The organism is Pannonibacter sp. XCT-53 (assembly GCF_009915765.1).
GTDB lineage: Bacteria > Pseudomonadota > Alphaproteobacteria > Rhizobiales > Stappiaceae > Pannonibacter > Pannonibacter tanglangensis.
Genome location: NZ_JAABLQ010000001.1, coordinates 1,645,160 through 1,757,340, shown reverse-complemented (window position 1 = coordinate 1,757,340; position 112,181 = coordinate 1,645,160). Strand labels below are relative to the sequence as shown.

98 protein-coding genes, 4 tRNA genes and 1 pseudogene (1 of these 103 cut by a window edge) are annotated in these 112,181 nt (G+C 67.3%); 61 read left to right on the top strand and 42 right to left on the bottom strand.

The features are described 5' to 3' along the window. The first annotated feature begins 180 nt into the window (after positions 1-180). The 11 genes from GWI72_RS07880 (at position 181) to GWI72_RS07830 (ending at position 11,955) form a co-directional block, all read left to right on the top strand. A complete protein-coding gene (locus GWI72_RS07880; protein ID WP_390806078.1) occupies positions 181-1,470 on the top strand; it encodes a L,D-transpeptidase family protein in 1,290 nt (429 codons plus the stop codon). Positions 1,471-1,727: 257 nt separating this feature from the next. Beyond that, positions 1,728-1,922, top strand: a complete 195-nt coding sequence (locus GWI72_RS07875) for a DUF6898 family protein (RefSeq protein WP_161673549.1) — start codon at positions 1,728-1,730, stop codon at positions 1,920-1,922. A 393-nt stretch (positions 1,923-2,315) separates the two neighbouring features. Then, positions 2,316-3,629, top strand: a complete 1,314-nt coding sequence (glyA, locus tag GWI72_RS07870) for a serine hydroxymethyltransferase (RefSeq protein WP_390806076.1) — start codon at positions 2,316-2,318, stop codon at positions 3,627-3,629. Between the two features lie 187 nt (positions 3,630-3,816). Continuing rightward, positions 3,817-4,293: a transcriptional regulator NrdR gene (nrdR, locus tag GWI72_RS07865; protein WP_161673547.1), complete on the top strand. Its 477-nt coding sequence runs from the start codon at positions 3,817-3,819 to the stop codon at positions 4,291-4,293. After that, positions 4,290-5,435 (top strand): bifunctional diaminohydroxyphosphoribosylaminopyrimidine deaminase/5-amino-6-(5-phosphoribosylamino)uracil reductase RibD, encoded by a 1,146-nt coding sequence (gene ribD / locus GWI72_RS07860; RefSeq protein ID WP_348272651.1) that lies wholly within the window; start codon positions 4,290-4,292, stop codon positions 5,433-5,435. The genes nrdR and ribD overlap by 4 nt, the downstream gene beginning before the upstream one ends. Before the next feature lies 1 nt (position 5,436). Then, positions 5,437-6,042 (top strand): riboflavin synthase, encoded by a 606-nt coding sequence (locus GWI72_RS07855; protein WP_161673545.1) that lies wholly within the window; start codon positions 5,437-5,439, stop codon positions 6,040-6,042. A gap of 84 nt (positions 6,043-6,126) precedes the next feature. Next, a complete protein-coding gene (gene ribH, locus GWI72_RS07850; protein ID WP_161673543.1) occupies positions 6,127-6,576 on the top strand; it encodes a 6,7-dimethyl-8-ribityllumazine synthase in 450 nt (149 codons plus the stop codon). 5 nt (positions 6,577-6,581) lie between these two features. After that, positions 6,582-7,169, top strand: coding sequence for a transcription antitermination factor NusB (gene nusB / locus GWI72_RS07845; protein ID WP_161708292.1), 588 nt, complete (start codon positions 6,582-6,584; stop codon positions 7,167-7,169). A gap of 8 nt (positions 7,170-7,177) precedes the next feature. Beyond that, entirely contained in the window at positions 7,178-8,185 is a 1,008-nt protein-coding gene (gene thiL, locus GWI72_RS07840) for a thiamine-phosphate kinase (RefSeq protein WP_161708291.1), read from the top strand. Positions 8,186-8,312: 127 nt separating this feature from the next. Further along, positions 8,313-9,548 carry an MFS transporter gene (locus GWI72_RS07835; RefSeq protein ID WP_161708290.1) on the top strand — a complete coding sequence of 412 codons (1,236 nt, stop codon included), beginning with the start codon at positions 8,313-8,315 and terminating at the stop codon, positions 9,546-9,548. Between the two features lie 277 nt (positions 9,549-9,825). Then, complete coding sequence (locus GWI72_RS07830; protein ID WP_161708289.1) at positions 9,826-11,955, top strand: sodium-translocating pyrophosphatase; 2,130 nt, start codon at positions 9,826-9,828, stop codon at positions 11,953-11,955. Positions 11,956-12,258: 303 nt separating this feature from the next. Here GWI72_RS07830 and GWI72_RS07825 read toward each other — a convergent pair whose 3' ends face one another. Then, positions 12,259-12,696 (bottom strand): outer membrane protein assembly factor BamE, encoded by a 438-nt coding sequence (locus GWI72_RS07825; RefSeq protein ID WP_161673533.1) that lies wholly within the window; start codon positions 12,694-12,696, stop codon positions 12,259-12,261. A gap of 132 nt (positions 12,697-12,828) precedes the next feature. Between GWI72_RS07825 and GWI72_RS07820 the strand changes: the two genes are divergently transcribed. The 7 genes from GWI72_RS07820 (at position 12,829) to GWI72_RS07790 (ending at position 18,597) form a co-directional block, all read left to right on the top strand. Further along, positions 12,829-13,425, top strand: a complete 597-nt coding sequence (locus GWI72_RS07820) for a ubiquinol-cytochrome C chaperone family protein (RefSeq protein WP_161673531.1) — start codon at positions 12,829-12,831, stop codon at positions 13,423-13,425. Beyond that, a complete protein-coding gene (locus GWI72_RS07815; protein WP_161673529.1) occupies positions 13,418-13,984 on the top strand; it encodes a YceD family protein in 567 nt (188 codons plus the stop codon). Before GWI72_RS07820 ends, GWI72_RS07815 begins: the two co-directional genes overlap by 8 nt. A 173-nt stretch (positions 13,985-14,157) precedes the next feature. After that, a complete protein-coding gene (gene plsX, locus GWI72_RS07810; RefSeq protein ID WP_161673528.1) occupies positions 14,158-15,222 on the top strand; it encodes a phosphate acyltransferase PlsX in 1,065 nt (354 codons plus the stop codon). Then, the gene (locus GWI72_RS07805) at positions 15,219-16,196 is read left to right on the top strand and encodes a beta-ketoacyl-ACP synthase 3 (protein WP_161673526.1); all 978 of its coding nucleotides are present in this window, start codon (positions 15,219-15,221) and stop codon (positions 16,194-16,196) included. The genes plsX and GWI72_RS07805 overlap by 4 nt, the downstream gene beginning before the upstream one ends. Before the next feature lie 279 nt (positions 16,197-16,475). Continuing rightward, the gene (locus GWI72_RS07800) at positions 16,476-16,793 is read left to right on the top strand and encodes an integration host factor subunit alpha (RefSeq protein WP_161673524.1); all 318 of its coding nucleotides are present in this window, start codon (positions 16,476-16,478) and stop codon (positions 16,791-16,793) included. 916 nt (positions 16,794-17,709) lie between these two features. Next, positions 17,710-18,351 (top strand): MerR family transcriptional regulator, encoded by a 642-nt coding sequence (locus tag GWI72_RS07795; RefSeq protein WP_161673522.1) that lies wholly within the window; start codon positions 17,710-17,712, stop codon positions 18,349-18,351. A 169-nt stretch (positions 18,352-18,520) separates the two neighbouring features. Beyond that, positions 18,521-18,597, top strand: a tRNA-Pro gene (locus tag GWI72_RS07790). Positions 18,598-18,877: 280 nt separating this feature from the next. Here the strand turns inward: GWI72_RS07790 and GWI72_RS07785 are convergent. The 4 genes from GWI72_RS07785 to GWI72_RS07770 all read right to left on the bottom strand — a co-directional run bounded on the left by GWI72_RS07785 (position 18,878) and on the right by GWI72_RS07770 (position 23,759). Beyond that, a complete protein-coding gene (locus GWI72_RS07785; RefSeq protein WP_209000071.1) occupies positions 18,878-20,191 on the bottom strand; it encodes an O-antigen ligase family protein in 1,314 nt (437 codons plus the stop codon). Continuing rightward, the gene (locus tag GWI72_RS07780) at positions 20,188-21,858 is read right to left on the bottom strand and encodes an undecaprenyl-phosphate glucose phosphotransferase (protein WP_179956036.1); all 1,671 of its coding nucleotides are present in this window, start codon (positions 21,856-21,858) and stop codon (positions 20,188-20,190) included. Before GWI72_RS07780 ends, GWI72_RS07785 begins: the two co-directional genes overlap by 4 nt. Beyond that, entirely contained in the window at positions 21,855-23,096 is a 1,242-nt protein-coding gene (locus tag GWI72_RS07775) for a glycosyltransferase family 4 protein (RefSeq protein ID WP_161673520.1), read from the bottom strand. The genes GWI72_RS07780 and GWI72_RS07775 overlap by 4 nt, the downstream gene beginning before the upstream one ends. A 105-nt stretch (positions 23,097-23,201) precedes the next feature. After that, complete coding sequence (locus GWI72_RS07770; RefSeq protein WP_161673519.1) at positions 23,202-23,759, bottom strand: polysaccharide biosynthesis/export family protein; 558 nt, start codon at positions 23,757-23,759, stop codon at positions 23,202-23,204. A gap of 196 nt (positions 23,760-23,955) precedes the next feature. Between GWI72_RS07770 and GWI72_RS19910 the strand changes: the two genes are divergently transcribed. Next, a complete protein-coding gene (locus tag GWI72_RS19910; protein ID WP_179956035.1) occupies positions 23,956-26,475 on the top strand; it encodes an exopolysaccharide transport family protein in 2,520 nt (839 codons plus the stop codon). A gap of 61 nt (positions 26,476-26,536) precedes the next feature. Here GWI72_RS19910 and GWI72_RS07760 read toward each other — a convergent pair whose 3' ends face one another. Then, on the bottom strand, positions 26,537-27,742 hold the full coding sequence (locus tag GWI72_RS07760) for a GNAT family N-acetyltransferase (protein WP_161708288.1): 1,206 nt from the start codon (positions 27,740-27,742) through the stop codon (positions 26,537-26,539). 100 nt (positions 27,743-27,842) lie between these two features. Between GWI72_RS07760 and GWI72_RS07755 the strand changes: the two genes are divergently transcribed. Continuing rightward, entirely contained in the window at positions 27,843-28,925 is a 1,083-nt protein-coding gene (locus GWI72_RS07755) for a polysaccharide deacetylase family protein (RefSeq protein WP_161673514.1), read from the top strand. Here GWI72_RS07755 and GWI72_RS07750 read toward each other — a convergent pair. Then, positions 28,885-29,097 (bottom strand): DUF2842 domain-containing protein, encoded by a 213-nt coding sequence (locus GWI72_RS07750; protein ID WP_179956034.1) that lies wholly within the window; start codon positions 29,095-29,097, stop codon positions 28,885-28,887. The genes GWI72_RS07755 and GWI72_RS07750 overlap by 41 nt on opposite strands. Before the next feature lie 316 nt (positions 29,098-29,413). On the opposite strand from GWI72_RS07750, the gene GWI72_RS07745 reads away from it, so the two are divergent. Continuing rightward, positions 29,414-30,496: a COX15/CtaA family protein gene (locus GWI72_RS07745; RefSeq protein WP_161673512.1), complete on the top strand. Its 1,083-nt coding sequence runs from the start codon at positions 29,414-29,416 to the stop codon at positions 30,494-30,496. Positions 30,497-30,634: 138 nt separating this feature from the next. Here GWI72_RS07745 and GWI72_RS07740 read toward each other — a convergent pair whose 3' ends face one another. The 3 genes from GWI72_RS07740 to GWI72_RS07730 form a co-directional block, all read right to left on the bottom strand. Further along, positions 30,635-31,924 (bottom strand): O-acetylhomoserine aminocarboxypropyltransferase, encoded by a 1,290-nt coding sequence (locus GWI72_RS07740; protein ID WP_161673510.1) that lies wholly within the window; start codon positions 31,922-31,924, stop codon positions 30,635-30,637. A 161-nt stretch (positions 31,925-32,085) separates the two neighbouring features. Beyond that, entirely contained in the window at positions 32,086-32,616 is a 531-nt protein-coding gene (locus tag GWI72_RS07735) for a CoA-binding protein (RefSeq protein WP_161708287.1), read from the bottom strand. Between the two features lie 4 nt (positions 32,617-32,620). Beyond that, positions 32,621-33,451 (bottom strand): enoyl-CoA hydratase, encoded by an 831-nt coding sequence (locus GWI72_RS07730; RefSeq protein WP_161708286.1) that lies wholly within the window; start codon positions 33,449-33,451, stop codon positions 32,621-32,623. A 161-nt stretch (positions 33,452-33,612) separates the two neighbouring features. Between GWI72_RS07730 and GWI72_RS07725 the strand changes: the two genes are divergently transcribed. The 6 genes and pseudogenes from GWI72_RS07725 (at position 33,613) to GWI72_RS07700 (ending at position 39,864) form a co-directional block, all read left to right on the top strand. After that, the gene (locus tag GWI72_RS07725; protein WP_161673504.1) at positions 33,613-34,041 is read left to right on the top strand and encodes a PaaI family thioesterase; all 429 of its coding nucleotides are present in this window, start codon (positions 33,613-33,615) and stop codon (positions 34,039-34,041) included. A 198-nt stretch (positions 34,042-34,239) separates the two neighbouring features. Continuing rightward, positions 34,240-34,704 carry a 50S ribosomal protein L13 gene (gene rplM / locus GWI72_RS07720; protein WP_161673502.1) on the top strand — a complete coding sequence of 155 codons (465 nt, stop codon included), beginning with the start codon at positions 34,240-34,242 and terminating at the stop codon, positions 34,702-34,704. A 2-nt stretch (positions 34,705-34,706) separates the two neighbouring features. Next, positions 34,707-35,183, top strand: coding sequence for a 30S ribosomal protein S9 (gene rpsI, locus GWI72_RS07715; protein WP_161673500.1), 477 nt, complete (start codon positions 34,707-34,709; stop codon positions 35,181-35,183). 222 nt (positions 35,184-35,405) lie between these two features. Further along, positions 35,406-36,314, top strand: a complete 909-nt coding sequence (locus GWI72_RS07710) for a hypothetical protein (protein ID WP_161708285.1) — start codon at positions 35,406-35,408, stop codon at positions 36,312-36,314. Between the two features lie 527 nt (positions 36,315-36,841). Next, positions 36,842-36,991: pseudogene (gene rpsI, locus GWI72_RS07705) on the top strand (30S ribosomal protein S9); the annotation flags it as partial. Positions 36,992-37,362: 371 nt separating this feature from the next. After that, positions 37,363-39,864, top strand: a complete 2,502-nt coding sequence (locus GWI72_RS07700; protein ID WP_161708284.1) for a P-loop NTPase — start codon at positions 37,363-37,365, stop codon at positions 39,862-39,864. A gap of 16 nt (positions 39,865-39,880) precedes the next feature. Here the strand turns inward: GWI72_RS07700 and guaD are convergent, their stop codons facing one another. From guaD to GWI72_RS07680, 4 genes are all read right to left on the bottom strand, one after another. After that, positions 39,881-41,209 carry a guanine deaminase gene (guaD, locus tag GWI72_RS07695; protein WP_244314218.1) on the bottom strand — a complete coding sequence of 443 codons (1,329 nt, stop codon included), beginning with the start codon at positions 41,207-41,209 and terminating at the stop codon, positions 39,881-39,883. Between the two features lie 146 nt (positions 41,210-41,355). Further along, entirely contained in the window at positions 41,356-44,130 is a 2,775-nt protein-coding gene (locus GWI72_RS07690; protein WP_209000070.1) for a DUF4214 domain-containing protein, read from the bottom strand. A 280-nt stretch (positions 44,131-44,410) separates the two neighbouring features. Further along, positions 44,411-47,173 (bottom strand): DUF4214 domain-containing protein, encoded by a 2,763-nt coding sequence (locus GWI72_RS07685; RefSeq protein ID WP_161708281.1) that lies wholly within the window; start codon positions 47,171-47,173, stop codon positions 44,411-44,413. Between the two features lie 212 nt (positions 47,174-47,385). Further along, the gene (locus GWI72_RS07680; RefSeq protein WP_161708280.1) at positions 47,386-49,134 is read right to left on the bottom strand and encodes a glucan ABC transporter ATP-binding protein/ permease; all 1,749 of its coding nucleotides are present in this window, start codon (positions 49,132-49,134) and stop codon (positions 47,386-47,388) included. Between the two features lie 289 nt (positions 49,135-49,423). Between GWI72_RS07680 and GWI72_RS07675 the strand changes: the two genes are divergently transcribed. Genes GWI72_RS07675 through GWI72_RS07665 form a run of 3 tightly spaced genes read left to right on the top strand, consistent with a single transcriptional unit; the run spans position 49,424 to position 52,013 of the window. Beyond that, positions 49,424-50,248, top strand: a complete 825-nt coding sequence (locus GWI72_RS07675) for an FRG domain-containing protein (RefSeq protein ID WP_209000069.1) — start codon at positions 49,424-49,426, stop codon at positions 50,246-50,248. Between the two features lie 19 nt (positions 50,249-50,267). Next, positions 50,268-51,227: an agmatinase gene (gene speB / locus GWI72_RS07670; protein WP_161708278.1), complete on the top strand. Its 960-nt coding sequence runs from the start codon at positions 50,268-50,270 to the stop codon at positions 51,225-51,227. A gap of 36 nt (positions 51,228-51,263) precedes the next feature. Then, positions 51,264-52,013: a BPL-N domain-containing protein gene (locus tag GWI72_RS07665; RefSeq protein ID WP_161708277.1), complete on the top strand. Its 750-nt coding sequence runs from the start codon at positions 51,264-51,266 to the stop codon at positions 52,011-52,013. 118 nt (positions 52,014-52,131) lie between these two features. On the opposite strand, the gene GWI72_RS07660 is transcribed toward GWI72_RS07665, so the two are convergent. Together GWI72_RS07660 and GWI72_RS07655 are read right to left on the bottom strand one after the other, a co-directional pair. Further along, a complete protein-coding gene (locus GWI72_RS07660; protein ID WP_161673471.1) occupies positions 52,132-52,764 on the bottom strand; it encodes a DUF6653 family protein in 633 nt (210 codons plus the stop codon). Between the two features lie 358 nt (positions 52,765-53,122). Further along, entirely contained in the window at positions 53,123-54,928 is a 1,806-nt protein-coding gene (locus GWI72_RS07655) for a PHA/PHB synthase family protein (protein ID WP_161673470.1), read from the bottom strand. 240 nt (positions 54,929-55,168) lie between these two features. Between GWI72_RS07655 and GWI72_RS07650 the strand changes: the two genes are divergently transcribed. From GWI72_RS07650 to GWI72_RS07610, 9 genes are all read left to right on the top strand, one after another. After that, a complete protein-coding gene (locus GWI72_RS07650; RefSeq protein WP_161708276.1) occupies positions 55,169-55,657 on the top strand; it encodes a hypothetical protein in 489 nt (162 codons plus the stop codon). A gap of 156 nt (positions 55,658-55,813) precedes the next feature. Continuing rightward, entirely contained in the window at positions 55,814-57,031 is a 1,218-nt protein-coding gene (locus GWI72_RS07645) for an LL-diaminopimelate aminotransferase (protein ID WP_161708275.1), read from the top strand. 123 nt (positions 57,032-57,154) lie between these two features. Further along, the gene (locus GWI72_RS07640) at positions 57,155-58,483 is read left to right on the top strand and encodes a homoserine dehydrogenase (RefSeq protein ID WP_161673464.1); all 1,329 of its coding nucleotides are present in this window, start codon (positions 57,155-57,157) and stop codon (positions 58,481-58,483) included. Positions 58,484-58,527: 44 nt separating this feature from the next. Continuing rightward, positions 58,528-59,526 carry a class II fructose-bisphosphatase gene (gene glpX, locus GWI72_RS07635; protein WP_161673462.1) on the top strand — a complete coding sequence of 333 codons (999 nt, stop codon included), beginning with the start codon at positions 58,528-58,530 and terminating at the stop codon, positions 59,524-59,526. A gap of 63 nt (positions 59,527-59,589) precedes the next feature. After that, on the top strand, positions 59,590-61,398 hold the full coding sequence (gene recJ / locus GWI72_RS07630; RefSeq protein WP_161673460.1) for a single-stranded-DNA-specific exonuclease RecJ: 1,809 nt from the start codon (positions 59,590-59,592) through the stop codon (positions 61,396-61,398). A 79-nt stretch (positions 61,399-61,477) separates the two neighbouring features. Beyond that, positions 61,478-61,687, top strand: coding sequence for a hypothetical protein (locus GWI72_RS07625; protein WP_161708274.1), 210 nt, complete (start codon positions 61,478-61,480; stop codon positions 61,685-61,687). A 77-nt stretch (positions 61,688-61,764) separates the two neighbouring features. Continuing rightward, a complete protein-coding gene (locus GWI72_RS07620; RefSeq protein ID WP_161708273.1) occupies positions 61,765-62,664 on the top strand; it encodes a nitrilase-related carbon-nitrogen hydrolase in 900 nt (299 codons plus the stop codon). A 323-nt stretch (positions 62,665-62,987) separates the two neighbouring features. Then, on the top strand, positions 62,988-63,506 hold the full coding sequence (locus tag GWI72_RS07615; protein WP_161673454.1) for an NUDIX hydrolase: 519 nt from the start codon (positions 62,988-62,990) through the stop codon (positions 63,504-63,506). Between the two features lie 100 nt (positions 63,507-63,606). Further along, on the top strand, positions 63,607-65,091 hold the full coding sequence (locus GWI72_RS07610) for an inorganic phosphate transporter (RefSeq protein ID WP_161708272.1): 1,485 nt from the start codon (positions 63,607-63,609) through the stop codon (positions 65,089-65,091). Positions 65,092-65,184: 93 nt separating this feature from the next. Here the strand turns inward: GWI72_RS07610 and GWI72_RS07605 are convergent, their stop codons facing one another. The 4 genes from GWI72_RS07605 to GWI72_RS07590 all read right to left on the bottom strand — a co-directional run bounded on the left by GWI72_RS07605 (position 65,185) and on the right by GWI72_RS07590 (position 70,454). Beyond that, positions 65,185-65,745 (bottom strand): sarcosine oxidase subunit gamma, encoded by a 561-nt coding sequence (locus tag GWI72_RS07605; protein ID WP_161708271.1) that lies wholly within the window; start codon positions 65,743-65,745, stop codon positions 65,185-65,187. Continuing rightward, the gene (locus tag GWI72_RS07600; RefSeq protein ID WP_161708270.1) at positions 65,738-68,761 is read right to left on the bottom strand and encodes a sarcosine oxidase subunit alpha family protein; all 3,024 of its coding nucleotides are present in this window, start codon (positions 68,759-68,761) and stop codon (positions 65,738-65,740) included. Before GWI72_RS07600 ends, GWI72_RS07605 begins: the two co-directional genes overlap by 8 nt. Further along, on the bottom strand, positions 68,761-69,078 hold the full coding sequence (locus GWI72_RS07595; RefSeq protein WP_106752287.1) for a sarcosine oxidase subunit delta: 318 nt from the start codon (positions 69,076-69,078) through the stop codon (positions 68,761-68,763). Before GWI72_RS07595 ends, GWI72_RS07600 begins: the two co-directional genes overlap by 1 nt. 122 nt (positions 69,079-69,200) lie before the next feature. After that, positions 69,201-70,454 (bottom strand): sarcosine oxidase subunit beta family protein, encoded by a 1,254-nt coding sequence (locus GWI72_RS07590; protein ID WP_161708269.1) that lies wholly within the window; start codon positions 70,452-70,454, stop codon positions 69,201-69,203. A 269-nt stretch (positions 70,455-70,723) separates the two neighbouring features. On the opposite strand from GWI72_RS07590, the gene GWI72_RS07585 reads away from it, so the two are divergent. The 6 genes from GWI72_RS07585 to GWI72_RS07560 all read left to right on the top strand — a co-directional run bounded on the left by GWI72_RS07585 (position 70,724) and on the right by GWI72_RS07560 (position 77,564). Further along, a complete protein-coding gene (locus tag GWI72_RS07585; RefSeq protein WP_161673445.1) occupies positions 70,724-71,152 on the top strand; it encodes a MarR family winged helix-turn-helix transcriptional regulator in 429 nt (142 codons plus the stop codon). 107 nt (positions 71,153-71,259) lie between these two features. Further along, a complete protein-coding gene (locus GWI72_RS07580; protein WP_161708268.1) occupies positions 71,260-72,612 on the top strand; it encodes an MATE family efflux transporter in 1,353 nt (450 codons plus the stop codon). 49 nt (positions 72,613-72,661) lie between these two features. Then, entirely contained in the window at positions 72,662-74,011 is a 1,350-nt protein-coding gene (locus tag GWI72_RS07575) for an MATE family efflux transporter (protein ID WP_161708267.1), read from the top strand. Between the two features lie 404 nt (positions 74,012-74,415). After that, positions 74,416-75,543, top strand: coding sequence for an S-(hydroxymethyl)glutathione dehydrogenase/class III alcohol dehydrogenase (locus GWI72_RS07570; protein WP_161708266.1), 1,128 nt, complete (start codon positions 74,416-74,418; stop codon positions 75,541-75,543). A gap of 11 nt (positions 75,544-75,554) precedes the next feature. Further along, complete coding sequence (fghA, locus tag GWI72_RS07565; protein ID WP_161708265.1) at positions 75,555-76,382, top strand: S-formylglutathione hydrolase; 828 nt, start codon at positions 75,555-75,557, stop codon at positions 76,380-76,382. Positions 76,383-76,808: 426 nt separating this feature from the next. Next, the gene (locus tag GWI72_RS07560) at positions 76,809-77,564 is read left to right on the top strand and encodes an SDR family oxidoreductase (protein ID WP_161708264.1); all 756 of its coding nucleotides are present in this window, start codon (positions 76,809-76,811) and stop codon (positions 77,562-77,564) included. A gap of 109 nt (positions 77,565-77,673) precedes the next feature. Here GWI72_RS07560 and GWI72_RS07555 read toward each other — a convergent pair whose 3' ends face one another. The 3 genes from GWI72_RS07555 to GWI72_RS07545 all read right to left on the bottom strand — a co-directional run bounded on the left by GWI72_RS07555 (position 77,674) and on the right by GWI72_RS07545 (position 80,766). Then, positions 77,674-78,708 carry a lysophospholipid acyltransferase family protein gene (locus GWI72_RS07555; protein WP_161708263.1) on the bottom strand — a complete coding sequence of 345 codons (1,035 nt, stop codon included), beginning with the start codon at positions 78,706-78,708 and terminating at the stop codon, positions 77,674-77,676. Between the two features lie 6 nt (positions 78,709-78,714). After that, entirely contained in the window at positions 78,715-80,121 is a 1,407-nt protein-coding gene (locus tag GWI72_RS07550; RefSeq protein ID WP_161673431.1) for a cytochrome P450, read from the bottom strand. A gap of 231 nt (positions 80,122-80,352) precedes the next feature. Next, the gene (locus tag GWI72_RS07545) at positions 80,353-80,766 is read right to left on the bottom strand and encodes a DUF423 domain-containing protein (protein WP_161708262.1); all 414 of its coding nucleotides are present in this window, start codon (positions 80,764-80,766) and stop codon (positions 80,353-80,355) included. Positions 80,767-81,111: 345 nt separating this feature from the next. Here GWI72_RS07545 and GWI72_RS07540 point away from each other — a divergent pair, with 345 nt between their 5' ends. After that, positions 81,112-81,966 (top strand): sulfite exporter TauE/SafE family protein, encoded by an 855-nt coding sequence (locus GWI72_RS07540; RefSeq protein ID WP_161708261.1) that lies wholly within the window; start codon positions 81,112-81,114, stop codon positions 81,964-81,966. A gap of 6 nt (positions 81,967-81,972) precedes the next feature. Here the strand turns inward: GWI72_RS07540 and GWI72_RS07535 are convergent, their stop codons facing one another. The 3 genes from GWI72_RS07535 to GWI72_RS07525 all read right to left on the bottom strand — a co-directional run bounded on the left by GWI72_RS07535 (position 81,973) and on the right by GWI72_RS07525 (position 83,908). Continuing rightward, the gene (locus tag GWI72_RS07535) at positions 81,973-82,677 is read right to left on the bottom strand and encodes a retropepsin-like aspartic protease family protein (protein ID WP_161708260.1); all 705 of its coding nucleotides are present in this window, start codon (positions 82,675-82,677) and stop codon (positions 81,973-81,975) included. 5 nt (positions 82,678-82,682) lie between these two features. After that, entirely contained in the window at positions 82,683-82,874 is a 192-nt protein-coding gene (locus tag GWI72_RS07530; protein ID WP_161673423.1) for a DUF1289 domain-containing protein, read from the bottom strand. A 206-nt stretch (positions 82,875-83,080) separates the two neighbouring features. Beyond that, the gene (locus tag GWI72_RS07525; RefSeq protein WP_161673421.1) at positions 83,081-83,908 is read right to left on the bottom strand and encodes an adenosylcobinamide-GDP ribazoletransferase; all 828 of its coding nucleotides are present in this window, start codon (positions 83,906-83,908) and stop codon (positions 83,081-83,083) included. 115 nt (positions 83,909-84,023) lie between these two features. On the opposite strand from GWI72_RS07525, the gene cobT reads away from it, so the two are divergent. Continuing rightward, positions 84,024-85,055 carry a nicotinate-nucleotide--dimethylbenzimidazole phosphoribosyltransferase gene (cobT, locus tag GWI72_RS07520; RefSeq protein ID WP_106752300.1) on the top strand — a complete coding sequence of 344 codons (1,032 nt, stop codon included), beginning with the start codon at positions 84,024-84,026 and terminating at the stop codon, positions 85,053-85,055. A gap of 132 nt (positions 85,056-85,187) precedes the next feature. Here cobT and GWI72_RS07515 read toward each other — a convergent pair whose 3' ends face one another. From GWI72_RS07515 to GWI72_RS07505, 3 genes are all read right to left on the bottom strand, one after another. Then, a complete protein-coding gene (locus tag GWI72_RS07515) occupies positions 85,188-87,233 on the bottom strand; it encodes a M3 family metallopeptidase (protein WP_161708259.1) in 2,046 nt (681 codons plus the stop codon). 95 nt (positions 87,234-87,328) lie between these two features. Beyond that, entirely contained in the window at positions 87,329-87,730 is a 402-nt protein-coding gene (locus tag GWI72_RS07510) for a DUF2306 domain-containing protein (RefSeq protein ID WP_161708258.1), read from the bottom strand. Between the two features lie 9 nt (positions 87,731-87,739). Further along, on the bottom strand, positions 87,740-88,351 hold the full coding sequence (locus GWI72_RS07505) for a pyridoxamine 5'-phosphate oxidase family protein (protein WP_161708257.1): 612 nt from the start codon (positions 88,349-88,351) through the stop codon (positions 87,740-87,742). Positions 88,352-88,527: 176 nt separating this feature from the next. Between GWI72_RS07505 and lhpI the strand changes: the two genes are divergently transcribed. The 4 genes from lhpI (at position 88,528) to GWI72_RS07485 (ending at position 93,110) form a co-directional block, all read left to right on the top strand. Then, positions 88,528-89,490: a bifunctional Delta(1)-pyrroline-2-carboxylate/Delta(1)-piperideine-2-carboxylate reductase gene (gene lhpI, locus GWI72_RS07500; RefSeq protein WP_161673414.1), complete on the top strand. Its 963-nt coding sequence runs from the start codon at positions 88,528-88,530 to the stop codon at positions 89,488-89,490. Between the two features lie 139 nt (positions 89,491-89,629). Continuing rightward, positions 89,630-90,184 (top strand): SH3 domain-containing protein, encoded by a 555-nt coding sequence (locus tag GWI72_RS07495; RefSeq protein ID WP_161673412.1) that lies wholly within the window; start codon positions 89,630-89,632, stop codon positions 90,182-90,184. Between the two features lie 227 nt (positions 90,185-90,411). After that, positions 90,412-91,128, top strand: a complete 717-nt coding sequence (locus GWI72_RS07490) for a hypothetical protein (RefSeq protein ID WP_208995670.1) — start codon at positions 90,412-90,414, stop codon at positions 91,126-91,128. Continuing rightward, positions 91,125-93,110, top strand: a complete 1,986-nt coding sequence (locus GWI72_RS07485; RefSeq protein ID WP_161708256.1) for an adenylate/guanylate cyclase domain-containing protein — start codon at positions 91,125-91,127, stop codon at positions 93,108-93,110. The genes GWI72_RS07490 and GWI72_RS07485 overlap by 4 nt, the downstream gene beginning before the upstream one ends. A 256-nt stretch (positions 93,111-93,366) precedes the next feature. On the opposite strand, the gene GWI72_RS07480 is transcribed toward GWI72_RS07485, so the two are convergent. The 6 genes from GWI72_RS07480 to GWI72_RS07455 form a co-directional block, all read right to left on the bottom strand. Continuing rightward, positions 93,367-94,971 carry a caspase family protein gene (locus GWI72_RS07480; protein WP_161708255.1) on the bottom strand — a complete coding sequence of 535 codons (1,605 nt, stop codon included), beginning with the start codon at positions 94,969-94,971 and terminating at the stop codon, positions 93,367-93,369. A gap of 424 nt (positions 94,972-95,395) precedes the next feature. Then, complete coding sequence (gene hpaH, locus GWI72_RS07475; RefSeq protein ID WP_161673406.1) at positions 95,396-96,199, bottom strand: 2-oxo-hept-4-ene-1,7-dioate hydratase; 804 nt, start codon at positions 96,197-96,199, stop codon at positions 95,396-95,398. Continuing rightward, positions 96,199-97,083, bottom strand: coding sequence for a fumarylacetoacetate hydrolase family protein (locus tag GWI72_RS07470; RefSeq protein WP_161708254.1), 885 nt, complete (start codon positions 97,081-97,083; stop codon positions 96,199-96,201). Before GWI72_RS07470 ends, hpaH begins: the two co-directional genes overlap by 1 nt. 12 nt (positions 97,084-97,095) lie before the next feature. Beyond that, positions 97,096-98,076 (bottom strand): 3,4-dihydroxyphenylacetate 2,3-dioxygenase, encoded by a 981-nt coding sequence (gene hpaD / locus GWI72_RS07465; RefSeq protein ID WP_161708253.1) that lies wholly within the window; start codon positions 98,074-98,076, stop codon positions 97,096-97,098. 51 nt (positions 98,077-98,127) lie between these two features. Further along, on the bottom strand, positions 98,128-99,648 hold the full coding sequence (gene hpaE / locus GWI72_RS07460; protein ID WP_161708252.1) for a 5-carboxymethyl-2-hydroxymuconate semialdehyde dehydrogenase: 1,521 nt from the start codon (positions 99,646-99,648) through the stop codon (positions 98,128-98,130). Further along, positions 99,645-100,046 carry a 5-carboxymethyl-2-hydroxymuconate isomerase gene (locus tag GWI72_RS07455; protein ID WP_161673399.1) on the bottom strand — a complete coding sequence of 134 codons (402 nt, stop codon included), beginning with the start codon at positions 100,044-100,046 and terminating at the stop codon, positions 99,645-99,647. Before GWI72_RS07455 ends, hpaE begins: the two co-directional genes overlap by 4 nt. A 137-nt stretch (positions 100,047-100,183) precedes the next feature. Between GWI72_RS07455 and hpaR the strand changes: the two genes are divergently transcribed. Further along, complete coding sequence (gene hpaR / locus GWI72_RS07450; RefSeq protein WP_161673397.1) at positions 100,184-100,687, top strand: homoprotocatechuate degradation operon regulator HpaR; 504 nt, start codon at positions 100,184-100,186, stop codon at positions 100,685-100,687. 339 nt (positions 100,688-101,026) lie between these two features. Here hpaR and GWI72_RS07445 read toward each other — a convergent pair. Continuing rightward, positions 101,027-101,101 (bottom strand) — tRNA-Glu (locus GWI72_RS07445). 199 nt (positions 101,102-101,300) lie between these two features. Further along, the gene (locus GWI72_RS07440; RefSeq protein ID WP_161708251.1) at positions 101,301-101,741 is read right to left on the bottom strand and encodes a VOC family protein; all 441 of its coding nucleotides are present in this window, start codon (positions 101,739-101,741) and stop codon (positions 101,301-101,303) included. A 90-nt stretch (positions 101,742-101,831) separates the two neighbouring features. Between GWI72_RS07440 and GWI72_RS07435 the strand changes: the two genes are divergently transcribed. From GWI72_RS07435 to GWI72_RS07415, 5 genes are all read left to right on the top strand, one after another. Continuing rightward, positions 101,832-102,614, top strand: a complete 783-nt coding sequence (locus GWI72_RS07435; protein ID WP_161708250.1) for an SIR2 family NAD-dependent protein deacylase — start codon at positions 101,832-101,834, stop codon at positions 102,612-102,614. 154 nt (positions 102,615-102,768) lie between these two features. Next, positions 102,769-103,350 carry a cold-shock protein gene (locus GWI72_RS07430; protein ID WP_161708249.1) on the top strand — a complete coding sequence of 194 codons (582 nt, stop codon included), beginning with the start codon at positions 102,769-102,771 and terminating at the stop codon, positions 103,348-103,350. A gap of 343 nt (positions 103,351-103,693) precedes the next feature. Then, complete coding sequence (locus tag GWI72_RS07425) at positions 103,694-104,245, top strand: DUF192 domain-containing protein (RefSeq protein WP_161673389.1); 552 nt, start codon at positions 103,694-103,696, stop codon at positions 104,243-104,245. A 67-nt stretch (positions 104,246-104,312) separates the two neighbouring features. Beyond that, a tRNA-Pro gene (locus GWI72_RS07420) sits at positions 104,313-104,389 on the top strand. A 260-nt stretch (positions 104,390-104,649) separates the two neighbouring features. Then, a complete protein-coding gene (locus GWI72_RS07415) occupies positions 104,650-105,354 on the top strand; it encodes a hypothetical protein (RefSeq protein ID WP_161708248.1) in 705 nt (234 codons plus the stop codon). Here GWI72_RS07415 and GWI72_RS07410 read toward each other — a convergent pair. Together GWI72_RS07410 and GWI72_RS07405 are read right to left on the bottom strand one after the other, a co-directional pair. Next, complete coding sequence (locus GWI72_RS07410; protein WP_161673385.1) at positions 105,314-105,823, bottom strand: hypothetical protein; 510 nt, start codon at positions 105,821-105,823, stop codon at positions 105,314-105,316. The genes GWI72_RS07415 and GWI72_RS07410 overlap by 41 nt on opposite strands. A gap of 128 nt (positions 105,824-105,951) precedes the next feature. Beyond that, positions 105,952-106,167 carry a hypothetical protein gene (locus tag GWI72_RS07405; protein ID WP_161673383.1) on the bottom strand — a complete coding sequence of 72 codons (216 nt, stop codon included), beginning with the start codon at positions 106,165-106,167 and terminating at the stop codon, positions 105,952-105,954. A gap of 445 nt (positions 106,168-106,612) precedes the next feature. Here GWI72_RS07405 and GWI72_RS07400 point away from each other — a divergent pair, with 445 nt between their 5' ends. Both GWI72_RS07400 and GWI72_RS07395 read left to right on the top strand, forming a co-directional pair. Next, positions 106,613-106,918: an ETC complex I subunit gene (locus GWI72_RS07400; protein ID WP_161673381.1), complete on the top strand. Its 306-nt coding sequence runs from the start codon at positions 106,613-106,615 to the stop codon at positions 106,916-106,918. A gap of 56 nt (positions 106,919-106,974) precedes the next feature. Then, positions 106,975-107,051, top strand: a tRNA-Arg gene (locus tag GWI72_RS07395). Positions 107,052-108,207: 1,156 nt separating this feature from the next. Here the strand turns inward: GWI72_RS07395 and GWI72_RS07390 are convergent. Beyond that, complete coding sequence (locus GWI72_RS07390; RefSeq protein ID WP_208995669.1) at positions 108,208-108,477, bottom strand: hypothetical protein; 270 nt, start codon at positions 108,475-108,477, stop codon at positions 108,208-108,210. A 222-nt stretch (positions 108,478-108,699) separates the two neighbouring features. Between GWI72_RS07390 and GWI72_RS07385 the strand changes: the two genes are divergently transcribed. After that, complete coding sequence (locus GWI72_RS07385; protein WP_161708247.1) at positions 108,700-110,793, top strand: BTAD domain-containing putative transcriptional regulator; 2,094 nt, start codon at positions 108,700-108,702, stop codon at positions 110,791-110,793. Positions 110,794-110,860: 67 nt separating this feature from the next. On the opposite strand, the gene GWI72_RS07380 is transcribed toward GWI72_RS07385, so the two are convergent. Together GWI72_RS07380 and GWI72_RS07375 are read right to left on the bottom strand one after the other, a co-directional pair. Further along, positions 110,861-111,160 carry a hypothetical protein gene (locus tag GWI72_RS07380; RefSeq protein ID WP_161673377.1) on the bottom strand — a complete coding sequence of 100 codons (300 nt, stop codon included), beginning with the start codon at positions 111,158-111,160 and terminating at the stop codon, positions 110,861-110,863. A 315-nt stretch (positions 111,161-111,475) separates the two neighbouring features. After that, positions 111,476-111,745 carry a hypothetical protein gene (locus tag GWI72_RS07375; RefSeq protein WP_161673375.1) on the bottom strand — a complete coding sequence of 90 codons (270 nt, stop codon included), beginning with the start codon at positions 111,743-111,745 and terminating at the stop codon, positions 111,476-111,478. A gap of 435 nt (positions 111,746-112,180) precedes the next feature. Between GWI72_RS07375 and GWI72_RS07370 the strand changes: the two genes are divergently transcribed. Beyond that, position 112,181: a 1-nt sliver of a YcaO-like family protein gene (locus GWI72_RS07370; protein WP_161708246.1), read on the top strand. It continues 1,445 nt past the right edge of the window; just 1 of its 1,446 coding nucleotides falls inside the window; only part of the start codon is in view: it crosses the right edge, with 1 base visible at position 112,181; its stop codon lies beyond the right edge, outside the window.

The window sequence follows — 112,181 nt, the reverse complement described above, 5'->3', positions numbered from 1 at the left end:
AGACGCGCGGCCTGGCCCGGGGCGGACGCGGCGGGACCGGTCTGGCCGATGTCTGCCCGGAAAGGGTCGGGCAAGGGTCGGGCAGGGGTCTGGCAGGGCCGGGTGAAGGCCGGATGCGGGTCGGGACAAGGGCCGGTTGGCACAGGACATCGCGGCAGCGATGGGTCGGGCAAAGGAGCGGTGCGGGTGTTTGTGCGTCAGGAAAAGAGGCAATCTCGTCTGTCGGTGAAGGCTGCCGTGCTTGCAGCCGTGGCAGGGTTCGGACTTGGGGCGGGGACAGCTCAGGCCCAGTCGCCGCTGGAGGCCCTGCAGCAGTACAACCAGCGCGCCGAGTGGGAAGACAAGTTCGACGCCACGCTCGAAAGCCTGGATGCGATCAAGACCTCGACGCCGATCCTGTCGACCAGCACGGCCGATTATGTGGCTGCGGCCATCAACACCTATTCGATGATCGTCCAGCGCGGCGGCTGGGGCCAGGTGCCGCCGTCGAGCCGTCCGCTGCGCATCGGGGCGCAGGACAGCGCCGTCACCGAGCTGCGCCGCCGCCTGATGGCCTCCGGTGACCTCGAGCAGACCGCCGGCCTGTCCGACACGTTCGATTCCTACGTCGATGCGGCCGTGCGCCGCTTCCAGGTCCGTCACGGCCTGATCCCCGACGGCTCCGTCGGCCAGACCACGCTGGTGGCCCTGAACGTGCCGGCAGAGGTGCGCCTGCGTCAGCTGGAGACCAACCTGGTGCGCCTGCGCTCCATGTCGGGCTTCCTCGGTGACCGCTACGTGATGGTCAACATCCCGGCTGCCGAGATCGAGGCGGTCCAGAACGGCCAGGTGCGCTCGCGCCACACCGCCGTCGTCGGCAAGATCGACCGCCAGACGCCGATCCTCAATTCCAAGATCTACGAGATCAACTTCAACCCGTACTGGACCGTGCCGGTGTCGATCATCCGCAAGGATCTGATCCCCAAGATGAAGCAGGATCCCCAGTATCTGGCCAAGAACAAGATCCGCATCTTCGACTGGCAGAACAACGAGCTGTCGTGGCAGCAGATCGACTGGAACTCCGACGAGGCGACCCAGTACCAGTTCCGTCAGGACCCGGGCGAGATCAACTCGCTCGGCACCATGAAGCTGAACTTCCACAACACCCATCAGGTCTATCTGCACGACACGCCGTCGAAGACGCTGTTCGGCACCGACAATCGCTTCCATTCCTCGGGCTGCGTGCGCGTCCAGAACGTGCGCGACCTGGTCAGCTGGATGCTGGAATCGACCACGCCCGACTGGAACCGTGCCCGCGTCGACGAGACGATCCGCTCCGGCGCCCGCGAGGACGTGAAGCTGAAGACCCAGGTGCCCTTGTACCTGACCTACATCACCGCCTGGGCCAACGAGGACGGCATCGTCCACTTCCGCGAGGACATCTACAACCGCGACGGCCTCTATGGTGGCGACGTCGCCGGGTTGCAGTAAGCCGGGAGACTGCGGGGGCCGGATGTTCCGGCCCTTGTGCTGACCGGAGCCCGGATGGGCCTGATCCGTGTTGCTGGCCCGTCTTGTTGGCAAGGCTTGCTGGCCAGGCTTGCTGGCCAGGCTGGGCGCCAGAGAGGCGCTGCGCGGGCTGTCGAGCCGCTCCGTCACCGCCGCCGGATGCCGGATGCCGGATGGCCTCGCGGGTGTCGGTGTCCCTTGCTAGGATGGGGCACGTGCGGAATCAGGAGCACCAGGCCATGGCGGGGCACCCGGTGGAAGTCTATTTCGAGTTCGTGCCGCTCGGCCGGCAGGTGAAGGTCGTGGCCATCGACGCGGCGAGCGGCGTCGAGGTGTCGATCGTCGCCCCGGCCGGCGCCTCGCAACGCGACATGGAGACGATCGCGCTGCGCAAGCTGACCAAGCGCCTCACCGATCTGGCCGAAGGGGCCTGAGCCCGCATCCCGCACCGCCGCGTCCCTTTCATCGCGCAGGAGCGCGCCGGGCGACGACGCGCCGCACCGTCGCTGCGGCAGGAAATGTCGGTTGATGGCAGTCCTGTGACGGTTGGTCACTTGGTTCGGGGGGAGGGCTGTGCTAGATGCAGGGCTCCCTGACGCGGATTGCCGTCTGCCCCGTGGCCAGCGCCGACTGGTCCGGCCGCCGGAGCGCCGTCACCGCGGCGGGTTCGCTGATGTGAGCTGGTCCCGGCTGCAGGCTGACTGCCCGGGCGGGGTCGGTTCTGGTGGGCTGAGCGGAAGGCGAGCGAGCCGCCCCGCTGCAGCAGGCCGGCCGGCCTGCCGGTCCCCGCTTCCCGATGCCCTGCGCTCGCTGAAAAGGACGTTGCCATGTCGATGACGGATACCTCGGCCAGCCAGTCGATCTATCCCGGGTTCTTCACCCGCACCCTCGCTGACAGCGATGCGGATGTGTTCGCTGCCATCCAGAAGGAAGCCGGTCGTCAACAGCACGAGATCGAGCTGATCGCGTCGGAGAACATCGTCTCGCGGGCGGTGCTCGAGGCGCAGGGCTCCGTGCTGACCAACAAGTACGCCGAAGGCTATCCGGGCAAGCGCTACTACGGCGGCTGCCAGTATGTGGACATCGTCGAGAACCTGGCCATCGAGCGCGCCAAGCAGCTGTTCGGCGCCAAGTTCGCCAACGTGCAGCCCAATTCCGGCAGCCAGATGAACCAGGCCGTGTTCCTGGCCCTGCTGCAGCCGGGCGACACCTTCATGGGCCTCGACCTGAATTCGGGCGGCCACCTGACCCACGGCTCGCCGGTGAACATGTCCGGCAAGTGGTTCAACGTCGTCTCCTATGGCGTGCGCAAGGAGGACCACCTCCTCGACATGGCCGAGATCGAGCGGCTGGCCCACCAGCACAAGCCGAAGCTGATCGTCGCCGGCGGCACCGCCTACTCGCGCGTCTGGGACTGGAAGAAGTTCCGCGAGATCGCCGACGCCGTCGGGGCCTACCTGATGGTCGACATGGCCCATATCGCCGGCCTCGTCGCCGGTGGCGTGCATCCCTCGCCGGTGCCCCATGCCCATGTCTGCACCTCGACCACGCACAAGTCCCTGCGCGGCCCGCGCGGCGGCCTGATCCTCACCAATGACGAGGACATCGCCAAGAAGGTGAACTCGGCCGTGTTCCCGGGCCTGCAGGGCGGTCCGCTGATGCATGTCATCGCGGCGAAGGCGGTGGCCTTCCGCGAGGCGCTGCAGCCGGAGTTCAAGTCCTATGCCGCCTCGGTCGTTGCCAACGCCAAGATGCTCGCCCAGACCCTGCAGGAGCAGGGCCTCGACATCGTCTCCGGCGGCACCGACAACCACCTGATGCTCGTGGACCTGCGTCCGAAGAACGCCACCGGCAAGAAGGCCGAAGGCGCGCTCGGCCGGGCCAACATCACCTGCAACAAGAACGGCATCCCGTTCGACCCGGAAAAGCCGTTCGTCACCTCGGGCATCCGCCTCGGCACGCCGGCCGGCACGACCCGCGGCTTCGGCCTGGCGGAGTTCCGCGAGATCGGTCTCCTGATCACCGAAGTGCTGGACGGCCTGAAGGCGGCCAACAGCGAAGAGGGCAACGCCGCCGTGGAAGCTGCCGTGAAGCAGAAGGTGATCGCGCTGACCGATCGCTTCCCGATCTATCCGGCCTGACGGTCCGTGTGGCGCGAGGCCAGGCTCTGGCCTCGCCGCTCCGGATCTGGTCCTTTCGGCCTCAAGACAAGGTCCGCGCCTGAGGCGCGGGCTTTTTGCGTTTGAAACGCAGCCGACCTGTCCTATCAAGGGCCGGGGCCCGAGGCGGGCTTCGGCCTTCGTGAACACGACAAACGGGAGTTCCTGCATGCGCTGCCCCTTCTGTGGCGGAGACGAGACCCAGGTCAAGGACTCGCGTCCGACCGAGGACAACACGGCGATCCGGCGGCGGCGCGTCTGTTCGACCTGCGGCGGTCGCTTCACCACCTTCGAGCGGGTGCAGCTGCGCGAGCTGATGGTGGTCAAGCGCTCCGGCCGCCGCGTGCCCTTCGACCGGGAGAAGCTGATGCGCTCCGTCGAGACGGCCGTGCGCAAGCGTCCCGTCGATCCGGAGCGGATCGAACGGATGGTCAGCGGCATCGTGCGCCAGCTCGAAAGCACGGGCGAGGGCGAGGTCGCCAGCGAGACCATCGGCACCCATGTCATGGAAGGGCTGAAGAACATCGACAGCGTCGCCTATGTCCGCTTTGCCTCGGTCTACAAGAACTTCCGCGAGGCCAAGGACTTCGAGGCGCTGATCGGCGAGCTGAACAACCCTGGCGGACGGGCGCTGGAGGACGAGTGAGCAGCGTCACGGCCCCGACGGAGACCGACCGCCGGCTGATGCAGGCCGCGATCGCGCTGGCCACGCGCGGCCTTGGCCGGGTCTGGCCCAATCCCTCGGTCGGCGCGCTGATTGTCGCGGGCGAGGGCGAGGGCGAGGACGCCGGGCGGCGGATCGTCGGGCGCGGCGTGACCGCGCGCCCCGGCGGGCCGCACGCGGAAGTGAGTGCCCTGCGCAGCGCCGGCGAGGCCGCGCGCGGGGCCACCGCCTATGTCACGCTGGAGCCCTGTTCCCACTACGGCCGCACGCCGCCCTGTTCGCTGGCGCTGGTCGAGGCCGGCATCCGCCGGGTCGTCATCGGCTGTCTCGACCCTAACCCGCGCGTCGCCGGCCGCGGCCTGTCGATGCTGCGCGAGGCGGGCGTCGAGGTGCTGGCGGGCGTTGAGGAAGAGGCCGCCCGCTGGCTGCATGCGGGGCATAACATGCGCGTCACCGCCATGCGTCCGCTGGTCATGCTGAAGCTGGCCGTCTCCGCCGACGGCGGCATCGGCCGTCCGGGAGACGGCCAGGTCGCCATCACCGGCCCGGAGGCCCGGGCCCTCGTGCACGGTCTGCGGGCCCGCTACGACGCGATCCTGGTAGGCATCGGCACCGTGCTGGCCGATGACCCGGAGCTGACCTGCCGTCTGCCGGGCATGGGCAGCCGCTCGCCCGTCCGGGTCGTGCTGGACCGTCAGGCCCGCCTGCCACTGACGAGCCGGCTGGTGCGCGGCGCCGCCGATGTGCCCGTGTGGGTGATCGCCGGCCATGACGCGGATCCGGAAAGGGTGGAGGCGCTGACGGGCGCCGGCGTGCTGGTGATCCGCGTCCCCCCCTGCGAGCGGGGCATCGACCCGCTGGTCGCCGTGACGGCGCTGGCCAATCGCGGCATCACCCGGCTGATGGTCGAGGGCGGCGCACAGGTGGCGGCAAGCTTCCTCGATGCCGGGCTGATCGACGAGGCCTTCCTCTTCACCGGACAGCCAAGCCTTGGGCCAGGCGCAATCCTGCCCTTCGCCGGACGCCCCCTTGCGGCCCTGACCGAAAGCCCCATCTACCGCCTCGCCGGCACAAGCCGCCATGGGGCCGACCGGCTCATGCGCCTCGCGCGCAAGGAGATCTGACATGTTCACTGGTATCGTCACCGATGTCGGCGTGATCCGTTCCGTCACCGACATTCCCGCCGGCAAGCGCACGCGCATTGCAACCGCCTATGACCCGGAGGGCATCGACCTCGGCGCGTCCATCGCCTGCGGTGGCCCGTGTCACACCGTCACCGCCAAGGGGCGCGACGGCGAGGGCAACTGGTTCGAGGTGGAAAGTGGCGCGGAGACGCTGCGGCTGACCACGGTCAAGGACTGGCGTGCCGGCATGCGCCTCAACCTGGAACGGTCCCTGTCGCTGGGCACGGAGCTGGGGGGGCATCTGGTTCTGGGGCACGTCGACGGGCTGGCCCGCATCGTGGCGCGCCGCGACCATCCCGACAGCGTCTACTTCCGCTTCGACGCGGCGCCGGACTTCGCCCGCTTCATCGCCCGCAAGGGCTCGGTCGCGCTGGACGGCACCTCGCTCACCGTCAACGAGGTCGAGGGCACCGAATTCTCGGTGTTCCTGATCCCGCATACCCTCAAGGTGACGACCTGGGGGGAACGGCAGGAGGGCGATCACGTTAATCTTGAAGTGGACATGATGGCACGCTATGCCGCGCGCCTTGCCGAATTCGACCGATAGGCAGCCCTCAACGCCGAGGGCTGGACAAACGGGGTCAGGCATGGTTCCTGACCCTGACGATCTCAAGTGAAAGCGACCGACCCGATGAGCTCCGCCCCGCACGTCCTGATTATCGAAGCCCGATTCTACGAAGACATTGCCGATGCCCTCTATGAAGGCGCGGCCAAGACGCTGGAAACGGCCGGGGCAACCCATGACCGCATTTCGGTGCCGGGCGTGCTGGAAATCCCGGCGGCCCTGTCGATGGTGCTCACCTCGATGGAAAACGACGGCACCTTCTATGACGGCTTCGTGCTGCTGGGCTGCGTCATCCGGGGTGAAACCACCCATTATGACATCGTCGCCAACGAATCCGCCCGCGTGATCATGGACCTCATCGTCGATGCGGACCTGGCGGTCGGCAACGGCATCCTGACCGTCGAGAACGACGACCAGGCCTGGGCCCGCGCCCGGGTGACCGACAAGGACAAGGGCGGGGCTGCCGCCCGCGCTGCCCTCGACATGATCGCCCTGCGCGAGAAGCTCGGGATCTGACTGCCATGACTGACGGTGCATCCAACGCAGGCGACCGCGAGGTCAAGCCGGCCAACAAGCGCGGCACCGCCCGCCTCGGCGCGGTGCAGGCGTTGTACCAGATGGACATCGGGGGCTCCTCGCTCACCGATGTCATCAACGAGTTCACCGCGTTCCGGCTCGGCAAGGAAGTGGACGGCGCCCAGTACCTGGACGCCGACGAGCACTACTTCAAGTCGGTGGTGAAGGGCGTGGTCGAGGAGCAGCGGCTCATCGACCCGTTCATCCACACCGCGCTGGTCGAGGACTGGCCGCTGAAGCGCATCGACAGCCTGCTGCGCGCCATCCTGCGGGCCGGCGGCTTCGAGCTGCTGCGTCGCCGCGACGTTCCGGCCAAGGTGATCATTTCGGAGTACATCGACATCGCCAAGGCCTTCTACGCCGAGGACGAGCCCCGGCTGGTCAACGGGGTGCTCGACCGGCTGGCCCACGACCTGCGCAGCCAGGAGCTGCCCCCGCGTCCGGCAGCCGGGGATGACGGCGAGAGCGCCGGCGATGGGGCGGACGATGCGGCGGCCGAAGCGGACGGGGCTGACGCCCGCAAGGCCGACTGAGCGCCCCGATGGCTGGCGAGAGGCCGCATGAATTCGCGCTGATCAAGCGCTTCTTTGCGCCGCTTGCCAGCGATCCCGGAGCCCTGGGCCTCACCGACGATGCCGCGACCCTGGCGCCGTCGGCAGGTTGCGAGCTGGTCCTGACCAAGGACCTGCTGGCGGCCGACATTCATTTCTTTTCCCATGATCCGGCCGAGGCGATTGCCGCCAAGGCGCTGCGCGTCAACCTGTCGGACCTGGCCGCCAAGGGCGCGCGGCCGCGCGGCTACCTGCTCGGGCTGGCGCTGCCGGCGGCCTGGGATGCCGAGTGGCTGGAGCGCTTCTGCGCCGGCCTTGCGCACGACCAGGATACCTACGGCATCACGCTGCTCGGCGGCGACACGATTGCCTCCGGCGGCAAGCTGCTCCTGTCGGTGACGGCCATCGGCGAGGTCCCGGCCGGGCGCGCGGTCCGCCGCACCGGTGCTGCGCCCGGTGACAGCCTCTATGTGACCGGCACGCTGGGCGATGCGGCGCTGGGGGTGCGGCTGCGCTACGAGCCGGACCTGGCCCGGAGCCTCGCGCTGTCCCCGGACGATCAGGCGCATCTCCTCGACCGTTATCTTCTGCCGCAACCGCGCACCGCGCTCGCCGCCGCCGTGCTCGCCCACGCCAGCGCCGCCATGGACCTGTCGGACGGGCTGACGGGCGACGCGGCCCACATGGCCGCAGCCTCCGGCGTCGACCTCGCGGTCGAGGTCACGGCGGTGCCGTTGTCGCAGGCCGCCCGGCAGGTGCTGGCCCGCTCCCCCGAGTGGCTTGCCACCTGCCTTGGCGGCGGCGACGACTACGAACTCCTGCTGGCGGTTCCCGAGGACCGGCGCGACGCCTTCGAGCGCGATGCCGCCGCAGCCGGCGTGCCCGTGACGCGCATCGGCGCCGCCCGCCCGCCGGTCGGAGCCACGGGGGTGCTCGGCTATTTCAGGGATGGTGCAAGTTTCACCCTTGCGGGCAAGGGCGGCTTCCGACACTTTTGAGGCTGTCCCGCCCCGGATCAGCCGGACCTCCGCCTGGTGCCGCGCGTCCCGCCCGCCCTGATCCGGATCCCGTTCCGTGCCAGCCCCGATGGTCGCAGCCCTGCGCCCCGGGGCCGGAGTGACCCGCATGAGCCATCCCGCCGCCACACCCGCCTCTGCCCTCGCGGCCGGCATCGACGACCGCATCGCCCGGCGCAACGTGGCGATCCTGGCCTGCGCCCAGGCGCTCGGCGGCGCCTCCGCCTCCATTGTCATCTCGACCGGTCCGCTGATCGGTGCAGCCCTGCTCGGGCCCGACAAGTCGCTGGCGACGCTGCCCGTCTCGTTCATGGTGCTGGGCACCGCGATCGGCATGCTGCCGGCGGGCATGCTCATGCGCCGCTTCGGGCGCCGGACCAGCTTTCTCGGCTCCTCGATCGGCGGCACCGTCACGGCGCTGCTGGCGGCCCTGGCGGTGCTGGCCGGACACTTCTGGCTGTTCACGCTGGCCTGCGGCGCGATGGGCTTCGTGACGGCCTTCGTGCAGCAGTTCCGCTTCGCGGCCGCCGACACGGCAAGCGACGCGTTCCGGCCACGGGCCATTTCCTGGGTCATGGCCGGCGGGATCCTGGCCGGCGTGATCGGGCCCCAGACCGTGATCCTCACGCGCGACCTGCTTGCGCCGATCCTGTTTGCCGGCACCTACGTGGCGCTCGCCGGCCTGTCCTTCCTCGCCTTTCTGGTGCTCTGGTTCCTGCAGGCACCGCCCCCGGTCGCGCGCGCGGCGCAGGGCGTTGCCCGCCCCCTGTCCGAGATCATGCGCCAGCCGGCCTTTCTGGTGGCCGCGACCTGCGGCATCGTCTCCTACGCGCTGATGAGCCTCGTCATGACGGCGACCCCGCTGGCCATGATCGGCTGTGGCCTGTCGACGACGGACGCGGCGCTGGCGATCCAGTGGCACGTGCTGGCGATGTTCGGCCCGAGCTTCTTCACCGGCGCGCTGATTGCCCGCTTCGGCGTGCGCACCATCGTGGTGACCGGGCTGGCGCTCCTGTGCGGCTGCGGCATCATCTCGCTGAGCGGGCAGGACGTGGCGCATTTCTGGGTGGCGCTGATCCTGCTCGGCCTTGGCTGGAACTTCGGCTTCATCGGCGCGACCACGATGCTGACGGCCTGCTACCGGCCGGCCGAGCGCACGATGGTCCAGTCGGCAAACGACTTCCTGGTCTTCGGCTTCGTGGCCTTCGCCTCGTTCTCCTCCGGCTCGCTGCTGCACAATTTCGGCTGGGGCACCGTCAACGTGCTGATCTTCCCCGTCACGGCCCTGTGCCTGGCGGCGATGCTGGCCCTTGGCAGGACGCAGCGATCCGACCGTACCGTCTAAGTAAAACGACGATTGTCGGCAGCTGAATATTGCACTGCGTAAATTGTTGCGTTGCGGCTGCCGCAGCGCGGGAAATGAAGCGCGGGGCATCCTGCAAGAAACTGCAGGTTCAGCTTGACCAACCCCACTTGTTACCTGTTACCGTGGCGCTGTCGTCCCGTGCCGGGGAATGGATCAGGAACTTGTCACATGCACGGGGCCGGTCTGCAGCCTGTTGCCGCATAACATAAATTCGCAAACAGCGGGGCGAAGGCTGCGTGTCATTCGGGGAGGACTCATGACCGAGCTTGTCGTCGTCATTGCCTGTGGCCTCCTGGCCATTGCCTACGGGATCTGGGCCATCCAGTCCGTCATGGCAGCCGATGCCGGGAACGCGCGCATGCAGGAAATCGCAGGGGCCATCCAGGAAGGCGCCCAGGCCTATCTCACGCGCCAGTACACCACCATCGGCATCGTCGGGGTGCTGATCTTCATCCTCGGTGCCTGGCTTCTGGGCATGCCGGTGGCGATCGGCTTCGCCGCCGGCGCCATCCTCTCCGCGCTCGCCGGCTTCATCGGCATGCATGTCTCGGTCCGGGCCAACGTGCGCACGGCGCAGGCCTCGGCCAGGAGCCTGTCGGCCGGGCTTGAGATCGCCTTCAAGTCGGGCGCGGTCACCGGCATGCTGGTGGCCGGCCTCGCGCTGCTGGGCGTGGCCGTCTACTATGCCGTGCTCACGGGCCTGCTCGGCCATGCCCCCACCGACCGCATCGTCATCGACGCGCTGGTGGCGCTCGGCTTCGGTGCCTCCCTCATCTCGATCTTCGCCCGCCTGGGCGGCGGCATCTTCACCAAGGGCGCCGACGTGGGCGGCGATCTGGTCGGCAAGGTGGAAGCCGGCATCCCGGAGGATGACCCGCGCAACCCGGCCACCATCGCCGACAACGTGGGCGACAACGTCGGCGACTGCGCCGGCATGGCGGCCGACCTGTTCGAGACCTATGCGGTGACACTCGTCGCCACGATGGTGCTGGCCGCGATCTATTTCGCCGGCACGCCCACGACCGCAGCGGCCATGCTCTACCCGCTGACCATCGGCGGCATCTGCATCGTCACCTCGATCATCGGCACGTTCTTCGTCAAGCTCGGCGCCAACAACTCGATCATGGGGGCGCTCTACAAGGGCTTCATCGCCACCTCGGTCTTGTCGCTGGTGGTGCTCTATCCGCTCACCGCCTGGGTCTTCGGCGGCATGGACGTGGCGCTGACCACCACCCGCGGCCTGAGCTTCACGCCGATGGACCTGTACCTGTGCGGCGTCGCCGGCCTTGCCGTCACCGGGCTGATCATCTGGGTGACGGAATACTACACCGGCACCGGCTTCCGCCCGGTCCGCTCCATCGCCCAGGCCTCGGTCACCGGCCATGGCACCAACGTCATCCAGGGCCTGGCCATCTCGATGGAGGCCACCGCCATTCCGGCGCTGATCATCATCGCGGGCATCATCGTCACCTACACGCTCGCCGGCCTGTTCGGCATCGCCATCGCGGTGACGACCATGCTGGCGCTGGCGGGCATGGTCGTGGCGCTCGATGCCTTCGGTCCGGTCACGGACAATGCCGGCGGCATTGCCGAGATGGCGGACCTGCCGGCGTCGGTGCGCGTCACCACGGACGCCCTCGATGCGGTCGGCAACACCACCAAGGCCGTGACCAAGGGCTATGCCATCGGCTCGGCCGGGCTCGGCGCGCTGGTCCTGTTTGCCGCCTACACCGAGGACCTGCGCTTCTTCATCGCCAACTCCGACAGGTATCCGTACTTCCAGGGCCTGACCAACGAGACGCTCGATTTCTCGCTGTCCAATCCGTATGTCGTGGTCGGCCTCTTCTTCGGCGGCCTGCTGCCCTATCTCTTCGGCGGCATCGCCATGACCGCCGTGGGCCGTGCCGCCTCGGCGGTGGTGGAGGAAGTGCGGCGGCAGTTCCGCGAGAAGCCGGGCATCATGGCCGGCAAGGAGCGGCCCGACTACGGCCGCGCGGTGGACATGCTGACCCGGGCAGCCATCCGCGAGATGATCGTGCCCTCGCTGCTGCCGGTGCTGTCGCCGATCGTCTGCTTCTTCGTCATCAACCTGATCGCCGGCAAGGCCAACGCCTTTGCCGCGCTCGGCGCCATGCTGCTCGGCATCATCATCACCGGGCTCTTCGTGGCCCTGTCGATGACGGCCGGCGGCGGCGCCTGGGACAATGCGAAGAAATACATCGAGGATGGCCACCACGGCGGCAAGGGCTCGGACGCCCACAAGGCCGCGGTGACCGGCGACACGGTCGGTGACCCCTACAAGGACACCGCCGGCCCGGCCGTCAACCCGATGATCAAGATCGCCAACATCGTCGCCCTGCTGCTCCTCGCCGTGCTGGCGCATTGAGGGCAGGGCGGACGTTGCGTGACCTGCGGACGGCCCCGGAGCGATCCGGGGCCTTCCCCCCTTCAACCCAGGCGCCCGCGTCCTCCGGGACGAGAGCGCAGCGAAGATCCGGGACCGGAGAGCCAAGTGCTCTCCCATGGTAACTCATGAAAGATATAGGCCTCGACTCTCCGGTCCCGGCTCGGCGCTTCGCTCACGCTCAGCTGGGCCGGGATGACTGCGGTGAGGTCGAGGTTTATCAGCAGTCAGAGCCCCGGCGTGATCCGGGGCCTCCTGTCGTGAGGACGTGCAGTCGCGGCTGCCTTACAGGCCCAGCGACGGGGTGGTGGCTCCGCGCAGGATCTGGGTGATGAAGCCGTAGTCGGCACCGCCGGTGCGCGTCGTGCGCGAGATGAAGTCGAAGACCTTGCCATCCTGCATGCCGTAGTTGGCAATGTCCTTCACGAAGCCTTCCTCGTCGAAGTAGACGGCGACGACGCGCTGCTCGACGATCTTGTTGCCCATGAAGGCGGTGGTCTGCGAGACCTGCGAGATGTAGTAGTAGACGAGGCCGCTGATGTCGGAGGTCGTCGAGGGCGAGCCAAGCACCAGCTCGACATTTTCCTTGCTCGACCCGACCTGGACCTGCTGCAGCATGTCCGGCGAGATCGTGTGGCCATGATTGAAGGTCTGGGTGAAGCAGCCTCCAAGGGTCAGGCCGAGGAGAATGGGAAGCATCACCACATGCGACTTGGTCTTCATTCCTGCGTTCCTGTCCCCGTTGAACCGGCGCGCTGGCGCGGTGCGTATGTCAATTCGTTCCTTGGCAAAGCGAGTAACCTGCGTTAGGGCACAAGGCAACACCCGCTTTCATCGCATCGCGAAAGGATAGGCATGGTTTTTGGCCTGTTTCGGCGCCGGACACAACCATCCGAATACGCGCTTTATGGCGCCATCGTGGCCCAGGCCCGTCAGCCCGAGCTTTATTCCCGGCTCGGGGTGCCGGACACCATCGATGGCAGGTTCGACATGATGATCCTGCATGCGGTTCTCCTGTTCCGCCGCCTGCAGGGCGAAGGCAAGGAGGTGGCCGCCGTGTCGCAGTCCGTCTTCGACATCTTCTTTGCCGACATGGACGGCTCGCTGCGCGAAATGGGCATCAGCGACAATGCCGTACCGAAAAAGGTGAAGCGGATGGCGGAGGCCTTCTACGGCCGTGCGGCGGCCTATGGCGCAGCCCTCGATGCCGGCGACGTGCATGCGCTGGCGGCCGCCATCGACCGCAATGTCTTTGCCGATGCCTCCAGCCCGGCCTCGGCTCTGGCGCTGGCTCACTATGCCGTGAAGTCGGCCGCGCAGCTTTCGGCAGCGCCCGTCAAGGAGATCCTGGCTGCCCGTCTGCCCTGGCCAGCCCCGGGCGAGGCGGCATCTGCAGGCGGCAAGGGCCCGGCAGAAGGCGGCGCGGACGCGCATGGAGCGAATCATGTCTGATACCGATTTTCCCTATTCGCACCGCTTCGACGTCTCGCGCCTCGGCAACCGGATCCAGACCGTGACCCTCGCCCCGGACGCGGCCGCGCTCGCGCGGATGGCCGAGACCTACGGGCTGCAGGTGCTGGACAGCCTGACGGCGGAGCTGGAGATCCGGCCCTGGCGCAAGGCAGGCGTCTATGTCACCGGCAGCCTGACGGCGCAGGGGCAGCAGCGCTGCGTCGTCACGCTGGAACCCGTGCCGATGTCGGTGACCGACCGGTTCGAGCGGGCCTATGATCCGGCCCCGGTCGAAGGCCGGCGCGCGCCCGACCTTGCCGACGACGGCGAGATCGAGATCGACCTGGATGCGCCCGAGCCGCCCGATGACATCATCGACGGCACCATCGATCTCGGCGCGCTGGTCTGCGAGCAGTTCGTGCTGGCTCTCGACCCGTTCCCGCGGGCACCCGGTGCCGAACTTGACTATGTGGCACCGCCGGAGGCCGAGCCCTCTGAAGACGAACGCCCAAATCCCTTTGCCGTGCTGCAAAAGCTCAAGGACAAGGATCCCCAATAGGGTCAGGATGCCCGGAAAACGGTTGTCACACGGCCCGAAAGCGGTATGTTCGCACCGCTGCGGCCCGCGCGGGCACCGGGCATCCGGCTGCGCGAGGGCATGAGGGTCCGGCGCTGCAACCAGGCACGGGGGGCGGTTCACCCGCCATCCAGAAGGACAACAAGAACCTGCACATGGCGAAACCCATTCATATTGCACTCGATGTCATGGGCGGTGATGCCGGCGCCGAGATGGTGCTGCCGGGCGCGGAACTCGCGCTGCTGCGTCATCCCGACATCCGCTTCCTGCTTTATGGCAACGAGCGCGTGGTTCTGCCGCTTCTGGACAAATACCCGCGCCTGCGTGACGCCTCGACCTTCTTCCATTGCGACGTGGCCGTGGCGATGGACGCCAAGCCCAGCCAGGCACTGCGTCAGGGCCGCTGGCGCTCGTCCATGTGGCGGGCCATCGAAGCGGTGAAGACGGGCGATGCCGATGTCGCCGTCTCGGCCGGCAACACCGGCGCGCTGATGGCCATGTCCAAGTTCTGCCTGCGCACCATGGCCAACATCGAACGCCCGGCGATTGCCGCGATCTGGCCGACCGTGCGCGGGGAATCCGTCGTGCTGGATGTCGGCGCGACGATCGGTGCCGACGCGCAGCAGCTGATCGACTTCGCCATCCTTGGCGGTGCCATGGCACGCGCCCTGTTCGGCGTGCAGAAGCCGACCGTGGGCCTCCTCAACATCGGCGTCGAGGAAGTGAAGGGCCTGGAAGAGGTCCGCACCGCCGGTCGCATCATGAAGGAAGTGCCCTTCCGCTCCTTCTCCTACGCCGGCTTCGTCGAAGGCGACGATCTCGGCAAGGGCACGGTGGACGTGGTGGTGACGGAAGGATTTGCCGGCAACATCGCGCTGAAGACCGCCGAAGGCACCGCCAAGCAGATCGGCGGCTACCTGAAGTCCGCCATGCAGCGCACCTGGATGGCCAAGCTCGGCTATCTGCTGGCCAAGGGCGCCTTCGACCGGCTGCGCGAGAAGATGGATCCGCGCAAGGTCAACGGCGGCGTGTTCCTCGGCCTCAACGGCGTGGTGATCAAGAGCCACGGCGGCACCGATGCGGAGGGATTTGCCAGCGCAATTGCCCTTGCACATGGCATGGTGCGTAACGAACTCATACACAAGATCGCACAGGACCTGGTTCACTATCATCGTGGCCGGTATGTCGTGCCCTCTGACAACTCCGAAGGTGACGAGTGAGCCTGCTCCGTTCGACCGTTCTCGGCTGTGGCAGCTATCTGCCCGAGAACTTCCTGACCAATGACCAGCTGGCGACCATGGTCGACACCAGCGATGACTGGATCGTCCAGCGCACCGGCATCCGCAAGCGTCACATCGCCTCCGAGGGCGAGTTCACGTCGCATCTGGCGGTCAAGGCGGCCCGCCGCGCGCTCGACAGCGCCGGCCTCGAGCCGAAGGACATCGACATGATCGTCCTGGCGACCGCGACCCCGGACAACACCTTCCCGGCGACCGCCGTGACGGTGCAGAACGAGCTGGGCATGCACCACGGCTTTGCCTTCGACGTGCACGCGGTGTGTTCCGGTTTCGTCTTTGCCACGGCAACGGCCGACAATTTCCTCAAGGCCGGTCAGGCCCGTCGCGCGCTGGTGATCGGCGCGGAGACCTTCTCGCGCATCCTCGACTGGGAGGACCGGACCACCTGCGTGCTGTTCGGCGACGGCGCCGGCGCCATCGTGCTGGAGGCCCGCGAGGCGGCCGGCACCGTGGCGGACCGGGGCGTGCTGACGACGCATCTGCGCTCCGACGGCAGCCACAAGTCCAAGCTCTTCGTCGACGGCGGTCCGTCCTCGACCAAGACGGTCGGTCATCTGCGGATGGAAGGCAAGGAAGTCTTCAAGCACGCCGTCGGCATGATCACCGACGTGATCGAGGATGCCTACACGGCCACCGGCCTCGGGTCGGACGACCTCGACTGGTTCGTGCCGCACCAGGCCAACAAGCGCATCATCGATGCCAGCGCCAAGAAGCTCGGCATCGCGCCGGACAAGGTCGTGACCACGGTCGACCAGCATGGCAACACCTCGGCGGCGAGCATCCCGCTGGCGCTCGACACGGCGGTGCGTGACGGCCGCATCAAGCAGGGCGATCTCGTCATGCTGGAAGCCATGGGCGGCGGCTTCACCTGGGGCTCGGTGCTCTTGCGCTGGTAGGCTTGCGCCTCGCGCGGCCGGCATTCCCGGCCGCTTGCGGCAGCCCCGATCCCGTCTCCCGAGACCTGACGTCATGCGATCGCCCGGGCGCGCAGCCGCCTTGTGCGCTGCAGCAGCCGGTCAGGATTGCAGGTCACTTCTGCCGCAAGCGTGAAAGCCGGGCTGAACGGACCGGGTTGACCGCCGGGACCGGACACAATACCGTAGACCGCAACAGAAGTTTTGCAGCAAAATCAGCTGGATCGATGTGCCGCGGCTGATTTGGGGCTAGGAGGGGGCATGGGCAGCAGGACCGTGACGCGCGCCGACCTTTGCGAAGCCGTCTACCAAAAGGTCGGTCTGTCGAGAACCGAATCCGCCGAGCTGGTGGAACGGGTTCTCGACGAGATATCCGATTGCCTTGTCACCGGCGAATCCGTGAAACTGTCATCGTTCGGATCCTTCGTCGTCCGCTCGAAGGGGGAGCGCATCGGGCGCAACCCCAAGACGGGCGAAGAGGTGCCGATCTCGCCGCGCCGCGTGATGGTCTTCAAGCCGAGCAACATCCTCAAGCAGAAGATCAACGAGACGCTGACCGGGGACGGCAAGGACGACTGAGGCGCTGCTTCGGGCAGAGGCTGCGGGCCACCGGCGGGCGTCGCCTCCGGTGGCTTGACGTCGTTGGAGCAGGACTGGTCCCGCTCCGGTCTGTGGCAGATGCACGGCAGGGCGTAAAGGGATGCTGGCCGTCCGCCTGTGGTCCAGGCCTTTCGCCTCCGGCGGTGGGAGGGAGCGTCACGCCGGCCGGCCAGGTCTGGTGGCGGCCTCTGGCCGTGGGGTCTTGCGGTGCGGTCTGGTGCTGAGGTCTGGCGCTGAGGTCTGGCGCTGAGGTCTGGCGGTTTTGTCTGGCGGTGCCGTGTGGCGCTGTGGTCTGGCAGGCCAGTCTGGCGGGTCGGGCTGCTCGCTGTCCGTGACCGGGAGTGGCGATTGCCAGTTCTGGCAGGCAGCTCTGGCACGCAGGTCTGGCAGGAAGCTCTGGCACGCAGTTCTGGCAGGAAGGTCGGACGGGGAGCGCTGGCAGGATCGCCTGAGCGCGGCCGCGGGTGACCGGTCCGGTTGGCAGGAATGCCCTTGCAGGACCAGTGTGCGGGGCCAGTGTCTGGTGCTGGGGAGCGGTCTGGCCTGACGGTTCGCCCTCGCATCGCCGGAGGGCTCGCCTCTCGGGTCCCTGCATGGGCCGGCGGCGGGGCTGGCGTCCGGGCGGGGCTGGCCGCACGGGCGGCCTGGAGGCTGTGGCTCTGCGGGGTGTCTGAGCGGGATGCCCAAGCCGTGTGCCCGAGCGGCGTGCCTGAGCGGCGTGCCTGAGCAGTGTGCCTGAGCAGTGTGCCGAGCAGGGCGTCTGAACAGTGTGCCGAAGCAGGGTGCCCGATCAGGGTCTCTGTGGTGGCGATCGGGCGGCGGCAGGTCCCGGGACGGGGCCGGCGCTGCCAACCTGACATGAAGAAACCGGCCTGGCCGGGGAGAGATGACGTCGATGTCGCTTGAGAAAAGCCCTGATGCGTTCCGCACCATCAGCGAAGTGGCCGAGGATCTCGACCTGCCGCAGCACGTGCTGCGCTTCTGGGAAACCCGGTTCACCCAGATCAAGCCGCTGAAGCGCGGCGGGGGCCGGCGCTATTACCGCCCCGACGATGTGGAGCTTTTGCGCGGCATCCGCCATCTGCTCTACGGGGAAGGCTACACCATCAAGGGCGTGCAGCGCATCCTGAAGGAGCAGGGGCCGCGCTTCGTCATGCAGATCTGGCGCGAGGATGCCATTCCGCTGGCCGCGGCCGTGCGCATGGATCTGGAGGACGAGGACGACGACACGCCGCCGCAGCTGACCCCGCCGCCGCGCCGCACCGTGGTGAGCGAGCCGGTCTCGACCCGCAGCGACGCCGGTCACGGACTGCCGAGCGAGGTGCTGCCCAAGGGCCTGCTCTCTGACGACGACCCGCGCGCACCCGGAAACAGCCAGCACCGCGGCGGTTTCCGCTTCATGGACCGGTTCCGTGGCGACAAGGCGGAGGGACAGGCGGGCGGCTCGGGCGCGCTGTCGAAGGATGACGTGCGCAAGCTGCAGGCGACGCTGTTCGAGCTGCTGGAGTGCAAGCGCCTGCTCGATCAGGCCCGCTAGGCGCGGTCCGGCGCCCCGGGCCCTGTCGCCGGCCAGGGCAGCCCACGACCGCTCCTGCCGGAAAATCTGATCCGGTCCAACGGCTTGGCCGCTGAGCTGTGCGTTGTTTCGCAAGCCCCGTGCGGGAGGCCTTGCGCCGGGCAAGCGAAGCGGCTAGAGAGGGCGCAGTCGGGCAGTAGCGCAGCCTGGTAGCGCACTTGACTGGGGGTCAAGGGGTCGTCGGTTCGAATCCGGCCTGCCCGACCATTTCTCGGCCATCTTCCCCCAACCGCTCGCGGTGGTGGACCGAGGCTCTTCCTTCCGAAAATTCTGTTTTCCGAAAATTCTGGCTTCTGGAAATCGGTGCGTCCGAAAGATGGCGCTCCCCAAAACCGGTGCGTCCGAAACGGCCTGTCCTGCACGCCTCTGCGGCAGGGAGCGGAGACAGGGTGCCGCCTTGCGCCTGCTGCCTTCCGGCGATGCTGGCCCTTGAGGCGGGCCTGTGGCCCCGGTTGCGGGCGGACGGGGCAGGGGGCGGCCCCGGGGCTCAGGGGCGAGCCGGAGCCCGTGCCGCAGGCGCCGCAGGCGCTCGGGCAGGGACCGCAGCGGAGGCAGGCTTCAGGCCGATGCCGAGCCGCCGGTCGCTGAGCCGGGAGGCCGCGATCAGTCCCCAGGACAGGCCGAGCAGCAGGTAGAGGTGGCGCCAGCGGTCGATGTCGATGACGATGCCGACCAGGATATGCGCGATCAGCACGGCAAACAGGCACTGGGCGAAATAGGACCAGGGGTGGTTGCGGAACATCTGCCGGCCGAGCGCCACCAGCGTCCAGATCATCAGCACGGGCCAGGCAATGCCGCCGAGCCAGCCGTAGGCGGTGAACGCCTTCATGTAGACGTTGTGCTCGTCCTCGGGAAAGTACTTGTTGAACTCAAGCGGCCCGAGGCCGAGCGGCCGTTCCATGGCCATCTCGAAGCCGAGACTGTAGCGGGCGAAGCGGCCGAGCCGGGCGCCGTCATAGGGCTGCACCAGCTTGGCGCGCTGCTCGAACATGTCGGCGACCTGGTCGATCGACAGGGCAACGAGCAGAAGCGCCATCACGGCCACGACGCCGCCGACGGCCAGCAGCACGAGCCTGAGCCGCCTGTCGGCGCGCTGCTCGTTGATCAGCACCAGCAGGTAGACGATGAGACCGGCGACCGCGAGCATGCCCCAGGCGCCGCGCGAGAAGGACAGGAACACGCCGAGGATCAGCACCGGCAGCACGATCAGGGTCGCCCCCCATGTGCGCATTGGCCCCGTCATCACCCGCCGCATCAGCAGCAGCGCCGGCAGCAGCAGGAACGGACCGAACACGTTCGGATCCTGGAACGTGCCCTTGGCACGGTCGTTCAGGGTGAAGACCTCGGCACCGGGAAACAGGTTGAAGAAGCCGACAATGCCGAGGATGGCGCAGAAGAAGGCGCTGGCGATGTAGGCCCGTTCGATGATGTGGATGCGATCCGGCCGCTCGGTGATCAGCGCGGCATAGAACATGGCGGTGGCCGCCAGGAAGGCGGACACGGCCATGTGCATGGTGCCGGAGGGCAGGTCACGGGCGAAGGGAACCGCCATGATGCCGCCAGCCATGAACATCAGCAGCAGCACGATCAGCGGCCCGATCTCGCGGCGGAACTTCAGCCCGGCGAACAGCCAGACCGCCAGCAGCACCGCCATCAGCAGCTCGTAGGGCGCCGGTTCGGCGATCACGAAGCCGCCAAGGAACACCGCCAGCCACAGCGCCGCGTCCCCAAGGCGGCTGACGGGCACGAGCCGCCCGCGCAGGAGCCCGTCGGACGCGGGGACTGTGAGCGACTGGCTCAATACGCGTTCTCCGTGTTGAGGAGGCGCACCGGCGTGAGCGCGAGGATCTTGATGTCGAACAGGATGGACCAGTTCTCGATGTAGTAAAGGTCGAACTCGACGCGCTTCTGGATCTTTTCCTGGGTGTCGACCTCGCCGCGCCAGCCGTTGATCTGGGCCCAGCCGGTGACGCCGGGCTTGACCTTGTGGCGGGCGAAGTAGCCGTAGACCACCTCGTCCCAGGTCTGGTCATTGGTGTGGGCGTTGACCGCATGCGGCCGCGGGCCCACCAGCGACAGGGTGCCGGCCAGCACGTTGAAGAGCTGCGGCAGCTCGTCGATGGAGGTGCGGCGGATGAAGCGGCCGACCTTGGTGACGCGCGGGTCGCCCTTGGTGACGACCTTCTTTGCCGCCGGGTCTGCCATGTCGTGATACATCGAGCGGAACTTCAGGACGTCGATGATCTCGTTGTTGAAGCCATAGCGCTTCTGGCGGAACAGCACCGGTCCCTTGCTGTCGAGCCGGATGGCGATGGCGGTCGCCAGCATCACCGGGGCAAGCGCGACGATGGCAAGGCTGGCCACGACCACGTCGAAGACCCGCTTGGCGACCATGTCCCAGTCGGTGATCGGCTTCTCGACCACATCGACGAAGGGCACCGTGCCGATGAAGGAGGAGCCACGGCTGCGGAAGCGCATCTTGTCGGTGTGGGCGGACAGGCGGATGTCGATCGGCAGCACCCAGAGCTTGCGCAGGAGCTCCAGCACGCGCTTCTCGGCCCTGAGCGGAATGCAGACGATCAGCATGTCGATGCGGGCGCGGCGGGCGAACTCCACCAGCGCGTCGATGTTGCCGAGCTTGGGATAGCCCGCAACCACGGCCGGCGAGCGGTCGTTTGCCCGGTCGTCAAAGATGCCGCAGATGCGGATGTCGTTGTCCTTCTGCGATTCCAGCTCGTGGATGAGATCGGCCGCCGCCGTGCCGCCGCCGACGATCACCGCCCGGCGCTCGAGCCGGCCGCTGGCCATCCAGCTCCGCACCAGCCGCGACAGCAGGAAGCGCATGCCGACGAGCCCGGCCAGTCCCGCCACGTACCAGGCCCCGAACACGCTGGCCGGCACATGGGCGGTCAGCGGCGTCGTGGCGATGGCGATGGCGGCAATGGCGAAGACCAGCGTCCAGCCACCGGCGATCCGTCCGGCCTGGGCAAGCCCCGCCCGCATCACTGGCACCTGGTAGCAATCAAAGGCATGGAAGAAGGCAAGCGCCGAGACGAGGCCAACCGCAAGCAGGGCGAGCGGCAGCGCGCCGGTGGCTGCCCCGGACCCGGCCAGGGCGAAGACCGCCAGCCCGGTCGCCAGCACCATCACCGCATCGGCGAGGCGGACGACCCCTTCCAGCACCGGACGGGAGATCCCGTCGGAGCGCAGGCTGTCGGCAATGCGCAGCGCATCGGCCGACATCAGCGGCTGGGATGCCGCCGGGCGGACGGCGTCGGCCGTTGTGGTGCTGCGCAGCTCCTCGGCAAGCCGGCGGCGCAGGGCCTCGGCATCCTCGGTCGCAGCAGGGTCCGGCGCGGCACCAGACGCGGTGACCGGTGCGGCCAGAGGTGCGGCCAGGGGCGAGGTCAGGGGCGCTGCAAGAGGCGCATCTGTCGGAAAGGGGCGGTCAGCGGAGGTTGCGATCATGGTTTGCTCGGCCGGGCGTAACTGGGTTTTGCAGAAGGCTGTGTGGCAAGGGATGGCGCGACCTCCGGAGCAGAGGGAACCGCTTCGGCATGATGCGGCTCCGTGCCCCTGAGATCGTGGTAGAAACCGGTAATCGAGCCCGACATGGCACCGGCAGAGAACCGGTCCGCCATCGCCTGCCGCAGATCCCGGGCAATCGCCCGCGACAGGTCAGGGCTGTCGAGCATGTCGGCCATGGCGAGCGACAGGCGCTGGCTGTCGCCGGGCTCGACCAGCCGGCCGGCATGCCGGCCGAAGATTTCGGGAATGCCGCCAACGCGGGTCGCCACCATCGGCATCTCGGCCGCCATGGCTTCCAGGACGATGTAGGGCATCGCCTCGGCCCGCGACGGCACGACGACGACACGGCCGCGCGTGAAGGCCTCGCGGGCAGGCAGGGCTCCAAGGAAACGGATCTGCCCGTCAAGCCCGCGATCGGAAACCATCTGGCGATACCGGGCCTCGTCGGGCCCCTCGCCGACGATGCTGGCGGTCACGGCTGCATTGCGTCGCAGGCCGAGATTGTAGATCGCCTCGATGAACAGGTCCGGACCCTTCAGGTCGCGCAGCATGCCGATGTAGATGAAGTCGGTCGCATCCTCCGCCGGACGCACCGGATCGAACTCGCTCGCATGCAGGCCGTTGTAGATGACGCGGGCGGGAATGCGCGGCAGGCCGACCTTGCTCTCGTAGGCGGCGCGCTCGTAGTCGGAGACGAAGACGAGGCCGTCACAGAGGCGCGACTGCAGCCGTTCCAGCGTGTGGTAGACGCGCCCCTCCAGCCGGTGGGGATCATAATGCAGGCTGCCGCCATGCGGGCAGTAGACACGCATCACATTGCGCCGTTGCAGGCGCAGCAGCGTGCCGATCAGCCGCACATAGGCGCCGCCCTTGGCGCCATGCCCGTGCAGCACGTCCGGCTGCAGCGACTTGACGCTGGAATAGAGCCGGAATGCGCCGAAGATGTCGTCGATGGTCAGATGGCGATGAATGGCGAAGCGGGTGATCCCGAGCTTCAGGTGCGGAAGCATGCGTTCGAGGATGGCGACATCGAACGCGGACCCGGTCGTGGAATCACAGACCACACCGACCGCATGGCCGGCCTCAGCCTGGGCGATCGCCAGATCGTGGATGTGCCGGATCGTTCCCCCTACGGGCGAGCGCACGCAGTGGATGATCCGCAAAGGGTGCGGACTCATGACAAAACTCCCTGCCGGACGCCCGGGTTTCTTTGTCGAACCCGTGGCACCAACAGGGAGCACACTAGCAGGGGAGGATGAGTCCCCGGTTAATCGGGAAACCTGTCAGAACAGCCGCTCGCGGATGTAGATGGTGTCTCCCGGCCGGACAGGGTCCGTAATGGGGACACGGCCGTTCAGGATCTCGCCATTGATCTGCCGGGTGATCTCGGCACCGGCCTGGTCGGCCCGCGGCGAGAAGCCGCCGGCGGTGGCAATGGCGTTCTGGACGGTCATGCCCGCCACGTAGGGATACTGTCCGGCAGCCTGGACCTCGCCCATGACGAAGACCGGGCGGTACTGGTCCACCTCGACGGAGACATCCGGATCGCGCAGGAAGCCCTTGCGCAGGGAGGCGGCGATGGCTGCGGCCAGCTCCTGCTGGGTGCGGCCGCGGGCTGGCACGCTGCCGATCAGGGGCATCGAGATATAGCCAGCCTGATCAACGACATAGGTGTTTGTCAGGTCGGACTGACCGAAGACGATGATGCGCAGCCGGTCGCTGGAATCGAGCCTGTAGGGCTGCGTCAGCACCTCGTGAAAGGCGGAGGGTGGGCGCTTGTAACCGCTGCATCCGGCAAGCGCGACTGCGAGAGCAAGAAAGACGAGCGGGCGGGCAAGCATCTGCGACTCCTGAACTGGCTGGCCTCACCGTCGCAAATCATGGTTAATAGCAGGTGAATGGTATTTTGCGGTTTCTGCGCGGGTTAATTTGATCTTAATAAAGGTTAATTCCGTAAATGCCGGCGCGGTGAGGGGCTTAAGGTTTCCCTTACCATGTTTTTGCATAGTTGCTCCGAAGCCGTTCGGAGTTTCTGTGATGAGTTCGAGGCACGACATCTATCAGCCGCAGGACATGGCCCTGGACCTGACCGCCCTGATCCGGGCGCTGGGGCGGGCGCAGCGCTGGCTGTTGCCGTTGGTGATCGCTGTTGCCCTGTCCGTCGTGATCGGGCTGCAGTTTGTGCCGCAGAAGTTCACCGGCGAAGCCAAGATCCTGATCGAAAGCAGCAATCCGCTCTATCCCGGGGCCGGGCGCGGTGCCGAGGACGAGCGTGCGCTGCTCGACAACGAGGGCGTGACCAGCCAGGTCCAGCTGATGTCCTCGGTCGATCTGGCCCGCCGGGTTGCCCAGCGGCTCGATCTGGCGTCGATCCCGGAATTCAAGGCGAACGGCACCGGGGGAACCCTGCAGAACGCGCTTGTTCTCCTCGGCATCCTGACCGACCCGGCGCGAATCTCCCCCGAGGAGCGGGTGCTCAAGCATTATTTCAAGAACCTCGACGTCTACCGGCTGGATGGCTCCCGCGTGATCGCGGTCGAGTATCAGGCGACCAGTCCGGAGCTGGCGGCCCAGGTCGCCAACACCATTGTCGACGAGTACCTGCAGATGCAGTCGATGGCCAAGCGCGAGAGCCGTGAGGTCGCGGCAAGCGCGCTGGAGCCGCAGATCGACCGGCTGCGCCAGGACGTGCAGGTCGCCCGCAAGGCTGTCGAGGACTTCCGCGCCCGCGCCGACCTGCTGGTGGGCAACGACAACCTGACGCTGAACCAGCAGCAGATGTCGGAGATCAGCACCGAGCAGTCGGGCGCCGAGGCGGCTGCGGCCGAAGCCGAGGCCAAGGCCCGGCAGCTGCGCCAGCTGCTGTCTTCCGGCGGCTCGCTGGAAAGCGCCAGCGAGGTGCTGAATTCCGGCCTGATCCAGCGCCTGCGCGAGCGGCAGGTGGAGCTGCAGTCCCGCATTGCCGAACTCTCGACCACGCTGCTGCCGGGGCATCCGCAGCTGAGGGCGCTGTCGTCGCAGCTCGCCGATTATGACCAGCAGATCCGGGGCGAGGCGCGCAAGGTGCTTGCCGGTCTGGAGACCGACGCGGCCGTGGCACGCCAGCAGGCCGAAGCGCTGCGCAACCGGCTGGACGAACTGAAGGCCGCGGCGGCCCAGTCCAACTCCGACCAGGTCCGCCTGCGCGAGCTGGAGCGGGAAGCCGATGCCAAGGCCGCCCAGCTCGACGCGCTGCTGGCGAGCTATCGCACCGCCGACACGGGCCGCAATGCCGAGGCGCTGCCGGCCGACGCCCGCGTGATCTCGCGGGCAGGGGTGCCGATCGAGCCGTCCTCGCCGAAGGTCATGTTCTTCACCATCGCCGCCTCGCTGGCGACCTTCGTGCTTGGCTGCGCCTTCGTGATCATGCGCGAGTTCCTGCGCGGCGACGTGCTGCGCCCGCTCGAGCCGATGGACACCTACGAGGCTCCCGTTGAGATTGCCCGCCCCCAGCCGGTCACCGGGGACAGGAGCGCGGCCGCGCCGCCCGCGCGGGCGGATGACGAACCGGGTCTTGCCATCGCCGGGAGCGACGACGGGATCGACGACGACGGGATCGGCCTTGACCGGGATGAAGACGGCGGGCTTGACGGGGAAGGGGATCTGCCCGAGCCCGAGGATCTGCCGCGCCGCCGGGAAACCGCCGCAGGCGAGGCAGCCGCACTGGCTGCCGCGCGCCTTGCCGACCGGGATGACAGCGTCGATGCGGTGCCAGCCGAGCCCCTGGGCCGCCGTGCCGCGCCTGACCGGACCGGAGAGCGGACCGCTGAGCGCTTTGCCGAGCCGGTGACGGCCCGGTCCGAAGCGGAGGCTCGGCCGGAGCGCGCCCGCCCTGCCGCCGCCGATCCGGTGACCCGCCGCGAGGCCGGGAGCGCCGCCCGGCGCGTCGAGCGCCTGACCGAGAGCGTGGCCATGCCGGACGCGCTGCGCGCCGCTGCAGCCACGGCCACTGCTGCCGCTGCCGCCAAGGCTGCGTCCGGACCTGCCGCGAGGGCTGTGTCGGGGCTGCGGCGCACGGTGGTCGTCAGCGCCGCCGAGCCGCAGCTGTCGCATCAGCTCGCCTTCCAGATGGCGCGTCAGGCTGCGGATGACGGTGACATGTCGCTGCTGATGGAAGTGTTCCCCGACAGCGACGACCCGGCCGCGGCCGCAGGCTTCTCCGACCTGATCGCCAGCAACGCCTCCTTCTCCTCGGTCATCTACCGGGATGCCGGCTCGCGCGCGCACATCATCGAGGCCGGCCGCCTGCCCCTGCCGGACCGCCAGGTGGATCCGCGTCGCTTCGCCCTCGTGCTGGACGCCATCGACGCCACCTACGACCGCATCGTGATCGATCTCGGCCGGTGCAAGGACAGTGCCGCCGCGGCCGAGATCCTTGCCTTCGCCGATCAGGTGATTGTCGCAAGCCGGACCGGCATCCATGCCGCGCGGCTGGCAGAGGTTCTGGATCTGGTTGCCGCGCTGACGGAAGCCGACGTCACCGTGCGGCGTGTCGCTGCCAGCTCCAAGGCCGCCTGAGCCGGCAGCGCCGGCCCCTTAGAGCCGCATCCGCCCCGCAGGGTCGCCTGCGGGGCTTTTTTCATGCCCCGCGCCGGGCGCCGAGCCGGCGCAGCGACCGGATCAGGGACCACAGGCGCGGCGAGGCGCGCAGGCGGCGCTTGCCGGCGCTGAGGCCCGCCGCCACCGCCCCCGCGAGCCGGCCGGCCGTGCTGGTGGCAAGACTGATGTCGCGCAAGGGCAGGGGATCGGTCCAGGCCTGCTTGTAGCGTTCGTCGCCGAGGCCGAGGTCGAGGGTGTCCAGCGACGGGTCGCCGGACGCCGCCTCGATCAGCCCGGCGAGCAGCAGCACGCCCGGGCTGTGGGGCAGGCTGTCGTCCTGGGCAATGCTGTTGGCATAGGCATGCAGCGTGGTCCCGCTCTGGCCGGTCAGATAGGTGGCGCGGATGACGCCGCCGACCCGCAGGAGCGCGGCCGTGAGCACCGGCGGCCGCCCGTCGGCGGGAGCAAGGAGGGCAGCGACGAACCCGGCCAGCGCCGGATCGCCGAAGACATTGGGAATGCCGGCGGACGCCGCGCGGGCGGCGCGCTGCGCGAGGAAGGCTGCAAGCGCCTCCGCACGGGCCTCGGGACTTGTCGCCGTCTCGACGACCACCGGACCGAGGCGGGCCAGCGCCTTGCGCTTCTTGTCGAGCTTGCGCCGGGCATCGCGGTCGTGGCGCCGGCGCAGCAGCGCGTCATAGGGAGCTCCGAGCGGCCCGGCATGGACGCTATTGACGCTCGCCTGTCCCGGCAGGTCCGCCATGGGATGGGGCCGGCCGGCCCAGGTTTCGGGAATGTGCTCGAGCCGGACGAGATCGGCGCCGGCGCCCCGCGCGATCTCCCGCAGGCAGCGCCCGGCCTCCCCGGACGTGAAACAGGCATAGGTCTCAGGCGCCCAGACGCCGGTGTTCTGGTTGCCGTGGCGAGCGCCCAGCCACGAAAGACGGCGCAGGGGAATGCCAAGGCTGCGATCCTCGACCAGGGCGAGCGGCCAGAGGAAGGCGGTCTCGCCGTCGCGCCGCCCGAGGGCGAGGAGCGGCCGGTGCGCCAGAGGGGAGCCCACATGCGCCTGCCAGGCCGCGAGCCAGTCATGCCGGTGATACAGACAGGACAGCCCGCCGGATTCGAGCGCCAGCCAGCGGGGCGCCACGGAGCCGAGGTCGTCATGCAGCTCGATGTCGTAGCCGGCCACGGACAGGACGGGGGCAAAACGGGGCGTTTGGCCGGTCTTGTCTGCCTGGGCCATGAGTTCCTGTCGTCCCGACGCGCAATTGGTGCAGCGGAGCATTGCAACAATCTCTAAAAAAAGCGTACTTAGGCGCGCAAGTGCAGTGTCCGGAGCGACGATGGATTTCAGGCGGCGGTTCTTTTCGGCGAGCTTCTGGGTGTTGCGCAACACCTGGCTGCCGCGCCTCATGGCCCCGCTGACCCGTGGTTGCGGCATCATCTTCACGTTGCACAGCGTCCGGCCGAAGTCGGATGACCCGTTTCAGCCCAACGCCCATCTGGAGATCACGCCCGAGTTTCTGGGTCAGGTGGTCGATGTTCTGGGCCGCCACGGCTACCGCATCGTCTCGCTGACGGAGGCGATCGATCGCCTCGCGCTCGGCTACGGCAACGAGCGCTTCGCGGTGCTGACCTTCGACGACGGCTACCGGGACAACCTGGAACAGGCCTATCCGGTGCTGAAGGCCCTCGGCGTTCCGATGACCCTGTTCATCACCTCCGGCCTGATCGACCGGACCTCCGAGCTGTGGTGGGTGGCGCTGGAACGGCTGATCCGCGAACGCGACCGGCTGACCGCCTCGGTGCAGGGCGGCCTGACCGAACTGCCCTGCGGCACGCCGGAGGAGAAGGCCACCTGCTTTTCCGTGCTGCGCGACGTCCTCATCCGCGAGACGGACGAGCGCGAGCAGCGGGCGCTGGTGCGCAAGCTGGCAGCCGGCAACGGTCTCGATCTGGCAGCGCTCGCCGGCGAGTTGATGATGTCCTGGGACGACCTGCGGGCGCTGTCGCGCGACCGGCATGTCACCATCGGCGCGCATACCCATGACCATTTCGCGCTTGCCCGCCTGTCCGAGGCGGAGGCGCGCGCGGATGTCGAGCGCGGCATGACCCGCATCGAGGCGGAACTGGGCCTGCGGCCGCAGGTCTTCGCCTATCCCTATGGCGATCTCGACGCCGCGGGCGCCCGCGAAGCGCGGCTGATTGCCGAGCTGGGCTTCCAGGCGGCCGTGACGACCCGACCCGGCGTGCTCACGTCCGCCCATGCGCGCGACCTGATGCACCTGCCCCGTGTGTCGCTGAACGGGCATTTCCAGGATCCGGTCTACGTCGAGGAATACCTGACGGGGGCTCCCTTCGTCCTGTTCCGCGCCGCCTCCGGGCTCAGCCGCGCTGTTTCCCGCCGCGCTGCATCCACCAGATGATGGCGCCGGCCGGAATCACCCACACCAGTCCCGCCACGGCGAAGAAGCCGAAGCGCACCAGATGCGACGACTGTTGCAGCGTCATGTCGCCGATGACCATGGCGACGAGGGCATAGACGACGACGAACACGACCAGCGCGACCATGCCGATGAACTTGCGCAGCGAAGGCATCGAGAAACTCCCTGTGTGTCGGCCTGCTCATAAACCGCATGACCCGCATCCCGCCAGCCCTCCCTTCCGCGGTCCGGTCCAGGTCGGCGCCCGATCAGGACCGGCTCCGGCCCGGTTTAGGCCCGGTTCCGGCCCGGTTCCGGCGTGATTCCGGCGTGGCTCCGGCCTGGCTCCAGCCTGGGCCCGACCCGCAGCGTCGCAATGTCGCAAGGTCGAGACAGCCGTGCGGGGGCCTGTCGGGAGGGGCGGGTCTTGCCCCGTCCTGCGGGGACCTATATCCCAACGCCTCATACGTCAAATCCCGGACGCAAATAAAATGGTCTTGTCTGCTGCTGCCGCGCCCGTCGCGGCCCTGACGCCCGCGCAGGTGCGCAACCGCACCCAGATCCGCTTCTGGCTCTATGGCATCTGCCTGCTGATCCTGGCCATGGTGGTCGTGGGGGGCGCCACGCGTCTCACCGAGTCCGGCCTCTCCATCACCGAGTGGAAGCCGATCCATGGCACCATTCCGCCGCTCAGCGAAGCGGAGTGGCTCGAGGAATTCGACAAGTACCGCCAGATCCCGCAGTACCAGCTCATCAACAAGGGCATGAGCCTGGACGAGTTCAAGTTCATCTTCTGGTGGGAATGGGCGCACCGGCAGCTCGGCCGCTTCATCGGCCTCGCCTATGCGCTGCCGCTGGCCTTCTTCTGGGCCACCGGCCGGATCGAGCGCGGGCTGAAGCTGCCGCTGCTGTTCGGTCTCTTCCTCGGCGGCCTGCAGGGGGCGGTCGGCTGGTGGATGGTCGCCTCCGGCCTCGTCGAGCGCACGGACGTGAGCCAGTACCGGCTCGCCACCCACCTGACCCTGGCCTGCATCATCTTCGCCTATGTCTTCTGGATCGCGCGGCGCCTTGCCCCGCATACGGAGGCGACACCGCGCGATGCGGATCTGTTGCGCCGGGCCGGCTGGGCCGTGATGGGTCTCGTTGTGCTGCAGATCTTCCTGGGCGGCCTCGTCGCCGGCCTCAATGCCGGTCTCACCTTCAACACCTGGCCGCTGATGGACGGACAGTGGGTGCCCGCCGGTCTCCTGGCGATGGAGCCGGCCTGGAAGAATTTCTTCGAGAACGTGATGACGGTGCAGTTCCAGCACCGGATCGGCGCCTATGTGCTGATGGCGGCGGTCGTCGCGCTGCTGGTGATGACGCTGAAGCGCAACGCCCACAAGGGGCTCCGGGCCACGGTGATGCTGCTGACGGGGGTGATCTTCGCCCAGGCGGCCATCGGCATCACCACGCTGCTGCTGCATGTGCCGCTCGACGTGGCGCTGCTGCATCAGGCCATGGCGGTGATCGTGCTCGGCATGGCGGTGGAATATCTCGTCCGGCTGAAGGGCGAGGCGCCGCTGCGCAGCTGATTCAGTTTCTCAGAATCAGGATGTGAGGCACCCGACTCGATTTCTTCGCTGTTGCGCCGAAGGGATTCATTTCCAACGAAAAAGCCCCGCCGGATCGCTCCGGCGGGGCTTTCATGTTTCAGATGAGCCTGGCGACGATCAGCCCGGCAGCTTGGCCAGCGCCTGGTCGAGGTCGGCGATGATGTCGGCGACATCCTCGAGGCCGATCGACAGGCGCACCACGTCCGGACCGGCGCCGGCGCGCGTCTTCTGCTCGTCGGAGAGCTGGCGATGCGTGGTCGAGGCCGGGTGGATGATCAGCGAGCGGGTGTCGCCGATGTTGGCCAGATGCGAGAACAGGCTGACGCCCGAGACGAGGGCAACGCCCGCGTCATAGCCGCCCTTGACGCCGAAGGTGAACACCGCGCCGGCGCCCTTCGGGCAGTACTTCCTGAAGAGGTCGTGGCCCTTGTCGCCCGGCAGGGCAGCGTAGGACACCCATGCGACCTTGGGATGGGTCGACAGGTACTCGGCCACCTTGAGCGCGTTGTCGCAGTGACGCTGCATGCGCAGCGGCAGGGTCTCGATGCCGGTCAGGATCATGAAGGCGTTGAACGGCGAGATGGCGGGGCCAAGGTCGCGCAGGCCAAGCACGCGGCAGGCAATGGCGAAGGAGAAGTTGCCGAAGGTCTCGTGCAGCACCATGCCCTGGTACTCCGGACGCGGCGAGGACAGGAGCGGATAGCGGCCGCTGGCCGACCAGTTGAACGTGCCGGCATCGACAATGACGCCGCCCATGGAGTTGCCGTGGCCGCCCATGAACTTGGTCAGCGAATGCAGGACGATGTCGGCGCCATGCTCGATCGGGCGGATCAGGTACGGCGTGGCCAGCGTGTTGTCGACGACGAGCGGCACGCCCTTCTTCTTGGCGATGGCCGCGATGCCGGCGATGTCGGTGACGATGCCGCCCGGGTTGGCCAGGCTCTCGATGAAGATCGCCTTGGTGGTCTCGTCAACGGCGGCCTCGAAGGCGGCAAGGTCCGACGGATCGGCCCAGATGACGTTCCAGCCGAAGCTCTTGAACGAGTGATTGAGCTGGTTGATCGAGCCGCCATAGAGCTTGGTCGAGGCAACGATGCTGTCGCCCGGGGTCATCAGCGTGTGGAAGGCAAGGAGCTGGGCGGCGTGGCCGGAGGCGACGGCCAGGGCGGCGGTGCCGCCTTCCAGTGCCGCAACCCGCTCTTCCAGAACGGCGGTTGTCGGGTTGGTGATGCGGGTGTAGATGTTGCCGAAGGCCTGCAGGCCGAACAGCGAGGCGGCGTGGTCGACGTCATCGAAGACGAAGGACGCGGTCTGGTAGATCGGCGTCACGCGCGCGCCGGTGGACGGGTCCGGCTGGGCGCCTGCATGGATCGCCAGCGTGGAAAAGCCCGGAGTTGCGTCAGTCATTCCATCCTCCCGAAGAACTGCAAGGGGTCTTGCCGGATCGGGAGTTTGGACGAGGGGCAGGCGAAGGTCAAAGACAGCTTTTGCGGGAAACGCTGCCTCGCGGGCATGTTTTGCTCCACCTTTCCAGCGCACGCAACGTCAGCCTTGCGCGCCGCGCTGCCTCACTCCGAGGGCGTCGCGCCATCGGGCAGTCCGCGATGCTGGAACCCGTCGGCGAGCACCGGGCGCCTGGAGGAGAGGCTGCGGGAGTTGACGCCCATCCAGCCGATCTCGCCGGAGAGCCGGCCATATTCGATCTTCGGGCAGCGGTTCATGATCACCGTGAGCCCGGCAGCCTCGGCCTTGGCTGCAGCGTCCGCATGCTCGACGCCGAGCTGCATCCAGATGACCTTGGGACGCGAGGGCAGGCCAAGAGCCTCCCCGACGATGCCGGGCACCGCATCCGACGCGCGGAAGATGTCGACCATGTCGATGGCGGCAGGGATGTCAGACAGGCGCCCATGCACCGGCCGGCCGAGCAGCTCCTTGCCGGCAAGGCCCGGATTGACCGGCCAGACCTCGAAGCCCTTGGCAATGAGGTACTTGGTGACGAAGAACGACGGCCGCACCTCGTTGGCGCTCGCCCCGATGATGGCAATGGAGCGGGTCCCGGACAGGACGCGCCGGATCAGGTCATCGGAATAGTCGGGCATGGGCTCACTCTCCCCGCCACTCGGGCGCGCGCTTCTGCAGGAAGGCGGTGATGCCTTCCTCGGCGTCGCGGGTGAGCATGTTCTCCACCATCACCGAGGCGGCGTAGTCGTAAGCTTGCGCCAGCGGCATCTCGAGCTGGCGATAGAAGGCCTCCTTGCCGATCTTCAGCGTCAGCGGCGACTTCGACGCGATCACCTCGGCGTATTTCTGCACCACCTGGTCGAGATAGTCGGCCGGAATGATGCGGTTGATCAGGCCGAAGGACTTGGCGGTCGAGGCATCGATCGATTCGCCCGTCAGCAGCATTTCCATCGCCTGCTTCGGGCTGGCATTGCGGCTGAGGGCGACCATCGGCGTCGAGCAGAACAGGCCGATGTTGACGCCCGGCGTGCAGAAGGTGGCGGTGTCGGTGGCCAGCGCCAGGTCGCAGGAGGCAACCAGCTGGCAGCCGGCGGCGGTGGCAACCCCCGTGACCACGGCAATCACCGGCTTCGGCAGGCGGACGATCTGCTGCATCAGATCCGAGCACTGGCGCAGGATCGCCTCGTAGGTCGCCCGGCCCCCGTCGCTCTCCGCCCGTGCGGCGGTCAGCTCCTTGAGGTCGTGGCCGGCACAGAACACCTTGCCCTCGGCGCCAAGGAGGACGACACGCACCTCCGGATCCTGCCCGGCCAGGGTCAGCTCGGCGGCAAGCGCGTCCATCATCTCGCGCGACAGGGCGTTCATCTTCTCCGGCCGCTGCAGCACAAGGCGCAGCACGCCCTTGTGCAGCAGCTTGCCGACGGGCGGGCGCGGCGCGGAAGAGGCAGAAGAGGCGGAAGCAGAAGCGGTCATGCGGGGATCTCGGTCGGAAGTCGGTCCGGAACGGGCCTATCAGCAAGCTGGAAACGGCACAAAGGATAGCTGGCCGAAGGGGGGAGGAACAGGGGCTTGCGGGGGGGCGCCCGGCTCCCCTAGCGTTTGCCTCAGGGCAAACCGGGGAAGGGGAGACAGCAATGCAGCCCGTGATGAGCGTGGCCGAGGTGGAGGCCTTTCTGGTCCGCGAGTTTCCGCAGATCTATCTTGACGGTCCGCTCTACCGGGTGGAAAGCCTCGCGCCGGGGGTGGCGGCGATGCGGTTCACCGCGAGCGAGCGGCACCTGCGGCCCGGCGGCACGGTGTCGGGCCCCGCGATGATGGCGCTCGCAGACCTTGCGGCCTATGTGGTGATCCTCGGCCATATCGGCCCGGTGGCGCTGGCGGTGACGACGAACCTCAATATCAACTTTCTCAGGAAGCCCGCGCCGGGCGATCTCATCGCCACCTGCCGCCTGCTCAAGCTGGGCAAGCGGCTGGCCGTGGTCGACTGCGCCATCGCCGGCGAGGGAGAGGCGGCACTGGTCGCCCATGCGACGGCGACCTATTCGGTGCCGCCGGAGCGCTGAAATTTGCGGTATTCTGTTACCGTTTTTGTAAAGCATTGAATTTGCTTTATTTTTACGGGCAGGTCGCAAATGTTTCGCCTTGACGTTTCTCCGGCGAACGCGTATCACCCTGCCCGAACACACGGTACGGCAAGACGCGGGTTCCGCCTCCCTGTCCGCACCGGTCTGGTTTCACCGATCAATCATGGATCAACACAGATGAAGACCTTCTCTGCCAAGCCGGCTGAGGTCGAAAAGAAGTGGATCTTGATCGACGCGGAAGGCATGGTTGTGGGCCGTCTGGCTGCCTACATCGCCAGCCACCTGCGCGGCAAGCATCTGCCGACCTTCACGCCCCACGTCGATTGCGGCGACAACATCATTGTTGTCAACGCCGACAAGGTTGTCCTGACCGGCCGCAAGTACGAGAACAAGAAGTACTACTGGCACACCGGTCATCCGGGCGGCATCAAGGAGCGCACCGCGCGCGCCATCATCGAGGGCCGTTTCCCGGAGCGCGTGCTCCAGAAGGCCGTCGAGCGCATGATGCCGGGTGGCCCGCTGTCCCGCCGCCAGCTGAAGAACCTCAAGGTCTATGCTGGCCCGTCCCATCCGCATGATGCCCAGACGCCGACCCTCGTCGACGTCAAGAGCCTCAACGACAAGAACGCGAAGAGGGCTTGAGCATGGTCGAGCTGAACTCCCTGGACCAGCTGAAGGGCGCCGTTGCAACGGCCGCCGCTGACGCCCCGGTTCACGTCCAGAAGCTGGACGCGCACGGTCGCGCCTATGCCACCGGCAAGCGCAAGAACGCCATTGCCCGCGTCTGGGTCAAGCCGGGCACCGGCAAGATCACCATCAACGGCACCGAATACCAGGCGTATTTCGCCCGTCCGGTGCTGCAGATGATCCTGCGTCAGCCGGTCATGCTGACCAACCGCGATGGCCAGTACGACATCGTTGCCACCGTCACCGGTGGTGGCCTGTCCGGTCAGGCCGGCGCCCTGCGTCACGGCATCTCCAAGGCCCTGACCCACTACGAGCCGGAACTGCGCGCCATCCTGAAGAAGGAAGGCTTCCTCACCCGCGACAGCCGCGTGGTCGAGCGCAAGAAGTACGGCCGTGCCAAGGCACGTCGCTCGTTCCAGTTCTCCAAGCGCTGATCCCTCAGCGGCTTGCCAGAGCGCAGACAAGACCCGCCGGTGCACGCCGGCGGGTTTTTTCGTCTGATAAGCCCCCGGGCCGGCGTCGCGGCGGTTGCCGCGCGGTCCCCGCGCGCCCTAGCATGATTACATGTCGTGACCGAAACGGCCCGGCCCCGCCCCGCCTGACATGACCTGACCGGTGCCTCGGGCCGCCTGGCCGAACCTGAAGGAGCAAGACGCGTGCACGCCTGGGAGAAGCCCGTGCTGAGGCTGGATCCGGCCAATGCCCCGACGGCCATCGCGCCGGCCTTCCAGCCGGTCGAGGCCCTCGTCGGGGGATTTGCCCTCACCGACTTCAACGATCCCGCCCGCGCCCGCGCCTACGCCGACGCGCTCGACCTGTGGCCGCATCTGGCCGGGGCAGGGGAGCCGACCGCGACCGACCCTCTGGCGGAGCTGCGCGACGGGGTGGAGAAGGCCGACCCGCTCGGGCCGGTGCTCGGCGACCTCTGCCGCCTGCACTGGCTGGCGCTGCGGCGGCGCAGCGTCTCGGTCCTGGAGTTCGGCAGCGGCTTCAGCACGGTGATCCTCGCGCATGCGATGCGGCTTCTCGCCGGCCATTTCGACGGCTGGGCCCGCCGGCACCTGCGCACCGAACAGCCGTTCCACGTGCATGCGGTGGAGGAGGATCCACGCTATCAGGCGCTGACCCGGGAGCGGCTTGGCCCCGCGCTGCAGCCCCATGCCACGGTGACACGCAGCAGTGTCGAGCTGATCACCCACGACAACCGCTTTGCCACCGTCTATTCCGAGCTGCCCAACATCGCCCCGGACCTGATCTATCTCGACGGCCCGTCGCAGTTTGCCACCACGGCACGCCTCAACGGCTTTTCCATCGCAAGCCCCGAGCGCATGCCCATGTCGGCCGACATCCTGCGGCTGGAGTTCTTCCTCGAACCGGGCTGCGTGCTGATTGTCGACGGCCGCACCCAGAACGCCCGCTTCCTGCGCAGCTATTTCCGCCGCGCCTGGGCCTATCACCACGACCGCGCCGGCGACATCCACCTGTTCGAGCTGCAGGAAGAGCCGCTCGGCCCCATCAACCAGCGCCGCCTCGACTTCTCCCTCAGCCAGGGCTGGCTGCTCTAGCCCCCACCCGCCGCCGCCATTGTCATGCCGGCTTGCCGGGTTCAAGCCCTCGCTGTCGCCCGGACAGATTGGCTGGCTCCCGGATCGGCGTCTCGCTGGCGCTCACCTTGTCCGGAATGACGGGGGGATGGCGATGGTCGGAACCAGCCTTTGCAATAACGACTGATCTTTTGGGACAGGGTGACAGCCCACCCTCCGCCGTCATCCTGGACCAGCTGAGCGCAGCGAAGCGCAGATCCAGGGCTTGTCCCGGGCCTGACCCGGGAGCCAGACATCAGCCGCGCGGAGCGCGACAAGACCGGTTCACGGGGCTCGGCGAGGCAGTACCGATGGTGCGTTCGCTGACGCTCACACAGGTGCGCTGGATTCCGGATCAGCGGTTTGCTGGCGCTCACGTTGTCCGGAATGACGGGGAATGCGATGGCTGGAACCAGCCTTTGCAACCACGACTGATCTTTTGGGACAGGGTGACAGCCCACCCTCCGCCGTCATCCTGGACCAGCTGAGCGCAGCGAAGCGCAGATCCAGGGCTTGTCCCGGCCCTGACCCACTACGAGCCGGAACTGCGCGCCATCCTGAAGAAGGAAGGCTTCCTCACCCGCGACAGCCGCGTGGTCGAGCGCAAGAAGTACGGCCGTGCCAAGGCACGCCGCGCGTTCCAGTTCTCCAAGCGCTGATCCCTCAGCTGCTTGTCAGACAACCGAAAAACCCGCCGGTGCAAGCCGGCGGGTTTTTTGGTTTTTGGGGGAGGGGGGCCTTCTTCTCGTTAGTCATGGTCGGGCTTGTCCCGACCATCTGCCAGCCATTGACTTGTATAGATCCTCGGCAGAGGGCCGAGGATGACGACGGAGAGGTTGCAGGTTTGTCAGCAGTCTGGAGAAACCCGCCGGTGCAAGCCGGCGGGTTTTTTGGTTTTTGGGGGGTAACTTTGCAAACGCAGGAACCGCGATGGTTGTTGTTTCCAGAAACAATCCTTAAAGTAGATTGACGATCGCGTTTTACGATTGTTCATGGATGGGGATAAGCGAAGGGCAGGCTGGGAGTGGCAATGTTTGAACTTTCGGAACAAGACTTAAGGTTACTGCGTAAGGCGGTTAAAGAAGGTAAGGTAGTATTGCTGCTCGGGGCTGGAGCTTCTGCAACGTCACTCAACGGACAACGTGAGAATGTTAAGCAGTCGAGAGCGCTAGCTAATCAACTCGCCGAAATGGGTGGATTTTCCCCGGGAGAGGATAGCCTGGCCGACGTTGTTCAGGCGGTTATGTCGCGAGTTGGTGAGGCTAAAATTCATGCTTTGTTTAAGTCTGAATATACACGCACTACTCCGTCTAATGAGTTAAAAGAATTACTTAATTATAGTTGGTATCGAATTTATACTTGGAATATCGACGATACGCTTGAGAACATTGCGCATTCTGTGCAGCGTCGTAGGTATTTTAATGGGCTAAGAGATCAAGTCGCGGACTATGAGGGAATTGAATATCTTCATATCATACATTTACACGGAGAAGCGCTAAAGCCAGAACACGGCTTCATTTTTAGTTCTTTTGATTACAATCAAAGGCTGAATAGAAATCAACATGATTGGTATCGGCAAGCCGTCGTAGATTACACAGCCCATGTGCCTGTCTTTATCGGGAGTACACTAAATGAGCCTATTCTTTCTGCTGAGCTCGATCGAGCTCGTCCAAGCGAGCAGGCGTCATTAGGTACGGCCTTTCTTATTACTCCTGATAAACTTAGCGAAATCAAAAAGGCCCAGTATGCTGCGCGGCGCATTGTCGTGATCGAGGGGGCCCTTAAGGATTTTGTCAATTGGCTCAAGCAAACACTTCCAGACGCGAATACACCGCTTGAAATTAACAGGGCGGAAAATTTATTTATTGATACAATTGCGAAGACAAAGAGAATTAATAATTTTGACTTACATGCAGCAAGTTTTGTTATCCTTCATACTTGGCGAGCTGCAAAGGCTAAAGCTGACGAGCTTCGAGGTGTGGAGCAGCAACAAATCGCTCGAGGTTTCCTTGAGGGGGGGCCAGTTACATTCACGATTGCAGCGAGCGATATCCCTGTATGGTTATCTGCAACTACTGACTTATATTGTGCACTTGAGGCGTCGATCGAATCAGCGGATCGAATGTTCTTAGTATATGGTCAATCTGGCAGTGGTAAAACAACTGCTCTACTTCAGTCTTTACTTAAGTATTCTCGAGAGAATGAATCAAAGGTATTTTATGAAATAAGAGGTGGGGTCAGGTCATTGCGGCAAGCGCTTGAATTAATATTGAAGATACATGAGGACGAACATGTTATCGTTTATCTCGGTGATGCATTTGTATTTGGCGATGGATTAAGCGAAGATGTGTTGAGCTTCCCTAAGGGGAGGATCACGCTTGTTACGAGCGCGCGAACGAGCGAGTGGAGGCAGCACATCGAACGGAGAGTTGGAGGATCTACGACAGCATTTGAGTTTCAGCGTTTTGTTGCAAGTGACTTTGCGGCGTTAATAGAGCGACTGCTCAAATATGTCCCCGCGCCAAAATTTAAACGTATGACGCCAAAAGAAAGACTTAGAAAGTTAGCTCAGTCGCAGGAGCAGCTCTTGATTGCTCTGAAAGAGACGACCGCGTCAACAAAATTTACTAATGTGATTACGGATGAATATGAAAAAATTCGTGATGATAGTGCGAAGCTCGTTTTTTTGATTGTTGGAATTGCAACTCTCGCACGTGTTGGAATATCTAGAGCTGTAGTTAGGGAGGTCTTTAATTCTCTAGATGCATTAATTTCGTTCGACGAAGCCATATTAAAGCTTGAGGGTATTGTTAGCGAAAATAACGATGGTCGACTTGTTGCTCGGCATGAACTATATGTCCGACATATTATAGAGAATGTTGCCAGATTTAATCTTATTGTAGACGCGATTGTTGAGATACTTAGGTCATTTACGAAATTCGAACCCCCTGTTGTTCGGAGTGTTAATCGTCTGGATGCTTTGTTATTTAAGTTTCTGTTGAATCATAACTTTATTGGGGACATGGCTCGTCGCCGCAACGAAGTTGACGAAGGCCTGCGGGTGTACAGAAGTTTCGAAATTGAATTCCAACTTGATGGACATTTTTGGCTGCAATACGGCCAGTATCAGTCGATGTTTGGTGATCTTGAGCAAGCAATGGATTCTCTGAAGAAGTCGATAGCTGCTTACCCGGAGAATATTTTTGCAGTTCACGCCTTGGCAGATCTTCAGCTTAGGGTCGCTCTTGAAAGGCCAAGCTATGATGCGATGACTGTGGCGCTTCTTGGAGAGGCAGTTGAAACACTTGAGGGACTTCACGCAGAGCAGCGCTCTGGCGCTGATTTTTATCCAATTGTTACTTTAGCTGAGCGTCACATACCGGTACTCATCAAGCATGGCCAAAAAAAATCCGCCCGAGCGGCCGCGCAAAGGTACTTCAATCTAATTCAGGCCATGTCGCGTACAGATTCCCAAATCAATCGGGTAAAAGAACGTATCTTTCGATACTATACTCTTGGAACTTGGGACTAAGGTACAACTTCCTGATTCAGAAAATAATGGGGATGTTCCCCCCCCCTTTCATCCCCACCCCCGCCACATAGGTCTCCACCACCGCACGGTCGTCGCCCAGGGTCTGCAGGATGAAGAGTTCGTCGGCCAGGGAGCGGGCGGTCTCGTGGCGGAGGGCCATTTCCGGGGTGGCGGCGGGGTTGAGGACGATGATGTCGGCCTCGGTGCCCGCGTCGAGCGTGCCGATCCTGTCTTCCAGCGACAGGCTCTCGGCGTTGCCGCGCGTGGCCCAGTAGAAGGTCTCGTAAGGGTGCAGGCGCTGGCGCTGCAGCTGCAGCACCTTGTAGCCCTCGTCCAGCGTGCGCAGCAGCGAATAGGACGTGCCGCCGCCGATGTCGGTGGCAATGGCGGTGCGCACGCCATGCCCCTCCAGCCGCGCCTTGTCGAACAGCCCGCTGCCGAGGAAGAGGTTGGACGTCGGGCAGAACACGGCGACGGAGCCGGCCTCGCGCATCACGCCAAGCTCCCGGTCATTCATGTGGATGCAGTGGCCGAGCAGGGTCTTGCGGCCGAGAAGGCCGTAGCGCTGGTAGACGGCGAGATAGTCGGCATGGCCGGGATAGAGATCCAGCGTGTAGGTGATCTCGTTGTGGTTCTCGTTGATGTGGGTCTGAAGGTGGCAATCAGGGTGCTCGGCCAGGAGCGCGCCCGCCACCTCCAGCTGCGCCGGCGTCGAGGTGATGGCAAAGCGCGGCGTGATGACATAGAGCGCGCGGCCCCGGCCATGCCACTCGGCCATCAGCGCCTTGCTGTCGTCATAGGCCGACTGCGCGGTGTCGCAGAGGGCAGGGGGCGCGTTGCGGTCCATCATCGTCTTGCCGCCCAGCATGCGCATGCCGCGCGCCTCCGCCTCGCCGAAATAGGCGCGCACGGAATTGGGGTGGCTGGAGCAATAGGCCACCGCCGTCGTCGTGCCATGGGCGATCAGCGCGTCATAGAAGGCGGTGGCGATGCGCTGGCCGTGGGCGAGATCGGCGAATTTCTGCTCGGCCGGGAAGGTGTGGTCGTTGAGCCAGTCGAGGAGCTGGTCGGCCCAGGAGGCAATCACCTGCGCCTGCGGGAAATGCAGGTGCGGATCAATGAAGCCGGCCATCAGGAGATGCGGCCGGTGGTCGGTCACCGGCGTGGCCGCAGGGGCTGCGGCCGCGACCTCCGCGAAGGGGCCCATGGCGGTGATGAGGCCGTTCTCGATCAGGAGACCGCCATCGGCGTGATGCACCAGCGCGCCGTCGTCATCCGCCCCGTGCGGGCGGCGGAGAAAGGAGACGATGCGGCCGCGCAGCAGCCGGGCAGGGGAAGTAGCCAAGACCGGAATCCTCATGGTTGTCCTCACGCCCCGCGCGCCGGCCGCCGCGCGTGAGGCGGCGGCCGGCGGATGAGGCAAACCTTGAAGTTCTAGTCGGCAGGGCCGGGCGGCACAAGGGCGCCGCGCGGCCATCCCGCCGAGGTGGCTCAGATCGTCAGGAGATGGGCGCTGCCGCCGCTGAGCGTCGCCGTGCTGAGGTCGATCAGGCCGACCAGCTTGACCAGCTGGTCGGCTTCCGGATTGAAGCCGACCGTGGACCGGCTGAGGTCCTGCACGATGTAGGTGTTGCCCTCGAACTGGAACCAGGTCACGCGCACGTCGTCGCCGGTGGCGGCCGTGTCCAGGAGTTTCTGGAACGTCGTCCCGGCCGGCGCCGTCACCTTGGCCGCCACGAAGCTGGCCACCCGTGCGTCATTGACGAGGTCGATCCGGTCGCCCTTGCCCATGCCGGCAATCGTGACGAAGGTCGTCACCCGGCTGCTGTTCAGCGACAGGATCACCGTGTCCAGCCCGCTGCCGACATCGACCATGTCCGCGCCGGTCCCGGTCCTGATCACGTCATTGCCCGCCCCGCCCGACAGGGTGTCGGCCGCGGACCCGCCGGTCAGCGTGTCGTTGCCGTCGCCCCCGGTCAGCGTGTTGGCCCAGGTGGCGGAGCCGGTCAGCACATCGTCGCCCGCCCCGCCGTCCATGGTCACGCTGGCGGCGGCCGAGCGGACAGACAGGGTGTCCTTGCCCTTGCCGCCGAGGAAGGTCACAGGCCCGGTCAGCGCGTCCTTGGTCGTGAGGTCGACACCGCCGGCAAAGCCCGCCGCGTCGAGGACCATCAGCGCAGTCCCCGAGTAGTTGCCCAGCCAGAGCGAGGGCCCGTTGCCCGTCACCTTGATGGTCTGGACGGCGGCACCGGAAAAATCGCCGCCGCCGCCCCGTGGCGGGGTGGTGTCGACGCGGAAATTCACCGTCTCGACATCGGCAATCTGGAAACCGTATCCGCCGACCGTGGCGTCTTCCCCCTTGAGTTCAAAGGTGAAACTGTCATTGGCGCGGGTCGCGGCGCCGTCCACGACGACGGTGACGCCTTCCGTGAAATAGCCCGACAGCTGCAGGGTGCCGCCGGAGGCAAGGCCCTTCACCGTCACCGGCTCACCGACGATGGCCCCGCTCAGGGCAACCGTGGTGATGGCATTCTGCCCGGTGGCATTGAAGGCGGTGACATCGATCGTCTGGGGCGCGGCGATATCCCCCGACGCCACGTCCAGCACCTCGAAGCCGCTGAAACGCGAGGCAGCAGAGGCAAGCGCGCCATTGGCGAAGCTTGCGATCTGGGTGACCAGCCTGTCGACGCCGGCCCCGCCGTTGACGCTGCCGTAGTCCGTTCCGCGGATCGCCAGCCAGTCGTCGCCCGCCCCCAGATCGATCCGCGTGCTGGAGCTGGTCGAGGCCGAGGTGTAGCGGTCGGCGCCTGAGCCGCTGGCAATCGAGGTGTTCAGCATCTCCCGCGTCACCGTCACATTGCCGCTGCTGCCGGTGGCATCCAGCGTGGTGAGGGCCGTCGGCCCGTCGAGGAACAGCACCATGCTGTCACCGGTGATGGTCAGGCTCCGCGCGGCCGCCCAGTTGACCGTCTCGAAGGTGATGATCTCGTCCGCGTCCACGGAAACGCTGGTCGCCCGCGGCGCAAAGCTGGCGATGCTCGACAGGCCGCCAAAGACGCGGATCTGCAGCGAGGTGGCTGTCTCGTCAATGACGTGGATCGCCACGGACGAGGAAGCGAGGTCGAGGTTCAGGGGCCGGGCTGCTGCCTCGACCTTGATGATGTTCGGTCTGTTGGGGTCGGTGTTGCTGGAACTGATCAGCTTCAGGTCCGTCAGGGCGTCCGAGCGGATCGTCGCCTGGAGGGCGGAATAGAGCGTCACCGAGGCGAGCCTGTCGCCGCCGGCCCCCGCCGTGTCCTCGATGACGGCACCGGACCCGCCCAGGGCGGTGACCTCCCGCACGTTGCCGCGGGTCAGCATCGTCCAGGTGCCGGAGGTTTCGGCGTTCACACTCTCCAGCCCGGTCCACGACCGCAGGTCGATCCTCTCGCTAGTGGCAAGGCCATAGGTCAGATAGTCGAGATAGAGGGCCTCGACGTTGCTGACGCTGGCAACCGGCAGGACGGTGTCGCCGGTGCGCATGGCATTGGTCAGGCGCAGGGTGTCGTATCCGGCCCCGCCATCGATCTGGTCGCCGCTCTGGAACGTGCCGCCCGCGCCGGTCGAGACCGTGCCGATGATCGTGCTGTTTGCATCCAGGGCCCTGATCACGTCGTCCCCGGCCGTGAGGATCAGCGCCCCGTCACGGTTCGACATGTCGAGCGGGCTCTTGCCGGTGTAGACCTTGGCAAGATCGGCCGCCGCGACAGCGCCGGCTGCCGTCTTCAGCGCCAGAACCGCGGCGGCGGACTTGGCCTGAAACTCGGCCGAATTGGAGAAGCCGATCAGGATCTGGGTCATCGGCTGACCCGTGGCCTTCCAGGCGGCGATCTCGGCGGCGGAGCCCGCACGGCCCAGCACATTCTGGTACAGCGCGCCGAGCGAGACATCGCTGACGCTGTTGTCGCCGTAGCGGTTCTTCCACTCCTGCGAATTGACAAAGCCGGCCGCCACCTTGGACAGGGCGGTGGCATCCGCGCGCAGGTCCTTCACCCAGCCGCTAATTCCGGTCACGTCCGGCACGCGGCCAAAGGCGGCCTGATAGATGCGGATCACCTGGTCGACATAGGTGACGGCTTCCGCACTGCCTGCCAGTTCGTCCCGGAAACTGTCGAAGCTCCGCACGCCCTTGTCGACGAGATAGGCGTAGGTCGTTGAATAGTAGAGTTCCGGCGTACGCTGCAGAACGTTCTGGAACAGCTGGACAATCCGGTCTGCAGTGGTCATCGCCAAGGCACGCGCCCCCCTTGTTGCGTCAATGGCGTGCGGACCGGGAGCGTCTGGCTGGAGCCACGGCACCCCTTGCGCCGCACGGCTCAGGAATTGTGCAGCGATACAATGGCGGGTCTGGGTTGTGAAGTCCGGATATTGTCATAATTTGCGAGTGTCGACCGGTGTGGGCGGACTGTGGGGGAACCCCGGTCACGCCCTGGGCCTGCGCTGTCGACGCCTGGAACTTAGCCAGGCAGGCGACAGGGCAGGGACGGGGAATCGCTGGTCCGGACCGTTACAGGGTCAGGACGACATTGGCATCATTGCTGAATGTCGAGCCGCTCAGGTCGATGAGGCCGACGAGCTTCACGAACTGGTCGGCGCCGTTGGAAAAGCCGGCGAAGCTGGTGCGGTCGTGGACGGCATAGGTGTTGCCCTCGAACTGGAACCAGGTCACGCGGTTGACGCCGCCGGTGGTGGCCGCGTCGAGATGCGCGGCGAAACTCGCTCCGGCCGCAAGGCTCACCTTGGTCGCCACGAAGCTGGCAACCGAGGTGCCGTTGTTGGCAAAATCCAGCTTGTCGCCGGCGCCCATCCCGGACACCGTCACGAAGTTGGCGCGGCTGTCGTTGTTGACGGACAGCAGCACCGTGTCGGTCCCGGTGCCGACATTGATGAGGTCAGCCCCTTGCTTGGTCTGGAACACGTCGTCTCCGGCTCCGCCGAAAAAGGTGTCGGCCGCGCTGCCACCGGAGAGGAGATCGTCGCCGTCGCCACCAAGGAGCGTGTTGGCGGCGGTGTCCGATCCAAACAGCGTGTCATTGCCTGCGCCGCCCTCCATGGTGATGGCTGCAAGTGACTTGGCAGCGTTCAGGCTGTCATTGCCGCTGCCCCCCTTCAGAACGGCAGCAGTGGACAGCGCGCCGTCAACGGCAACAATGACCCGTCCGGACAGCGCCGAGGCATCAAGGCTGGTCAGGGTCGAGGTCGCGAGACTGCCGATCAGCAGCGATCCCGTGCCGCTGACTGTCAGCGTCTTCAGCGCGTCGGCCGCCATCTGCAGGGTGGGCTGGCCCGACACCCCGTCCAGAACCACATTCAGTGTCTCGACGCCATCAATCCGCGAGAAGCCCGAGGAGAACCGGGCCAACGGACCTTTCAGCACCAGTGTCAGACTGTCGGCCGTGCCTGTTGCCGCGCCCGCGACCTCGAGCGTCAGCGGCACGCTGTTGGTGGCGGTCGTCACCACGGTGCTTCCCGAGGCAAGACCGCTGACCTTGAGTGTGTGATCGATTGCCCCCTGGAACTCGATCGTCTGAATGGCGTTGCGGCCGCCGCTGTTCATAGCACCGACGTCGATGACCTTGTCGGCGGCGGTGGTGCCATTCCGGACGTTGAGGACCTCAAAGCCGCTGACCCTGGACATGATGGCCGTGGAATTGGCTGCGCTCATCGAGAGGGTCAGCGTATCGGTTCCGGCACCGCCGTCGAGCGCCGTGAACTCCGTGCCAACGGCCAGAAGCTCGTCGTTGCCGTTGCCAAGGCTGGCGGATTTGGCAAAGCTGCCGCCAAGGCCAAACTTGTCGGCGCCAGAGCTGCCAATGAGGGTGGCGGTCACAAGTTCGACGCCGATCAAGGTCACGCCCCCGCTGTTGGCCGAGGCATTCAAGCTGGTCAGGCGTTGAGCCAGGTCGAAGTCCACCGGCAGGGTGAGGCGGCTGTCGCCGCTGACTGTCAGCGTGCGCAGGCTGGGCATGAAGAGTGTGGTGAGGGTCACCGCCTCGTCGGCTTGCACGGTCAGCGTCTCTGCCTTGTCAAAGCCAACGCCGAAACTGGAGGCGGCACCGGTGGCCTTCAGGGTGACGGCCGTGGTCTTGTCGTCGAAGACACGCATGTTGACCAGGTTGTTGGCCGAAACGGTCAGCGCTGCGCCCGCCCCGTTCGCCTTGACCGTGATCGGAGCCGACACCTCGGTGCCACGGATGTTGGCAAGGCCGAGATCCGTCAGCGCGTCGGAGGTAATGGTGCTCGCCCCGCGCACGCCGTTGAGCGACACCGAGGCAAGCTTGTCCGCGCCGGCCCCAGCCTTGTCATCCAGCGTGACGGTGCCGCCGCCGGTCACCGTGACGCTGCGCACATTGCCGTTGCTGGTGAGGGTGAGCGCGGCGTTGGCCTGATGCTCCACGGTGACGGTCTCGAGCCCGGTCCAGGTCTGCACGTCCGCGGTGGTCGCGCCCGAGCTGGTGCTGCGCAGGACCAGCGCCTCGACATTCTTGACGCTGGCCGGCTGCAGCGCCATCAGGCCGCTGGCCGTGGAGTTGGTCAGGGTCAGCGTGTCATTGCCCTGTCCGCCGTCGATCGTGTCGAGACCGCCGAAGGTCTGGTCTGCGGTGCCGTCGACAACGCCGCTGATCTTGTCGGCGCCGGAGGTGCCCACCACCGGGTCGGCCACCCGTGTCAGCACGATCTGGCTGCCGCCAAACCCGAGATTGAGCGCACTGGTGCCGTTGTAGACGCTGGCGAGATTGGCCGGGCTCACGTCGCCAGCGGCTTTCTTCAGTCCAAGGACCGCGGCAGCGGAGGCATTCTGGAACTCTGCCGAGTTGGAAAAGCCGATCAGGATCTGCGTCATCGGCTGGCCCGTGGCCTTCCAGGCGGCGATTTCCTGGGCCGATCCGGCGCGGCCCAGCACGTTCTGGTACAGGGCACCCAGCGAGATATCGCTGACGCTGTTGTCGCCGTAGCGGTTCTTCCACTCCTGCGAATTGACGAAGCCGGCCGACACTCGCGACAGGGCGGTCGCGTCGGAGCGCAGCTCGTTCACCCAGCCGGTGATGCCGGTGATGTCCGGCACGCGGCCAAAGGCGGCCTGATAGATGCGGATGACCTGATCGACGAAGGTCACGGCCTCGGCGCCGGCGGCCAGATCGTCACGCGCCTGGGTCAGGCTGCGCGCGCCGCTGTCCACCGCGGCCACCAGGCTGGACAGCTCGGCTGCCGTCGGCTGGCGCTGCAGGATGTTCAGGAAGAACTGCTTGATCGTGTCCGACGTCGCCATGAGGAAACTGCCTTCTGCTCGAGACCGTTGGGTCAGGGTTTTCATGCTGGATCTGAGCGGAAGGCTGTCGTTGCTGGCCGCCCCGGGTCTCCTGCGCTGCCCGGTCCGAAAGCCGAAAAGTCACAAGCCCCTTAGCGATAGTATGAAGCGCAGGGCGTGGGAAGTGTGACGGGCGACACTTGTCAGGAAACGCAGGGGCTGCCGTGGCTGCGTCAGGGGGTGGACAACCCGCCCTCGGCCGCATCAAAGGCGCCGGCGCGCACCAGGTCGGCAAAGCGCCCGCCCTGCGCCAGCAGGTCGGCAAAGCGCCCCCGCTCGACGATGCGGCCCTCTTCGAGGAACAGGATCTGGTCTGCATCGCGGATCGTCGACAGGCGGTGGGCGATGATGAAGGTAGTGCGCCCGGCGCGCAGGTGATCCAGCGCCCGCTTCACCTTCGCCTCCGTCTCGGTGTCGAGCGCGGAGGTGGCCTCGTCGAGGATCAGGATCGGCGCGTCCTTGAGGAGGGCCCGGGCGATGGCGAGCCGCTGGCGCTCGCCGCCCGACAGGGCCTTGCCCTGCTCGCCGCAGCGCGCGTCAAACCCCTCCGGCCGGGACAGGATGAAGCCCGTCGCCTCGGCCAGGTCGGCGGCAGCGCGAATGTCGGCATCGCTGGCGTCCGGCCGGCCGATGCGCAGGTTCTCGGCGATGGAGCGGTCGAACAGCCCGGCATTCTGCGCCACCACGGCGATCTGGCGGCGCAGGCTGTCGAGGGTGACATCGCGGATGTCGGTGCCGTCGATCAGCACCCGGCCTTCCGCCGGATCCCGCAGGCGCTGCAACAGCGCCAGTGTCGTGCTCTTGCCCGAACCGGTCGGGCCGACCAGCGCCACCGTCTCGCCGGGACGGGCCTCGAAGTCGAGATTACTAAGCCCGGCGCCGCCGTCGGGATAGCGGAAGGAGACGCCCTCGAACACCACATGGCCTTTTGGCACAACAAGCGGCCGCGCGCCGGGCTTTTCCGGCAGGTCGCCGGCGGCATCCAGCACCTCGAAGAACTGCTGCATCGCCGGCGCATCCAGGAACAGGCGGGTGACGAAGGCGGTGATGTTGTCGAGCCGCCCGATCAGCAGCGTCGCAAAGCCGACGAAGGAGACGATCTCGCCAACGCTCACCTCGCCGCGCGCATGCAGCACGGTGCCGAGCGCGAACATGGCCACGATGGTCAGCGTCGAGGCGGCCCGGGTCAGGATCGAGGTCATCGCCCACCAGGTCAGCACCGGGTTCTGCACCGCAAGCAGCCGGCCCATCAGCTCGCGCAGCGCCTGGGTTTCCTCCTGCAGCCGGGTAAAGCTCTGCACCAGCGTCACGTTGGCAATGACATCGCCGACCCGGCCCGAGAGCGCGGCGTGATAGGCGGCCGCATCCGCCTGGCCCGCCTGGGTCTTGCGCATGACGAGGCCGTTCAGGACCACATAGACGACCATCAGCGCCAGCAGCAGCGCCGCCATCTCGGCATTCATGGAAAAGGCGACGGGCAGCAGCACGGCGAGCGACACCAGCGCCGTAACCTGCTCGCGGAAGGCCGACAGCCAGAGCCCGAACAGGGTGTCGGAGCCCTTCAGCATGACGCCGATCAGGCGGCCCGACTGCGCCCCGCTGTGAAAGCTGCCGGGCAGGCCGATGACATGTTCAAAGTAGCGGCGCATGACCGCCAGCCGCCGGCGATGCGCCAGCCGGTCCGCCTGCAGCGCCACGAAAACGCCGGCGGCGACCGAGAGAAAGCCGAACAGCGCCCACAGCCCGACGAGACCGGCGGCCGCTTCGCCTTTCGTCAGCGCGTCGATGACCGCACCGAACAGCAGCGGCTCGGCAAACTGCACCAGCGCCAGCGCCGTCCCCGCGACCGCAATCAGCCCGGCCAGCCAGACCTCCGGCCAGAGCAGACCGAGCGCGCGCCAGTAGATGCGGAGAAAGGACATGGGACAGGGTCTCGGCGTGTGATCGGGCGGCTGACGGGCATCAGCCGGGAAGACCTCTGCAAATTTACGCAGGGAGATCAAGAGGCGTCCGGAAGGCTCGACGCTTGGAGCAGTTTCTCGAGCGCACTCGGCGCAATTCCAAAAGCCGCTTTATTTCAGAAGGTTCAAAATTGTGGTTGCCTTGAAAATACGTCATATCAAAGAGTGTTTACATGAAAGAGTGTCCCACTAAAGCTATTTTGATGGTGGGCATTTTTGATTTGACGGTTTTTCATTTAACGGGGGCGAGATGAAGGTTTTTGGATCGGATAACCCCTTGTCGTGGGATGACTTTGAGCGCGAACGGAACATTTTGGATGATTCTCTCAAGAGGATTCGCAGCGACGCGGGGCCGATCCCGTACATTTCAAGATGGCTTTATCGAGGTCAGTCCGACAAAGATTGGTTTCTTGAGACAACCCTTGAAAGATTTGTGAGAGAAGAGGGAATTTCAAGCAAATACTTGCGAATAGATCGATACTTGAGGAAGATTAATTCAATTCTTCCTGCGATTAGGTCATTGTCAATGGCAGGTTTTGTCGAGATTTTATTTGAAGAAGTTGATGATATAAAGATATTGAATTTATTTGAAGCGCATGCTTTGCTTTATCATCTTCGGCATCTTGGATTTCCGTCGCCGCTCTTGGACTGGAGTGAGTCATACTTGGTGGCGGCCTTCTTTGCTTTCCAAAGGGCTAGGCCGAACAAAGACGTGGCGATCTACGCAATGAACCTAGAGCTGACGAAATATCGCGTACGAGAGAGAGGGGTGCCGCATATCATTGATTACGGTTCGTACGTCGAGACGCATCGAAGGCACTTTAATCAGCAGAGTCGTTACAGTCTTTGCTATGCAGTTCAGGATAAGGAGTACTGTATTTTCCCACACGAAAATGCGGTCATGTTGAATCCTGAATTCAATACAATCCAAAAATACATTATCGCCTCAAGCGAGCGAAAGACGGTGTTGGAGAAATTGCATCACTCAAATATAAATGCGTATACATTGTTTGGCAGTGACGAGGCCTTGATGGATACGCTTGCGTATCGCGAGTTCGTTAGAGAGATGCCGTAAATTCTTGTGAAGGCAAACCATGTCCACGATCCGTCCCCGTCCGACCGACAACGCCGTGTTCGGCAAGCACCTGACCGGCGGTGCGCATGAGCCGACCTATGGCGGCGTCCTGTCCTTCATGCGCCGGCGCTACAGCCGCGATCTGGCCGGCGTCGATGTGGCCGTCTGGGGCGTGCCGTTCGATGCCTCGGTCTCGAACCGCCCGGGGGCCCGCTTCGGCCCGCAGGGCGTGCGCCGCGCCTCGGCCATCTTCGACGGCGATCCGCAGTATCCCTTCCACGCCGACCCGTTCGAGACGCTGGCGGTGGTCGACTACGGCGACTGTTCCTTCGACTACGGCCGCAACGCCGAGATCCCGGCCTGCATCGAGGCGCAGGCGCGCGAGATCCTGGAGCAGGGCGTGCACCTGTTCTCCATCGGCGGTGACCACTTTGTCACCCTGCCGATCCTGCGCGCGCATGTGGCGCAGCATGGGCCTCTGGCGCTGGTGCAGTTCGACGCGCATCAGGACACCTGGCCCGATGACGGCGGCCGCATCGACCACGGCACCTTCACCGGCCGCGCCGTGCGCGAGGGGCTGATCGATCCGGCGCGCTCGATCCAGATCGGCATCCGCACCCATGCGCCGGACACCTGTGGCCTCGAGATCCTCTATGGCGAGGACGTGGAGCAGCTCGGCGTCAATGCGGTCGTCGACCTGATCAAGGAGCGGGTGGGCGACGCCAAGGCCTACATGACCTTCGACATCGACTGCCTTGACCCGGCCTTCGCGCCGGGTACGGGCACGCCGGTAGCCGGCGGCCTGACCTCGCGCGAGGCGCTGATGATCCTGCGCCGCCTCGGCGATCTCGATTTCGTTGGCGGCGACGTGGTGGAAGTGGCCCCGGCCTATGACCACGCCGACATCACCTCGATCGCCGGCGCCACCGTGGCGCAGCATTACCTTGGCCTTCTGGCCGAACGGCGGGCGCGGGGCTGAGCCCCGCGTCTGCGCCTCAAGGCTGGAGACAGAGCGATGATGACGAAACGGCAGGGGCTGGCGGCCCAGATCAGGATGCTGTGTGTGGCCGCAGCCGGGCTGTGGCTGGCGGCCGCAGGTCCGGCCTTCGCCGCCGGGGCAGGGCTGGCGCTGATCTACCGGGGGCCGGGCGCCTGTGACGGCTGCCCGGAGGCCGCCGGCGTGGTGGCCAGCCGCGTCGGGCTCAAGGTGCGCTATGTCTCGGGCCCCGAGATCACGCCGGAGCTTCTGTCGCGGGCTGCGGTCTACATCCAGGGCGGCGGCGAGGACGTGATGGACATCCGCCGCTCGCTCACCGACGCGCAGGTGACCTGGCTCAAGGACTATATTGCCGGTGGCGGCCGCTACTGGGGCATCTGCGCCGGCGGCTATTTTGCCGGCAAGTCGATCGACGACGACGGCGACGGCGTCGGGCTGCAGCTCTTCAAGGGCGATGCGGCCGGCTACAGCCCCTATGAAGCCAGCATGGAACAGGTGATCTGGAACGGCGTGCCGCGCTGGATGTATCTGCAGGAGGCCCCGCATTTCGTGCTGGCCCCCGGCAGCCGGGCAGAGGTGACGGCCACCTACGAGGGCGGGGAGGTGGCTGCATTGCTCGCCCCGTACGGCCGGGGCTGGATCAGCCTGTCAGGCCCGCATCCGGAGGCAACGGAGGAATGGCTGGAGCTCGACGATCTCGAGGACCCCGGCCTTGCCCCGCCGCAACTGGCCGATGACATGCTGCGGGCCCTGCTGGCGCGCAAGTGACGCCTCGCAAGTAGTGACGCTTCGCCGGGGACGCTGGGCCAGTGACGATGGGCCAGTGACCGGGGACCAGCGACGTGGTGCCAGGGGACGGGTTGCCAGGGGACGGGTTGCCAGCGCTTCAGGCGGCCTGTCCCGGCTTTCGGGCACCGCGCGTGTTGTCATTGAGGGCCGGGCGGCGCCAGGCGCGATAGAGCGGATCGGCATCCTGCATTTGCCCGTAAAGCCGGGCCATCAGCACGAGATAGGCCAGCTGCGCCGCAAGGCAGAGGCCGGTTCCGGCCAGGACCACCGGCAGGCTGCCGGCGAAACCGGCCAGCGCCGCGATCAGCCCCCCGGCGACGGCTCCTGCCACGAGAAGACCGGCGGGGCGGGCGACCGCAGGCGGCACCGGCACCACGACCCGGTTGAAGAACATCCGCTCGCCCATCAGCGCCCGCACATGCCAGCCCGGACGCGACCCGAGCACCTGACCGCCGGCCGGACCGGACCCGCGGCGCAGCAGCCAGACAAGCACGAGCAGGCCGGTCACGGCCAGAAGCGCCATCTGCCAGTCGAGCGGCTCGTGCAGCCAGAGCGCAACCGGCACGGCCGGCAGCAGCAGGAGGCGCACGGCCAGCGGGCCGAGGCCCGGCGGGCGCCGCCACAGGCGGGCGGCCATCGAGTACCAGCGGATCTGCGACGCCGGAATGACCGACGGTCGGACGGGCCGCGGCTGCGGGCCCGGGGTGCGATGTGCTGCCGTGTTGGACATGTGCTTCAACGCGCCTTGCCGCGCTACTCCCTGGGCCGATTCCCGTGCCTGCCTGATCCCTGCCTGATCCGTACCTGATCCCGGCCTCCGCGTGGTCCCCGCTCACGGTGCCCAATCGCCGGTCCCGCTCAGGGGACCCCGTAACGGGACCCTGTCGGGGCTCCTGCCGGCCGACGGCGGGGTCATGCCCAGGGACCCGGCCCCGTCAGACCCTGCGTCCCTGAGGCCTGCTTGCCCGGGAGCCCGCACTCCGGATGGACGGACCCCTGACGCACAGACCCCGGACGCACAGACCCCGGACGCTCAGACCCCGGACCAGAGGGGTGCCCGAGGACCGGTGAGCCCGCTCGTTGCCGGATCAGGCTCGCATCTTAACGTAAGTTCCGGGTGCGTCGCCAAGAATCTTAACCCTGTTTGCACCGGGTTTGCGCGCCTTGACCAGCGTGCCCTCCTGCGCCCGGATCCAGGCGTCCCAGTGTGGCCACCAGGAGCCGGGATGTTCGCTGGCCGCGGCAATCCAGTCCTCGAGCGCGCCCTCCGGCTTGCCGCCGGTCCAGAACTGGTACTTGCCGCGGGCCGGCGGATTGACCACGCCGGCGATATGCCCCGAGCCGGCCAGGATGTAGTCGACCGGACCCCCGAAGGCCGAGCAGCCGAGGAACACCGACCGGGGCGGGGCGATGTGATCCTCGCGGGTGGCGAGATTGTAGATCGGGATCGTCACCCGGGAGAGATCGAGCCGCTCGCCGGCCATCACCATCTCGCCCCGCGACAGCGTGTTCTCGAGGTAGCAGTTGCGCAGGTAGAAGGAATGGTTGGCGGCCGGCATCCGGGTCGAATCGGAGTTCCAGTACAGCAGGTCGAAGGGGAAGGGGTCCTTGCCGCGCAGGTAGTTGTTGACGACATAGGGCCAGATCAGGTCGTTCGACCGCAGCATGTTGAAGGCGGCCGCCATTTTCGACCCGTCAAGATAGCCGCGCTCGGCCATCTTGCGCTCGAGGATCGCGATCTGTTCCTCGTCGACGAAGACCTTGAGGTCGCCGGCGTGGGTGAAGTCCACCTGGGTGGTGAAGAACGTGGCCGAGGCGATCCGGTCATCGCCGGTTGCCGCCATGTAGGCGAGCGTGACGGCCAGCAGCGTGCCGCCGACGCAATAGCCGATGGCGTTGACCTTCTCTTCCTTCGTCGCGCGCCGGATCACGTCGAGTGCATTGAGGATGCCCTCGCGCATGTAGTGCTCGAAGCCCTTCTGCGCCTGACGCTCGTCCGGATTGACCCAGGAGATGACGAAGACCGTGTGGCCCTGGTCGACGGCCCACTGGATGAAGGATTTGTCCGGCGTCAGGTCGAGGATGTAGAACTTGTTGATCCAGGGCGGCACGATCAGCAGCGGCCGCTTCAGCACGGTGTCGGTCGTCGGTGTGTACTGGATCAGCTCGCACACGTCGTTGCGGGCAATGACCTTGCCCGGCGTCAGCGCCAGGTTGCGGCCGACCTCGAACTTGCTGGCATCGGTCTGCCGGATCTTGATGTCGCCCTTGCCGGCCTTGATGTCCTCGACGAGGAACTGCATGCCGCGCACGAGATTCTCGCCGTTGTTGGCAAGCGTCTCGCGCAGGAGCGCCGGATTGGTCAGGACGAAGTTGGAGGGCGAGAGCGCATTGGCGATCTGCTTGACGTAGAAGTCGGCCTTGTGGCGCGTGTGCTCGTCGAGCCCTTCCGCCTCGGCCACCATGTCGTTGGCCCAGTTGGAGGTGATCAGGTAGAACTGCTTGAGGAAATCGAAGAACTGGTTTTCCTGCCAGTCCGGGTCCTCGAAGCGCTTGTCGCGCGCGGGCGTCGGCACGGCCGGTTCGGCTTCTTCGCCCCGCATGCGCTTGAGCGAGGAATTCCACAGGTTGATGTAGCCGGCCCACAGCCGACCCTGCGCCTCGACGGCGCGGGTGGGATCGGCGGTCCAGTACTCGCCGACCTGGGCGAGGGTCTTGATGATCGTGGTCAGTTCTTCGGCCGTGTCGGGCTTGACCTCGCCCTTTTCGCGCGGCTCGAGATAGGCCGCGAGCGCCTTGCCACCCTGTTCCATCAGCTTGGCGAGGTTCTGTGCAAAGGCTTCCGGGTTCTTGACGATGTACTGAACCAGCGGATTCTGGCGATCATCAGCCATATTCGGCATTCCCTCCCATGCATTCTTCTTGCTTCAACCGTTGTCACCCGGCTGCCCGTCAATTTTATGACACGGAATTCCGTAAGGTCGAATGGTCATTTCGCAGGCACCAGCCCTGCACAGGGATCGCTTGCGAATCTGCCCTGTCCGTGCAACGGCAGCCATCACGCTTTGATGGCGGCCCGCAGAGCGGATAGACTGGGCGGGACGGGTGGCAGCTGCCTAACAGGAGGGCATGTCGTGAGACACTTTTCAGCACTGGCAACGGCGGGTCTTCTGGCCCTGATGGCCGGCGGCTGCGCCCTCGAACCGGATGCCTCGCTGATCGGCACGATGCGCGATCCGCTGCGCCGGCCGGCCGAGCCGACCCTGCCGGCCTATGCCACGCCCGCACCGCTCGCAAGCCCCGGTCCGCTCGCGGCCGCGCCCCAGTCGCCGGGCACCGCCCCCCTCCCGTCGCAGGCCGGGCCGCAGCGGCCCGGCGCCGCCGTCGCCGGGGCTCCGGCACAGGACAGCCTCGACCTTGCCGTCGCAGCCGGCGGTAATCCGGGCGCCCAGCCGGCGGCCTCGTCCGTGCTGGATCCGGTGGCGCGCCAGCGGGCGCTCGAGGAGCTGTCGGGGCTGGCCGGACGGGGGCAGGTGGGCGGTCCGCGCACCTCCAAGACCGAGCTGATGCGGATCCGCTCCGGCCATGGCGCTGCGGCGCTTGCCGACATCGAAGGCCGTTAGACAGGTAAAATTTCCCGACGACTGCCTCCGAAAGGCGCGTGCGGAAAGCAGGGGTTGCTGCTAAAAGGGCGCCAGCCCCGGATCCCTGCGCCGACCGGGGCAAAAAGCACGTCAGCCCAGCTGCATCACGCCGCAAAGGAACGCGAGGCCCGCGCCATGGAAGAGTTTCACAAGACCCGCCGACTGCCCCCTTATGTGTTTGAACAGGTCAACAAGCTGAAGGCGGCGGCGCGGGCACAGGGCGCGGACATCATCGACCTCGGCATGGGCAACCCCGACCTTCCGACGCCGCCGCACATCGTGGCGAAGATGATGGAAGTGGTCACCGACCCGCGCACGCACCGCTACTCCGCCTCCAAGGGCATCACCGGCCTGCGCAAGGCCCAGGCCGCCTACTATGAGCGCCGCTTCGGCGTGAAGCTGAACCCGAACACCCAGGTCATCGCGACGCTCGGGTCCAAGGAAGGCTTCGCCAATATGGCCCAGGCGATCACCGCCCCGGGCGACGTGGTGCTGAGCCCGAACCCGAGCTATCCGATCCACACCTTCGGCTTCCTGATGGCGGGCGCCGCGATCCGCTCGATCCCGGCCAAGCCCGGCCCGGAAGTTTTCCACGCGCTCGAGCGCGCCGTGATCCATTCGGTGCCCAAGCCGATTGCCGTGATCATGTGCTATCCGGCCAACCCGACCGCCTATGTCGCCGACCTCGACTTCTACAAGGATGTCGTGGCCTTCGCCCGCAAGCACGACATCTTCATCCTGTCGGACCTTGCCTATTCGGAGATCTACTTCGGCGACACCCCGCCGCCGTCCATGCTGCAGGTGCCGGGCGCGATCGAGGTGACGGCGGAGTTCACCTCCCTGTCGAAGACCTTCTCGATGCCGGGCTGGCGCGTCGGCTTTGCCGTGGGCAACGAGCGCCTGATCGCCGCGCTCGCCCGCGTGAAGTCCTACCTCGACTACGGCGCCTTCACGCCGATCCAGGTGGCGGCCACCGCCGCGCTCAACGGGCCGGACGACTGCATCGCCGAGATGCGCGCCACCTACAAGCGCCGCCGGGACGTGCTGGTGGAGAGCTTCGGCCGCGCCGGCTGGGACATCCCGCCGCCGGAGGCCAGCATGTTTGCCTGGGTGCCGATCCCGGAGAAGTTCAAGGCGCTGGGCAGCCTGGAGTTTTCCAAGCTGCTGCTGGAGAAGGCCGACATTGCCGTCTCGCCGGGCATCGGCTTCGGCGAATATGGCGACGACTACGTGCGCATCGGTCTGGTGGAGAACGAGCAGCGCCTGCGCCAGGCGGCCCGCAACCTGCGTCGCTTCCTTGAAACGGCAGACGAAACGTTGCACAACGTCGTCCCGATCAGCGCCTCGCGCTGACAGGGACGATGTGCTGCCGGCCTGGTCGCGTCCCCCGGCAAAGGGGACAGGCGCCGCGCGGCATCTGAGCGTCCGGCCGGAGCGCGTCCGGCCGGGACCTACGAGAACGGGACTTCGGATCGCATGGCTTCTGCATTGAGACTAGGTGTGGCGGGACTGGGAACGGTCGGCGCTTCGCTCGTGCGCCTTCTGACGAAAAACGGCGCTGCCCTGGCCCGCAAGTGCGGCCGGCCGGTCGTGCTCACCGCAGTCAGTGCCCGCGACCGAACTCGTGACCGCGGCGTCGACCTGTCCGGCTTCACCTGGTTCGACGACCCGGTCGAGCTCGCCCGCTCCGGGGAGATCGACGTGTTCGTCGAGCTGATCGGCGGGGCCTCCGGCCCGGCCGAAGCCTCCGTCCGCGCGGCGATCGCCTCCGGCAAGCATGTGGTCACCGCCAACAAGGCGCTGCTGGCCCGACATGGCGTGGAGCTGGCGGGCCTGGCCGAACGGGCCGGCGTCAGCCTCAACTACGAGGCGGCGGTGGCCGGCGGCATCCCGATCGTCAAGACCCTGCGCGAGGCCATGGCCGGCAACTCGGTCGCCCGCGTCTACGGCATCCTGAACGGCACCTGCAACTACATCCTCACCCGGATGGAGCGCGAGGGCCTGTCCTTTGCCGAGTGCCTCGCCGACGCCCAGCGTCTGGGCTATGCGGAAGCCGATCCGACCTTCGACATCGAGGGCAACGACACGGCGCACAAGCTGGCGCTGCTGACGAGCCTCGCCTTCGGCTGCAAGATCAGCGCCGACGACATCTATCTCGAGGGCATCACCTCGATCACCACCGCCGACATCCGCGCCGCCGACGAACTCGGCTACCGGATCAAGCTCCTGGGCGTCGCCCAGAAGACCGACAGCGGCATCGAGCAGCGCGTGCACCCGACCATGGTGCCGAAGTCCTCGGCCATTGCCCGCATCGACGGCGTGCTGAACGCGGTTGCCGTGGATGGCGACTTCGTCGGCGAGATCGTGCTGGTGGGGCCGGGCGCCGGCGGCGACGCGACCGCCTCGTCGGTGGCCTCCGACATTGCCGACATCGCCCGCGGCGACGTGGCTCCGGCGCTCGGATCACCGAGCGACGAGCTTGTCGACTACACCCGCGCCGGCATGCGCCGCCATGAGGGCGGCTATTACATTCGCCTGTCCGTGTTTGACCGGCCAGGCGCCTTTGCCACCATCGCCCGGGCGATGGCGGACGCGAACATCTCGCTGGAATCGATCGTGCAGCGGCGGGCCGAAGCGCCCGGGCTGAGCGATCGTGGCGCAGGCGAGGGCACCGAGCCTCAACCGGTCATCCTCATCACCTATGAGACGACCGAGGCCGCGGTGAAGGAAGCGCTGGAAGCGATCGTCGCAAGGGGCGTAGTGGCGGATGCGCCGCAGATGATCCGAATCGAGAAACTGGCCTGAACCATCCCTCACCGGATGGCCCTGAGTTGGATTGGGGGAAATCGATGTCGAAGAAGGAAGCTGCGCCGGCGGCAAGTGCGCTGGACCGCATTCTGACGCTGGAACTTGCCCGTGTGACGGAACGCGCCGCCGTCTCCGCCGCGCGACTGCGTGGTCACGGCGATGAAATGGCCGCCGACCAGGCGGCCGTGGATGCCATGCGCCGGGAACTGAACAACCTGCCGATCGACGGCACCGTCGTCATCGGCGAGGGCGAGCGCGACGAGGCGCCGATGCTCTACATCGGCGAGAACGTCGGCACCAAGCAGGGGCCGCGCGTGGACATTGCCCTCGACCCGCTCGAAGGCACCACGATCTGCGCCAAGAACCTGCCGAACTCGCTGGCGGTCATTGCCATGGCCCCGGAAGGCGGCCTGCTCAACGCGCCCGACAGCTACATGGAAAAGATCGCCATCGGACCGGGCTACCCGGCCGGCATCATCGACCTCGACCTGCCGATCGCCGAGAACCTGGCGGCAGTCGCCAAGGCCAAGGGCGTGAAGGTGAGCGAGATCACCGCCTGCGTGCTTGACCGCCCGCGTCACGCCCGTCTGATCGAGGACATCCGCGCGACCGGCGCGGCCATCCGCCTGATCGGGGACGGCGACGTGGCCGGCGTCATCCACACCACCGATCCGGAAGAGACCGGCATCGACATCTACGCCGGCATCGGCGGCGCGCCGGAAGGCGTGCTGGCGGCCGCAGCCCTGCGCTGCATCGGCGGCCAGATGCAGGGCCGTCTCGTGATCACCCGCGACGAGCAGGTGGAACGCGCGCACCGGATGGGCATTTCCGACATCAAGCGCAAGTACCAGCTTGAGGAAATGGCCTGCGGCGACGTGCTGTTTGCCGCCACCGGCGTGACCGACGGCAACTTCCTGCAGGGCGTGCGCTTCGGCCGCAACCGCATCACCACCCACACGGTCGTGATGCGCTCGTCCACGGGCACCGTGCGCTACATCAAGGCGCAGCACACGCAGCTCGAGAAGTTCCACCTCGGCTGAAACGGATGACGGGGATGACGCACCGGTCGGGCACCGCCTCGACACACAGCGAAGAGCACGGGCATGTCGGTTGAAGACAGCGGACGTCCCGTGCTCGGCGTCACCCGCTCCGCCAACGGACAGGTCTGGCGGGAGCGCCAGACCCGGGCGCAGGCCCTGATCTCCCTTGCCATGGCGCAGCGCCTCGGCCTGCCTGACGTGCTTGCCCGCGTGATGGCCGGGCGGGACGTGGGTCTCGACGAGGCGGAAGGCTTCCTCGATCCGACCCTCAAGGCGCTGATGCCGGATCCCTCCAGCCTCGTCGACATGGACCGGGCCGTGGCCCGGATCGCGGACGCGGTGGAGGCCGGCGTCGCCATCGCCATCTTCGGCGACTACGACGTGGACGGCGCCACCTCCTCGGCCCTGCTGGCCCGCTACCTGCGCGCGCTCGACCTCAACCCGGCCATTCACATTCCCGACCGGATCATCGAGGGCTATGGCCCGAATGGTCCGGCCATCGAGGCGCTGCATGCGGCCGGCGCGCGCCTGCTGGTGACCGTCGACTGCGGCAGCACCTCCTTCGAGGCCTTCGAGACCGCGCGCCGCCTCGGTCTCGACGTGGTGGTCATCGACCACCACCAGTGCGGCGTCGAACTGCCGCCCGTGGCCGCGCTGGTCAACCCGAACCGGCAGGACGATCTCTCCGGTCAGGGCCATCTGGCCGCCGTCGGCGTGACCTTCCTGGTGCTGGTCGGCCTCAACCGGGAACTGCGCCGGCGCGGCCTGTTCCAGCGCCGCCGCGAGCCCGACCTTCTCGGCCTTCTGGATCTGGTGGCGCTTGGCACCGTCTGCGACGTGGTGCCGCTCAAGGGACTGAACCGGGCCTATGTGACCAAGGGGCTCATCGCCATGCACGGTCGCGGCAACCCGGGCCTGTCGGCCCTGAGCGATGTGGCCCGCGTCGGCGGCAAGCCGGCGGCCTATCATCTCGGCTTCCTCATCGGCCCGCGCATCAACGCCGGCGGACGCATCGGCGACGCGGCCCTTGGCGCGCGCCTGCTGACAACCCTTGATGACACGGAAGCCCGCGCGATCGCCGAACGTCTCGACGCGCTCAACGCCGAGCGCCAGGCGATGGAAGCGGTCATGCTGGAGGAGGGGGACGCGCAGGCAGTGATGAAGATCGCCAGCGAGGACCCGGCCGTGCTGCTGACCGGCTCGGATGGCTGGCACCCCGGCATTGTCGGGCTGATCGCCTCGCGGCTGAAGGAAGCCCATCGCCGTCCGGCCTTTGCCATCGCCTATGACGAGACCGGCAAGGGCACGGGATCGGGGCGGTCCATCGCCGGTGTCGATCTCGGTCGCGCGGTGCGCAAGGCGGTGGAGGAGGGGCTTCTGGAAAAGGGCGGCGGCCATGCCATGGCGGCAGGCCTGACGGTGCGCCGCGAGCGCGAGGCCGAGCTGTCCGCCTTCTTCAACGAGATGTTGAAGCAGGACGTTGAAGTGGCTGCATCGAATCGGGAATTGAAGATCGACGCTGCCCTGACCGCCGGCGGGGCGACGCTGGATCTGGTCAATGGTCTGGAGCGCGCCGGACCCTATGGCGCCGGTCACCCCGAGCCCGTCTTTGCCTTTCCCGCACACCGGATCTCCTTTGCCGACGTGGTCGGCAACGGCCATGTCCGGGCGACCCTGGCCGGAGCGGACGGCCAGACCCTGAAGGGCATTGCCTTCAAGGCGGCCGAACGGCCCTACGGCGAGGCGCTGCTGGCCTCGCGCGGGCGGCCGATGCATGTCGCCGGCGTGCTGTCGCTCGACACCTGGCAGGGCGCGCAGCGGGTGCAGCTGCGCATCCTCGACGTGGCCGACCCGCAGAAGAACCCCTTGTAGGGTTTACTGCCGTTAACCATGTCGCAACATCCTGCCGCTAGTCTCCTGCCATCGCTGCAGAACACGGCGGGGGGAAACCATGGCTGCTCAGGACGAGCTGAAGGCGGTCTTTGCAGAACTTGACCGGTCCACGGACCGGGCGCTTGCCGGTCTCGCCCGTGTGCGCTCCGACGCCCGCCTCGAGCGTCCGCAGCTTCCCTCTCCCCTGGTGCCGATGATTGCCGAGGGCGGTCTGGTGCTGGCCCTGGCCGCCACGCTCGTGCACCTTGGTTTCTCTGGCGGCAACTGACGCATTCCGTCTTTGCCTTGACCGGCAATTGGGCTTAACACCTTGCACCTTGATCCCTCGACCGAGCAAGGTGCGCCATGCCCGAGTTTCCGATTGCCCTGTGTTCCCTGAATCTCGGGTTCGCTCCCGCCTCGCCTGACGCCTATGTGGCGGCGATCGACCAGCGCATGGCGCGCGCCAGGGCCGATGGCGCACGGCTGCTGATGCTGCCGGAGTATGCGATCGAGGCCTGCCTGGCCTTCAAGCCCGCGGGGCTGCTGCCGACGGAGGAAATGGCCTTTCTGGCGGAGGTGGCCGTTGCCATCGCGCCCGATCTTGCAGCCCTTGCCGCGCGCCACGGCCTGTCGCTGCTCGCCGGGTCCGGCCCCTGGCCGCAGCCGGGCGGCGGCCACACCAACCGCGCCATCCTCTTCACGCCGGACGGGCGTCGGTTCGTGCACGACAAGCTGTCGCTGACCCCCTTCGAGCGGGCGCCCGAGCCCTGGGTGCTGACGCCGGGACGCAAGCTCACCGTGTTCGAGCTGGAGGGCGTGCGCATGGCCATGCTGATCTGTCTCGACGTGGAGATGCCGGCGCTGTCGTGCCTTCTGGCCCGCGAGGAGATCGATCTCCTGCTGGTGCCGTCCATGACCGGGAAGCTGTCCGGCTACCACCGGGTCTATGACTGCGCCAAGGCACGGGCCGTCGAGCTCCTGACGTCGGTGGCCCTGTGCGGCTGCACCGGCGTTGCTGAGGGCACGACGCAGAATGACACCAATGTGTCCGGCGCCGCGCTCTACATCCCCTGCGAGGCGGAGCTGGGCTACACCGGGACGGCCGCGAGCCTGCCGCCCACCGGTGGCGAACAGGGCGAGGAGCCCTATGTGGTTGTGCATCCGCCGATCGACGCGGTCCGCCGCCTGCGCAAGGCCGGGGCCGAGGTCTGGCCGGGAGCCTGGAGCGCCGACGCGGTGAGCGTCGAGCGTCTGTCTGGCTGAGGGGCCCGACCGAAGTGGCCAGCCGACGGGGGGCAGCAGCGACACGGCACCGGACCTGCCAAGGCTGGCGCAAGCCGGACCGGAGATCATGACAAGGCGCGGCCCGGCCAGTCCCCCGGATGCCTGTTAGCGGGGCTGTGGTGCAAAAATGTGCTGGATGCCTTAACGGAATGTCGGAATTTGGCCGCTATGCTGGGGCAAGTGACCTTGACGGGCTTGTTCAAATGATCACCAATCCCGATATCAAGTGTTCAAATGAAAAACTCCGGGTGTCGGACTGACGCGGCACCACCGGATGGTGGCTTGAGCTGGTAGCAGACGCAATGCGCAACGGATCGCTGACCTACCTGGACCCGGTTGTGACGTCCCATACGCTCCCGTGGCGCCTGTGGCGCGCGGTGCGCAACCTGTTTGCGCGCCCCGCCCGGCTGCAGATCGCCGCGCTGTGCCTGCGCGTCCACGAGGGACGCCGGGAGGTCCTCCTGGTGGCCTCGCGCGGCACCGGGCGCTGGATCCTGCCCAAGGGCTGGCCGCTGCTTGACGCCGCCTCCCATCGCACCGCCAAGGTCGAGGCCTTCGAGGAGGCCGGCGTCATCGGCAAGGTCAGCAAGACCCCTTACGCGCGCGTCCGCTCCAGCAAGGGGCTCGACAGCGGGCTGCGGGTGGCGACCGACGTGCTTGTCTATGTCGTCCATGCGGAAGCCCAGGCGAGCGACTATCCCGAGCAGGGCCAGCGCGAGATCCGCTGGCTGCCGGTCGAGGAGGCGATCAGCCTTGCCGACGAGCCCGAGATCGTTGACCTGCTGCGCCGTCTCGCCGGCGATGTCACGATCTGGTCGTAAACCCGGCCAATAACTGGACGACACATCGACAAGCCACCACGGATTCGGAATCTTCCGCGCCGCCGTAGGGGCGCAGGGACTTTCCGGAGGGCGGCACCGCGTGGCGAAGACAGACCAGAAGTCGATCCTCGACAAGGATCTCGACAAGATCGCCTACATCGAGGAAGCCACCGAAAGCACCAGCCGACGGCTGGTCGCGCCGGGCCTCGCGTTCCTGTTCCTGGTGCTGACCGTTCTCCTGGCTGCCTCGATGGTGATCGATCTTCCAGGCGGCGTGCTCGTGATCGTTGCGGCAGCTCTGGGCGCCTACATGGCGTTGACCATTGGCGCAAATGACGTGGCGAACAACGTCGGTCCCGCGGTCGGGGCGCGCGCGATCTCGTTGCCGGTGGCCCTGGCCATGGCCGCCGTCTGCGAGAGTGCCGGCGCCCTCATCGCCGGCGGCGATGTCATCGAGACCATCTCGGGTGGCATCATCACCCCGCTCGATGCGGAAAGCCCCCATGATTTCGCGCTGGTGATGCTCTCCGCGCTGCTGGCCGCCGGCATCTGGATCCATTTTGCCAACTGGGTGCGTGCGCCCGTGTCCACCACGCACTCCATCGTCGGCGCGGTTCTCGGCGCGGCGATCGGTGGCATCGGCATCGCGCCGGTGAACTGGTCGATGGTGGGGTCGATCATGGGCGGCTGGCTGGTGTCGCCTGTTCTCAGCGCCTGTCTGGCGGCGGCCCTGCTCGCCTTCATCCGCAGCCGTGTGGTCTACCAGTTCGACAAGATCGACGCGGCGCGGCGCTGGGTTCCGCGCCTGATCGGCGTGATGGCCGGCGCCTTTGCCACCTACCTGACGTTCAAGGGGCTGTCGCGTGTCGTCAACCTGGATCTCGGCCATGCCCTGTTTGTCGGGCTGGTCGTCGGGGTCCTGACCCATGCCCTCGTGCGGCCGATCATCCATCGCCAGTCCATCGGCCTTGAAAACCGCAACCAGTCGGTCCGCCAGCTGTTCGGCTGGCCGCTGGTCGGGGCGGCCGGACTGTTGTCCTTTGCCCATGGCGCCAATGACGTGGCCAATGCGGTGGGCCCCGTCGCCGCCATTGCCCATGCCATGAGTGCCGGGGCCGTCAGCGATACGGTGCGGATCCCGTTCTGGGTGATGCTGATCGGCGCCTTCGGGATCTCGCTCGGGCTCAGCCTGTTCGGGCCCCGGCTCATTCGCCTGGTCGGCCAGCAGATCACCAAGCTCAACCCCATGCGCGCCTTCTGCATCGCGCTGGCGACGGCCCTGACGGTGATCCTTGCCTCGGCGCTCGGCCTGCCGGTGAGCACCACCCATGTCACGGTGGGGGCCGTGTTCGGTGTCGGCTTCTTCCGGGAGTGGGAGACGCAGCGCCTGGGCTACCGCGCCGACACGCCGTCCGGCCGGGCCGGCCTCAGGCTGCGCCCGATCCGCAACCGCGAGGAGCAGAAGCGCCGCCTGCTGGTGCGACGCTCCCATGTGATGACGATCCTGGTGGCCTGGATGGTGACCGTCCCGTCTGCGGCGCTGCTGGCCGGCGTGATCCGCTGGCTCCTGTCCGGCGTCCTCTGACGGGCATCCCGCTCGGGTCCGGGGCATCCGCGCCGGTCCGGGCCCGGCACGGGATGCGGCGGCGGGGCAGGGTGGCCGCCGCCGCGCGCTTGCTCAGGCGGCCGACAGTTCCCGGGCGGCGTCCAGAAGATGCTCCAGCACATAGGGCTGGAAGGTACGCCAGCACTCCAGCACGAACTGGTCCTCTGCCTTGCGCCACAGGATCACCTCGGCCTTGTGGCAGAGCGTGCGCGTCACCATGCCCACGGGGAAGGCGGGCAGCGCCAGATCGATCGGCACACCGGAGTTCATGAGCCAGGCCGCGCGCGGGCCGCTCACCAGCACCGCGTCCTGCCGGTGCGAGATGTCGGTGACGGAAGCCGCCAGTCCCGCGACCGCGGCGTTGACGGCGGCCTCGAAGGCCTCCAGCCCGGCCTCGGGGGCCAGCAGCAGCCACTCATCCGGCCCGAGCCACAGGGCGGCCTTGCCCGCGCCTGAGGCCGCCGACAGCGGCGTCTGCGGCAGGGCAAAGCCCAGCGCGCCGGCGACAGCGGCCTGCGCCTCCGCCCGGCCACGGAACGACAGGCGGGCGAGGGGGGCGGTCTTCTGGATGCTGACCGCGTCCTGGCGCAGCACCGGCGCAAGGCCCGCAACGGGGGTGTAGAGCTCAGCCATTGAGACGGGTTCCTTCCGGGTCATACATCACGGGGTCAACCACCTTCACCGGGATCGCGCCGGCCGGCATCGGCACGTTCAGCACTTCGCCGTGGCGGGCGCGGCCGTCCTTGACGAGGGCGAGTGCAATGGTCCGCCCGAGCGCCTCGCTCCAGTAGGCCGAGGTCACATGGCCCAGCGCCGGGGTGCCCTTGGCCGGATTGGCCTCGGCGGTGATCTGCGCCCCTTCTTCCAGCATCTGCTTCGGATCGACCGGCAGCAGGCCGACGACCTGCTTGCGGCCCTTGGCGACGAGGTCCGGACGCGACAGCGAGCGCTTGCCGACGAAATCGAACTTCTTCTTGCCGATGGCCCAGTCGAGCCCGGCGTCATCGGGCGTCACCGTGCCGTCGGTCTCCTGGCCGATGATGATGTAGCCCTTCTCGGCGCGCAGCACGTGCATGGTCTCGGTGCCATAGACACAGCCGCCCTGCTTCACCACTTCCGCGTTGATCAGCTCCCAAACCTTTGCGCCATGGCGCGCCGGCACGTTCACTTCAAAGCCGAGTTCGCCCGTGAAGCTCACCCGGAACAGGCGGCAGGGCAGGCCGGCAAAGCGGCCCGAGGCGACGCTCATGTGCGGGAAGGCCTCGTTGGAGAGGTCGATGCCCTCGACGAAGGGGGCAATCACCTCGCGCGCCTTCGGGCCCTGCACCGCGATCACCGCATATTGCTCGGTGGTCGAGGTGATCCAGACGTCGAGATCCGGCCATTCGGTCTGGAGGAAATCCTCCATCATGGCAAAGACCCGCGCCGCGCCGCCCGTGGTGGTGGTGACGTGGAACCGGTCGTCGGCGAGCCGCCCGACGACGCCGTCATCAATGATGTAGCCGGCCTCGTTGAGCAGCACCGCATAGCGGCAGCGGCCGGGCTTCAGGCCCTTCCACGGGTTGGTGTAGAAGCGCTCGAGGAACTCGGCCGCGTCCCTGCCCACCACCTCGATCTTGCCGAGGGTCGAGGCGTCGAACTGGCCGACCGCCTGCCGCGTGATGCGGCATTCGCGCGCCACGGCCGCATGCATGTCCTCGGACCCTTGCGGGAAGTACCAGGTCCGCTTCCACTGGCCGACATCCTCGAAGACGCCGCCCTTCGCCACCACCCAGTCATGCGACGGCGTGCGCCGCACCGGGTCGAAAGCATCGCCGCGCGAGGAGCCGGCAAAGGTGCCGAAGGTCGTCGGCGAATAGGGCAGGCGGAAGGTGGTGAGACCCACCTGCGGCAGCGGCGCCCCCAGCGCGCCGGAGGCAATCGCCAGCGCGTTCATGTTGGAGAGGCGGCCCTGGTCGGTCGCCATGCCGGTGGTCGTGTAGCGCTTGATGTGCTCGATCGACATCATGCCTTCGCGCACCGCGAGCTGCACGTCCTTGGCGGTCACGTCGTTCTGGTAGTCGACGAAGGCCTTCACCCGGCCGGCGTTGCGGTCATGCGGCAGCGCGCCGAGATAGCCGCCCGTCGAGGCGTCGCCGCCCGTGGCCGTGAGCCGTCCGCCCTTGCGTGCGGCACCGGTTGCGGCCTCCGCCGCCTGTTCACCGGCGGCATAGCCGTCCTCGAGCACCGCCGCCAGACCGTTCACCCCCCGGCAGCTGCCGGCAGAGCGTTCCCGCTGCACGCTGGCACCGGGCAGGAACGCCTCGTGTTCGGCGTTCCACACGACCTTGCCGCGCGACTGCGAATAGAGGCTGACCGAAGGCGTCCAGCCGGAGGACATCAGGATGGCGTCGCAGGTCACATCGCCCGCAGAGACCACGCTGCCGTCATTGCGCAGCCGGCCGAGCATCGCCTTCGACACCCTGAGCCGCCCGCTGGTGCCGGTGACGACGCAGGCCGCCTCGACCCGGATGCCCCGGCGTGCAGCCGCCTCGCGCAGAGGCTCCGGCGGGGTGGCGCGCATGTCGGCAATCGCCACCACCTCGACCCCGGCATCTGCCAGATCGAAGGCGGCGGCCCAGGCGCTGTCGCAGGCGGTCGTCACCAGCACCCGGCGGCCGACGGTGGCGCCATAGCGGTTGAGATAGGTGCGGCCGGCGCTGGCCAGCAGGATGCCCGGCCGGTCGTTCTCCGGGAACACCATCGGCCGCTCATGCGCCCCGGCGGCAATGACCACTTCCTTCGCCCGCACCTGCCACATGCGCTCGCGCGGCAGGTTTGCACCCGGCTCAGCCAGATGGTCGGTGACGCGCTCGGCCAGCGCGATGAAGTTCTGCACGAAATAGCCAAACGCCGTGGTGCGCGGCAGCAGCGTGACGTTGTCCCGCGCAGCCAAAGTTGCCAGCGTGGCGGCGACCCAGTCGGCGGCCGGCAGGCCCTCGATGGTGGAGCCGGTTTCGCTGAGGAGCGAGCCGCCCATTTCCGCCTGCTCGTCGCACAGGATCACCCGCGCGCCCGTCTCGCTGGCCGAGAGCGCGGCCGCCAGACCCGCCGGACCGGAGCCGATCACCAGCACGTCGCAATGGGCATAGAGGTTGGCGTAGTGATCCGGATCGGCCAGCTTTGGCGGCTTGCCGAGACCGGCAGCAGCGCGGATCACCGGCTCATAGACCTTGTCCCAGAAGGCCTTCGGCCACATGAAGGTCTTGTAGTAGAAGCCGGCCGGGAACAGCGGCGACAGCACGTCATTGATCGCCCCGACGTCGAAATCGAGCGAGGGATAGCGGTTCTGGCTGATCGCCATCAGGCCTTCGTAGACCTCGACCTGCGTCGCGCGCAGGTTCGGGGTCTGGTCGCCGTGCCGGTAGACGCCGACGAGCGCGTTCGGCTCTTCCGACCCGGCCGTCAGGATGCCGCGCGGGCGGTGATACTTGAACGAGCGGCCGACGAGATGCACGCCATTGGCAATCAGCGCGGAGGCGAGCGTGTCGCCCGGATGCGCCTGCATCACCTTGCCGTCGAAGCTGAACTGAAGCGTCCGCGACCGGTCGATGCGGCCGCCACGGGCCAGGCGGGCGCTCTGGGTTGATTTCTGGCTATGGGCGCTCATCAGCGGGCGTCCTTTTCCTGGGAGGCGCGGGCAAGGGCGTCGAGGTCGGGCTTGGGTTCGCCGGCCTTGTAGGTGCAGACGAACTTGTCGCTGACCGTGTCGCGCACGGCGTTGAAGAAGCGGCCGCAGCCATGGGCATGGCGCCAGCGTTCGGCATAAAGCCCGCGCGTGTTGGTGCGCATGTAGAGGAACTGGGCCCATTCCTCGTCATTGAGCTGCGAGGGATCGGCGGGGCGGGCGATATGCGCCTCGCCGCCGTAGCGGAACTCGGTCTCGGGCCGTTCGACGCCGCAATAGGGACAGGAAATCAGCAGCATGACTTGAGCCTCTGGATCACGATGAATGTTGGTTGAGACGACCAACATTCATCGTGATCGCATCTGACAGGTTGGAGCATGAGGTTTTCCGAAAACCGCTACGCACTTTTCGGCCTCATGCTCTAGTGAGCCACGGCGGCCGCGGCCGCCTCGTCGATCAGCCGTCCGGTGCGGAACCGGTCGAGCGAGAAGGGGGCATTGACCGGATGCGGCGCTCCGGTCGCAATGGTGTGGGCAAAGACATGGCCCGAGCCCGGCGTGGCCTTGAAGCCGCCCGTGCCCCAGCCGCAGTTGAGATAAAGGCCCGGCACCGGCGTCAGGCCGATGATCGGCGAGCGGTCGGGGGTGTTGTCAACGATGCCGCCCCAGTTGCGCAGCATGCGCATGCGGCGGAACATCGGGAACAGCTCGCAGATGGCATCGAGCGTGTGCGTGGTGATGTGCAGACCACCGGCCTGGGAATAGGACACGAACTGGTCCGTGCCCGCGCCGATCACCAGCTCGCCCTTGTCCGACTGGGAGATATAGGCGTGGATCGTGTTCGACATGACCACGCAAGGGAAGGCCGGCTTCACCGGCTCCGACACCAGCGCCTGCAGCGGATTGGATTCCAGCGGCAGCTTCAGCCCGGCCATCGCCATGACGACGGAGGTGTTGCCGGCCGCGACACAGCCGATCTTCTTGGCGCCGATGAAACCGCGTGTCGTCTCGACGCCCGTCACTTCGCCCGTCGGGGCCCGGCGGATGCCGGTGACGGCACAGTTTTGAATGATGTCGACGCCCATGGCGCTTGCGCCGCGCGCGTAGCCCCAGGCGACCGCGTCATGCCGCGCCGTGCCGCCGACGCGCTGCAGCGCCGCACCCATCACCGGATAGCGGATGGTCTTGTCGATGTTGAGCGGCGGGCAGAATTCCTTGGCTTCCTCGGCGCTCAGCCACTCGTTGGTGACGCCGGCCAGCCGGTTGGCGTGAATGTGGCGCTTGAACACCTGGATATCATGCACCGTATGCGCCAGCATCATCACGCCGCGCTGCGAATACATGACGTTGTAGTTCAGCTCCTGCGACAGCCCGTCCCACAGATCGAGCGCGTGCTGGTAGAGCCGGGCGCTCTCCTCCCAGAGATAGTTGGAGCGCACGATGGTGGTGTTGCGGCCCGTGTTGCCGCCGCCAAGCCAGCCCTTGTCGAGCACGGCGACATTGGTGATGCCATGCACCTTGGCCAGATAATAGGCGGTGGCGACGCCATGGCCGCCGGCACCGATGATGATCACATCATAGGCCGGCTTCGGCTCGGGCGAACGCCACTGCCGGCCCCAGTTCTTGTGGGCGCTGAAGGCGTTTTTCGCCACTTCGAGGAAGGAATAGCGCGTCATGGCCGCCGCTTTTGCCCCTGGTCTGATGCCGTGAATGGATCCCGCCGCTGGCCGCACGGCCGCGCGGGAGAGCGCAGCGCGGGGCCGGACGGGGCAGGGGGCCATCATCGCCAAGCCGGACGGCGCCGGGCCTTCCTGATCGGTCAACCGATGGTCTGAATCCGACATTTCACGTCGCGAAGACGCAGGGTTGCGGGCAACCTTGCCAGATAAGGCCGGAAAAGCTATTAGTTAGACAAACTAACTCATGCTGGACTCAGGGTGCACTGATGGATCTCGTGGAAAGCCTGCGCTGCCTGCAGTGGCACATGTGGTTCCGCTGGCGCGAGGAATCGCGCCGCACCGGCTCGATGGAGCTGACGCCCAACGAGCTGGACTACCTCTATGCGCTGCTGGGTGCCGGCCGGCCGATCCGCCTGGGCGAGCTGGCCGGCCGCATGCAGGTGACGGCGGCCTCGGCCAGCAGCATGGTGCGCAAGCTGGAGGCACGCGGCTACATCAGCCGAAGTTCGGGCGATGCCGACGGCCGCTCCGTGCTGCTGGCGCCGACGCCGAAATGCCAGGCGCTGGAGGAGGAGGAGCGGTCGATCTACGCCGACACCGCCGCGCGCCTGGCCGCGATGCTGGAGCCGGAGGAACTGGCCGAGCTCGACCGGCTGCTCGCCAAGGCCCGGGTCAACCTGACGGCCGACTTCTGACCGCTGCAGACGGTCTGGCCCGCTCTGGCCCGATCCTCCGCGCCGGACATCCGTCCTGTCTGCCCACCTCGACCGCATCCGACCTCATTCTCCCCGGAGTTCACCGCATGCGACTGCCGTTTCTTGACGAGAGTGCCAGCATCACGCGCCTGGCCGTTCCGATTGTCGTCGGTCTCAGCACCGGCGCCCTGATTACTGTTACCGACGCCATCATGCTGGCCCCGCTCGGGCCCGTGCCGCTCGCCGCCGCAGGCCTGGCCGGAGCTGTCGCAACGGTGCTCTTTGCCGCCATCTACGGCTTCCTGTCCGTCCTGTCCGTGCGCATCGGCACGGCCTATGGCGCAGGACAGGCCCGGCGGATTGCCGGCGTCTGGCGCACGGGCCTGTGGCTTGGCCTCGGGACCGGGCTGGCAGGGGCCGCGCTGATGGCGCTTGCCTTCCCGCTGATGCCTCTCCTCGACCAGCCGGCCGAAGTGCTGGCGATTGCCGGTCCCTACTGGGGCCTGATCGCTGCCTTCCTTGTGCCCTTCTCGGTCCTCACCGTGTTCAAGGCCGCCTTCGAGGCGATTGACCGGCCCTGGACGGGGACGCTGTTCGGGGGGCTGGCCTGCGTCCTCAACGTGCCGCTGAACTACGTGCTGATCCACGGGATCGGCGGGTTCGAGGGGCTCGGCCTGACCGGCGCCGGCATTGCCTCGCTGCTGGCCGAAACGGTGGCGCTGGCGGTTGCCTATCTCTACTGGCGCCGCGCGGCCTCGACGGCGCGGCTGCGCGTGCGTGGCCAGCGCGAGCCGGAGGACCTGCGCTCCGTTGCCCGCGAGGGCGCGCCGCTCGGCCTGATGTACATCGCCGAGACCGGAGCGATGGCGGTGGCGACCATGCTGATCGGCCTGTTCGGAACCGTCGCGCTTGCCGCCAACCAGGTGGCGCTGTCGGTGGGAACGCTGCTCTACATGGTGCCGCTCGGGGTTGCCGGCGCGGTCGCGATCCGCGTGTCGCAGGCCGCCGGTGCCGGGCGTACCGAACAGGTGCGGGCGATCACGCTGGCCGCGCTTGTCATGGCCACCGCCTGGCTCGGTCTGTCGGCGGCGCTTCTCGCCTTTCAGGGCGAGGCCATTGCCCGTCTGATCACCCGGGATCCGGAGGTGGTGGCGGTTGCCGCGTCGATCTTCTTTGTCTTCGCTCTGAGCCAGGTCATGGACGGGCTGCAGTCGACGCTGGTCGGCGCGCTCCGCGGCCTGTCCGACACGGGCGTGCCGTCCCTTGTCTCGATCGTCGCCTACTGGCCGGTGGCCCTGCCGCTCGGCTGGCTGCTGGCCACGCAGCTCGGCATGGGTCCGGCCGGCGTCTGGCTTGGCTTCGTCTGCGCGCTGGGGCCGGCGGCCCTCGTGCTCGGCTGGCGCTTCCAGGTCCTGACCCGCGCCCCGACCGGGGCTGACCCGCGCCAGATCAACGCCTGAACCCTCCCGGGGCGAGGTCCGACGCGAGCCTCGCCCCGGATGATCCCGGATGCCCCTGGTCACCATGGACAGCACGCGCCTTTCCCGCACCTTCCTGATCTACACGCTGCCGTCCGTGGCGGCGTTGCTCGTCCATGCGCTCAACATGATGATCGACGGGATCTTCATCGGTCAGGTGATGGGAACGCCCGGCCTGTCGGGCATCTACATGGCCTGGCCGCTGGTCGGCGTGGTGCTGGCGGTCGGAACCATGATCGGCATCGGCGGCGGGGCGCAGCTCTCGATGGCCAATGGCGCCGGGCGGAGCGCGCTGGCCCGGCGCTATCTCGCACAGTCCCTCGTGCTGGTCGTCGTCTGTGGTCTGGCCGGCGGGCTGTTCCTGATCCTCTGCCGCGGCTGGTTCCTCGCCTTCCAGGGCGCCCCCGACGCGGTGGTGGCCCATGGCATGGAGTATCTGTTCGTCCGTGGTCTGGGGGGTGTCTCGGTGATGGGCGCCGCCGTGCTGCCCTTGCTGGTGCGCAACACCGGCGCGCCGATCCGCGCCACGCTGGCCATGTTCGCCGGGGTTCTGGTCAATCTGGTGCTCGACTATCTCTTCATCGTCGAGTTCGGCTGGGGGCTTGCGGGGGCTGCCGCCGCCACGGTGGCCGGCGAGGTGACGTCGGACCTCGCCTGCCTCTGGATCCTGTTCTCCTCCCGGACGGCACTCAGGCCAGCTCCGGCGGACTTCCGCATCCGCCCGCGACGCATGGCACGGATCCTCGTCACCGGCTTCACCAGCATGATCATGTATCTCTACATGAGCGTCGTCATCATGCTGCACAATTTCCTGTTCATGCGGCATGGCTCGGAAGTGCAGGTGGCGGCCTTTGCCATCACCGACTACTACATGGCCTTCTATTACCTGCTGGCGGAGGGCATCTGCGGTGGCATGCAGCCGCTCGTCAGCCATTTCCACGGGGCAGGCGCGCGCAAGGCCGTGCTCGGGGCGCTGCGGCTGGCCATGATCACGATCTTCGGTCTCGGCTGTGCGCTGGTGGGCGCGCTGCTGCTCGTGCCGGAGGTGTTCGTCGCGCTCTTCACCACGGGCGATCCGGTCCTTGCGGCCGCCGCAGCGCATGGCATCCGCCTGCATCTCTTCACGATGATGCTGGAAGGGCTGATCATCATCGTCGCCACCTATTTCCAGGCCATCGGCGATGCACGCCGGGCGCTCTCGATCGCCATTGCCAACATGCTGGTGCAACTGCCTTTTCTCGCCATCCTGCCGCGATTCTACGGCACGGACGGCATCTGGCTGGCAATCCCGGCGGCCAATCTCGTGCTGACCCCGGTCGTGCTTGCCATGCTGGCGCTGCATCTGCGGCGGGAGGCAAGGCGGACGGCCGCGCCGGCCTGACCTCGACACGGGTCTGAATTCAGCCCCGGCCTGTCGCATTTCGCGGCAGGTCCGGCGCCCGGACGACAGCACGGACTGGCTCCGCCGGGCAGGGTTCGGCTATGGTCTTGACCAGACAGGCTTCAGAGGATCGTTGCGCAACTGGTGAGACCCTGGCCGGAATTCCGCTCTCCCTCTCCCCCCTTGAGGGGGAGATGCCCCCTTGCGGGGGCAGAGGGGGGGGGGCGGCCGTTTCCAGGGTCGCAGTGTCGAGGATGCCGGGATGCAATGCCCCCCCCTCTGTCTGCTTCGCAGACATCTCCCCCTCAAGGGGGGAGAGGGCGCTTGTGAATCCGCACATGCAAGACAGTTCATCAGCAGCCTGATAGATCTCCCACCCATTCCATTGAAAGAGGATCGACCCCATGGACGTTCGCGCCGCCGTTGCCGTTGCCGCAGGCAAGCCGCTGGAAGTCACCACCGTGCAGCTGGAGGGCCCGCGCGCCTTCGAGGTGCTGGTCGAGATCAAGGCCACCGGCATCTGCCACACGGACGACTTCACCCTGTCCGGCGCCGATCCGGAAGGCATCTTCCCGGCGATCCTCGGCCATGAGGGCGCAGGCGTTGTCGTGGAGGTCGGCAAGGGCGTCACCAGCCTGAAGCCGGGCGATCACGTCATCCCGCTCTATACGCCCGAATGCCGCGAATGCCCGTCCTGCCTGTCGCGCAAGACCAACCTGTGCACGGCGATCCGCGCCACCCAGGGCCAGGGCGTGATGCCGGACGGCACCTCGCGCTTCAAGATCAACGGCGAGAAGGTGCACCACTACATGGGCTGCTCGACCTTCGCCAACTACACCGTCCTGCCGGAGATCGCGCTGGCCAAGGTCAACCCGGCGGCTGCCTTCGACAAGATCTGCTACATCGGCTGCGGCGTCACCACCGGCATCGGCGCGGTGATCAACACGGCCAAGGTGGAAATGGGCGCGACCGCCATCGTCTTCGGCCTCGGCGGCATTGGCCTCAACGTGATCCAGGGCCTGCGTCTGGCCGGTGCCGACATGATCATTGGCGTCGACATCAACAACGACAAGAAGCCCTGGGGCGAGCGCTTCGGCATGACGCATTTCGTCAACCCGCTGGAAGTGGGCGAGGATCTGGTTCCCTATCTCGTCAACCTGACCAAGCGCGGCGCGGACCAGATCGGCGGCGCGGACTACACCTTCGACTGCACCGGCAACACCAAGGTGATGCGTCAGGCGCTGGAGGCCTCGCATCGCGGCTGGGGCAAGTCGGTGGTGATCGGCGTTGCCGGAGCGGGACAGGAAATCTCCACCCGTCCGTTCCAGCTCGTCACCGGCCGCACCTGGATGGGCACCGCCTTCGGCGGCGCGCGCGGGCGGACCGACGTGCCGAAGATCGTCGACTGGTATCTCGACGGCAAGATCGAGATCGACCCGATGATCACCCATGTCATGCCGCTGGAGGACATCAACAAGGGCTTCGAGCTGATGCATTCGGGCGAATCGATCCGCTCGGTCGTGGTCTACTGAGGGCCCGGCCGATGCAGACCCTTTCCGAAAGCCGCATGTTCGGCGGCATCCAGGGCGTCTACAGCCACGCGAGCGCGGCCTGCGGCGTGCCGATGACCTTCGCGGTCTACCTGCCGCCGCAGGCAAGCCACGGGCCGGTGCCGTGCCTGTGGTATCTCTCGGGCCTCACCTGCACGCATGAGAATGCCATGACCAAGGCGGGGCTGCAGGCCCATGCGGCGGAGTTCGGCCTGGCGCTGGTGTTCCCGGACACGAGCCCGCGCGGCGAGGGGGTGGCCAATGATGCCGCCTATGACCTCGGCCAGGGCGCCGGCTTCTATGTCGATGCCACCGAGGCGCCCTGGGCACCGCATTTCCGCATGGAAGACTATGTGGTGCGCGAGCTGCGCCAGCTGGTTCAGGCGCGGTTCCCGGTCACGGACCGGCATGGCATCACCGGTCACTCCATGGGCGGCCACGGCGCGCTGACGCTGGCGATGCGCCACCCGGAGCTTTACGCCTCCCTGTCGGCTTTCGCCCCGATTGCCCATCCGGCGGCCTCCGACTGGGGCCGCAAGCAGCTTTCCGCCTATCTGGGGCCGGACGAGACGCTCTGGCAGGAGCATGACGCGTCGCTCCTGCTGGCAACAAAGGGCTGGGCGCGGGATCTGCTCGTCGACCAGGGCCTGTCGGACCAGTTCCTCGACCTCCTGAAGCCCGAGGCGCTGGCCACGGCGCTCGCCACCACCCGCACGGCCGGGACCCTCCGGCTGCAGGCCGGCTATGACCACTCCTACAACTTCGTCGCCACCTTCGCCCGCGATCACGCCGCCTGGCATGCCGAGCGGCTGAAGGGCTGAGAGGCGGGGCGGGGCTAGGGGGCGCGTGCCAGCGGAAGGGACCAAGCCGCTGACAAGCCCTTAGTCGTCCGCGTCACGCCACCTGGCGTCACCCCGGCCAAGCGCAGCGCGAGCCGGGGCCTACTCGTTCCCAGAGCTGTGACCATCGCGCGCCGTTGCCGCTGCTCACTTTGCAGCCCCGCGAGCCTCTCTGTCCCTCTGCAAACGAGTAGGCCCCGGGTCTCCGCTTCGCTCCGCCCGGGGTGACCCAGGAGTGTGTGGCTGCTGTCCCCGGACCCGGCGAGGCAACAGCCACCTGACCACCCGAAACCCGACCAAAGACACAAAAAACACCAGAAAAACAGAACCTTGCCGCTCGCGTTTCGGGTCGAGGCGGGGCACGGCTGTCACTAGGTTGCGCCAGTCACTTCAACCGGAGACTGCGCAATGCAACTCAAAGACAAGGTCATCATCCTCACCGGCGCCAGCAGCGGCATTGGCGCTGCGGCGGCACGGCTGTTTTCTGCCCGCGGGGCAAGGCTTGTGATCGGCGCCCGCCGCAAGGCGCGTCTGGACGCGCTGGCGGGAGAACTCGCCGCAGCTGGCGGCGAGGTGGTGACGGTCGCCGGCGACGTCGTCGATGACGCCCACGCCCGGGCACTGGTGGAGGCGGCGGTGAGCCGGTTTGGCCGCCTCGACGGGGCCTTCAACAATGCCGGCATCGTCGGTGACATGGTTCCCCTGCCGCAGATGAGCCCGGAGACCTGGAACCGGGTGCTGGAGGTCAACCTGACCAGTGCCTTCCATCTCGCCCGCCACCAGATCCCGGCGATGCTGGCCAATGGCGGCAAGGGCTCGATTGTCTTCACGTCGACCTTTGTCGGGCATGGGGTCGGACTTCCCGGCATGGCGGCCTATGCGGCGGCGAAGTCCGGCCTGATCGGCCTGACGCAGGTTCTGGCGGCCGAGCACGGACCGGCGGGCCTGCGGGTCAATGCGCTGCTGCCGGGCGGAACCATGACGGAAATGGCGCCAAGCGATGCCGGCGCGCTCAAATGGATCGCCGGCCTGCATGCCCTCAAGCGCATCGCGGAGCCGGAGGAAATCGCCGCCGCCGCCGCCTTCCTTCTGAGCGACGATGCGTCCTTCGTCACCGGCTCGGCCATGTTCGCCGATGGCGGCAATTCCATCTGCAAGACCTGAGGCGCAAGCCGCCGGACCGGACGCCCTTTCCCCCAGCCCCCCAACGCACCAACGCACCTGTTGCGCCTGGTGTGCGGGCAGGCGGATCAGGCGCGTCCGGGATGCCGGGTCATGCGCCTGTCTGGGGCAGGCGAAGCTCGGGCAGCATGTACCACTGGTCGAGATGCGCCAGCACGAGCGGCGTCAGGGCCGCGTCGAGCGCCCGGATGGTGGTCTCGAGCTCCTGCGGCTCGATGGCCGGCAACAGGGTCAGTGTCAGGCGCGGGCCGTCGCCCCGGATCAGCGCCGCCGGAACGATGCGGGCGGAGGCCGATCGGGCCAGCTTCACCACATTGACGATGTTGCCGGTTTCCGGGATCTCGCGTCCGAACAGCGGCATGTGCACCTGGCGGTCACGGACCTCGTCGACATAGAGGTAGGTCGTGACCGTGCGCGACACGGTGAGCCGGTAGAGCGGCCCGGCACTGGCCCGGCCCGGCGGGAAGATGTATTGCCCGCGACGCTTGCGCAGGGCATGGATCAGCCGGTTGGTGAAGCGGTTGGGCTCGTCCTGGTAGGTGCCGATCACCGGCCCGCCTGTCAGATGCGGCAGGCAGGCGGCAAGCCCCTCCCAGTTGCCCAGATGCACGCAGGCAAAGAGGACGCCGCGCCCGTCCTGCAGCGCCGCGTCATGGTGCTCGCGGCCATGCACCTCGATCAGCCCGGCCGGCCACAGCCGCTCGACGCTGGCATACTCGGCATAGGCCCGGCCGGTGTTGCCCCACCAGCGGCGCAGGAGCTGCGCCTCCAGCGCCGGCTGCGCGGCCACGTCCGGGCGCAGGTGACGCAGGTTGGCGGCCATGCGCCGGGCAAAGATCCGCCGGCGGTAGAGCCAGCTGGCCGGACCGCCGAGCAGGCTGCCGATCCACGAGACCTGGGCCGGGGGCAGATGGCGCATCAGCTCATGCAGCAGCCGCCCGGAAAGGCCGGTCAGCCGGTCGCCCACATGGTAGCCGAATGCCCGCGCCCGCCGCGTCCGGTCCCTTGCCACGAGGTCGCGCAAGGGCGGAGCCGGCGGCTCGCTGGCCCGGGTCACGTCGAAGGGAATGCCGGTCAGCGAGACCTTCCGTCCGCAGGGATCACCGCCGTCCGGTCCGACCCGCATCGCCGCCTACCTCCGCCGGTGCAGGGTCATCGGCAAGGCGTCGCCGGGCCGGAGCGTCAGCCGGCACACCGGCTGCACGTCGGTGCCGGGCCTGAGGCGCAGGTCGAAGCTCTGCGCGAGGATCGCAAGGCTCAGGATCGCCTCGGTCATGCCGAACTGGAGCCCGGCGCAGATGCGCGGACCGATGGAGAAGGGGACGTAGCCGTATTTCGACGGGCGCCCCTGGGCACCCGGCATGAAGCGGTCCGGGTTGAAGGCGTCGGCATCGTCCCAGAGCAGGGGATTGCGATGCAGCAGCCACGGCACGACCATCAGGATCGTGCCCTTCGGCAGCTTGCGGCCGCCAACATGCACTTCGGCCATGGCCTCGCGGGCCAGGATCGGAACGGGCGGATAGAGGCGCAGCGATTCCTCGATGACCGCCCGGGTGTAGGGCAGGCGGGCCACGTCGCGGAAGGTGGGCGTCGCCCCCTCCAGCACGCTGTCCAGTTCCGCATGCAGCCGCTCGCGCACACGCGGCGACTGGGACAGGAGGTACCAGGTCCAGGCCAGCGTGTTGGCGGTGGTCTCGTGGCCGGCCATGAAGATCACGGCTGCCTCGTTGCGGATGGCCTCGCGGCTCAGCGGCTTGCCGTCCTCGTCCCGGGCCTCGAGCAGGCCGCCGATCACCGACGCCTCGCCGTTGTCCTTCAGGGTCTGGTAGCTGTCGATGATCTCGTCGAGCACGCCGAGGATGCGGGCGGTGGCCCGGCGGACCGCCGGCTTGCGGAAGCGCGGCATCCATTCCGGCAGGCCCAGCATGGCGGCGAGATCGACCTGGTCGATGTGACGCTGGTACTCCGAAAAGCCCTCGACCACCTCGTGGGCGTAGTTCTTGCCAAGCTGGCGGCCGAAGATGGTGCGGCAGATGATCTCCGCCGTCAGATGCGCCATGTCGGCAAGCGCATCGGTCTCGGCGCCGTCGCCGCGGGCCATCCAGGCGTTGCGCTGGTCCTCGATGGTGTCGATCATGATCGGGGCAAAGCCCGGCACGCGCGAGCCGTGGATGATCGGGGCAACGACCTTGCGCCGGCGCGCCCAGGTCTCGCTGTCGGAGATGAACAGGCCGTCGCCGATCAGCGGTGCCAGCGCATGCCGCATCTGCGGGCTCTTGCGCTGCAGCTCCACGTGATGGGTCTGGAAGGCTTCCTGCACGACATCGGGGGCGTTGCAGATCACCATCATCCGGCGCAGGACCTGCTGCGTCATCATGCGCGAGGAAAAGTTGCCCCTTGTCCAGATGGACAGGAAGTTGCGGCGGGCAAGCCCCATCAGCTCGATGATCGGCGGCGTCCGTTCGTGGCGGAACGGGAAGGGCGGAATGAAGTCTGCCGGCGTCTCGCTGACGGCGGCAACAGGGACGGTCTGGTCCACGTCGGATCCTCGGATAGGGCGCCCGGCGGAAGGAGGAGGGGCACCCGGACGTCTCCTTACTCCATCTTGCGCCGCAACAATATGCCTTTCGCAGGCGGGATTGTCACGGTTGCCGGGCCCCTGTGGCCGGGCCGCCACGCCCCTAGGTCAGGGCAGGAAGACGACGCCCGAAGCCGACGCCGGACGCCGGGCCTTCCTCGGCGTCCGGTCAGGGACGCAGGGCCTTCCTGCTCACGGGTCCGCGCGGGGCCGCACCACCAGCGCCGACAGCGCCGCCGATGCCCAGCCGACGATCAGCAGCATCCCCCCGGTCGGTGCGGCCATCGGGAAGAGCCGCGCATCGCGGAAGGCCCGGCTGACCAGATCGCCGGCAAAGAGCAGCAGCCCGAGCGCCAGCAGCCCCAGGGTCAGGGGCAGGAGCGGCACCTTGCGCACCTGCGCCAGCGCGGCCAGCGCCAGAAAGGCCGGTGCATGGAAGAGCAGCATCTCGGCCGCCGTCGACAGGAGCCCGGTGCCATCCAGATGGGCGGCGAGCGCCGACAGGGCAACGCCAAGCGCGCCCGCAAGCCCGCCAAGCGCCAGTCCGGCGCGAAACAGGGGCGAGGTCGCAGCCGACGGCTGCGCGGGAGAAGAAAGCCTGATCATGCAATGCGGGTCCGCAGGAGGGGCCGGGCCGGGAGCGGCCGGCAGGTCGAGGCGGACTTTAGCGCATGTTGGCCCGGGCGGGAGAGGCAAACCGTCGCAAGGACCATGCCGCCGGCACCTGACGCTAGGTCAGAGGTGGCAAGCCGCGTGACAAGCCTGGTCGCCTGTGGCAGCAAGGATCGCCGGGCAGGTCCGGCCCGCCGCCCTGTCCTCTGTCCCACCGCCCGCCAGTTCCGACGCCCGCCCGCCCAGCCGCCCGCCCAGACGCCCGCCAGGCCGCCCCCTTTGACGCGAGCCCGTCCGCTGCGGGGCGCCAGCCGGCCGGGACCCGCCCGAGGTTTTCCCATGCTGTCCGACCTTCTGCCCGGCCTTGCGCCTGACCTGTTTTCGGTCGAGATCCTCGGCCTTGTTGTGGCCCTGCTGGCGGCAGGCGCCATTGCCGGGCTGCTGGCCGGGCTGTTCGGCATTGGCGGCGGTGCGGTGCTTGTCCCCGTGCTCTACCAGTTCCTCGTGCTGCTCGAGGTCGATGAAAGCGTGCGGATGCATGTGGCGGTGGCCACGTCGCTCGGCATCATCGTGCCGACGTCGGTGCGCTCCTATCTGGGCCACCGGGCCCGCGGGGCCGTTGACGAGGCGCTGCTGAAAAGCTGGCTCGTGCCGCTGCCGCTCGGGGTCGTCCTCGCCTCGCTGGTCGCGGCCCATGTCTCCGGAGACGGTCTGAAGGGCATCTTTGCCGGCATCGCGCTGCTCGTCAGCCTGCGCATGTTCTTCAACCGCGACAGCTGGCGGCTGGGCACCGACATTCCCGGGTTTCCGATCCGGCCGCTCTGCGGCGTGGTCATCGGGTTCCTGGCGACCCTGATGGGCATTGGCGGCGGGGTGATGAACAACACCTTCATGACGCTCTATGGCCGCCCGATCCATCAGGCAGTCGCGACATCGGCCGGCGTCGGGGCACTGATCTCCGTGCCCGGCGTGCTCGGCATGATGTGGGCCGGCTGGAACGCCCCGGGCTTGCCGGCCTTTTCCCTCGGCTATGTCAACCTGCTGGGCGTGTTGCTGATCATGCCGATCACCACCCTGACCGCGCCGATCGGCGTCCGGCTGGCGCATGCCTGGCCCAAGCGGCGGCTCGAGCTCGGCTTCGGCATCTTCCTGCTGATCGTGGCGATCCGCTTCGGCCTCAGCCTGTTCGAGTGAGGTCCCTCAGCGGTTGAGGACCAGCCGGTCGCCTTCCACGGTCCAGCTGCTCAGCCGGGAGAGGGCGGACATGCCGAGCAGGCTGGTCTCGAGGCTGCCTTCCTGCGCCACGAAGGTGCGCACGTCCCCGAGCCGGATGTCGGCCAGGCGCAGGTCGTCGATCCGGGTGGGCGCCACCATCGTGCGGCCATTGGCCGTGGAGACCGGCACGGTGAAGGACAGGCTGTCCACGTCGATGCCGCTGCGCCGGGCGTCCTCGCGGGTCAGGACGACGGCAGAGGCCCCGGTGTCCACCAGAAAGCGGACCGGCGTGCCGTTGACGTCCCCCTTGATCTGGAAATGGCCGCTCGGATCGCGCACCACCAGGACGCTGCCGTCCGCCTGGCTGACGGCCAGTCCGGGGGCCAGCGCCCCGAGCACCCGGTACCCGACGGTGGCCAGTTCAAAGCGGTAGGCATAGCCGACGATCAGCACCACCGCGAGGCTGCCCCAGGCCGCCGTCGCCCGCAGCACCTCGCGCAGCCGCGGCGGGCCAACGATCAGGCTCGCCAGGATCACGAAGGCAATCGCCGACAGGGCAACGATGCGCGGGGCCTCGTCGGAGCCCTCGAACGTGGTGTCGATGGCGGCAACATCCGTGAAATAGGCAAGCACGCCGCCGGCCATGGCGAGCACCAGCGCCCCGATGAGCAGGCCGCGAAAGAACTGCATGGGTGTCATCCCGTCGACTGCCGGGGCGCAAGCCCCGCGAGGCGCTGCGGCAGGCCGGCCATGATGGCGCGTCGCGCCTCCGCAGTCAGGCTGCCCCAGGTCGCGATCTCGGCGAGCGTCCGGCCGCAGCCCTGACACAGGCCGAGGGTCGGATCCATGATGCAGATGCGGACGCAGGGGCTTTCCATATCGGGCATGTAGGGGGCTCCGGTCGAAACGCAAGGGGCAGGGCGCTGTCAGCGCCCGCCGGCCACGAGCTGGATGGGGGCTGGAACCAGCGTGAAGGGGAAGGGGACGGCCAGCCGGTGGCGGGCGGGCAGGACGGCGACGGCACGGCCCGGACTGGCGGCGGCAAAGCGCCCCGGTCCTCTTTTGCAGCTGAAAGACATCGCCTGACGCATCATCATGGCAGCATGAGCACTCCGATGAGGAAGGCCAGCGCCGCAAGCTGCTGCACGGCGCCGATCACGTCGCCGGTGAAGCCGCCGATCTTTGCAAACGCCAGCCGCCCGGCAGCATGCGCCACCAGGGCGGCCGCCACAAGCCCGAGCGCCAGGCCCGTGAGCGGCACGACCCAGACGAGCGGCAGCAGCACGAGCCCGGCCAGCAGATTGCCACGCAGTGCCAGGCCCCGGCCGGGAACGCCGAAGCGGGCGGCGAGCCCGTCGGGCCTTGCAGCCGGCAGCACCGCCCATTGCCAGAGCGCCAGTCCGCGCGACAGCGCCTCCGTCGCCACCAGCAGCAGCGCACTCCCGGCAAGGCCAAAGCGGTCCGGCAGCACGGCGAGCAGCGCCACCTTCAGGATCAGCGACAGCGCCAGCGCGATGGCGGCAAAGGCGCCGATACGGCTGTCCTTCATGATCTCCAGCCGTCGCTCGCGCGTCGCGCCACCGAAGAACCCGTCGGCGATGTCACCGAGGCCGTCCTCGTGCAGCGCCCCGGTGAGGGCAACGAGCGCGGCCACGACCAGCGCCGCGCTGGCCAACGGCGGCAGGGCGGTCAGCTGCAGCACCAGCCAGAGCAGGGCCGGGCCGGTGGCCAGCACGGCGCCCGCCAGCGGCATGGCGCGGGCGATCACGGCAAAGTCGGGAAGCGCCGAGGGATCGTCCAGCGGACCGAGCCGCGGCACGGGCAGGCGGGTGAAGAAGCGCAGGCAGGCGGCCGTCTCGGCGGCAAGCCGCGCCAGAGCCGGGGGGACGGGGAAGCCTCCGCCCGTGTCGTTCTGCTGCATGGAACTGTCGCCTGTCCTGGTTGTCTTTTGTCCGTCGAGGGTTATAGAACGGCTGACCCGGCGCCGCCACTCGGCCGACCGCACCTGTTTCCAGCCCCTCCGGAGCCCCGCCCCGATGTCCCTTTCCGAATCTGCCCTGCCGTTTGACGACATCCGCAATCTGGTCGCTCAGATGCCCGGACCGGATGAGGCGGCCGTTGCTGCCGTGCGGGCCCGCGACGCCGAACTGACCAAGCCGGCCGGCTCGCTCGGCAAGCTGGAAGAGATCGCTGAGTGGCTCGCGGCCTGGTCTGGCAAGGCGCCGCCGAAGATCACCCGGCCGCTGGTCGCGATCTTTGCCACCAATCACGGCATCGCCGACAAGGGCGTCTCCGCCTTCCCGCAGAGCGTGACCCGGCAGATGCTGGAGAACTTTGCCGCCGGCGGGGCGGCGATCAACCAGATCTGCATCGCCAATGACCTGGGCCTCAAGGTCTTCGATCTCGCCATCGACATGCCGACACCGTCCATCGACGACGAGGACGCGCTGGACGAGCCCAACTGCGCCGCCACCATGGCCTATGGCATGGAAGCGGTGGCCGGCGGCACCGACCTGCTCTGCCTCGGCGAGATGGGCATCGGCAACACCACCATCGCCGCGGCCGTGTTCAACGGTCTCTTCGGCGGCACGGCGGCCGACTGGGTCGGACCGGGGACCGGCGTGGACACCGCGGGCCTGGAGCGCAAGCGCGTCGCCGTGGAAAAGGCCGTCGCCCGGCTCGGCAGCGCCGCGAATGATCCGCTGGAAGTGCTGCGCAAGGTCGGCGGGCGCGAGATTGCCGCCATGGCCGGCGCCATCCTCGCCGCGCGTCTGCAGCGCACGCCGGTCATCGTCGACGGTTTCGTCACCACGGCGGCCGCGGCCGTGCTCTACAAGATGGACCCGGGCGCGCTCGACCACTGCCTGTTCGGCCATGTCTCGGCCGAGCCGGCGCACCGCCGGGCCCTTGCCGCCATGAACAAGACCGCGCTGTTCGATTTCGGCATGCGTCTCGGCGAGGGCACTGGTGCGGCACTCGCTGCCGGCATCGTCAAGGCCGCCGCCAGCGTGCATGCCGGCATGGCGACCTTCGCCTCGGCCGGCGTGTCGGGCAAGGACGCCGGCTGAGCGGAGACCCGGGACCGGAGAGCCGAGGTCTCTCCGGGTTTCACTCATCGAAAGCGAGAGGCCCCGCCCGTCCGGTCCCGGCTCGGCGCTGCGCCTGGCCGGGAGGACTCCGGAGAGGACGAGGTTTCAAGCTCACGCGGCCTTGAGGCCGCGCTTTTCCAGAAGGGCGTTGATGTCCGGGCCCCGGCCACGGAAGGCCTTGTAGGCGGCGTCCGGGTCCTGGCGGCCGCCGGCGGAATAGATGTGGCGGTAGAGCTTCTCCGCCGTCGCCGGATCGAACACGTTGCCGGTTTCCTCGAAGGCGCTGAAGGCGTCCGCGTCCATCACCTCCGACCACATGTAGCTGTAGTAGCCGGACGAATAGCCTTCGCCCGCAAAGGCATGGGCGAAATGCGGCAGCCGGTGGCGCATGGTGATCTCCGACGGCATGCCGAGATCCTTGAGGGCTGACGCCTCATAGGCGGTCACGTCGAGGCCGGACGGATCCGGCATCTCGTGCAGGGCGAGGTCGATCAGCGCGCAGGCCGTGTATTCGACCGTGGCGAAACCCTGGTTGAAGTTGCGCGCGCCGAGCACCTTGTCGAGCAGGGCCTTCGGCATCGGCTCTCCCGTCTTGTAATGCACGGCAAAGCGCGACAGCACCTCCGGCTGGCTCAGCCAGTGCTCGTAGAGCTGCGAGGGCAGCTCGACGAAGTCCCGCGCCACGCTGGTGCCGGAGATCATCGGATAGGTGACGTCGGACAGGAGCCCGTGCAGGCCGTGACCGAATTCGTGGAACAGGGTGCGGGCGTCATCGAAGGTGAGGAGCGCCGGTTCGTCGTCCGCGCCCTTCGAGAAATTCATCACGTTGACGATGATCGGGCGGACCTCGCCATCGAGCTTGTGCTGCGCGCGGAAGGCGCTCATCCAGGCGCCGGAGCGCTTGGAGGGGCGGGCAAAATAGTCGCCGAGGAACAGGCCGACGTGATTGCCCCGGGCATCGCTCACCTCGAAGACGCGCACGTCCGGATGATAGACGGGCAGCCCGTGCTTTTCCTCAAAGCGCAGGCCGAACAGGCGGGTCGCGGTGTCGAAGGCGGCCTCGATGATCTTGTCCAGCCGCAGATAGGGCTTCAGCTCGGTTTCATCGAGGTCGTGGTCGCGCTTGCGGACCTTCTCGGCATAGTGGCGCCAGTCCCAGGGGGCGATGGCGGCGTTGTTGCCTTCCGCCCGGGCGACCTCGGCGAGCTTTTCGGCCTCCTCGCGCGCGCGCTCCACGGCCGGGCCCCAGACGCGGGTGAGCAGCGCACGCACCGCATCCGGCGTCCTGGCCATGGCATCATCAAGCTTGTAGGCGGCGTAGCTCGGATAGCCGAGCAGGCGGGCGCGTTCGGCCCTGAGGGCCAGCGTCTCGGCAATGACGCCGCGGTTGTCGGTCGGACCCTCGGCCTCGCCACGCGCGGACCAGGCCTTGAACGCCTCCTCGCGCAAGGCGCGGTTGGTGGAGAACTGCAGGAAGGGCTCGATCGAGGAGCGCGACAGGGTGATGACATGCTTGCCGTCCAGCCCGCGCTCCTTCGCGGCGGCTGCGGCGGCCGCGAGCAGGAAGTCCGGCAGGCCGGCGCGGTCCGCCTCGGTCTCCAGCACGAGCTGATAGTCGGATTCGTCCTTCAGCACGTTCTGCGCAAACTGGGTGCCAAGGGTCGCCAGCCGCTGGCTGATCTCGGCCATGCGGGTCTTGGCCGCCGCGTCGAGGCCGGCCCCGGCGCGGGTGAACATCAGCTGGTAGCGCTCCAGCACCCGGGCCTGTTCCGGGGTGAGGTCAAGCCCGGCGCGCTGGTCCCAAAGCGCAAACACGCGCGCGGCGAGCTTCGGGTTCAGGAGCGTTTCAGAGCCGTGCCGGGCGAGCTTCGGCGCCATCTCGCGCTCGATCGCCTGCAGCTCCGGGTTCGTGTGCGCACCGGTGAGATTGTAGAACGTCCGCGAGACCCTGGTCAGTGCCTCGCCGCTCGTCTCCAGGGCGCGGATCGTGTTGTCGAAGGTCGGCGCGTCGGCCTGTCCGGCGATGGCGTCGATCTCGGCCCGGGCCTCGGCCATGGCCGTGTCGAAGGCCGCCACATAGTCGGCAGGCCGGATGTCGGCAAAGGGCGGAAGGCCGAAGGGCGTGGACCAGGTGGAGAGCAGCGGATTGTCGGACATGGATCGGGACACCTTGCGTCGGAAACTCGGGTCGGGGAGGGCCGCTTGGGCCGGTCTCCCGGAGGATATGGGGCCGGCGCCGGCCGGCGGCCAGTTCAGTCGGGGCCGAACACCACCTGGTACATCAGGCGGCCGGGATAGAAGGTAAAGATCCCCGCCACCAGCACGGCCCAGATCATGTAGCCCTTCATGGCCTTGGCATGGCGCCGGATCTCGCCGCGCCGGGCGGCCCACACGGCCATCGGCACTCCGATCAGGGTGACCACCGACAGGATGTGGATCGGGCTGAAGGGGCCGATCATGCGGATGCCGTGGATGAACAGGCTGGACCCCGCGGTCCAGACCATCAGGCCGGCCCAGACGTAGCCGAGGCTCCGGTGCGGCAGCGTGCCCTTGGGTGCGGCGACCTGGATGACCCCGAGCACGGCCGCAGCGATGGCGGCAAAGGCGTGGGTGTAGACGATGGGGCCGGCGGCCAGCAGAGGCTCAAGGGTCATGGGGGGACCTCACCACATGGACGCGGCTGCGCGGGTTGGCCATTCCTCGTCGTAAGGCTTGCCGCCAATCGTGCCATTCGACAGGTCGGCAAGGATGTCGCCGGCGGTGGGCAACGTCGCCGGGTCGACCTTCGCTGCCTCGTCCCACAGCCCGGCGCGGAGGATGGCACGGGCACACTGGAAATAGACGGTGTCGATGGTGATGATGATGGCCGAACGCGGTTCCTTGCCCTCCATCGCAAGGCGGGCCAGCAGGAGCGGATCGACACTGACGACGGCCTTGCCGTTGACGCGCAGCGCGTTGCCGGAGCCGGGGATCAGGAACATCAGCGCAACGCGCGGGTCACGCACGATGTTGCGCAGCGAATCGATGCGGTTGTTGCCGCGCCGGTCCGGCATGATCAGCGTGGTGTCATTCTCGATGACGACACACATGCCCTTGTCCCCCCGCGGCGAACAGTCGAGCCCCTCCGGTCCGCTGGTCGCGAGCGCGCAGAAGGGCGCGGCCTCGATCATCCTGCGGTAGAGCGGCGTCAGCCGGGGGCTTTCCTTCACCGTCGAGGTCGGGCCGGGCACGCCATAGAGCGCTTCGAGCTGCTCGACGCTGGTCAGGATGGTCATGGGAGGATCCGGGCTGGAGACGACAGGCAGGAGGTTAAGTCCGCCAGCCGCGTTGCACCAGCGCAAACTTCGGGCCCGGCTCTTGAAAACGGGTCGGCGTGGTCTAGGGTGCGCGGGACGACGCCGGCCCGAAGCCGGGTGCAAGGGCCGCCGAGAAGGCCCGGGAGGAGAGACACATGCGGGTGATGAATGCAGTCGAGACGGCGGAGGCCTTGCCCTATCCGGCCCTGATCGAGGCGCTCAGGGACATGTTCCGCTCCGGCTGCGAGATGCCGCTGCGCCACCATCACACCGTGGCCGTCCCCGGCGAGCCGGATGCCACGCTGCTGCTCATGCCCGCCTGGGTGCCCGGCCGCTACATGGGCGTCAAGCTCGTCTCGGTCTTCCCCGGCAATGTCACGCGCGGCCTGCCGTCGATCTCCGGCCAGTACATGCTGTCCGATGCCACGACGGGCGCGGGGCTTGCCCTGCTGGACGGGGCCGTCCTGACGGCGCGCCGCACGGCGGCCGCCTCGGCGCTGGCAGCCGACTATCTGGCGCGCCGCGATGCGGGCCATCTCGTCATCGTCGGCACCGGCAGCCTGTCACGGGCGCTGGCCGAGGCGCACAGTCAGGTCCGACCCATCCGCAAGGTCACCGTCTGGGGCCGCCGGGCCGAGGCCGCCGAAGCCGTTGCCGCAGACCTGCGCGCCACGCTCGGCTGCGAGGCGCTGGCCACCACCGATCTGGAGGGCGCTGTCCGCCGGGCCGACATCGTCAGTGCTGCCACCATGTCGCAAACCCCGCTGGTGCTAGGCGAGTGGCTGGCGGAGGGCTGTCACGTCGATCTCGTCGGGGCCTACAAGCCGACCATGCGCGAGAGCGACGACACCGCCATCCGCCGCGCGCGCGTCCATGTCGACACCCGGGCCGGCGCGATGAAGGAGGGCGGTGACATCGCCCTGCCGCTGGCCTCCGGCGTGCTCAGCGCCGAGGCGATCGCCGGAGACCTCTACGACCTCACGCGCGGCCTGGCACCGGGACGGCAGACGGCCGCCGAGATCACGCTGTTCAAGTCGGTCGGCGCGGCGCTCGAGGATCTGGCCGGGGCGATCCTGGCCTTTGAGGCAAGCACGGCTGCGAAGGCTCAGACACAATGACGCCCTAATGGCTGCGTAGCTTGCGTGAAACAGACGTCAAGCAAAGGCCCTCCCTTTGCGGTCTTGTTTTCTTTGATTTCCGGCGTCATGGATTTCAAGGCGACCTTTATCCCTCACCCCGTCCGACCCAGGTGGTGAAATGCGCAAGCTTTTATTTAATGCTGTTCTGCTCGGTGGTCTTCTCGGCTCCGGCGCGGCGCTGGCCTGGACGGCCCAGTCGACCGCCGATCTCAACATGCGGACGGGGCCGGGAACGGCCTATCCGCCGATCCTCGTCATTCCGCGCGGGGCGCTGGTCGAGGTCGGGGCCTGCAATTCCTGGTGCTCCGTCTTCTATGCCGGGTATCGCGGCTTCGTCAGCGGCCGCTTCCTTGCGCCCGTGAGCGGCGGCTACCTGCCGCCCCCGGCGGTCATTGTCCCGCCTCCGGTCGTGATCGTGCCGCCGCCGGTCTATCGGCCGCCCGTCTATCGCCCACCGGTCTATCGTCCGCCGGTGTACCGCCCGCCGCATTACCGTCCGCCCGAGTACCGCCCGCCGGTCTATCGGCCGGAGCCGTACCGGCCGGAACCCTATCGTCCGGAACCGGGACGTCCGCGCGAGGGCTACCGCGACCCGCAGCCGTCGATCCCGGGTCCGGAGTTCCAGGGGTCGGAGCCCTACCAGCCGCAGAGCGGCGGGGAATCCTACCGCTGATCCCGGCTCCCTGCGCGACACCGGAAGGCCCGACCCAGGTCGGGCCTTCTCTCTGCCGGCGTGGACGTGGCAGGCAGGATTGCGGCAGGCCTGCCCCTCAAAAACCAACAAGTCATGTGATTGCCGCCACAGTTCGGAACCGTTTTGCGTCTAGGGTTGCGCTGACACAAAGATTCGATCCGGGGGTCGAGCGCATCGGCCCCGCACACACGCTTGAGGAGCATGACATGGCCCGTCAGACCTGGACTATCCATGACCTTGCCGGATGTGGGGCGCTGGCTTTTCGCAGGCTTGCCGTCCTGACGGCGCTCACCGCCGGAACCGCGACGGCTGCGCTTGCCGCTGATCCGGTCGCGATGGTTCTGGACCGTTCGGAAGGCGTGAACGCCACCGCCTTTGCCGAGCTGATGCCGGGCGACGAGATCGCGCTGGGCACCGGCGGGCACGTCGACCTGCTGGATTACACCGCCTGCCGCGAGGTCCGCATCACCGGCGGCAGCGTCACCGCCACCAGCGGTGGCCTGGTCGTTGCCGAAGGCGAGGAAAAGGAGCTGCGGCCGGGCAACTGCCTGAAGCAGGAGGCGAGCAACGCCGGGACCGACGGCGGCAAGGGCCTTGCCGTGACCATGCGCGGCCTCATTCCGGAGAACAAGGTGGCGGCCTCGTTGATGCTGCGCTTCGGCGACGACCTGAAGGAGCGCTACGACAGCGTCTTCGTGTCCGTCGATGGCGGCGCGCCGCAGGAGTACAAGCTCGACGACAAGGTTCTGGCCGAGATGCCGGACCTGGCGGCGGCGATGGCCGGCAAGACCACCGATGCCAATGGCGTGCCGATCGAGCTGGTGTTCAAGCCGCGGGCCGGGACCGGCGAGGCGGAAGTGCGCCAGTTTACGCTGGATCCGCTTGAAGTGGGCCGGGAAACGGCGGTTGTCGTCGTGAAATGAGCGAAGCCGCGCGGGCCGCGTCCGCAGCCAGTGAGCGCCGGCGTCTGAAGGCCGCGGTGATTGTCATCGCGGTCATCGCCGGTGTCTTGGCTGGCGTGGGCGCGATCCGGGCGCTCTGGGAGGGCTGGATCGGCGACCGGCTGCTGCAGGTGCGCGCCATGGTCACCGAGCTGCCGCAGGACCGCTTTCCGGTCGCCGTTGTCGGTCTCGACCAGGCGTCGCTGTCGTCCCGCCGGCTCGAGGCCATCCCGCGCGTGTTCATGTCCCAGGCCTTTGCCAAGGCCGGAGATGCCCTGTTCGAGGCCGGCGCCACCGCAATCGGCCTCGATTTCGTCTTTGCCTTTTCCGCCGATGCCTTTGCCGATCCGCAGACCGGGGAAGCGCGCCTGCGCGGCTATGACCGGCTGTTCCTGCGCTTCCTCTACGAGAACCGCGGCCGCGTCGTGGTCGCCCGCACCTCGACCGGCGTGCCCCACCGCTCGATCTCGGCAGCCGCCGGCAGCGAGGGCGTGCGCTCGACCGAAATCCTCACCGACAACGACGGCGTGGTGCGGCGGCATCAGCCGCAGCTGCCGCTGAACACCTCGCCCGCCTTCGTCGACACCATGCTCGGGCTGGCCGGGGCAGAGGTCACCACGACCTACATGCCGATGCCCGGTGCGCGGCTGGCCACCTCCATTCCCTATCTGTCGCTGCTGGACGTGCTGGACCTGATGGACCGGCCGGACGGGGCCGAGCGGCTGCGCGAGTTCGCAAGCGGCCGCGTCATCCTGTTCGGCTCGACCCTGCCCAACGAGGACGAGCACCTGTATCTCGACCGTTTCCTGCCGCGCGAGACGCCTGCCGGAGAGATCGAGGGGGCCTCCGGCCGTCCTCCGGTGCGCACCGCCACGAGCGGCGTGTTCATCCTGGCCGACCTGATCGGGTCGCCCCTCGTCGACCGGACGGTTGCGGAAGCGCCGCTGGCGCTGGTCGGAGGTCTGATCGTGGTGTTTGCGCTGGTCGGCGCGCTGGCCGGCCTGTCGCTGCCGCTGCCGGTGCTGCCGCTTGTGGTGCTCGGACTGCTGGCAACCGGCTTTGGCCTCGCCTTCGGGGTGCTGATGGCCGGCTGGACGCTTCCCGCAGGCGCAGCACCGACGGCCGGGTTCATTGCATTGATGGTCGCCGGTGTCGCCCAGGTGGCCGTGCTGAAACGGCGCGAGCGCGAGCTGGTCCGCCTGTTCGGTCATTACCTGTCGCCGCAGGTGATCCGGACCATGGCCGAGGAGGAGCGCCTCTCCGACCTTGGCGGCGAGACGCGCAAGGTGGTCGTCGCCTTCATCGACATCGTCGGCTTCACCCGCATGTCCGAACGCCTGCCAGACCGGGAGGTGGTCAAGGTGGTCAACACCGTCTTCGATGCCATCGGCACCGAGATCACCCGCTCGGAAGGCTACATCGACAAGTACATCGGCGACGCGGTGATGGCGGTCTGGAATGCCCCGAACGATGTGACCGACCCGGAGGCGCGCGCCGTCGGCTGCGCGCTGGCCGTCATCGACCTGCTGCCGGAGCTGCGCCGCCGCACCGGGCAGGCCGGGCTGGACCTGCGCATCGCGCTCAACGCCGGTCCGGCGCTGGTGGGCGACATCGGCGGCGAGACCCGCCGCTCCTTCACCGTCATGGGCACGACCGTCAACACCGCAAGCCGGATCGAGGGCATTGCCAAGGAAGCCGGCGTCCGTCTGGCCTTCACCGGACCGGTGGCCGAGGCCTTGCCGGCCGACTGGGCGCAGCGGCTGCTGTGGCGCGGCCAGCTGCGCGGCCTCAGCACGGAAACGGTGGTCCACACGCTCGACGACGGCAGGCTGTGGCTCGACGGGTCTGGCCCGGCGCTGTCGCTGGTGCCCGAGGACGCGGAGCCCGAGGACAGGGACCCGACGAGCGACGCGGCAGGTCTGGTGCCCGCCGCACGCGCGCGCCTGCAGCCCGGGGCCCGCTAGCCGTCAGGCGTTCCCCGTCAGGCGACCGCCCTCGGTGGGGCGCCCTTCAGATGGTCATTGGGAAGCGTTCGCTGGCCGTCGTTCGCTGGCCGTCGTTGGCTGGCTGTCGTTGGCTGCGCGGAACGGCGTCAGGACCCGCTCTCGCCTGGGCCCCGCGCGGCGACAGACGCTGCAGCAGGGTGTTGCCGCTGCACGCGAGACACCTGGCTGGCTCCGGCCTGCCCGTGCGGTCGGCCGGCGGGTCCGGAGGGGATGGTCAGCGCCCGAGCGCACCGCCCAGCACGCCGCCGATCACGCCGCCGATGAAGGCCGCGCCATCCGCGCCGATGCCGGCACCGTCTTCTGCCGGCGGCAGGGGCGCGCCCTGGTCAGGCAGCTGGCGCGGGGCACTGCGGGCATCGCGGCGCTCGCCCTGCTCAACCCTGAACCGTTCGGTCGCGGCCAGAAATGCCTCCTCGGTCTCCTCCACGAGCATCGCGTACTGGGCGTCCGTGAGGGTTCCGGTCGGGATCTCGCCTTGCGCTTCCTGCCAGGCGCGAATGCCGGCGCGGGTTCGGGTGCCGAAGGCGCCGTCCGGTCGGCCGACGTCATATCCGGCCAGATTGAGCCGGAACTGGACCTCGCGGCGGCGCGTCTGGCTCCAGGCCTGATCGTCGCCACCCGCCTCGGCCGCCGGGGCCTTGCGCGGGGCGCTGTTGCCGTCGCCGAGGGCTGCGACCTCCACCTCGGCCTCACCGCCCGCCGCCTGATCTGCCGCCGGATCCGCTACCAGAGCGGTCCCTGCTGCTGGTGCAGACGCTGCCGCGGCGGCGGTCTCGGCCGGGGCTGCGGGCGTCTCCGTGCGGGTCGTCTCGGCCACGGAGGTGCTGCCCGACAGGCGATTGATCTGGTTGCGGGCGACCTCGGCGAAGGTGCCACCCGGATAGGCGGCAAGATAGGCGGCGTAGTCGCCGGCGGTGCCGGCGGCCTGCGCCGCATCCCACAGCGCCTTTTCCTTTTCCCAGGCGATCTGGCTGGCGGCGGCCGGAACGCTGCCGGAGACGGCCGCAGGCGCCTGCTCCGGCGTCGCGGCAACCGCAGCGGTCCCGGTGGAGCGGTTCAGATAGACCTCACCGATCAGCGAGGCATTGACCCAGGGCCGCTGCCGCTCGCCGGTGTCGCGATACACGTCGCCGGTGACGCGGGTCATCACGTTCTGGATCGGGGTGTCGGGCGCATCGAGATGGCGCAGCAGGGCGGTGGTGAAGGGCGAATTGGAGCCCGCCCCATCCAGCGCCACGTCACCGGGCGAGGTGGCAAAGGCAATGACCGAACCCTCCGCGCCGCTGTCCTCCATCTTGATCTCGGCAAGACCAAGGCCGACGGCGGCCGAGCGGCTGGGGCTCATGCTGCGGGCAAGCGTCCGCGCCAGCGGATTGTCGCGGCAGGCGTCGAGGAACACCATGCGCACCTTCACGTCATTCGACATCTGGCGCAGCACGAAGTCGGCCGAGATGGTCTCGAAGTCGAGCGCGGTCTCGTCGGCAAACTTGGCGTCGATCGGGATCAGGTAATTGACGCCGCCCACCTGCATGCCGTGACCGGCATAGAAGAGCAGGGCAATCTCCGCCCCCCGGGCCTGCCGGGCGAAATCGGCCACGGTCCGGCGCATGGCGGCATAGTCGAGATCGTAGCCTGCGACCACCTCGAAGCCGAGCTCCCGGAGCTTGGCGGTCATCGCGCGAGCATCATTGGCCGGATTGGGAAGCGGCACCGCATGGGCATAGGCACCGTTGCCCATGACGAGGGCAACCCGCTTGGCCAGCGCGGGCGAGGCGCCGGCGACCAGCAGGATGAGGACGGCGAGGGCGCGCGCAATCATGTCTTGCCTCCTCCGGGCATGGGCGGGCGAACGCGATGGCATGCCTTTTTCTGCCATGCGGGGCCCCATCATACAAGAAGGCCGCATCATCGGTCAGATGATACGGTCTCAGACGACTGACAAATTTCGGAGTTTCGAAAGTTTGCCGTCATTCCGGACAAGGTGAGCGCCCAGCGAACCGCAGATCCGGAATCCAGGACGTCTGTGCGAGCGCAAGCGAGCCCAAAACCAAGTCAACTCGATACGTCTTGCGACCGGCAGGTGTGTCGCGCTTCGCGCGGCTGATATCTGGATCCCGGCTCGGCGCTTCGCTCACGCTCAGCTGGGCCGGGATGACTGTGAGCAGGTTTGTCAGCAGTCACAGGCCGCATCATCGGTCAGATGATACGGCCTGTCCGTCGTGCACATCACGAGGCGCGGCTTTTCAGCGGAAATGGCAACTCACGCTGCCAAACGGACCGAAGTCGGCATGGATCGACGCGCCGTGCGGGGCCTCGACCGGACGGATGAAGGATCCGGCGAGCACCACCTCTCCCGCCGACAGGCCCATGCCATACTGGGCCAGACGGTTGGCAAGCCACGCGATGCCGCGGGCCGGGTTGTTGAGAACGCCGGCGCCGAGGCCGGTTTCCTCGACCTCGCCATTCCGCGAGACAATCGCCCCCATCCAGCGCATGTCGACCGCATCGGGCCGCATCGGCCGGCCACCCAGCACGTAGCCGGCATTGGCGGCGTTGTCGGAAATCGTGTCGACGATGGTGCGGGTCTGCTTCGTCTGAGGATCGACCCGGACGATGCGCGTGTCGAGGATTTCCAGCGAGGGCGTGATGTAGTCGGTCGCGTTCAGCACGTCGAAGACGGTGACATCCGGTCCCTTCAGCGGGGCCTTCAGGATGAAGGCGATCTCCGCCTCGATGCGCGGCTGGATGAAACGGTCCTCGGGGATGACCGAGCCGTCCTCGAAGGCCATGTCGTCGAACAGCACGCCCGAATCCGGGATGTCGATGTTGAGCGCATATTGCATCGCCTTGGAGGTGAGGCCGATCTTCCAGCCGGTCACCTTGCGCCCGGCCGCCAGCTTGCGCTTCACCCAGGCGGCCTGGACCGCGTAGGCGTCGTCCATGGTCATGCCGGGATGCTTCAGGGACAGGAGCCCGGTCTGCACCCGGGTCCGCTCGGCCTCATCGAGGGCAGCGGCGGCGGCGTCGATTTCGGCGGCACTCAGCATCAGATCACCTCGTCGGCAACAGGGTTGGTCAGGGTTCCGAGCCCGTCCGCGCTGACCTCGATCACATCGCCCGGCTTCAGCCAGATCGGCGGATCGAAACGTGCGCCGGCGCCGGTCGGCGTCCCGGTCAGGATGACATCGCCCGGCAGCAGCGTGGCGAAAGTCGAGATGTAGGCGATGATCTTGCGGAAGGAGAAGATCATGCGGCTGGTGCGGTCCGACTGGCGCAGCTCGCCGTTCACCCGGGTCTCCAGCGCGATGTCGGCAATCTGCGCCTCGCTGGTGAAGGGCACGAACCAGGGGCCAAGCGACCCGGAGCGGTCGAAGTTCTTGCCCTGCGTCACGTTGAACTTGGCGTGGCGGACCCAGTCGCGCAGCGTACCTTCGTTGGCAAGGCTGAGGCCGGCGATGTGGGACAGGGCATCCCTCTCGGCGATCCGGCGGCCCGGCTTGCCGATGACGATGACGATCTCGCCCTCGTAGTCGAGCTGATGCGATTCCGGCGGGCGGATCAGCGGCGCGGTGTGGCCGGTGAAGGACGAGGAGAAGCGCACGAACAGGGACGGATTCGACGGTGCGGCCTGGCCGTCCTTGTACTCCTCGTTGCGGTCGGGGAAGTTGACGCCGACGCAGATGTACTTGTCTGCGTCGGTGACGGGGAGGTCGAAGCTGAGACCGTCGAGAGCGAGGTCCGCCGGCAGGCCGGCTGCCTCGTCAACCAGCCGGGACAGCGCGCCGTCGGCGAGCACGCGGCTGAGGGTCGGCCAGCGGGCCCCGAACCGGGCGCTGAGGTCGACGACACCATCGCCGTTGACCAGACCGTAGCGGCGCTGGCCATCCTTGTGAAAGCCGACGAGGCGGGGAGAGGGCAGGGCGATGGTCATGGCGTCATCTCCTCACGGGGCCACGATCGGCTGGGCGTCCAGCGTGGCGGCAACGGGCTCGACGCCGGCAAAGAGGCTGCCTTCCTCGAACCAGGACTTCGGCGCGGGCGCCCCCCAGAGCGTCTGGCGCTGCGGGTCCTTCAGGTCCCACTTGATCGGCTCCAGATCCGGATCGACCGTCTGGTAGTCGGAGCAGTAGATCTCGATGCGGTGGCCATCCGGGTCGCGGATGTAGAGGAAGAAGGCGTTGGAAATGCCATGCCGGCCCGGGCCGCGCTCGATGTTGGCGAGATAGCCGGTGGTGGCCATCAGGTCGAGCAGGTCGATGATGTTGAGCGGCGTCGGCACCCAGAAGGCGGTGTGGTGCAGGCGCGGGCCCCGGCCGTTGGTGAAGGCGATGTCATGCACGCCGCCCTTGCGGTGCGTCCAGGCGGCCCAGAGCTTCTTCGAGACCTCGTCCTCGGTGTATTCCGTCACCCGGAAGCCGATCTCGTTGTAGAAGGCAACGCTCTCGTCCACGCTCGGGCTGAAGCAGTTGAAGTGGTCGATGCGCAGCGGCTTCACGCCCTTGTAGAGGGCGTATTGCTGATGGATCGGCGGCAGCCGGTCCATGCGGGTGTAGAATTCCAGCGGAATGCCGTGCGGATCCTGCGTGCGCAGCGTGCGCGACTGGTAGGGCCGCTCGACCCACTCCACCGGCAACCCTTTGGCCTTGAAGAAGCGCTCGGCCCTGGCAAGGTCATCCTCGTCAAAGAGCTTGAAGCCCAGCACGTTGGCGCGCGCGCTCTCGCCCTTCTTCAGGATGATGCAGTGGTGGCCGCGCTCTTCCAGGGCGCGCAGGTAGATCTCGCTGTCGGTCTCGTCGGTCACCTGCAGGCCGAGCGTGTCGACGTAGAAGGCACGCGAGGCAGCAAGGTCACGAACGGTGAATTCCACATGGCTGAGCCGCACGATGTTGAAGGGCGGGTACAGGTTGGGCGCAGGAATGGGCATCGGGTCCTCCCGGAGGCAGTCCGGACTGTTCTGTTCAGGGCGTAAGCGGGGTCAGCCGCCGAGTTTGGGGATGGCATGGGCCACTGTGGCAAAGGCGATGTTCTTGGTTTCCATGTAGAAATCGAAGGACCAGTCGCCGCCGTCGCGGCCGATGCCGGAGTTCTTGACGCCGCCGAAGGGCGTGGGCAGATGGCGGACGTTCTCCGAGTTCACCCAGATCATGCCCGCCTCCAGGCCCTCCGAGAAACGGAAGGCGCGGGTGACGTCATTGGTCCAGATGTAGCCGGTGAGGCCGTATTCGACGTCATTGGCAATCGCGAGGGCTTCCTCTTCGGTCCTGAACGGGATCGCGGTCAGGACCGGGCCGAAGATTTCCTCCTGCGCGATGCGCATGGACTGGTTCGCGCCGGTGAAGAGGGTGGGGGCAACATAATGCCCGCCGGCGAACTCGCCGCCGAGCTTCTGGCCGCCGACGGCAAGGGTGGCCCCGTCTTCCCGGGCGATGTCGAAGTAGGACAGAACCTTCTTCTCGTGCACCTCGTGGATCAGCGGGCCGATGACCGTCTGCGGATCGAGCGGGTGGCCGACCTTGATGCGGGCAGCCTTCTCGGCAACCCTGGCGACGAAGGCGTCATGGATGCTTTCTTCCACCAGGAGGCGGGAGGAGGAGGTGCAGCGCTCGCCGTTCAGCGAATAGATCATGAAGACGGCGGCATCCGCTGCCCGCTCCAGATCGGCATCGGCGAAGACGACGACCGGGTTCTTGCCGCCAAGCTCGAAATGGACGCGCTTCAGCGTGTCGGAGCCCTGGCGCATGATCATCGAGCCGGTGCGGCTTTCACCGACAAAGGCGATGGCCTTGATGTCCGGGTGCATGGTGAGCGCCTTGCCGGCGTCCTCGCCGAAGCCGTTGACGAGGTTCCAGACGCCCTTCGGCAGTCCGGCCTCCTCGGCGATCTCGACCAGCAGACGGGCGGTCAGCGGCGAGAATTCGGCCGGCTTGTGGACGACGGTGCAGCCGGCAGCCAATGCCGGTGCGATCTTCCACGTGGACAGCATGAAGGGCGTGTTCCAAGGCGTGATCACGCCGACCGGTCCGATCGGATGGCGGGTGGTGATGTTCACCTGGCCCGGCGCCTGGATCGACTGGCCGTCGCGGGCTTCCGGGGCCTTGTCGGCATAGAAGCGGAAGTTTTCCGCTCCGCGCAGCGCTGCCTTCGACATGAAGCGCAGCGCCTGGCCGGTGTCCATGCATTCGGTGAAGGCAATCTCGTCGGCGCGGGCAACGATGCCGTCGGCGATCCTGTGCAGGATCTTGCGCCGGTCGGCGCCGGAGAGGGCAGCCCAGCTCCTGAACGCCGCCTTGGCCGCCCTGGCTGCCTTGTCGATGTCGGAGGCACCGCCCCTGGCGACCTTGGCCAGCAGCCGGCCATCGGCCGGAGAGCGCGTCTCGAAAGTCTCGCCGCTGTCGGCCGGACCCGACACGCCGCCGATGTGGTTCAGCACGCCATCGCGGGCAAAGCGGGCAAGATACCCCTCGGCGCGCGCAAGGTTCTGTTGCAGGTCACTCATGGACGCTCCTTCCCGGCAGTCCGCAGCCGCGGGTGCATGGTGTTTCTCTTCCAGCTCAGGGCCGGATCGATCTCGACAATCTCCAGGGACAGGGCGAAGTGGGCCCCGCTGAGAAGCGGGGAGAAGACCGCGGCTGCCGCGGCGAAGATCGCCTCGCCGGCAGCCGTCTTCTCCTCCGCGCTGCGCCCGACACCGATCCGCAGCACGAGGTCGACGAAGGCATTCTCCGGCAGCAGGTCACCGATCGCCGCCGCATCCGCCTTCAGCGCCCGCACACGGATCGCCCCCAGCTCGAACAGGCCGGTGGCCAGCATGGCGGCATGGAGGGCCTGACAGGCCGCCGTCATGTCGACGGCCGCCGGAACGGGGCCGCCGTACTGCAGGATGAGGTGAGGCATGCGCGTTATCCCTGTTGGTATTTAACATGTTAAATATAGATCCGCCGGGGCGTCAAATGATTTATAGGCAGGGAGACGCGCAAGGAGAGACGGACGCGCGGCGTCCGAAGGACAAGGCAAACCGCCGAGAGGGCTTGATGAATCCGGACGGAAGCACAGACGACGACGGGTCGCGGACAGGCGCCGCAGGCCACCTCAGGGCAACACGCCGTTCACTCCCGATCGCCTTGCTGCGCGCGCGGGAAAGCGTCATGGCCCATTTCCGGCCCATGCTGACCCGTCACGACCTGACGGAGCAACAGTGGCGGGTGATGCGCGTGCTGGCGGAAGACGGCGAGCTGGATGCAACCCAGCTGGCGGCCCGCGCCCTGATTCTCGCGCCGAGCCTGACCCGGATGATCCGGTTGCTCGAGCGGCGCGGCCTGATCCTGCTGCGCAAGGACACGGAAGACGGGCGCCGCACGCTGGTTCGGATCGCGCCCGAGGGGCTTGCGCTCATCGACCGCATCAGCCCGGAAAGCGCGGCCATCTATCGCATGCTCGAGGACCGCTGCGGCGGCCCGGAGCTGGATGAGCTCATGGATCGGCTCGAACGGCTGATCGGGCACCTGGGCCAGCCCGAAGCCCCGCCGGAAGACTGATCGTCCGCGAGAGCGGGCCCGCCCGGACCGAGATGGACTGGAGAGCTGGTCCGGACGCATGCCCGGGGCAGGCGATGCCGGCACGCTGGCGCGGCTGCCGCTGCGGCCAGGGGACTGGCGCGGACCGGGGCGATCCTCACTCCTCTGCGTCCTCCTCGCCGGCCTCCGCGCTGAGACGCGAAACTCGGGGCAGCACTGACCAGACGACCCGTGCCGTCTCCTCCGCACCGTCTCGGGCGTGACGAGACCAGATGCAGCACAACATCAACACGCTGGTGTAACAGCTTGCTGCAACTTGGCTTTTGGTTTGGGAGGCAACCGGCTCTGCCGGGAAGCGAGTGGTACGCCCAAGGGGAATCGAACCCCTGTTTTCGCCGTGAAAGGGCGACGTCCTGACCGCTAGACGATGGGCGCTTACTCGGTGCGGCCCGTGTGGGCCGCGTCGTGTGAGGAGGCTTATAGGCAGATTGCGCGGAGCTCGCAAGAGGGATCTTGCATGGTTTTCCACAGGCTGGATGACGGCCCCGCGAAAGATTCATCACGGGCCCTTGAGCGCCCGCAGAAATCCTCGGTCCGGCCGGATGACCCTCCGGCCGGACCGCGTCTCGTCGGTTTACCAGGTGCCGGTGTTGGGCATCGACGCCCAGGGCTCGGCCGGTGCCTTGGCTTCGCCCTTCTGCAGCAGCTCGATGGAGATGCCGTCCGGGGACTTCACGAAGGCCATGCGACCGTCGCGCGGCGGGCGGTTGATGGTCACGCCCTTGGCCATCAGGTCGGCGCAGAAGGCATAGATGTCGTCGACCTCATAGGCGAGGTGGCCGAAGTTGCGGCCACCGGTGTAGGTCTCCGGATCCCAGTTGTAGGTGAGCTCCAGCAGCGGTGCGGCGTGGGCGCGGCCGCTCTCGACGTCCTCGCGGGCCGCAAGGAAGATCAGCGTGAAGCGGCCTGCCTGGTGCTCCATGCGGCGCACTTCGGTCATGCCCATCTTGTTGCAATAGAAATCAAGCGATTCATCGACATTGGTCACGCGGACCATCGTGTGCAGATAGCGCATCTTGTCTTTCCGGGCTGGCGCCGGGGCTTGCATCGTCGGGCCAGGACGGCGGAAACTGCCCCATCGACAGACGGACAGGGCCGCAGACCCATGACAAGCCGATCCGGCGCGGGGCGAATCGAGGATGTGAAGGAAGCCAGCGCCATGCTGGCCGACCTGTTTGCCCTGAACGGGCGCGTGGTGGTGCTGACCGGTGCGGGCCTGTCCACGGAGTCGGGCATTCCCGATTACCGGTCGCCGGGAGGCATATGGTCCACCCACGCCCCCATTCAATACCAGGCCTTCGTGACAGACAAGGCGGCGCGGCTGGAAGACTGGCGCCGCCGCTTCCAGTTTCACGCCGAGTTCACGGCGGCGGCGCCGAACGCGGCGCACCGGGCGCTGGCGCGGCTGACCGGGGAAGGGCGCATCGGGCTGGTGGTGACGCAGAACATCGACGGCCTGCACCAGCGCGCCGGGCAGGCGGCCGGGACCCTGATCGAGCTGCATGGCAATGGCACCTATGCCCATTGCCTCGACTGCCGGCATCCGGCCGGGATACCCGCGCAGCAGGAGGCGGTGGCCGCCGGACGAAGCCCGCGCTGCGCGGCCTGCGGCGGTCTTCTCAAGGCCGCTGTCGTCAGTTTCGGCGAGGCGATGCCGCAGGACAAGCTGGCGCGCGCCGTTGCGGCAGCCCGGCAGGCCGACGTCTTCCTGGTGCTCGGGTCCTCGCTAGCTGTCCACCCGGCGGCGACCCTGCCGGAACTCGCCGTTGCGGCCGGGGCCGATCTCGTGATCGTAAATCGGGACCCCACGCCGCTGGATCATCTTGCCAGCTGCCTGATGGCAACGCCGCTGGCTGCGACATTTGCCGCTTTTTCTGGCGAGAGCTGATGCGCCGCAACAGACCGAGCTGTGGTTAGTTAACAAAATCCTCTGGTGGAGGGGGTTGCCGGTGTTATCCTTTTATTAGGAATCAGCGAGGCGGTGAGTCGGCAAACCGACCGTCCAGCTGAGAGAGGCGGCGTAAAGGATGGGGCGTTTGACGATGGGGGGTAAAGCGGCACAGGATCCCCGATTGATCGAGGCGATGGCGGATGATGTCGCCGTCGATCTGATCGAGGTCGCGGGGACCATCAAATGGTTCGACATCGCCAAGGGCTACGGTTTCATCGTGCCCGACAACGGCCTGCCGGACATCCTGCTTCACGTTACGTGCCTGCGCCGCGACGGCTTCCAGACCGCCTATGAAGGCGCCCGGGTGGTGTGCGAGGTGCTCGACAAGCCGCGCGGGCTCCAGGCCTTCCGCATCCTGTCGATGGACGAATCGACGGCCGTGCATCCCTCGCAGCTCCCGCCGTCCCGGACCCATGTGCAGGTCGTGCCCGAAACGGGGTTCGAGCGCGCAACGGTCAAGTGGTTCAACCGGGTCAAGGGCTTCGGCTTCCTGACCCAGGGCGAGGGCTCCGAGGACATCTTCATCCACATGGAGACGCTCCGCCGCTTCGGGCTCACCGAGCTGCGCCCGGGCCAGGACGTGCTCGTGCGCTTCGGCATGGGGCCCAAGGGGCGCATGGCGGCCGAGATCCGTCCGGTCGGCACCGGAACCCACATTCCCGCCTCGCACTGACCGCCGGGTCAGCGCCGGGCGCGCGTCCATCATCACAAGAGGCCGGGCCAGCGCCCGGACCTTCAGGTCTGGCCGTGTCCGGCCAGGCAACGGCCCCGGCTTGCCCGTGTCTTGCTTCCCTGTCCCGCGGTCTGCCCGGGAGATGATGCGAGGGAAGGGCGGCTCAGGAGTCTCACGACAGCGTCCCGCGCCGGCCCCGCCGGCTGGCACGGGGCAGGACAGCAGGGGCCGTGCCTGTGTTGCCCATCCCGTTCCGGCACCGCCAAGGCGACCGGACCGAAGGTCGGCGTCACGCTTCTGCAGTCCGATCTTGTATCTTGCGTTTGTCCAGGGGGACTGAGTCATGCGTATCACCCGCTTCACGGCGCCGACCCGCGCCCTGACCGTCCGAAGCCGTCAGGCTCCGGCGGCTTCCTGGCGTGAGTCGGCAGGAATAGCCGCCCGCGCCGTCATCCTTGTGGCGATCGTGCTCTTCGGCGTCCTTGTCAGCCGGGTTGCGCGTGCCGAGGGGCTGCCTGTCGAGACCGTCACGATCGCGACAGACGCCGGAGCGGTCGCCTTCCGCGCCGAGGTCGCCGCGACCGAGGAAGACCGGGCGACCGGCCTGATGAACCGCCGGGAGCTGGCGGCCGACGCCGGCATGCTGTTCATCTTCGAGGATGAGGGCGAGCGCTATTTCTGGATGCGCAACACCTACATCTCCCTCGACATCATCTTCATCAGCGCCGCAGGCCAGATCGTCTCGATCGCGCCCTCGACCGAGCCCTTGTCCGAACGGATCATCCCCTCCGGCGGGGCAGCGCGCTTCGTGCTCGAGGTTGTTGCCGGCACCAGCAGCCGTCTGGGCATCCGTCCCGGCCAGACAGTGACATCGCCCAGCATCGCCGCCCGCTGAGACTTGCACGGCAAAGCCAATAGATGTATCGACAAACCGGCCGGGCCAAGCGCCCGCAACCAGTCGTCGGGGTATAGCGCAGCCTGGTAGCGCATCTGCTTTGGGAGCAGAGGGTCGCAAGTTCGAATCTTGCTGCCCCGACCATTCTTCCGCTCATCAGCGCATCTGCTCCCAAAGCAGAGGTGCGGCCCGCTCCGCCAGCGGACCATCCCCGGACGACCATTCGCGAACGACCATCCCCGAGGGACCATCCCCGAGGGACCATCCCCGGAGAGCCATCCGGATCTGCCGGACAGAGCCTGCGCGCGTCCTTCGGCGCAGCCGTTTTGCTTTCCAGCGCGCCACCACCTGTTCCACAGTCGGTCCGCCCGGGCAACGCCCGGGCTAACAGACTGGAGGCATTCATGGTTTTGGAAAGAAGCGATGTTCCCACCCTCGACGTGGCCTGCGCGCTCGGCCGCCTTGCCGATGCGCTTGCGGACGCCGGGCTGACCCTTGCCGAAAGCGCCGATTTTGCGGCCTTTGCAGCCGCCGCCGAGGCAAGCGAGGACCGCTACCTGATGGAAGACTTCTCGCCGAAGTTCTTTGACCTGCATGCCGACACGGGCTTCTGGATCGCCGCCCGCGATGCGGACGGGCAGGTCGCCTCGCTGCAGGCCGCCAAGATCGAGACCCTGCGCGACCGGTCGCTGGCCGCTCTCTGGCAGCAACAGCAACGCCGGATCTTCGTCGATCCTGCCAATGGCGCCGCGAGGCTCGGCGAGGCCCATGCGGTCGACGCCTTCGCCCTGACGGGGCGGATCGTCTATCACGGCAATCTGTGGCTGCGGAAGGATCTGCGTGGCCGGGGCCTTGCGGAGAAGCTCACGCAGACCGGCTTCCTCGTCGCCTTGCTGAAATGGCAGCCCGACTGGCTCTATGGCCTGATGGCAGAGGCCAATGCACTGAAGGGCTTCGGGCTCAGGGTCGGTTACCGTCGCTTCGCGCCGCGCGGCACCCACTGGCTTGGCGCACCGGCCCATATCCGGCCCGACGACTGGCTGGTCTGGTCAAGCCGGACCGATCTGGTCACGCTGGCCCGGACCCTTGCCGGTCGATCTCCTGGATGAGCCCGAAATAGGCGCAGAAGCGGTTTGTCGCGCCGGCACGGGGCTTCAGGGCCACGATCAGCCGCTCGAAGGCAACATCGACCAGGCGCCCGTCGAGGTCGATGCGGGTCCGGGCGTAGCCATAATAGGCCCCGCGCTCGAGGGCGAGGCGGTAGCCGTCGGCGGCAGCCGCTTCAAGCCCCGGGTCCGGGGTCCTAAGGCCCGCGTCCTGGCTGCGGGTCCACTCGTCGCCGAACAGCTGGCGCTGGGAACAGGCATGGCCGACGTAGAAGATGGGCGGCGGCGCATCGGGGCCGGCCGCATCCGAGCACAGGCTGAGGTAGGGCAGGTGGCGACGCAGCCGGCTGTCGGCGATTCCGTCGGCCGCGCGCATGTCCTCAAGGAACCGGGCCAGCCGCGGGTCAGCAAGGCCCCGATCAACTGCATCCAGTCCAAGATCAGCAAACATGTAGGTCGGGCGCGCCAGCATGAAATCGATTGCAACTCTGGTCTGTCTTGCAGGTCAGACCAGTCTGGCCATTCCCTGTCTGGCGCAGAATGCCGGAATTCGCGCCCTGAGGAAACGGATTTCGAGCGGTACGCACCTCAGGCCGCCGCTCAGGAGCGGGTGGTGAAGGCGCGCAGCAGCAGGTCGATGATGTCGAGAAACTGATCGCGCGCATCCGGCATCAGGTCGCCGACGTGCTCGACCTGATAGTCGAGCGTGAGAATCATGTCCCACATGTCGCCGAGCCCATGCGCATCGACCGCCTGGCGCAGTCGGTGGGCCCGGGCGTTCGTCGGCGTGGCATGCTCGTGCTCATAGTGGCTCATGCGCGGCAGGATCATTTCGGGCCGAGGTCCTGGATGTCCGGTTGGCTGTCCGGCCAGTGGCGGGGATCACTGACCGGACAGCGGTCCGGGCGATTAATTTATGGAAACACAATAAATCCAAGCGGGGCGGCGCGAAAGCAATCGGCGGTGCAAGCGAGATTGTATCTTGCCGAAGGGCGCCGGCGCCCGGGCCTTGGACACGGCCGCCGGTGCCCCGCGCGGCGAAGCTTGCGGCCGGGCGGAGGGCCGCGACACCCGCGCCTGCGCCAGGCGGGCGACCGGCGACGGGGCGAGGGGGCTTGCCTGTGCGGTCGCCGCTCAGGCGGTTGACAACCGGCCCGAACACGCGGAAAACGGGGCGAGTTCTGGAGGTCCGCACGGGCAATGCCTCGTCATGCCCGCGACGACCTGACCGGATGATCCAGGCAACATCGGGACACGCCACATGGTTGCGCGCATCTATCGACCGGCCAAGACGGCCATGCAGTCCGGCAAGGCAAAGACTGAACGCTGGGTGCTGGAATTCGAGCCCGAAGTGGCGCGTTCTGTCGAACCGCTGATGGGTTACACCTCGTCTTCCGACATGAAGCAGCAGATCCGGTTGTATTTCGACAGTGCCGAAGAGGCCGTCGCCTACGCGACGCGTGAGGGCATTCCGCATCGGGTCGAGCAGCCGAAGGAGCGTGTCATTCGCGGCGCGTCCTATTCGGACAACTTCCGCTTCGACCGTTCCGCGCCCTGGACGCACTGATCGCCTGCCGGGCTGGCCCTCCCTGCCAGCCCTATCCACCGGCCGATGGCCGGTCAGGCCCCGTAGCTCAGCTGGATAGAGCACTCGCCTTCTAAGCGAATGGTCGCAGGTTCGAATCCTGCCGGGGTCGCCAATACCTGTTCCAAGTGGAAATAATCAGAAACAGTCGCCCGGCCCGTGCCGGGGACACCCGTGCTTGTCCGGAGTGTCGTCCGCGCCCGGCTGCGGTCCATGCTGCCGGGTGATCTTCGGCCGGCGAGCGGGCCGCGGCGCCCCGGCCATGCCAGCGACCCTGCCAGCGCCGGCGCCCCTCTCTGGTCCGGCGACGGGGAGACGAACAGGCAGTGGCGGCAAGGGCCCTGCGAAGGGCAGGACGCACCCTCTGCAGCAGCTTGGCGTGAAATCATGGATGGCTGTTGAAAAATCAGCCGGATGATATCCACAGTTAAACCGGGATCTCAGCTTGGTCCCGGCCTCAAACGCTCGAAGAGGCATGGTCGTCGGAGCCGGTCGGTGCGGGCTGGGCGATCAACGGAGCGCACAGGCGCGCAGCCCGCTGATTCGGCTCCGCGCGACATGGGCGCCTGACCCTGACCCTGGCCCTGGCCCTGGCGCCGGCGTGAGGACAGCGACGCCCCGAGACTTGTGCCGTCACCCGCGCGGACGGCGATTGTCCCTTGCTCCGGCGGCGCTCAGGTGCGCGAGTTTCGAGACATCTTCAGAAACAAATCCCGCGATCCGCTGCGTCCCGCTCCTCGCCGGAACGGCCGAAACCGGCTCGACCGCGCCGCCGTCATCCTGCGGAGCGGAGCAGCGCCAGATCGAGGCCGGGACCGGATCGACGCCGGGACAGGGAGCGGGAATGATCCGGCTGGAAGCGGTCAGCACCAGTCGTGACTTGGGGCCCTGTGACAGCCCGGCCAGTCCTGAAAAGGGCAGGGGACATCGGGATCGGGCGATACCCGGTTCAGGCAACCGCATCAGAAAAGCGGGCCAGAGCAACGGAACAGAGCGACGGGCCAGAACGATTGCCCCGGCATGCGGGCCCGCAAAATGACCTGCGGCAAGGACGGACCCGGACACACCGCGTCAGGGGGCACAGGGCGAGCAAGCCGGCGTCAGCGCGCCGGCCTGAAATCACCTGCCTGAAATCACCTGCCTGAAATCGCCTGCTTGAAATCGCCGGCCAGAGCATTCAGGCCAGAGGAATCCGGCCAGACCATGCCAACAAGATCTATCCCGGCGGCAAGGATCGCCGATGCTGGAAATCCGGGCCCTTGCGCCCTGTCTCAGTTGGAGGCGAGGTCCTGGGTGCGATCCACCGGCGCGAACTTCGACTTCACGGCCGCGTTGATCTCGTCGGTTTCCTCGTCGAGCGCCTTCATCGCAAGGCTGAGCAGATAGGCGCAGAAGGTCCGGCCGTCCTTTTCGGCCTCACGACGGGTGAAATAGATCATGCGCTTGAGGGATTCGCTTGCAAGCTCGGTGGCGAGTTCGGTGTCCTGGCCCGCGATTGCGTCATGGCTCAGGGTCTGGGTCACTTCGGCAGCTTTGGACATCTTGATCCTACCGTTCTACTAAATGGCCTAACTGGACCTGCCGGCGCGCCCCTGCCGGGCCGAGCCATCTGCATCCTGCGGCGCGATCTTCCGTTCGCAGCGTGAAACTTGCGTGATACGGTGTCACGTCGCCACGTCGAGTCAAGCGCCCCGGCCTGCGAGGAAAAAGGCCGCGCGCGAGCTTGAATTGCAGTAGGCTCGAGGTGCAACCCACGGATAGATATGGCCGAACGACTTCACCTCCAGACGCTCGGGCTCGTGCGCCTCGCCACGGCCGATGGTGAAACGCTGGCGTTAAAGACGCGCAAGGCCCTCGCCCTGCTGGCCTATCTGCTGCGTCGCCCCGGTCTCTCGGCAACCCGGTCCGACATTGCCGCCCTGCTCTGGAGCGAGGGCGAGCGGGCTAAGGCCGCCGTGTCGCTGCGCCAGGCGGTCGCGCATGTCCGCCAGACGGAGGCACTGGCCGGCCTGCGCCTGATCGAGACGACGCCGACGTCCATCACCCTCTGTGCCGAGGTCCTGACCACCGACCTCGACGAGATCCAGCAGATGCTTGGCGGCTTCCGGCCGCTCGACAGCACCCGTCTCAAGGCGCTCTGGGGCGGCGATTTCCTCAATGGCTTCGACACGCTCGATCCTGCCTTTGCCGACTGGCTGGCCCTCGAGCAGGAACGCGTCCGGGCCTCGGTCATCGAGAAGACGGTGTCCGCGCTCGAGGACCTGCAGATCCTTGGCGGTGCGGCGGCGGTGAACCAGCGCGAGGTGCTGGCCGGCTTCCTGCTCGGTCTCGATCCGGCGCATGAGTTCGCGCACCAGACGCTGATCCGTCACTATCTGGCCCAGGGCCGGAGGGAGCGCGCGCTGCAGCAGTACCGCGACTGCGCGCGCGAATTGCGCAACCTGCTCGACCAGGACCCGGACCCGGCGACGCTGCTGCTCATCGAGGACGCGGGCGCGGGGGATCCGGCACGCCGTCCGCCGGTCGGAGCGGCCGGCACGGCGCAAGGGGCACCGGCTCCCGGAGCCGCCCCTGGGGCCGTCCTCGCGCCGGCGCCTGTCGCGGCGCCGACCGGGGGCGGGATGGCGAGTGCCACGGTGGATCTGGCCGGCCTGCGCCGGGACATCTCGCTGCCCGTGCTGTCGATTGCGAGCCTGTCCTTCGAGCGCGAGGCAGACCATCTGGCCCTGTCGCTGCGCGACGAGATCGTGGCGGGCCTGTCGGCCTATCGCTGCTTCGAGCTTTACGAGGCGGCCTACTGGATTGGCGAGGACGGGGCTGCGCCCATGCGGGTCGAGGGCGGCGAACTCGGCAGCTTCCTGCTGCGGTTCCGCCGCGATCGCATGCTGAACCGCATCTACGTCCAGCTCGAGAACCGCAGCAGCGGGCAGATCGCCTTCAACGAGGTGATCGATCTCGAACTGACGACATCGGCGTCAGACCGGGTCGAGGCCGTGTTCCGGACCGTGAGCCGCGTGCACAGTCACGTCATCGGCCGCCTGCGCATGCGCCCCGGCCGGACGGCCTTCTCGCGCTGGTGCCAGGCCGAGGCGCTGATGTGGGAGTTCAACCGCGCGGCCGACCAGAAGGCGCTGCAGATCCTCGCCGAACTCGAACAGTCGCATCCGAGCTACAGCCAGATCTACGCCGGCCGCTGTTCCATCCAGATGAAGCAGGCCCTGTTCTATCCCACCGTCGGCGGCGGCCTGCTCGACACGGAAGCGACCATGACGCTGGCGGAAAAGGCGGTGGCGCTCGACCCCTGGCAGGTGATCAACCACCGCATGCTCGGCTGGTCGATGATCCATGCCGCCCGGCCCGACGATGCCCACCGGGCCTTCTCGCAGGCACTCAGCCTCAATCCCATGGATCCGATGAACGTCATCTCGGCCGCCGAGGCGCTGGCCTACATCGGCGACCTGCGCAAGGCCACCGACATGGCCATGAAGGCCTTCGACGGCCTGACGACGACGCCGCGCATCGTCTACGGCTATCTCGCCAACATCTTCTTCGCCAGTGGCGACTTCGACCGGGCCGCCGAATTTGCCCGGCGCGGCCCGATGGACAACATTCACGGCCTGGCCACGCGGCTGGCCGCGCTCGACCGGGCCGGTTTTGCCGAGGATGCGGCCGCCACCCGCGACATCCTGCTGCAGCGCATCGAGACGCAGTTCGGGCGCGGCCGCCTCAAGCCCGTGCCGCTCGAGCTGCGCGCCTGGCTGGACCAGGTCAACATGTTCCAGGAGCCCGCAACCCGCGCCGCCTTCGAGCGCGGGCTGGATTCTGTGCGCGAGGCGCTGGGGCTCGGCCGCGCCTGATCCTGAGCCTCATCCCGAGCCTGGGCTGCAGCGCCCGGGTCCGGGCGACACCCCAGAGACAGGAGACCTAGTTGGGGCGGCCCTGGCCGATCGTCATCTCGGCGATCTGGGCCAGATAGGCCGGATCTTGCGCTGCAAGGCGCGCCGCGTTGAAACGGTAGGGCAGCACGACATGCCGCTGTGTTTCGGTGTCGCAGACGACCCGGAACTCGAAGAGGGCAACGAGGTCCTCCGGAAAGCCTGCCGCGCGCAGGACGGCGGCGGGATCGGATCGCAGCGCTTCGCGTTGCGTCTCGTTGCAGGCGGCCTCGGCAAGGAGGCGGCCGAGCTCGGCGATCTTGCTCTGCGGGATCGGAAAGCGGGCCATGGCGGTCTCCGGCAAGGGCGTTGGTCCCGATCGCGCGCGGCGACGACGGGAACGGGAAACGGGCACAGGCGGCCTGTCCAGCTGCCAGTCTGGCCACCAGCCTGGTCGTAAGTCTGGTCCCCCGTTCTGCCCGGCCGGACAAGGCTGCGCAGGTGCGGACCCGGCCCCGGGAGCACCCGGCAGGACCCGACCGGGCCGCACGCGCCGGGATGGTCGTGCGGCCCCTTGTTCGGGCGGGACTGTGCTCGGCTGCCTCGAGGCGTGGATTTCCGGGAGCGCGGCGTTCCGGGGGGCTCGGCTTGCGGACGACCCGACTTACTCGGGGGTCACGTCGAAGAGGCAGGCGCCGAGCGCCTTGCGGCCCAGTTCCTCGAAATAGGTCTCGTCGCCGGCGGCGACACGGGTGGCGTCGACCGTGGCCGGAACCACAAGGTGAACCATGTCGACGGCGTCGGCCAGCACGGTGGTGCCGGAAACCGTGGCCGCGACGAGGGCGGCGGCGTCATGCTGCGTGCCGTCGTTGACGAGCTGGCCGATGACGGCACCGAAGGAAACCTGAGCTTCGCGGGTAGCATCCTGACGCATGTTCAAACCTCTGTCTGTTGCAAGGAGCAAGCCTCTCCGGCCGGACAAGCCTCGCCTGTTGCCGTTCACGCCGGGGGGCGCGATACAGCCTGACGATGCGTGTGCCTGGCGCTTTTCCGGGCCTGCTTTCGGGGTTTCAGGGGGCGGCAGGAGAGCCGCGCCTTTGCGGTTCCGTGCCGAGCCCCTGCAGCTTCATCGGGGCAATTGCGTTCGGCAAGAGGGGCTGGCAGGCTCGCCATCGATGCAACTGCCGGATGGTGCCGCCCTGTGGAAAAAGTTAACCAAACGTTAAGTGCGGGTGATGCGGGGGCTGGAGGGGCGGTTGGCCCGCCGGTTTTGCCGGGGGGCGGACGCGGGTCGCACGCGCCGGACAGTCTGCCGGACGCGGGGGCTGCCCCGGCAGAAATCCGTGTCAGTGCCCCCGCAGAAACCCCTG

What these genes read in the sequence shown, in the direction of transcription:
- GWI72_RS07570 (WP_161708266.1), top strand. Translation starts at nt 74,416, where the DNA reads ATGGACGTTCGCGCCGCCGTTGCCGTTGCCGCAGGCAAGCCGCTGGAA.
- GWI72_RS07400 (WP_161673381.1), top strand. Translation starts at nt 106,613, where the DNA reads ATGGTTGCGCGCATCTATCGACCGGCCAAGACGGCCATGCAGTCCGGC.
- GWI72_RS07645 (WP_161708275.1), top strand. Translation starts at nt 55,814, where the DNA reads ATGGAAGAGTTTCACAAGACCCGCCGACTGCCCCCTTATGTGTTTGAA.
- GWI72_RS07590 (WP_161708269.1), bottom strand. Translation starts at nt 70,454, where the DNA reads ATGACGCGCTATTCCTTCCTCGAAGTGGCGAAAAACGCCTTCAGCGCC.
- rplM (WP_161673502.1), top strand. Translation starts at nt 34,240, where the DNA reads ATGAAGACCTTCTCTGCCAAGCCGGCTGAGGTCGAAAAGAAGTGGATC.
- GWI72_RS07605 (WP_161708271.1), bottom strand. Translation starts at nt 65,745, where the DNA reads ATGGCTGAGCTCTACACCCCCGTTGCGGGCCTTGCGCCGGTGCTGCGC.
- GWI72_RS07835 (WP_161708290.1), top strand. Translation starts at nt 8,313, where the DNA reads ATGAGCCATCCCGCCGCCACACCCGCCTCTGCCCTCGCGGCCGGCATC.
- GWI72_RS07750 (WP_179956034.1), bottom strand. Translation starts at nt 29,097, where the DNA reads ATGCCTTCGCTGCGCAAGTTCATCGGCATGGTCGCGCTGGTCGTGTTC.
- GWI72_RS07875 (WP_161673549.1), top strand. Translation starts at nt 1,728, where the DNA reads ATGGCGGGGCACCCGGTGGAAGTCTATTTCGAGTTCGTGCCGCTCGGC.
- GWI72_RS07535 (WP_161708260.1), bottom strand. Translation starts at nt 82,677, where the DNA reads ATGCAGTTCTTTCGCGGCCTGCTCATCGGGGCGCTGGTGCTCGCCATG.
- GWI72_RS07435 (WP_161708250.1), top strand. Translation starts at nt 101,832, where the DNA reads ATGACAAGCCGATCCGGCGCGGGGCGAATCGAGGATGTGAAGGAAGCC.
- GWI72_RS07660 (WP_161673471.1), bottom strand. Translation starts at nt 52,764, where the DNA reads ATGTCCAACACGGCAGCACATCGCACCCCGGGCCCGCAGCCGCGGCCC.
- GWI72_RS07425 (WP_161673389.1), top strand. Translation starts at nt 103,694, where the DNA reads ATGCGTATCACCCGCTTCACGGCGCCGACCCGCGCCCTGACCGTCCGA.
- rpsI (WP_161673500.1), top strand. Translation starts at nt 34,707, where the DNA reads ATGGTCGAGCTGAACTCCCTGGACCAGCTGAAGGGCGCCGTTGCAACG.
- hpaR (WP_161673397.1), top strand. Translation starts at nt 100,184, where the DNA reads ATGAATCCGGACGGAAGCACAGACGACGACGGGTCGCGGACAGGCGCC.
- GWI72_RS07780 (WP_179956036.1), bottom strand. Translation starts at nt 21,858, where the DNA reads ATGATCGCAACCTCCGCTGACCGCCCCTTTCCGACAGATGCGCCTCTT.
- GWI72_RS07575 (WP_161708267.1), top strand. Translation starts at nt 72,662, where the DNA reads ATGCCCCTGGTCACCATGGACAGCACGCGCCTTTCCCGCACCTTCCTG.
- GWI72_RS07415 (WP_161708248.1), top strand. Translation starts at nt 104,650, where the DNA reads ATGGTTTTGGAAAGAAGCGATGTTCCCACCCTCGACGTGGCCTGCGCG.
- GWI72_RS07640 (WP_161673464.1), top strand. Translation starts at nt 57,155, where the DNA reads ATGGCTTCTGCATTGAGACTAGGTGTGGCGGGACTGGGAACGGTCGGC.
- GWI72_RS07495 (WP_161673412.1), top strand. Translation starts at nt 89,630, where the DNA reads ATGCGCAAGCTTTTATTTAATGCTGTTCTGCTCGGTGGTCTTCTCGGC.
- GWI72_RS07405 (WP_161673383.1), bottom strand. Translation starts at nt 106,167, where the DNA reads ATGAGCCACTATGAGCACGAGCATGCCACGCCGACGAACGCCCGGGCC.
- thiL (WP_161708291.1), top strand. Translation starts at nt 7,178, where the DNA reads ATGGCTGGCGAGAGGCCGCATGAATTCGCGCTGATCAAGCGCTTCTTT.
- GWI72_RS07690 (WP_209000070.1), bottom strand. Translation starts at nt 44,130, where the DNA reads ATGACCACTGCAGACCGGATTGTCCAGCTGTTCCAGAACGTTCTGCAG.
- GWI72_RS07600 (WP_161708270.1), bottom strand. Translation starts at nt 68,761, where the DNA reads ATGAGCGCCCATAGCCAGAAATCAACCCAGAGCGCCCGCCTGGCCCGT.
- GWI72_RS07440 (WP_161708251.1), bottom strand. Translation starts at nt 101,741, where the DNA reads ATGCGCTATCTGCACACGATGGTCCGCGTGACCAATGTCGATGAATCG.
- GWI72_RS07585 (WP_161673445.1), top strand. Translation starts at nt 70,724, where the DNA reads ATGGATCTCGTGGAAAGCCTGCGCTGCCTGCAGTGGCACATGTGGTTC.
- GWI72_RS07855 (WP_161673545.1), top strand. Translation starts at nt 5,437, where the DNA reads ATGTTCACTGGTATCGTCACCGATGTCGGCGTGATCCGTTCCGTCACC.
- glyA (WP_390806076.1), top strand. Translation starts at nt 2,316, where the DNA reads ATGTCGATGACGGATACCTCGGCCAGCCAGTCGATCTATCCCGGGTTC.
- GWI72_RS07775 (WP_161673520.1), bottom strand. Translation starts at nt 23,096, where the DNA reads ATGAGTCCGCACCCTTTGCGGATCATCCACTGCGTGCGCTCGCCCGTA.
- GWI72_RS07615 (WP_161673454.1), top strand. Translation starts at nt 62,988, where the DNA reads ATGCGCAACGGATCGCTGACCTACCTGGACCCGGTTGTGACGTCCCAT.
- GWI72_RS07580 (WP_161708268.1), top strand. Translation starts at nt 71,260, where the DNA reads ATGCGACTGCCGTTTCTTGACGAGAGTGCCAGCATCACGCGCCTGGCC.
- GWI72_RS07680 (WP_161708280.1), bottom strand. Translation starts at nt 49,134, where the DNA reads ATGTCCTTTCTCCGCATCTACTGGCGCGCGCTCGGTCTGCTCTGGCCG.
- nrdR (WP_161673547.1), top strand. Translation starts at nt 3,817, where the DNA reads ATGCGCTGCCCCTTCTGTGGCGGAGACGAGACCCAGGTCAAGGACTCG.
- GWI72_RS07795 (WP_161673522.1), top strand. Translation starts at nt 17,710, where the DNA reads ATGTCGCTTGAGAAAAGCCCTGATGCGTTCCGCACCATCAGCGAAGTG.
- GWI72_RS07730 (WP_161708286.1), bottom strand. Translation starts at nt 33,451, where the DNA reads ATGACCGCTTCTGCTTCCGCCTCTTCTGCCTCTTCCGCGCCGCGCCCG.
- GWI72_RS07560 (WP_161708264.1), top strand. Translation starts at nt 76,809, where the DNA reads ATGCAACTCAAAGACAAGGTCATCATCCTCACCGGCGCCAGCAGCGGC.
- GWI72_RS07755 (WP_161673514.1), top strand. Translation starts at nt 27,843, where the DNA reads ATGGATTTCAGGCGGCGGTTCTTTTCGGCGAGCTTCTGGGTGTTGCGC.
- plsX (WP_161673528.1), top strand. Translation starts at nt 14,158, where the DNA reads ATGGCGAAACCCATTCATATTGCACTCGATGTCATGGGCGGTGATGCC.
- GWI72_RS07685 (WP_161708281.1), bottom strand. Translation starts at nt 47,173, where the DNA reads ATGGCGACGTCGGACACGATCAAGCAGTTCTTCCTGAACATCCTGCAG.
- glpX (WP_161673462.1), top strand. Translation starts at nt 58,528, where the DNA reads ATGTCGAAGAAGGAAGCTGCGCCGGCGGCAAGTGCGCTGGACCGCATT.
- GWI72_RS07745 (WP_161673512.1), top strand. Translation starts at nt 29,414, where the DNA reads ATGGTCTTGTCTGCTGCTGCCGCGCCCGTCGCGGCCCTGACGCCCGCG.
- GWI72_RS07655 (WP_161673470.1), bottom strand. Translation starts at nt 54,928, where the DNA reads ATGGCTGATGATCGCCAGAATCCGCTGGTTCAGTACATCGTCAAGAAC.
- GWI72_RS07665 (WP_161708277.1), top strand. Translation starts at nt 51,264, where the DNA reads ATGATGACGAAACGGCAGGGGCTGGCGGCCCAGATCAGGATGCTGTGT.
- GWI72_RS07485 (WP_161708256.1), top strand. Translation starts at nt 91,125, where the DNA reads ATGAGCGAAGCCGCGCGGGCCGCGTCCGCAGCCAGTGAGCGCCGGCGT.
- lhpI (WP_161673414.1), top strand. Translation starts at nt 88,528, where the DNA reads ATGCGGGTGATGAATGCAGTCGAGACGGCGGAGGCCTTGCCCTATCCG.
- GWI72_RS19910 (WP_179956035.1), top strand. Translation starts at nt 23,956, where the DNA reads ATGAGTTCGAGGCACGACATCTATCAGCCGCAGGACATGGCCCTGGAC.
- GWI72_RS07700 (WP_161708284.1), top strand. Translation starts at nt 37,363, where the DNA reads ATGTTTGAACTTTCGGAACAAGACTTAAGGTTACTGCGTAAGGCGGTT.
- GWI72_RS07770 (WP_161673519.1), bottom strand. Translation starts at nt 23,759, where the DNA reads ATGCTTGCCCGCCCGCTCGTCTTTCTTGCTCTCGCAGTCGCGCTTGCC.
- recJ (WP_161673460.1), top strand. Translation starts at nt 59,590, where the DNA reads ATGTCGGTTGAAGACAGCGGACGTCCCGTGCTCGGCGTCACCCGCTCC.
- GWI72_RS07430 (WP_161708249.1), top strand. Translation starts at nt 102,769, where the DNA reads ATGGGGGGTAAAGCGGCACAGGATCCCCGATTGATCGAGGCGATGGCG.
- GWI72_RS07735 (WP_161708287.1), bottom strand. Translation starts at nt 32,616, where the DNA reads ATGCCCGACTATTCCGATGACCTGATCCGGCGCGTCCTGTCCGGGACC.
- GWI72_RS07740 (WP_161673510.1), bottom strand. Translation starts at nt 31,924, where the DNA reads ATGACTGACGCAACTCCGGGCTTTTCCACGCTGGCGATCCATGCAGGC.
- GWI72_RS07455 (WP_161673399.1), bottom strand. Translation starts at nt 100,046, where the DNA reads ATGCCTCACCTCATCCTGCAGTACGGCGGCCCCGTTCCGGCGGCCGTC.
- hpaD (WP_161708253.1), bottom strand. Translation starts at nt 98,076, where the DNA reads ATGCCCATTCCTGCGCCCAACCTGTACCCGCCCTTCAACATCGTGCGG.
- GWI72_RS07410 (WP_161673385.1), bottom strand. Translation starts at nt 105,823, where the DNA reads ATGCTGGCGCGCCCGACCTACATGTTTGCTGATCTTGGACTGGATGCA.
- GWI72_RS07375 (WP_161673375.1), bottom strand. Translation starts at nt 111,745, where the DNA reads ATGCGTCAGGATGCTACCCGCGAAGCTCAGGTTTCCTTCGGTGCCGTC.
- GWI72_RS07545 (WP_161708262.1), bottom strand. Translation starts at nt 80,766, where the DNA reads ATGATCAGGCTTTCTTCTCCCGCGCAGCCGTCGGCTGCGACCTCGCCC.
- GWI72_RS07480 (WP_161708255.1), bottom strand. Translation starts at nt 94,971, where the DNA reads ATGATTGCGCGCGCCCTCGCCGTCCTCATCCTGCTGGTCGCCGGCGCC.
- GWI72_RS07725 (WP_161673504.1), top strand. Translation starts at nt 33,613, where the DNA reads ATGCAGCCCGTGATGAGCGTGGCCGAGGTGGAGGCCTTTCTGGTCCGC.
- GWI72_RS07540 (WP_161708261.1), top strand. Translation starts at nt 81,112, where the DNA reads ATGCTGTCCGACCTTCTGCCCGGCCTTGCGCCTGACCTGTTTTCGGTC.
- GWI72_RS07825 (WP_161673533.1), bottom strand. Translation starts at nt 12,696, where the DNA reads ATGAAGACCAAGTCGCATGTGGTGATGCTTCCCATTCTCCTCGGCCTG.
- GWI72_RS07510 (WP_161708258.1), bottom strand. Translation starts at nt 87,730, where the DNA reads ATGACCCTTGAGCCTCTGCTGGCCGCCGGCCCCATCGTCTACACCCAC.
- GWI72_RS07380 (WP_161673377.1), bottom strand. Translation starts at nt 111,160, where the DNA reads ATGGCCCGCTTTCCGATCCCGCAGAGCAAGATCGCCGAGCTCGGCCGC.
- GWI72_RS07625 (WP_161708274.1), top strand. Translation starts at nt 61,478, where the DNA reads ATGGCTGCTCAGGACGAGCTGAAGGCGGTCTTTGCAGAACTTGACCGG.
- GWI72_RS07385 (WP_161708247.1), top strand. Translation starts at nt 108,700, where the DNA reads ATGGCCGAACGACTTCACCTCCAGACGCTCGGGCTCGTGCGCCTCGCC.
- GWI72_RS07525 (WP_161673421.1), bottom strand. Translation starts at nt 83,908, where the DNA reads ATGCAGCAGAACGACACGGGCGGAGGCTTCCCCGTCCCCCCGGCTCTG.
- GWI72_RS07675 (WP_209000069.1), top strand. Translation starts at nt 49,424, where the DNA reads ATGAAGGTTTTTGGATCGGATAACCCCTTGTCGTGGGATGACTTTGAG.
- GWI72_RS07555 (WP_161708263.1), bottom strand. Translation starts at nt 78,708, where the DNA reads ATGCGGGTCGGACCGGACGGCGGTGATCCCTGCGGACGGAAGGTCTCG.
- GWI72_RS07815 (WP_161673529.1), top strand. Translation starts at nt 13,418, where the DNA reads ATGTCTGATACCGATTTTCCCTATTCGCACCGCTTCGACGTCTCGCGC.
- GWI72_RS07470 (WP_161708254.1), bottom strand. Translation starts at nt 97,083, where the DNA reads ATGACCATCGCCCTGCCCTCTCCCCGCCTCGTCGGCTTTCACAAGGAT.
- GWI72_RS07505 (WP_161708257.1), bottom strand. Translation starts at nt 88,351, where the DNA reads ATGACCATCCTGACCAGCGTCGAGCAGCTCGAAGCGCTCTATGGCGTG.
- ribH (WP_161673543.1), top strand. Translation starts at nt 6,127, where the DNA reads ATGAGCTCCGCCCCGCACGTCCTGATTATCGAAGCCCGATTCTACGAA.
- GWI72_RS07620 (WP_161708273.1), top strand. Translation starts at nt 61,765, where the DNA reads ATGCCCGAGTTTCCGATTGCCCTGTGTTCCCTGAATCTCGGGTTCGCT.
- cobT (WP_106752300.1), top strand. Translation starts at nt 84,024, where the DNA reads ATGTCCCTTTCCGAATCTGCCCTGCCGTTTGACGACATCCGCAATCTG.
- GWI72_RS07760 (WP_161708288.1), bottom strand. Translation starts at nt 27,742, where the DNA reads ATGGCCCAGGCAGACAAGACCGGCCAAACGCCCCGTTTTGCCCCCGTC.
- GWI72_RS07515 (WP_161708259.1), bottom strand. Translation starts at nt 87,233, where the DNA reads ATGTCCGACAATCCGCTGCTCTCCACCTGGTCCACGCCCTTCGGCCTT.
- GWI72_RS07530 (WP_161673423.1), bottom strand. Translation starts at nt 82,874, where the DNA reads ATGCCCGATATGGAAAGCCCCTGCGTCCGCATCTGCATCATGGATCCG.
- hpaH (WP_161673406.1), bottom strand. Translation starts at nt 96,199, where the DNA reads ATGCTGAGTGCCGCCGAAATCGACGCCGCCGCCGCTGCCCTCGATGAG.
- nusB (WP_161708292.1), top strand. Translation starts at nt 6,582, where the DNA reads ATGACTGACGGTGCATCCAACGCAGGCGACCGCGAGGTCAAGCCGGCC.
- fghA (WP_161708265.1), top strand. Translation starts at nt 75,555, where the DNA reads ATGCAGACCCTTTCCGAAAGCCGCATGTTCGGCGGCATCCAGGGCGTC.
- GWI72_RS07800 (WP_161673524.1), top strand. Translation starts at nt 16,476, where the DNA reads ATGGGCAGCAGGACCGTGACGCGCGCCGACCTTTGCGAAGCCGTCTAC.
- GWI72_RS07595 (WP_106752287.1), bottom strand. Translation starts at nt 69,078, where the DNA reads ATGCTGCTGATTTCCTGTCCCTATTGCGGCGTCGAACGGCCCGAGACC.
- hpaE (WP_161708252.1), bottom strand. Translation starts at nt 99,648, where the DNA reads ATGAGTGACCTGCAACAGAACCTTGCGCGCGCCGAGGGGTATCTTGCC.
- speB (WP_161708278.1), top strand. Translation starts at nt 50,268, where the DNA reads ATGTCCACGATCCGTCCCCGTCCGACCGACAACGCCGTGTTCGGCAAG.
- GWI72_RS07490 (WP_208995670.1), top strand. Translation starts at nt 90,412, where the DNA reads ATGGCCCGTCAGACCTGGACTATCCATGACCTTGCCGGATGTGGGGCG.
- GWI72_RS07390 (WP_208995669.1), bottom strand. Translation starts at nt 108,477, where the DNA reads ATGTCCAAAGCTGCCGAAGTGACCCAGACCCTGAGCCATGACGCAATC.
- GWI72_RS07820 (WP_161673531.1), top strand. Translation starts at nt 12,829, where the DNA reads ATGGTTTTTGGCCTGTTTCGGCGCCGGACACAACCATCCGAATACGCG.
- GWI72_RS07830 (WP_161708289.1), top strand. Translation starts at nt 9,826, where the DNA reads ATGACCGAGCTTGTCGTCGTCATTGCCTGTGGCCTCCTGGCCATTGCC.